The 97,500-nt window shown below is 46.5% G+C and carries 88 protein-coding genes, 14 tRNA genes and 1 rRNA gene (1 of these 103 cut by a window edge); 33 read left to right on the forward strand and 70 right to left on the reverse strand.

Going from position 1 to position 97,500, the window contains the following annotated elements:
• From P397_RS0113125 to P397_RS0113140, 4 genes are all read right to left on the reverse strand, one after another.
• A protein-coding gene (locus P397_RS0113125) for an alpha-amylase family glycosyl hydrolase (RefSeq protein ID WP_028106836.1) crosses the window boundary here: on the reverse strand, positions 1-1,077 show its 5' portion. 453 nt of this gene lie to the left of the window's left edge; 1,077 of the gene's 1,530 nt are visible here — the first part of the coding sequence; the start codon lies at positions 1,075-1,077; the stop codon falls past the left edge of the window.
• 23 nt (positions 1,078-1,100) lie between these two features.
• Entirely contained in the window at positions 1,101-1,934 is an 834-nt protein-coding gene (locus P397_RS0113130) for a sugar ABC transporter permease (protein ID WP_012369657.1), read from the reverse strand.
• A complete protein-coding gene (locus P397_RS0113135; protein ID WP_026833698.1) occupies positions 1,934-3,286 on the reverse strand; it encodes a carbohydrate ABC transporter permease in 1,353 nt (450 codons plus the stop codon). The genes P397_RS0113130 and P397_RS0113135 overlap by 1 nt, the downstream gene beginning before the upstream one ends.
• Positions 3,287-3,401: 115 nt before the next feature.
• On the reverse strand, positions 3,402-4,661 hold the full coding sequence (locus P397_RS0113140) for an extracellular solute-binding protein (protein ID WP_028106837.1): 1,260 nt from the start codon (positions 4,659-4,661) through the stop codon (positions 3,402-3,404).
• Positions 4,662-5,118: 457 nt separating this feature from the next.
• On the opposite strand from P397_RS0113140, the gene P397_RS0113145 reads away from it, so the two are divergent.
• On the forward strand, positions 5,119-6,906 hold the full coding sequence (locus P397_RS0113145) for a glycoside hydrolase family 13 protein (RefSeq protein WP_028106838.1): 1,788 nt from the start codon (positions 5,119-5,121) through the stop codon (positions 6,904-6,906).
• 117 nt (positions 6,907-7,023) lie between these two features.
• Positions 7,024-8,175 (forward strand): cation:proton antiporter, encoded by a 1,152-nt coding sequence (locus tag P397_RS0113150; RefSeq protein ID WP_026833701.1) that lies wholly within the window; start codon positions 7,024-7,026, stop codon positions 8,173-8,175.
• Between the two features lie 70 nt (positions 8,176-8,245).
• Here P397_RS0113150 and P397_RS0113155 read toward each other — a convergent pair whose 3' ends face one another.
• The gene (locus P397_RS0113155; protein WP_028106839.1) at positions 8,246-9,019 is read right to left on the reverse strand and encodes an enoyl-CoA hydratase/isomerase family protein; all 774 of its coding nucleotides are present in this window, start codon (positions 9,017-9,019) and stop codon (positions 8,246-8,248) included.
• 197 nt (positions 9,020-9,216) lie between these two features.
• Between P397_RS0113155 and P397_RS0113160 the strand changes: the two genes are divergently transcribed.
• The 7 genes from P397_RS0113160 (at position 9,217) to P397_RS0113190 (ending at position 15,943) form a co-directional block, all read left to right on the forward strand.
• Positions 9,217-10,599, forward strand: a complete 1,383-nt coding sequence (locus tag P397_RS0113160) for an MATE family efflux transporter (protein ID WP_026833703.1) — start codon at positions 9,217-9,219, stop codon at positions 10,597-10,599.
• On the forward strand, positions 10,559-11,026 hold the full coding sequence (gene ybaK / locus P397_RS0113165; protein WP_026833704.1) for a Cys-tRNA(Pro) deacylase: 468 nt from the start codon (positions 10,559-10,561) through the stop codon (positions 11,024-11,026). Before P397_RS0113160 ends, ybaK begins: the two co-directional genes overlap by 41 nt.
• Before the next feature lie 21 nt (positions 11,027-11,047).
• On the forward strand, positions 11,048-11,794 hold the full coding sequence (gene pssA, locus P397_RS0113170) for a CDP-diacylglycerol--serine O-phosphatidyltransferase (RefSeq protein WP_174544503.1): 747 nt from the start codon (positions 11,048-11,050) through the stop codon (positions 11,792-11,794).
• A 162-nt stretch (positions 11,795-11,956) separates the two neighbouring features.
• The gene (locus P397_RS0113175; protein WP_026833706.1) at positions 11,957-12,715 is read left to right on the forward strand and encodes a carotenoid biosynthesis protein; all 759 of its coding nucleotides are present in this window, start codon (positions 11,957-11,959) and stop codon (positions 12,713-12,715) included.
• Complete coding sequence (locus P397_RS0113180; protein ID WP_026833707.1) at positions 12,684-13,382, forward strand: lysophospholipid acyltransferase family protein; 699 nt, start codon at positions 12,684-12,686, stop codon at positions 13,380-13,382. Before P397_RS0113175 ends, P397_RS0113180 begins: the two co-directional genes overlap by 32 nt.
• Entirely contained in the window at positions 13,379-14,455 is a 1,077-nt protein-coding gene (locus P397_RS0113185) for a glycosyltransferase (protein WP_028106840.1), read from the forward strand. Before P397_RS0113180 ends, P397_RS0113185 begins: the two co-directional genes overlap by 4 nt.
• Before the next feature lie 15 nt (positions 14,456-14,470).
• Positions 14,471-15,943 carry a phytoene desaturase family protein gene (locus tag P397_RS0113190; protein WP_026833709.1) on the forward strand — a complete coding sequence of 491 codons (1,473 nt, stop codon included), beginning with the start codon at positions 14,471-14,473 and terminating at the stop codon, positions 15,941-15,943.
• 463 nt (positions 15,944-16,406) lie between these two features.
• Here P397_RS0113190 and P397_RS0113195 read toward each other — a convergent pair whose 3' ends face one another.
• The 9 genes from P397_RS0113195 to addB all read right to left on the reverse strand — a co-directional run bounded on the left by P397_RS0113195 (position 16,407) and on the right by addB (position 31,908).
• On the reverse strand, positions 16,407-17,234 hold the full coding sequence (locus P397_RS0113195) for a phytoene/squalene synthase family protein (protein ID WP_028106841.1): 828 nt from the start codon (positions 17,232-17,234) through the stop codon (positions 16,407-16,409).
• Positions 17,200-18,672, reverse strand: a complete 1,473-nt coding sequence (locus tag P397_RS0113200; protein ID WP_026833711.1) for a phytoene desaturase family protein — start codon at positions 18,670-18,672, stop codon at positions 17,200-17,202. Before P397_RS0113200 ends, P397_RS0113195 begins: the two co-directional genes overlap by 35 nt.
• Positions 18,669-20,159: a phytoene desaturase family protein gene (locus P397_RS0113205; RefSeq protein ID WP_028106842.1), complete on the reverse strand. Its 1,491-nt coding sequence runs from the start codon at positions 20,157-20,159 to the stop codon at positions 18,669-18,671. Before P397_RS0113205 ends, P397_RS0113200 begins: the two co-directional genes overlap by 4 nt.
• A 106-nt stretch (positions 20,160-20,265) precedes the next feature.
• Positions 20,266-21,264 carry a class I SAM-dependent methyltransferase gene (locus P397_RS0113215; RefSeq protein ID WP_026833713.1) on the reverse strand — a complete coding sequence of 333 codons (999 nt, stop codon included), beginning with the start codon at positions 21,262-21,264 and terminating at the stop codon, positions 20,266-20,268.
• Positions 21,265-21,399: 135 nt separating this feature from the next.
• Positions 21,400-21,780 carry a DUF1516 family protein gene (locus P397_RS0113220; RefSeq protein ID WP_028106843.1) on the reverse strand — a complete coding sequence of 127 codons (381 nt, stop codon included), beginning with the start codon at positions 21,778-21,780 and terminating at the stop codon, positions 21,400-21,402.
• Between the two features lie 63 nt (positions 21,781-21,843).
• Positions 21,844-24,411, reverse strand: a complete 2,568-nt coding sequence (locus P397_RS0113225; RefSeq protein ID WP_028106844.1) for an ATP-binding protein — start codon at positions 24,409-24,411, stop codon at positions 21,844-21,846.
• Positions 24,392-24,769: a response regulator gene (locus P397_RS0113230; protein WP_026833716.1), complete on the reverse strand. Its 378-nt coding sequence runs from the start codon at positions 24,767-24,769 to the stop codon at positions 24,392-24,394. Before P397_RS0113230 ends, P397_RS0113225 begins: the two co-directional genes overlap by 20 nt.
• A gap of 159 nt (positions 24,770-24,928) precedes the next feature.
• The gene (gene addA, locus P397_RS0113235) at positions 24,929-28,480 is read right to left on the reverse strand and encodes a helicase-exonuclease AddAB subunit AddA (RefSeq protein WP_028106845.1); all 3,552 of its coding nucleotides are present in this window, start codon (positions 28,478-28,480) and stop codon (positions 24,929-24,931) included.
• Entirely contained in the window at positions 28,477-31,908 is a 3,432-nt protein-coding gene (gene addB / locus P397_RS0113240; protein WP_028106846.1) for a helicase-exonuclease AddAB subunit AddB, read from the reverse strand. The genes addA and addB overlap by 4 nt, the downstream gene beginning before the upstream one ends.
• A gap of 205 nt (positions 31,909-32,113) precedes the next feature.
• Here addB and P397_RS0113245 point away from each other — a divergent pair, with 205 nt between their 5' ends.
• Both P397_RS0113245 and P397_RS0113250 read left to right on the forward strand, forming a co-directional pair.
• Positions 32,114-32,494: a truncated hemoglobin gene (locus P397_RS0113245; RefSeq protein ID WP_026833719.1), complete on the forward strand. Its 381-nt coding sequence runs from the start codon at positions 32,114-32,116 to the stop codon at positions 32,492-32,494.
• 59 nt (positions 32,495-32,553) lie between these two features.
• A complete protein-coding gene (locus P397_RS0113250; protein WP_026833720.1) occupies positions 32,554-32,895 on the forward strand; it encodes a hypothetical protein in 342 nt (113 codons plus the stop codon).
• An 88-nt stretch (positions 32,896-32,983) separates the two neighbouring features.
• On the opposite strand, the gene P397_RS0113255 is transcribed toward P397_RS0113250, so the two are convergent.
• From P397_RS0113255 to P397_RS0113320, 14 genes are all read right to left on the reverse strand, one after another.
• Positions 32,984-33,406: a hypothetical protein gene (locus tag P397_RS0113255; protein ID WP_026833721.1), complete on the reverse strand. Its 423-nt coding sequence runs from the start codon at positions 33,404-33,406 to the stop codon at positions 32,984-32,986.
• Between the two features lie 106 nt (positions 33,407-33,512).
• Positions 33,513-33,998: a competence protein ComK gene (locus P397_RS0113260; protein WP_026833722.1), complete on the reverse strand. Its 486-nt coding sequence runs from the start codon at positions 33,996-33,998 to the stop codon at positions 33,513-33,515.
• 118 nt (positions 33,999-34,116) lie between these two features.
• Positions 34,117-35,490: a sensor histidine kinase gene (locus P397_RS0113265; protein ID WP_028106847.1), complete on the reverse strand. Its 1,374-nt coding sequence runs from the start codon at positions 35,488-35,490 to the stop codon at positions 34,117-34,119.
• Positions 35,487-36,152, reverse strand: a complete 666-nt coding sequence (locus P397_RS0113270) for a response regulator transcription factor (RefSeq protein WP_026833724.1) — start codon at positions 36,150-36,152, stop codon at positions 35,487-35,489. Before P397_RS0113270 ends, P397_RS0113265 begins: the two co-directional genes overlap by 4 nt.
• 128 nt (positions 36,153-36,280) lie before the next feature.
• Positions 36,281-36,436: a hypothetical protein gene (locus P397_RS18015; RefSeq protein ID WP_167331063.1), complete on the reverse strand. Its 156-nt coding sequence runs from the start codon at positions 36,434-36,436 to the stop codon at positions 36,281-36,283.
• 97 nt (positions 36,437-36,533) lie between these two features.
• A complete protein-coding gene (locus P397_RS0113280) occupies positions 36,534-36,968 on the reverse strand; it encodes a methylglyoxal synthase (protein ID WP_026833725.1) in 435 nt (144 codons plus the stop codon).
• Between the two features lie 76 nt (positions 36,969-37,044).
• The gene (locus P397_RS0113285) at positions 37,045-38,589 is read right to left on the reverse strand and encodes a fatty acid--CoA ligase family protein (protein WP_028106848.1); all 1,545 of its coding nucleotides are present in this window, start codon (positions 38,587-38,589) and stop codon (positions 37,045-37,047) included.
• A 124-nt stretch (positions 38,590-38,713) separates the two neighbouring features.
• The gene (locus tag P397_RS0113290; protein WP_026833727.1) at positions 38,714-39,601 is read right to left on the reverse strand and encodes an SDR family oxidoreductase; all 888 of its coding nucleotides are present in this window, start codon (positions 39,599-39,601) and stop codon (positions 38,714-38,716) included.
• Positions 39,602-39,652: 51 nt separating this feature from the next.
• Positions 39,653-40,642 carry a lipoate--protein ligase gene (locus tag P397_RS0113295; protein WP_028106849.1) on the reverse strand — a complete coding sequence of 330 codons (990 nt, stop codon included), beginning with the start codon at positions 40,640-40,642 and terminating at the stop codon, positions 39,653-39,655.
• Positions 40,643-40,672: 30 nt separating this feature from the next.
• Positions 40,673-41,356 (reverse strand): DsbA family oxidoreductase, encoded by a 684-nt coding sequence (locus P397_RS0113300; protein WP_026833729.1) that lies wholly within the window; start codon positions 41,354-41,356, stop codon positions 40,673-40,675.
• A gap of 139 nt (positions 41,357-41,495) precedes the next feature.
• Positions 41,496-43,151, reverse strand: coding sequence for a glycerol-3-phosphate dehydrogenase/oxidase (locus P397_RS0113305; protein ID WP_028106850.1), 1,656 nt, complete (start codon positions 43,149-43,151; stop codon positions 41,496-41,498).
• Positions 43,152-43,284: 133 nt separating this feature from the next.
• Complete coding sequence (glpK, locus tag P397_RS0113310; protein WP_026833731.1) at positions 43,285-44,775, reverse strand: glycerol kinase GlpK; 1,491 nt, start codon at positions 44,773-44,775, stop codon at positions 43,285-43,287.
• A 34-nt stretch (positions 44,776-44,809) separates the two neighbouring features.
• Positions 44,810-45,634, reverse strand: a complete 825-nt coding sequence (locus P397_RS0113315) for an MIP/aquaporin family protein (protein WP_026833732.1) — start codon at positions 45,632-45,634, stop codon at positions 44,810-44,812.
• Positions 45,635-45,824: 190 nt separating this feature from the next.
• A complete protein-coding gene (locus P397_RS0113320) occupies positions 45,825-46,388 on the reverse strand; it encodes a glycerol-3-phosphate responsive antiterminator (RefSeq protein ID WP_026833733.1) in 564 nt (187 codons plus the stop codon).
• A gap of 169 nt (positions 46,389-46,557) precedes the next feature.
• On the opposite strand from P397_RS0113320, the gene P397_RS0113325 reads away from it, so the two are divergent.
• Positions 46,558-47,184, forward strand: coding sequence for a YczE/YyaS/YitT family protein (locus tag P397_RS0113325; RefSeq protein ID WP_028106851.1), 627 nt, complete (start codon positions 46,558-46,560; stop codon positions 47,182-47,184).
• A 51-nt stretch (positions 47,185-47,235) separates the two neighbouring features.
• Here P397_RS0113325 and P397_RS0113330 read toward each other — a convergent pair whose 3' ends face one another.
• Both P397_RS0113330 and P397_RS0113335 read right to left on the reverse strand, forming a co-directional pair.
• Positions 47,236-47,979, reverse strand: a complete 744-nt coding sequence (locus tag P397_RS0113330; protein WP_028106852.1) for an ABC transporter permease — start codon at positions 47,977-47,979, stop codon at positions 47,236-47,238.
• Positions 47,957-48,874, reverse strand: a complete 918-nt coding sequence (locus P397_RS0113335) for an ABC transporter ATP-binding protein (protein WP_026833736.1) — start codon at positions 48,872-48,874, stop codon at positions 47,957-47,959. Before P397_RS0113335 ends, P397_RS0113330 begins: the two co-directional genes overlap by 23 nt.
• 270 nt (positions 48,875-49,144) lie before the next feature.
• On the opposite strand from P397_RS0113335, the gene P397_RS17415 reads away from it, so the two are divergent.
• Complete coding sequence (locus P397_RS17415) at positions 49,145-50,791, forward strand: sensor domain-containing diguanylate cyclase (protein WP_051524033.1); 1,647 nt, start codon at positions 49,145-49,147, stop codon at positions 50,789-50,791.
• 40 nt (positions 50,792-50,831) lie between these two features.
• Positions 50,832-52,292 carry a glycoside hydrolase family 32 protein gene (locus P397_RS0113345; protein ID WP_028106853.1) on the forward strand — a complete coding sequence of 487 codons (1,461 nt, stop codon included), beginning with the start codon at positions 50,832-50,834 and terminating at the stop codon, positions 52,290-52,292.
• An 84-nt stretch (positions 52,293-52,376) separates the two neighbouring features.
• On the opposite strand, the gene P397_RS0113350 is transcribed toward P397_RS0113345, so the two are convergent.
• Positions 52,377-52,871 (reverse strand): GNAT family N-acetyltransferase, encoded by a 495-nt coding sequence (locus P397_RS0113350; RefSeq protein WP_026833737.1) that lies wholly within the window; start codon positions 52,869-52,871, stop codon positions 52,377-52,379.
• 225 nt (positions 52,872-53,096) lie between these two features.
• Between P397_RS0113350 and P397_RS0113355 the strand changes: the two genes are divergently transcribed.
• Positions 53,097-55,271 carry an ATP-dependent helicase gene (locus tag P397_RS0113355; protein ID WP_028106854.1) on the forward strand — a complete coding sequence of 725 codons (2,175 nt, stop codon included), beginning with the start codon at positions 53,097-53,099 and terminating at the stop codon, positions 55,269-55,271.
• A gap of 74 nt (positions 55,272-55,345) precedes the next feature.
• Here the strand turns inward: P397_RS0113355 and mscL are convergent, their stop codons facing one another.
• From mscL to P397_RS0113390, 7 genes are all read right to left on the reverse strand, one after another.
• Positions 55,346-55,735 (reverse strand): large-conductance mechanosensitive channel protein MscL, encoded by a 390-nt coding sequence (gene mscL / locus P397_RS0113360; RefSeq protein WP_028106855.1) that lies wholly within the window; start codon positions 55,733-55,735, stop codon positions 55,346-55,348.
• 20 nt (positions 55,736-55,755) lie between these two features.
• Complete coding sequence (locus tag P397_RS0113365) at positions 55,756-56,649, reverse strand: Cof-type HAD-IIB family hydrolase (protein ID WP_233550605.1); 894 nt, start codon at positions 56,647-56,649, stop codon at positions 55,756-55,758.
• A gap of 91 nt (positions 56,650-56,740) precedes the next feature.
• Entirely contained in the window at positions 56,741-58,201 is a 1,461-nt protein-coding gene (cls, locus tag P397_RS0113370) for a cardiolipin synthase (RefSeq protein WP_028106857.1), read from the reverse strand.
• A gap of 139 nt (positions 58,202-58,340) precedes the next feature.
• Positions 58,341-59,759: a protoporphyrinogen oxidase gene (gene hemG, locus P397_RS0113375; RefSeq protein WP_028106858.1), complete on the reverse strand. Its 1,419-nt coding sequence runs from the start codon at positions 59,757-59,759 to the stop codon at positions 58,341-58,343.
• On the reverse strand, positions 59,749-60,681 hold the full coding sequence (gene hemH / locus P397_RS0113380; RefSeq protein WP_026833743.1) for a ferrochelatase: 933 nt from the start codon (positions 60,679-60,681) through the stop codon (positions 59,749-59,751). Before hemH ends, hemG begins: the two co-directional genes overlap by 11 nt.
• Positions 60,678-61,724 (reverse strand): uroporphyrinogen decarboxylase, encoded by a 1,047-nt coding sequence (gene hemE, locus P397_RS0113385; RefSeq protein ID WP_026833744.1) that lies wholly within the window; start codon positions 61,722-61,724, stop codon positions 60,678-60,680. The genes hemH and hemE overlap by 4 nt, the downstream gene beginning before the upstream one ends.
• A 143-nt stretch (positions 61,725-61,867) precedes the next feature.
• The gene (locus tag P397_RS0113390; RefSeq protein WP_012369603.1) at positions 61,868-62,170 is read right to left on the reverse strand and encodes a MerR family transcriptional regulator; all 303 of its coding nucleotides are present in this window, start codon (positions 62,168-62,170) and stop codon (positions 61,868-61,870) included.
• Between the two features lie 117 nt (positions 62,171-62,287).
• Here P397_RS0113390 and P397_RS0113395 point away from each other — a divergent pair, with 117 nt between their 5' ends.
• Positions 62,288-63,586, forward strand: coding sequence for an ammonium transporter (locus P397_RS0113395; RefSeq protein WP_028106859.1), 1,299 nt, complete (start codon positions 62,288-62,290; stop codon positions 63,584-63,586).
• Between the two features lie 67 nt (positions 63,587-63,653).
• Here the strand turns inward: P397_RS0113395 and P397_RS0113400 are convergent, their stop codons facing one another.
• The gene (locus P397_RS0113400) at positions 63,654-64,793 is read right to left on the reverse strand and encodes an ABC transporter permease (protein WP_028106860.1); all 1,140 of its coding nucleotides are present in this window, start codon (positions 64,791-64,793) and stop codon (positions 63,654-63,656) included.
• Positions 64,790-65,530: an ABC transporter ATP-binding protein gene (locus P397_RS0113405; protein ID WP_081776994.1), complete on the reverse strand. Its 741-nt coding sequence runs from the start codon at positions 65,528-65,530 to the stop codon at positions 64,790-64,792. Before P397_RS0113405 ends, P397_RS0113400 begins: the two co-directional genes overlap by 4 nt.
• A gap of 330 nt (positions 65,531-65,860) precedes the next feature.
• Between P397_RS0113405 and P397_RS0113410 the strand changes: the two genes are divergently transcribed.
• From P397_RS0113410 to P397_RS0113420, 3 genes are read left to right on the forward strand one after another with little or no spacing between them, the layout of a single operon-like run.
• Entirely contained in the window at positions 65,861-66,112 is a 252-nt protein-coding gene (locus P397_RS0113410) for a GlsB/YeaQ/YmgE family stress response membrane protein (RefSeq protein ID WP_026833749.1), read from the forward strand.
• A 52-nt stretch (positions 66,113-66,164) separates the two neighbouring features.
• Positions 66,165-66,416, forward strand: coding sequence for a GlsB/YeaQ/YmgE family stress response membrane protein (locus tag P397_RS0113415; protein WP_026833749.1), 252 nt, complete (start codon positions 66,165-66,167; stop codon positions 66,414-66,416).
• 31 nt (positions 66,417-66,447) lie between these two features.
• Positions 66,448-66,699, forward strand: coding sequence for a GlsB/YeaQ/YmgE family stress response membrane protein (locus P397_RS0113420; RefSeq protein ID WP_026833750.1), 252 nt, complete (start codon positions 66,448-66,450; stop codon positions 66,697-66,699).
• A gap of 75 nt (positions 66,700-66,774) precedes the next feature.
• Here the strand turns inward: P397_RS0113420 and P397_RS0113425 are convergent, their stop codons facing one another.
• Positions 66,775-67,842, reverse strand: a complete 1,068-nt coding sequence (locus P397_RS0113425; RefSeq protein ID WP_028106862.1) for a TcaA second domain-containing protein — start codon at positions 67,840-67,842, stop codon at positions 66,775-66,777.
• Between the two features lie 131 nt (positions 67,843-67,973).
• Between P397_RS0113425 and P397_RS0113430 the strand changes: the two genes are divergently transcribed.
• From P397_RS0113430 to P397_RS0113445, 4 genes are all read left to right on the forward strand, one after another.
• Positions 67,974-68,399, forward strand: a complete 426-nt coding sequence (locus P397_RS0113430; RefSeq protein ID WP_035414225.1) for an HIT family protein — start codon at positions 67,974-67,976, stop codon at positions 68,397-68,399.
• A 122-nt stretch (positions 68,400-68,521) separates the two neighbouring features.
• Positions 68,522-68,863: a hypothetical protein gene (locus tag P397_RS0113435; RefSeq protein WP_026833753.1), complete on the forward strand. Its 342-nt coding sequence runs from the start codon at positions 68,522-68,524 to the stop codon at positions 68,861-68,863.
• 84 nt (positions 68,864-68,947) lie between these two features.
• Positions 68,948-69,517, forward strand: coding sequence for an HTH-type transcriptional regulator Hpr (locus P397_RS0113440; RefSeq protein ID WP_012369593.1), 570 nt, complete (start codon positions 68,948-68,950; stop codon positions 69,515-69,517).
• A gap of 271 nt (positions 69,518-69,788) precedes the next feature.
• Entirely contained in the window at positions 69,789-70,706 is a 918-nt protein-coding gene (locus P397_RS0113445) for a peptidylprolyl isomerase (protein ID WP_028106864.1), read from the forward strand.
• Positions 70,707-70,764: 58 nt separating this feature from the next.
• Here the strand turns inward: P397_RS0113445 and namA are convergent, their stop codons facing one another.
• Both namA and P397_RS0113455 read right to left on the reverse strand, forming a co-directional pair.
• Positions 70,765-71,787, reverse strand: coding sequence for an NADPH dehydrogenase NamA (gene namA / locus P397_RS0113450; protein ID WP_028106865.1), 1,023 nt, complete (start codon positions 71,785-71,787; stop codon positions 70,765-70,767).
• Positions 71,788-71,865: 78 nt separating this feature from the next.
• Complete coding sequence (locus P397_RS0113455) at positions 71,866-72,786, reverse strand: HD domain-containing protein (RefSeq protein WP_026833756.1); 921 nt, start codon at positions 72,784-72,786, stop codon at positions 71,866-71,868.
• Positions 72,787-72,891: 105 nt separating this feature from the next.
• Between P397_RS0113455 and P397_RS0113460 the strand changes: the two genes are divergently transcribed.
• From P397_RS0113460 to P397_RS0113470, 3 genes are all read left to right on the forward strand, one after another.
• Positions 72,892-73,803, forward strand: a complete 912-nt coding sequence (locus tag P397_RS0113460) for a magnesium transporter CorA family protein (RefSeq protein WP_026833757.1) — start codon at positions 72,892-72,894, stop codon at positions 73,801-73,803.
• Between the two features lie 69 nt (positions 73,804-73,872).
• The gene (gene dinB, locus P397_RS0113465; RefSeq protein ID WP_035387665.1) at positions 73,873-74,952 is read left to right on the forward strand and encodes a DNA polymerase IV; all 1,080 of its coding nucleotides are present in this window, start codon (positions 73,873-73,875) and stop codon (positions 74,950-74,952) included.
• Positions 74,953-75,009: 57 nt separating this feature from the next.
• Positions 75,010-75,228, forward strand: a complete 219-nt coding sequence (locus P397_RS0113470; RefSeq protein WP_028106866.1) for a YhzD family protein — start codon at positions 75,010-75,012, stop codon at positions 75,226-75,228.
• 45 nt (positions 75,229-75,273) lie between these two features.
• Here the strand turns inward: P397_RS0113470 and P397_RS0113475 are convergent, their stop codons facing one another.
• Together P397_RS0113475 and P397_RS0113480 are read right to left on the reverse strand one after the other, a co-directional pair.
• On the reverse strand, positions 75,274-75,651 hold the full coding sequence (locus tag P397_RS0113475) for a YlbF family regulator (RefSeq protein ID WP_012369586.1): 378 nt from the start codon (positions 75,649-75,651) through the stop codon (positions 75,274-75,276).
• A gap of 20 nt (positions 75,652-75,671) precedes the next feature.
• Complete coding sequence (locus P397_RS0113480; protein WP_028106867.1) at positions 75,672-76,808, reverse strand: DUF445 domain-containing protein; 1,137 nt, start codon at positions 76,806-76,808, stop codon at positions 75,672-75,674.
• Positions 76,809-76,879: 71 nt separating this feature from the next.
• On the opposite strand from P397_RS0113480, the gene P397_RS0113485 reads away from it, so the two are divergent.
• The 5 genes from P397_RS0113485 (at position 76,880) to P397_RS0113505 (ending at position 80,841) form a co-directional block, all read left to right on the forward strand.
• Positions 76,880-77,713 carry a PucR family transcriptional regulator gene (locus P397_RS0113485; RefSeq protein WP_028106868.1) on the forward strand — a complete coding sequence of 278 codons (834 nt, stop codon included), beginning with the start codon at positions 76,880-76,882 and terminating at the stop codon, positions 77,711-77,713.
• A 122-nt stretch (positions 77,714-77,835) separates the two neighbouring features.
• Positions 77,836-78,942, forward strand: a complete 1,107-nt coding sequence (locus P397_RS0113490) for an ABC transporter ATP-binding protein (protein WP_012369583.1) — start codon at positions 77,836-77,838, stop codon at positions 78,940-78,942.
• A gap of 160 nt (positions 78,943-79,102) precedes the next feature.
• Positions 79,103-79,864 carry a transporter substrate-binding domain-containing protein gene (locus tag P397_RS0113495; protein WP_028106869.1) on the forward strand — a complete coding sequence of 254 codons (762 nt, stop codon included), beginning with the start codon at positions 79,103-79,105 and terminating at the stop codon, positions 79,862-79,864.
• Complete coding sequence (locus tag P397_RS0113500; RefSeq protein WP_014969670.1) at positions 79,861-80,511, forward strand: amino acid ABC transporter permease; 651 nt, start codon at positions 79,861-79,863, stop codon at positions 80,509-80,511. The genes P397_RS0113495 and P397_RS0113500 overlap by 4 nt, the downstream gene beginning before the upstream one ends.
• A 141-nt stretch (positions 80,512-80,652) precedes the next feature.
• Positions 80,653-80,841, forward strand: a complete 189-nt coding sequence (locus P397_RS0113505) for a hypothetical protein (protein ID WP_014969669.1) — start codon at positions 80,653-80,655, stop codon at positions 80,839-80,841.
• 79 nt (positions 80,842-80,920) lie between these two features.
• On the opposite strand, the gene P397_RS0113510 is transcribed toward P397_RS0113505, so the two are convergent.
• Positions 80,921-81,817, reverse strand: coding sequence for an aldo/keto reductase (locus P397_RS0113510; RefSeq protein WP_028106870.1), 897 nt, complete (start codon positions 81,815-81,817; stop codon positions 80,921-80,923).
• Positions 81,818-81,973: 156 nt separating this feature from the next.
• Positions 81,974-83,710 (reverse strand): phospho-sugar mutase, encoded by a 1,737-nt coding sequence (locus P397_RS0113515; RefSeq protein ID WP_028106871.1) that lies wholly within the window; start codon positions 83,708-83,710, stop codon positions 81,974-81,976.
• A gap of 104 nt (positions 83,711-83,814) precedes the next feature.
• Between P397_RS0113515 and P397_RS0113520 the strand changes: the two genes are divergently transcribed.
• On the forward strand, positions 83,815-84,630 hold the full coding sequence (locus P397_RS0113520) for a sulfurtransferase (RefSeq protein ID WP_026833765.1): 816 nt from the start codon (positions 83,815-83,817) through the stop codon (positions 84,628-84,630).
• Between the two features lie 34 nt (positions 84,631-84,664).
• Here P397_RS0113520 and P397_RS0113525 read toward each other — a convergent pair whose 3' ends face one another.
• From P397_RS0113525 to P397_RS0113540, 4 genes are read right to left on the reverse strand one after another with little or no spacing between them, the layout of a single operon-like run.
• Positions 84,665-87,091, reverse strand: a complete 2,427-nt coding sequence (locus P397_RS0113525) for a glycogen/starch/alpha-glucan phosphorylase (protein WP_026833766.1) — start codon at positions 87,089-87,091, stop codon at positions 84,665-84,667.
• A 28-nt stretch (positions 87,092-87,119) separates the two neighbouring features.
• A complete protein-coding gene (glgA, locus tag P397_RS0113530; protein WP_028106872.1) occupies positions 87,120-88,571 on the reverse strand; it encodes a glycogen synthase GlgA in 1,452 nt (483 codons plus the stop codon).
• A gap of 13 nt (positions 88,572-88,584) precedes the next feature.
• Positions 88,585-89,685, reverse strand: coding sequence for a glucose-1-phosphate adenylyltransferase subunit GlgD (glgD, locus tag P397_RS0113535; RefSeq protein WP_026833768.1), 1,101 nt, complete (start codon positions 89,683-89,685; stop codon positions 88,585-88,587).
• Between the two features lie 13 nt (positions 89,686-89,698).
• Positions 89,699-90,859 (reverse strand): glucose-1-phosphate adenylyltransferase, encoded by a 1,161-nt coding sequence (locus tag P397_RS0113540; RefSeq protein ID WP_028106873.1) that lies wholly within the window; start codon positions 90,857-90,859, stop codon positions 89,699-89,701.
• 216 nt (positions 90,860-91,075) lie between these two features.
• Here P397_RS0113540 and P397_RS17420 point away from each other — a divergent pair, with 216 nt between their 5' ends.
• Positions 91,076-92,851, forward strand: a complete 1,776-nt coding sequence (locus P397_RS17420) for a transglycosylase domain-containing protein (protein ID WP_035414228.1) — start codon at positions 91,076-91,078, stop codon at positions 92,849-92,851.
• A 1-nt stretch (position 92,852) separates the two neighbouring features.
• Here the strand turns inward: P397_RS17420 and P397_RS0113550 are convergent, their stop codons facing one another.
• The 19 genes from P397_RS0113550 to rrf all read right to left on the reverse strand — a co-directional run bounded on the left by P397_RS0113550 (position 92,853) and on the right by rrf (position 97,224).
• Positions 92,853-93,419, reverse strand: coding sequence for a DUF5366 family protein (locus P397_RS0113550; protein WP_028106874.1), 567 nt, complete (start codon positions 93,417-93,419; stop codon positions 92,853-92,855).
• A gap of 245 nt (positions 93,420-93,664) precedes the next feature.
• A complete protein-coding gene (gene trmL / locus P397_RS0113560; protein ID WP_026833771.1) occupies positions 93,665-94,138 on the reverse strand; it encodes a tRNA (uridine(34)/cytosine(34)/5-carboxymethylaminomethyluridine(34)-2'-O)-methyltransferase TrmL in 474 nt (157 codons plus the stop codon).
• A complete protein-coding gene (locus P397_RS0113565) occupies positions 94,138-94,623 on the reverse strand; it encodes a methylated-DNA--[protein]-cysteine S-methyltransferase (protein WP_028106875.1) in 486 nt (161 codons plus the stop codon). Before P397_RS0113565 ends, trmL begins: the two co-directional genes overlap by 1 nt.
• Positions 94,613-95,758: a tRNA epoxyqueuosine(34) reductase QueG gene (gene queG / locus P397_RS0113570; protein ID WP_028106876.1), complete on the reverse strand. Its 1,146-nt coding sequence runs from the start codon at positions 95,756-95,758 to the stop codon at positions 94,613-94,615. The genes P397_RS0113565 and queG overlap by 11 nt, the downstream gene beginning before the upstream one ends.
• A 95-nt stretch (positions 95,759-95,853) precedes the next feature.
• Positions 95,854-95,924: transfer RNA gene (locus P397_RS0113575), tRNA-Gly, on the reverse strand.
• Between the two features lie 4 nt (positions 95,925-95,928).
• A tRNA-Leu gene (locus tag P397_RS0113580) sits at positions 95,929-96,009 on the reverse strand.
• Positions 96,010-96,044: 35 nt separating this feature from the next.
• Positions 96,045-96,118, reverse strand: a tRNA-Cys gene (locus P397_RS0113585).
• A gap of 6 nt (positions 96,119-96,124) precedes the next feature.
• Positions 96,125-96,199: transfer RNA gene (locus P397_RS0113590), tRNA-Gly, on the reverse strand.
• A gap of 7 nt (positions 96,200-96,206) precedes the next feature.
• Positions 96,207-96,278 (reverse strand) — tRNA-Gln (locus P397_RS0113595).
• Between the two features lie 10 nt (positions 96,279-96,288).
• Positions 96,289-96,361 (reverse strand) — tRNA-His (locus P397_RS0113600).
• A gap of 13 nt (positions 96,362-96,374) precedes the next feature.
• Positions 96,375-96,445 (reverse strand) — tRNA-Trp (locus P397_RS0113605).
• 4 nt (positions 96,446-96,449) lie between these two features.
• Positions 96,450-96,533, reverse strand: a tRNA-Tyr gene (locus P397_RS0113610).
• Between the two features lie 29 nt (positions 96,534-96,562).
• Positions 96,563-96,638: transfer RNA gene (locus P397_RS0113615), tRNA-Phe, on the reverse strand.
• Positions 96,639-96,645: 7 nt separating this feature from the next.
• A tRNA-Asp gene (locus tag P397_RS0113620) sits at positions 96,646-96,721 on the reverse strand.
• A gap of 8 nt (positions 96,722-96,729) precedes the next feature.
• Positions 96,730-96,803, reverse strand: a tRNA-Met gene (locus tag P397_RS0113625).
• A gap of 10 nt (positions 96,804-96,813) precedes the next feature.
• A tRNA-Glu gene (locus tag P397_RS0113630) sits at positions 96,814-96,888 on the reverse strand.
• A 21-nt stretch (positions 96,889-96,909) separates the two neighbouring features.
• Positions 96,910-97,000 (reverse strand) — tRNA-Ser (locus tag P397_RS0113635).
• A 27-nt stretch (positions 97,001-97,027) separates the two neighbouring features.
• Positions 97,028-97,102 (reverse strand) — tRNA-Asn (locus P397_RS0113640).
• 6 nt (positions 97,103-97,108) lie between these two features.
• Positions 97,109-97,224: ribosomal RNA gene (gene rrf, locus P397_RS0113645) — 5S ribosomal RNA — on the reverse strand.
• Positions 97,225-97,500 lie beyond the last annotated feature (276 nt).

The raw sequence follows: 97,500 nt of genomic DNA on the forward strand, positions 1-97,500 counted from the left end.
GTTTCCGGGATCATCGCCGCCCGGCATCGCCACTTCCGTCCCCTGATAGACGATCGGCATGCCTGGTGCTGCATAGAGAGCAAACAAGGCTAAGCGCAATTGACGTTCTTCATCCTCGGTTCCGCCGATTTTGGCTTCCGTGATAAAACGTTTTAAATCATGATTGTCGACGAAGTTTGCTAAAGTCATCGCTTTCGGGTTAAACGTAGTATCTCGATTATAAACTGAATCCAGTTCTTCCGCTGAACCATTTTTTCGGGTGAACTGATCTTTTATCCCGTAATAAAATGGAAAGTTCGTGACCGAATCAAATCCTAGTTTGGAATACGTCGCAATTTTCCGCGGATCTCCGTCAAAAACCTCTCCGAGTAAAAACAGATCCGGATGGTCTTGTTTGACGGCTGGAATGAATTTTTCCCAAAAAGCGGGTGGGACATGACGAACGGTATCGAGACGGTAACCGTCGATTCCCGTTTCATCGACCCAATATTTCGCGACATCAATTAAGTATTTGACGACTTCTTCGTTTTCCGTGTTGAAGTCCGGTAAATCAAACAGCCAGTTGTTCTCTACTTCCGCTTGGTTGTTCCAGTTCATGATGGTTTGTTCTTTATGGAACCAGTCCGGTTTTTCCTCTACGAGCGGATGATTTGGACCGAGGTGATTGACGACCAGATCCAATACCACTTTGAGGTCGCGCTCATGCGCTTCCTTGACCAGCGTCTTGAATTCTTCTTTCGTGCCGAAATGTGGATCAATCTTGTAATAATCCTCTGTCCAGTACCCATGGTAGCCGTTCGGTCGATTCTTAAAGACCGGTGTCAGCCAAATCGATGTGAATCCTTGATCTTTGATGTAGTCAAGCCGTTTGGTGACGCCCGCCAAATCCCCGCCCTGAAAGGCTTTTGGATCCTCTGGATTGGCTTCTAAATCGTTACTCGGGTCACCGTTTTCAAACCGGTCGACCATGATGAAGTACATCCGTTCTTTTTCCCACTCTGCTGCTTCACTCGTCTGCGGAAAAGTCCCGATAGACAAGAGAAGCGGCAAGAGGAGAAGCATCACGCCTCGTCTCATGCCGCTGATTCCCCCTTGATTGATTAACCTTTCGTTCCGCCTGCCGTCAATCCAGACACGAAGAAGCGCTGGAAAGCGAAGAACAGAAGAACGATTGGTACTGCTGATAATACGGCACCTGCCGCAAACAATGTGAAGTTGTTATCGAATTGCTCTGACACCATGTTGTAGAGTCCAACAGCTAACGTTTGTTTCTCCGGTGAACGGAGAACAAGTGAGGCCAAGATGAAATCGTTGAATGGTGCCATGAAGTTAAACAAGGCGATAACCGCGACCATTGGTTTAGCGAGTGGAAGAATGATCTGCCAGAAGATCCGAAGATGTCCTGCCCCATCCATCCGTGCCGCTTCATCTAGTTCCTTTGGTATTGTATCAAAATATCCTTTTGCAAGATACGTATTCATCGGAATCGCTCCACCTGCGTACAGGAGAATCAATGCCAAATGCGTATCAAACAATTGCAACATGTTCAACAAGACGTAGATTGCGATGATGGCAACGAATTGTGGCACCATTTGCAATACGAGGAACAAGATCAGTGAATTTTTCCGGCCGACGAACCGGTACCGTGAAAAAATGTAACCCGTCAATGTAATCAATGCCACTGAGACAACCATCGTGATCACAGCGATTTTGATGGTGTTCAAGTACCACATGCCGTAATCCGTTTGTGTCGCATCAAATAAGTCAAAGTAATGGATCAATGTCGGATTGCTTGGGAAGATATCAGAAGTGATGCTTTTCCCCGGGTTTAGTGATGTTCCGACAACCCATAGCAGCGGATACACGATAATTATTGAGGCGATCGTCAAAATGAGGTATGACAACGCCATATTGATTCGGTTTTGTTTTCTCATTAGATCATATCCTCATCTTTGAATGATTTTGAACGTTTAAACTGAATGACGGCAATCGTCATGATAAAGAACGACAACACGAGCGTAATCGCGGCGGCAAATCCATATTGTGGATTCGAACCGAGCGACAGTTTGTAAATCCAGGAGATCAGGATATCCGTTCCGCCAGCCGATTGACCCGGAACAGCCGGTCCCCCGTTGTTAAAGAGATAGATGATGTTGAAGTTATTGAAGTTAAACGTATATTGCGTGATTAAGATCGGTGCTGTCGCAAACAAGATCATCGGTAATGTGATCAAGCGGAACTTCTCGCCCGACGTCGCACCGTCAATCGTTGCTGCTTCATATAGATCTTCCGGAATCGACTGCAAGATCCCTGTCGTCAATGTCATGATGTACGGGAATCCGAGCCACCACTGGATGCCGATCAAGGCAAGCTTCGTATATGTCGGATCCGTCATCCATTCGGCACCGCCGTCAATTCCAATTGCCGGTAGCAAGGTCGTATTGAAGACACCAAATGTTTCATTAAACATCGAACGGAAAATCAAGATCGTGATGAATGCCGGTACTGCCCACGATAGGATCAAAATCGAACGGAAGAAACGTTTTCCTTTTAATCCTTTTTGGTTCAACAGGACAGCAAGTCCAATTCCAATCGCGATAACACCTGTTGTCGAAGCGACCGTCCAGACAAGTGTCCAACCTAAAACACTGACGAACGTGTCGCGGAAGATGTCGACGGTAAAGATGTTCAAGAAGTTTTGAATTCCAATCCAGTCGACGAGTTTCGCCGGTGGTGAGTTATTGAACTTGTAGTTCGTAAACGCAATCAAAAATGTGAAAATCAACGGTAAAACAACTGTGAAGACAAGCAATACCAACGATGGAATCAACATCGCGTACGGGAATCCGTTGTCACGGAAGTTACGCAACTGCATTTTCAAAGATGGTACTTCTAATGCCATATCCCGCAGTTTACCGATTCGATACGCATCGATAAAGTTCCAGACGTAAATGGCGATACCAAACACAAGCAGAATCAACGCAATGATTCCCTCGACCATCAAGAAGATCGAGTGATCCCCCCTTACGCCTGCTACCTCACCGAGTGTAATCAATCCCCAGATCGCCCCGCGATCTCCCGGACCATTCCCAGCGCCTTTAAAAAACAGTTCAAAGTTGACTAAAAAATATGACAGGACGACGATGAAAAATGTCGCACCTTTTAAAAATTGTTTGTTGTACAGTTGCCCCAATCCAGGAACGATCGACATCACCGCCGCAATCGTTCGGTGATTCGTTGTAGGCTCTGGTGATTTTGTCGGTTTAGGTGTAGCAATGGCAGCCATCGTCTGTTCTCCTTTCCAAAGGTCATGTCTGACCTCAGGCTTCTCTTCCAACCATAAAGATAAGGGGGAATCCAAGATCCCCCTTTCTTTAATTCTGTGTCATGCATTCAGTTGCTTACTGATTGTTTGCTTCGATTTGTTGCTTGATTTGTTTGACTGCATCGTCAGCTGATTTTTGTGCATCTTGTTTGTCTGTTGCAACGAGCTGAAGTGCTGCTGCCATTGGCTCCCAAACTTGACCCATCTCAGCGATGTTCGGCATTGGAACACCATCTTTAGACTGTGCGAAGACAGCTGCTGCGACTTCGTTGTCTTTGATTGTTGCATCTTCTTGAAGTGCTGTTACTGGTGGAATCTCGTTGTATTTTTCAAACATTGCTTTCGCATTCTCTTCGCCAGTCAGTGACGCGAGGAACTTCTCTGCCCACTCTGCGTTTTCCGAGTATGCTGAAACGGCATATGTCTTAACACCTACGAATGTTTTGATTGCTTCGCCGTTAGGAAGCTTTGGAAGAGCTGCTGCTCCTAAGTTGATGCCTTTTTCTTTGTAGCTTGCGACTGCCCATGGTCCGTTCATGACTGCGACTGCTTTCTTGTCGCCGAACAATTGGTCCATTGCTTGACCACCGCCACCGCCGATCAAACCTTTAGGGAAGAGACCCTCTTTGTACCATTTACCGATGTAATCCATTCCTTCGACAGCACCCTCGTTGTTGAGACCGATGTCTGCAGGATCAAGTTTTCCACCATTATCTTTAAAGACATATCCGCCGTATCCACCGATTGGACCGTGTGCAAAGTAGAAGTTATCCCAAAGTGCGAGGAAACCGTACTTACCGTCTTTTTTCTGTTCTGTTGATACTTTATACAAATCATCCATTGAAGCTGGTGCTTCTTTTAACTCATCTTTGTTGAAAAGAAGAATTGGTGTTTCAACAGCTTTCGGATATCCGTAAACTTTTCCATCAAATGTAACTGCTGATTTTGCTGTATCGATGAAAGGCCCAAGTGCTTTTTCGCCGTCTTTGAGTTCAGCAATCAACCCTTGGTCAACAACTGTTCCAATTTGGTCATGCGGAAGAAGGATGATATCCGGACCTTTACCAGCCGGGCCATCAAGAGCGACTTTCTTTTGTTGATCTGTCATTTTAACTTCTTTGACTTCAACTTTGACGCCTTCTTTTTCTTCGAACGCTTTAGCAGCGGCTTTTGTCGTCTCTGCTTTTTCTGTATCTTCCCAAATTACGATTTTATCCGGTTTGTTTCCGCCCTCTGAACTTGTGTCTGAAGAACCTGAATCCGTGCCGCCACCACATGCTGCAAGCGCACCGACTGCCATGACAGATACTGAAAGACCTGCTACTAATTTTTTGATTTCCATGATTGAAAATTCCTCCCCAAGTTAACTTACGAATGATAAGTTCTGATGCACAACGTTTGCATAAAGGCACAACCATTTTCCCGTGATAACAACCGAGCGGTTGTAAGCGTTTTATGAAAACGTTTGCATCACCTTTACATTTTTATTATACAATCTAAAATCCTTTTGACAAGTCCTTTTCTTCAAATATTTTCTTACATTTCAAAAAGATTTTAAAAAACTATTTTTAAAAATGGATTCGACCTCTTAATAAAATCATTTTAAAAAGAAAACGTTTACATTTAACTCTTTTGCACAAATAGGTGCAATCGATTGCACTAAAATAGATGCTAATGTTTGATTGTCTGGATTTTATCGAATTCTCAATTGACTTTAAGAAAGCGCTTCACTATTCTTAGGTCGAGGACTATTACATTAGGATGCAAGCGATTGCACTAAGGGAGTGACCAAAATGCTGAAAGAAGCTGTTTTCCACCGCGCCATGTCTCCATTCGTCTACAAATACGACGAGAAAACCATCCATATCCGTCTACAAACGAAAAAAAATGATGTTGATCACGTTGAACTCATCTGGGGAGACCCATATGACTGGCACACTGAAAATCCAGACGATGCTGACTGGAACTTTGATCCGTCCAAGGCCAACTACTGGAATACGTTTGAAACACCGATGAAACGAAGTGGTTCGGATGAACTGTATGACTATTGGTTCATCGATGTTGTCCCTCCTTTCCGTCGACTGCGCTACGGATTCCGTCTTCATGACGGTAGTTCGAGTCTCGTCTTTACCGAGCGTGGCTGGTTTGATGAAAAACCCTTGGATGATACAGGTTATTATTTCTGTGTACCTTACTTAAATAAAATTGATGTGTTCCATGCACCGGACTGGGTCAAAGATACAGTCTGGTATCAAATTTTCCCGGATCGTTTTGCCAACGGGGATTCTTCTAACGATCCTGCCGGAACACTACCTTGGAATAGTGCTGCACCTACGACAACCAATCTTTTCGGCGGTGATTTCCAAGGGGTGATCGATCAGATTGATTACCTGGTGGATCTAGGCATCACCGGCATCTACTTCTGTCCGATCTTTGAAGCCAAATCAAATCATAAATACGACACGATTGATTATCTTGAAATCGATCCCCAATTCGGGACCAAAGAAAAGTTCAAGGAAATGGTGGATCTGCTTCATGAAAAAGGTATCCGGATTATGCTCGATGCGGTCTTCAACCATGCCGGTTTCCACCACAAGGCGTTTGCTGATATTCGGGAACACGGAAGCAATTCTTCCTATAAAGATTGGTTCCACTTGCGTAACTTCCCGCTCGTGACGGAACCGATGCCAAACTACGACACGTTCGCCTTTGTGCCGGAGATGCCGAAGTTCAACACGGAAAATCCGGAAGTAAAAGCCTACTTGTTGCATGTCGCCCGTTACTGGGTTGAGGAATTCGGCATTGACGGTTGGCGTCTCGACGTTGCGAACGAAGTGGATCATGCTTTTTGGCGTGATTTCCGAAACGTCGTCAAAGAAGTTAACCCGGATACGTACATTCTCGGGGAGATTTGGCACGATTCACAAGAATGGTTGCTTGGCGATCAGTTCGATGCGGTCATGAACTATCCGTTCACGAATGCAGCCTTGAACTTCTTTGCACTCGACAAAACATCAGCCTCTGCTTACGCAAACGAGATGTCACACGTCTTGTTCTCCAACACGATGAATGTCAACGAAGTGACGTTTAATCTGATTGGTTCACACGATACGCCACGGGCATTGACACGGGCGGGTCATGATAAAAATAAGATGCGGTTGCTATTGTTATCGATGTTGACGTTCTCGGGCAGTCCCGTCATTTACTACGGTGACGAGATCGGACTCGACGGCGATCAAGATCCAGGCTGCCGTAAATGTATGCCGTGGGATCCTGCCGAGCAGGACTTGAATCTGTTGATGTATACCAAACATTTACTTCATTTGCGTAGCCGTCATAAAACGCTTGCCAATCAAGGACATATCTCATTTGTACATGCTGACGATGCAACCAACACCATTGTCATGCGACGCATCAGTCAAGATGGAACTTACTACGTCTACTTCAACAATTCGAATCGCCAAGTGACGATTGCCGCCCCAGAAGCCGGTCAAGGAATGGATCTGTTCTCAAACACCCCTCTCCTTTCGTTGGATGTGACACTTGCACCATTTACAGGGACCATCGTTCAAGTCATTTGATTACAAACGGTATCTTTCGCCAGTCTGCGAAAGATACCGTTTTTATTATTTTGATGACATTCCCCTAATTTACTGATTTTTAGGGTAAAGAGGATAGAAAGGAGGGACAACTCTCTCATGGAACTATTTTTTTATGCTGGACTCGTTCTAATTGGTCTATTCGCTGTCAGTTACCTCAGCGAACGATTCCACCTTCCGAGTATTTTGGCGTTCATCTTGATCGGGATCGGACTCGGTTTTTCCTACGATCTTCCCGAAGAACTCAAACTTGGTGGAGAAGCAGGCATCATTGTCCTGTTTTTCTTACTGGGCTTGAAGTTTTCTGTTGCCGATTTGATGATTCAGTTCCGCAACGTGTGGAAAGCCGGTTTGATTGATCTAGTTTTATCGTTTGGCGGCACCTTCCTGTTGACGTTGGCATTCGGTTTTTCCGTCCCGGAAGCTTTTTTAATCGGTTGTGTCCTGTACGCCACAAGTTCTTCCATCTCGGCGCGCCTGCTCGATCGCGAACCGGATAAACATAAGGATGTAAATAAGTTCGTCTTGTCCTTGCTGATTTTTGAGGATTTGGCAGCCCCGCTCTTGTTGACGACTGCTCCATTCGTTCTCGGCACACAAGAGTTCACCTTGATGAAAGTTGGGACAATTTTCATCGGATTTTTGTTCTTGTTTAGTGCATTGATTTTTCTGACGGTATTCATTCGTAAACAAAACAAGATTGTCGATTCCCTGTATCGGCATCCCGACGCCGGAATCGGGATCATCGGGTTGATCTTGACGTTTTCCGGGATTGGGATCATGTTTGGTTTATCGGAAGTACTGGGTGCTTTCATTGTCGGAATTTTGTTGACCGAAATAAAAGAGACCAGATACTTGAAACGTTTGGTAACACCGTTTCAAGATTTACTTTTGCCTTTATTCTTTATTTCGTTCGGGATGTCATTTGAACTGACGGAAGGATTACCACTCGATTGGTTTTTCTTTGCCCTTGTCGTCTGGGGATTACTTTCTAAATTTTTGGTTGGCTTTTTCGGTGGACGATCGTTTGGTCTTTCCAACTATCATGCGATTGAGTCAGGATTCTGTTTAGGACCCCGCGGAGAATTTTCAATTTTATTCATTACATTAGCGAGTGGCGCGTTCGCCACTTTAACAGGGTTGTATATCTTCGTATCAGCCTTCCTCGGAATCCTGTTGTTCCGGATTTCCACTACACTAACCGACCGGACGCACGCAACCGCTCAAAAAATCAAACAAAAAATGCATTAACTTGCAACAGAAGAGACCTTTCGAATCGAAAGGTCCCTTCTGTTTATACATATGCCTTTAAGACGTTACATTATCTCCCGACGAAAACGGGGGCTTTTTTCTCGATAAAGGCTTGAACGGCTTGCTGATGATCCTCGGTTTTCCCGGCACGTGATTGATAGATGATTTCCTGTGCCAGCATATCGTCCAACGTCGACTCGGAACTCGCAGCCTGTAATTGTTTAATGTATCCGATGACTTTGGTCGGACGTTGTGACAGGAGTTCCGCAAATGCAGACACTTCCTGCTCAAACGATTCAGCTTCAACGACTTTTGTCACTAAATGATAGTCAAGCGCTTGCTCTGCCGTAATTGTATCCCCTAATAACGCCAGTTCCAGTGCTTTGGCAGAACCAATCAATCTCGGCAGGAAATATGGTGCCCCTGCATCGGGTACTAAACCGATGTTGATGAATCCCAACGATAGTTTGGCATCTGCCCGGACAATCCGAAAATCACACGCCAACGTCAAAGATAACCCCGCCCCCGCGGCGACACCGTTGATTGCGGCAACAGTCGGTTTGTTCGTTGTCGCAATTGCTCGGATAACCGGATGATAGTATTGCTTTAAATACTCCCCATGATCCATACCGGGTTGAACGGTTTTCAAATCTTGACCCGCACAAAAACCCCGTCCTTCTCCGGTCAACACAATGACCCGAACCGCCTCATCTTGATTTGCTTCTTCCACTGCTTCCACTAATTCGGTTAACAGTGTGGATGTGAGTGCATTTAATCGTTCTGGGCGTGACAAGGTAATCGTTGCAACCTGCTCTTTTACCTGATAATCGACTTCGCGTTTCATCCTATTCCCCTCCCTTTCAAAAATGAACATTCATTCATTATGATGTATTCGTGATGTTTTATGAAAATCCTTTTAAATGACCTTTTTTTTCATGAAAGCGTACCTTTTGCTCTTTCATTATGAAAATTGAAGGCGTATAGTTTCCAAAAGATACAGAAAGACAAAACGTTTTAAGGACTTAAAGGGGAATTTAATTTATGAAAACTGTTAAACAACAATCATTATTCCAAATTACTTGGCCACTATTTATTGAAATTGCACTCCATATGAGTCTAGGGATTATCGCTACGTTGATCCTCAGTTACTACTCGGACAGCGCAGCCGCTGCCGTTGGTGTGTCGAATCAGGTACTCAACATTTTCATTATTCTATTTAACATTACTTCTGTTGGTGCAACGATTATCATTGGTCAGTACCTCGGAGCAAAACGCGTTCAGGATGCACGACAAACCGCACGCTCTGCTTTTTCAATTAACTTATACATCGGGTTAATCATTTCTGTTCTTGTCGCTTTGTTCGGCACACAATTACTTGGCTTTTTCTCATTAGAAGGAAAAACACTCATGTATGGCGAAACCTTCTTAAAGATTGTTGGTCTCTTTTTATTTTTAGAAGCGATCTCGCTTACGCTTGGAGCTATCTTAAGAAGCCATGGTTTTACGAAAAATGCTATGTACGTCACACTTTTAATGAACTTCGTCAGCGCATTTGGTAATGTGATCGCCGTTCTCGGATTATTTGGAATCCCGGTCCTCGGTGTCGCTGGTGTCGCCTGGTCCATCGTCGTCGCCCGGACCGTCGCCGTTGTTCTCCTGTTTTTCGTTGTCTACCGGAAACTGTCTTTACGGTTTAAACTAAAAGATTTGATTCAGATTAATCGTCGTGATATCAAAAGTATCATGAACATCGGTATCCCATCCGCTGGTGAAGGGGTATCGTATCAATTTTCCCAACTGATCATCACGGGATTCATTGCGACTATCGGAGAAGCTGCTTTATCGGCACGTGTCTATGTCTCGAACATCACGATGCTTTGTTTCTTATTTACTTTGGCCATTGCCCAAGGAACTCAATTGCTTGTCGCCCGTCAAGTAGGGGCACAACAATTCGAAGCTGCTCACAAACGTGCGTTAAAAACATTAAAAATCGCTGTTTTTGCAAGTTTTGTCTCGGCCGTCGCTCTCGCTTCATTCGGAACGTCGATCATGTCACTCTTCACATCAAGCCCTGAGATCATCGCTATCGGTGTTCCATTGCTTTGGGCAAGCGTCATTCTTGAACCGGGTCGTGCGATGAATATCGTGCTCATGGGTACGTTAAAATCAGCTGGTGACGTCCGCTTCCCAGTAGCGATCGGCATTCTCTCCATGTGGGGAATTGCAGTTGTCCTCAGTTATACACTCGGACTTCAGTTCGGACTGGGCTTACTCGGAATCTGGATCGCCTTCTCTGCTGACGAATGGTTCCGTGGACTCTTTGCCTTAAAACGCTGGAACAGCCGCAAATGGGCACAATACGCTGTCGTTAAAGGAGAACAACATGAGCCAAACGAACGTCGCAAGACTTCTGAAGCAGTCTGATATTGCATTCGATCTGCTTTCGTATCCTGTGGATGAACAGGATTTATCCGCTCAAAATGTGGCTAGAAAGATTAATTACCCCCTTTCCAGCATTTTTAAAACCCTTGTTTTAGAAACCGATCAAAAACAGCACGTGTTTGCTGTCATATCCGGAGAAGAAGAATTAAATTTGAAGGCGGCCGCACTGGCGCTTTCCACTAAGAAAGTCCAGCTGGTGCCAATGAACGATTTAAAAAAGCTGACGGGGTACATCCGAGGAGGTGTCGCCCCGATTGGTGCGAAAAAAAAATTTCCTGTTCTCCTATCGGATCAAGTGACCGGTCAACCATTCATGATCATTTCTGCAGGTAAACGCGGCTTTCAAATCAAACTGGCTCCTGATGATTTTTTAACATTCACGAACGGGATTCTCTTTACGAACCGCTGATACGTACTGGAAATTTATGATATGATGGTTAGTATCGAAGATGTGGCAGGAGGAATCATTTTGTGGAAAGAACGTGTACGTAACTCGATTCCGAACCTCTTTACGTTCGGAAATTTATACTGTGGTTTTCTTGCCATTGTCATGGCTGCTCGAGGCGATTTTCAAAATGCGACATTATTGATTGTCATCGCGATGATGCTCGATAGTCTGGACGGTCGTATCGCCCGTATGCTCGGCGTCGCAGGTGATTTTGGAAAAGAACTGGACTCGCTTGCCGATGTCGTGACGTTTGGTGTCGCCCCCGCTATGATGGCTTATTACACTTATTTTTATGATTTTGGAGAGATTGGTTTATTGATTGCCGCGTTATTTCCTTTGTTTGGAGCATTTCGCTTAGCACGCTTTAACCTCTCAGCAACGAATGTGGCCTCTGCTTATTTTTCCGGTGTCCCGATCACGGCAGCGGGAGGCATTTTAGCCGTCGTGACGCTGTTCAGTGGACGGATGAATGACTTGATGGTGCCGCTTGTGTTTACCGCCCTCGCATTCCTGATGGTCAGTCGTGTGAAGATTCCCAGTTTCAAAGACATTCCGGTTCCACGACATACGTTTGTCATTACCTTTACGTTGCTGTATGTTACTTATGTCATGATTGCGCGAAGCAATGAGTGGTCGACGTTTTGGTTCGTCGCCGTTCCTCTCTACGTCGCATTCCTGTTGTTTTCTTTCATCAAGAAGAAAAAACAAAAAAATCATCAAACCAGTTAAAAACAGACGATTTCCTGAACTGCCCCATAGAGATTGGACATAAAAATCCAATTTCGATGGGGTATTTTTTTGCTGTCTGTTGGAATCACACCTCATTTCTGGCTCGTTTCCCTTTTGTACAGGTATACTTGTATCAGAATATATGGACATGGAGGTACTCACATGATGAATGTTTTTCAAAAGCGTCTCTGGTTATTTTTTACGATTTGGTTTGTCATCGGTTTGATTCTAGTCGGCTTTTCGATCCTTCCACCTTGGCTCGAGTGGGCCAATGCGGTCTTTTTATTTGCCTCCGGTCTATACGCCGCGCTTTATTTTTGGGATGTCGTTCCAAAAGGCCGTTTCATCATTCCTGTCATCTTTTTTGGCTCCATCGCAATCGAATCGATCGGGGTGCATACCGGTTGGCCATTCGGTACATATGCGTATGAAGCGGACTTCGGTGTTCAATTACTTGGTGTACCCATCACGATCGGTGCCGCCTGGTTATCCGTCATGGGTGCCAGTCTTGCCTTCTCACGCCGGTTTCCGTTTCGCTACAATACGGTGATCTTGGTTCCGCTGTTTGCCGTTTGGTTGGATTTAGCAATCGATCCTGTTGCCGCAAACGTTAAATCGTATTGGATTTGGCAAGATGGCGGATTGTATTATGACATTCCGACCCAAAACTTTTTCGGTTGGTACGGAACGGCACTTTTCTTCTCTCTCTTGATTGCTCGGTTCGAACAGCAGGTCACGATTACAGCACTTGAACGAAACAATCAGTACCTATTTTTGATGCTCCATGCGTTGTTCGGTCTGACGGCAGGTGTCGCAGGACTTTATGGCGTCACGCTGATCAGTCTTCTGGCAGGTGTCACGTATTGGCTCACACAAGGAGGTGTTCCGCTTGCAAAAGGCAAACAAAAACAAATTAGCTGAACAAGCCTTTCACCTTTACGTCAAAGAGCGGTTGATCCGAAAACAATTTCATCGTATTTTGTATCGGGCGGATGATTTACCGACCCCCGGTTTGATGCTCGCAACGCATGGTTCTTGGTGGGACGGCATGATTTTATTCCATCTCGACCAGACGATGCTGCGTCATGATCCTTACGTCATGATTGATCAACAAGGATTGGCCCGTTTCCCGTTTTTCACCCGGCTCGGTGGATTTTCGATCGATCGCAGCTCGTATAAGGAAATCAAGCAGAGTCTACAATATGCGAAGGATCAACTGGCAAACGGCAGCAGCGTCTGGATGTTTCCGCAAGGCGAAGAACGGCATCAAGAAGAACGTCCGCTCCAGTTAAGCAGCGGCGCCACCCATTTAGCAAAAACGGCTCCGTCGATTTCGTTGTTTTCGTTTTATTATTCGTTTGGTCACGAGCAACAACCGGACGTCTACATCCGCACGCGAAAGATTCAATTGCCCGACGACCGGTCCTCAGTGCAGATGCAATACTTAACGGAGGCGATGACTGCACTCTATGACGATGTCCGCTCCGATGCCATTCAGGAACGGACGTCAGCGTATCAACTGTTGACTGAACGAAAGGAACCGTTACCGGTCAAGACCGAACAGTGGTTACAGGCGATCCGAAAATGATTATTGTGATGTTCATCTTTTCTGCTTTCGTCTGTCTTTACACGTTCCTCAATCTGGCTTTTTTACCAAAACTGTCGAAGCCCGTTGCACCGCAGAGTCTTGCGGTGTGCATTCCGCTTCGAAACGAAGAGCGGAACGTCGTCAAATTAATGACGTCCCTTAAACAAGCCCTTCACCCCAACGTCCAGGTTTACTTATATGAAGATCGTTCAACAGATAAGACACGCGATTTACTGATCGAACAGATTGGAAACGATGACCGGTTTACGATGATTGACGGAATCGATCTGCCGACCGGTTGGGCTGGAAAAGTCCACGCCTGCCATCAGCTTGCTTTAGCATCAAAAGAGGAGTACTTGTTATTTTTAGACGCTGACATCACCTTGACAGCAGATACGATTCCCCGTCTGTATGCGACGATGCTACAGGAACGGGCTGTCTTTTTATCCGGCTTCCCGTCGTTTCCCGTCCCGACGTTTTTAGGCAAATGCCTGATTCCGATGCAACATGTGTTAATTGCCCAGCATCTACCGATTGCCTTTCGGAAAGTCAAACATCCTGCGTTTGCCGCGGCGAACGGGATGGTTGTTCTTGTTGAGCGTCAGGCATACGAACAAGTCGGTGGTCACCAGGCGATTCAAATGGCGCTCGTCGATGATTTGGAACTCTGTCGGGCCTTTAAACAACATGGATTCACGACGACCCTCGTCCATGTGGCGCCTTATGTCAGCTGTGACATGTATGCGACCAATCGTGATGTCTGGCAAGGTTTCTTGAAAAATGTCTTTCGTGGCATGAATGACTCCTATTTGATCGGCAGTTACTTTCTTCTCTTTTATTTGGTGCAAGCTTGTGTCCTGCCGCTGATGTTACTTTTCCCATCGGTGTGGACAATCGGGGCATTTGGTCTGCTTATGCTGGCACGGTACAGGATTGATCGGAATGCCCGGATTTCTCATGCTTGGTTTTGGCATCCGGTCGCGACGGTCCTCTATGTCGCACTGCTCGCAACGGCGATGATTCGAAGACTCAAGAAGAGGGAAATCAGTTGGAAAGGTCGGACATATTCTTAAGGAGGCGTTTTTGGTATGAAACATATTGCAGTCATCGGTGCGGGGCTTGGTGGATTAAGTGCTGCCATCTCCCTCGCTTCAAAAGGCTTTAAAGTTACTGTTATTGAACGGAATGAACACATCGGTGGAAAGATGATGCCGATCGTTGCAGACGGACACCGCTTTGATTTTGGTCCAAACACCATCACGATGCCTGAAATCTTTCAGTCCGTCATCTTAGAATCTGGTGCAAATCCAGATGATTACTTTACTTTTGAAAAATTAGCACGTCATACCGTCAACCATTTTCCGGATGGCCGTTCGCTGACATTTGCCAGCGGTCGCGAGGCGATGCGCACGGAAGTCGATCGCTTTACCGGTGGACAACTTTCAAAAAACGATATTACAGGTTATCAAGAAGAAGTCGCTCACTTATTCCAAATTGCTAAACAGCAATTTTTTATCAACATTGACTCCTACTTCAACTTCTCGTTGTTGCGTGACATGGCAAAAGTCCACCCGTTGACATCATTACACGCACTGCACAAAAAATACTTCAAGGATCCGCAATTGATTCAAGCATTGGATCGTTACGCCACGTACATCGGCAGCAGTCCTTTTCAGGCACCTGCCACATTTGGTCTCATCGCCCATCTCGAGTTGAATGACGGTGTCTATTTTACGCGTGGAGGAAATACGGCGATTGCCGAAGGATTTGCCCGTCGTGCTCAAGAACTGGGGGTCGTTTTCCGTTTGGGTGAAGAAGTGACACAAATCGAAGTCACGAATCATCTGGCAACGGAAATCGAATTGAATCATGTCGATTACCTGTCCGTCGATTTCATCGTTCTAAACGGCGATTTATTAACTCAATACCCACGGCTGATCTCTGAGACGATTCGACCTGACTTTAAAAATCCGACACCGTCCCAGATGGAGCCTTCCATTTCCGCTTACGTCCGTTGCATCGGACTTTCCCGTCGGATTGAAGGACTCGCTCATCACAACGTGTTCTTCTCATCCGACTATGAAGCAGAGTTCGAGGCATTGTTTACCCAACACCGTTATGCGGAGGAACCGACCATTTATATTTCCAATTCTTCTGTGACAGCACCGGACATGGGGCTCGCTGGAGATAACTTGTTTGTTTTGGTGAATGCTCCGGCGACTCACGAAGGATCTGTCATTGATTTTGATACGTATGACGAGATCATCAACCGACGTTTGCAAACGTTCGGCATTGATGTGACGGAGGATGTTGTCTTCGAACAACGCATCACACCACAGGATATCGAACAAAAATTTTCGGCGTATCACGGTTCGTTATACGGTCTTTCTTCAAACGGTACACGCGGAGCATTCATGCGTCCTAGTAACCGTTCAAAGAATGTTCACAATTTGTTTTTTGCCGGCGGATCAACGCATCCCGGTGGTGGCAGTCCAATGGTGACGCTTTCAGGAAAACTGGCAAGTGAACGAATCGTATCGGCGGTTGCTTCCACCCTGTGAACGTTATGTGAATTGCATATCAATTACTTGTACGGACAACTTAGATTTGATACGATTACTTCGAGTTCAAGAGGTAGTGATTGACCCCACATCCTCAATCAAGCGCATGGTGACTTCCCCGAGTCAAACGCGTTTAGGAACTTAACCAATCTGTTGTCGTGTGATTGTTCGTGCAAGACCCACTTGTTCGAGGTACTGCCAACGTAACCCTTTCGGCATGAATTACGACGTTCCCCCTTAGATCGTCTCATCCCGACTGGTTTACAGACGGCTCAATTACGAATCGATCCATCCCCGTGGATCAAGACCCGTCTTGTTTGGAATACGGTATCCAATCACATACACAGATCAAGTTTAGACTCCCCGGTCTAAACTCCATAAAAAAAAGACCTTGGTCCCCGCCAAGGTCTTTTTTTTATGGAGTTTCAACATCACGATCCGATGGTTTAAATCAATCAGTCGATCAGATCGTAGCCAGTAACTTCATCTTTTGCCACCGGCTGACGTAAGCACGTTTCGTAAAGACATCATACTGGTTATCACGTGCCGCATCCAGGATACCACGGTACAGTAAGGCCGCTACTTTCAATGCCCGACGACTCTCTTTCGGATATCGATCGAACGAAGGCGTTGCTGCATCGTACAGGTGCTCGGCTCTTAAAGCCAATGCTTCCCACAATCCTTCAAAATCACCCGACGGTGTGCCGGCTAATAACGATTCAGTCGTTACGCCGTACTCATCCATCCAGTTCTTCGGCAAGTAGACGCGCCCTCGTTTTGCATCTTCCCCGACATCACGCAGAATGTTCGTCAGTTGCATTGCAATGCCGAGTTGAATCGCGGATTCACGTAAGTCGGGTTGGTTTGGGGCAAGGATCGGCAGTAACATCAAACCGACCGTACTCGCGACATAATAGCTGTACTTTTCCGTTTCCTCTAGAGACTGGTAACGATTTTTTTCAATGTCCCACCGCATGCCTTCTGCCAACTCTAAAAAAGGTGTCTCATCCATTTCATATCTAGAAAAGACGTCTGAGAGGGCAATCCACAACGGTTTTTCAATTGACTGACCGGATCGGAACAAACGAAACTCTTCTAAAAATTCCGCTAAACTTTCTTTTGGCGTGGCGGATTCATCTACCGTATCGTCGAGGAACCGACAAAATGTGTAAATGGCATACACCGCCATCCGGTCTTGCTTCGGCAATAAGGAAAAGGCCTTATAAAACGTTTTAGATCCGCTTTGAATCGTCTGTTCACATACTACGTACGCGTTCGTCACTGTATCCACTTTTCCACCTCATCTCTTGTTCCATTCGATTGACAAGTAATGTCGCTCCCATCATGACGATCGGAACGCCTCCACATGGATGGACAGATGCGCCGACTGCATATAATCGTTCAATATCAGCGTATGGTTTTGCTTGTGTCTTCAAGGCAGCAGATTGGCGGATCGTTGGTGCGATGCCAAAACTTCCGCCCTCATACAATCCAAATTCTTTTGCATCTTGAGGTGTTCGAACCTGCATTTCCATGACCTGCTGTTCGAACCCGGGCACATGCTGCTCGATTTTGGCTAAAATCCGGTCGATGAATCCATGCGCCTCGTACCGGTCACGGTCAAAACCGCGTGGTGATGGAACCAGGGCGTAAACGACACTGTCATCCGCTTCCGTTAATGTATCATCCACCTTGCTCGGATTAAACAGATACACCGCCGGGTTCACCGGTAACTCATCTTTTTTAAAGATTGATGTCATCAAAGGTTGAAGATCACTTGGCATGAGGAAACGATGCACTGGTAGATCCACTTTTCCCTTTATCTTAAAGTACAATAACAGTGTACCGCCGGATGGGACATATTGTTTAGGTTGCTTGCCTTCCACCAAGTATTCCATCAGCGGGAACTCACCATTCAACACGACGCTGTCATACAGATGTTCCTGTCCGTTGACAAGCACTCCTTTAGCTTGGCCTTCTCTAATCATTACACGTTCGACCGGTTGGTTAAACTCGAACCGCACACCCCGTCGAACCAGTTCCTCGTACATCCGCTCCGCCAAGGAGAAGTAACCGCCTTTGACATACCAGACACCTTCCTCCTGTTCGCGGTAAGGAATCAATCCATAAATCGAAGGCGTCGTATACGGATTTCCGCCGATGTAAAACGTCGGAAAACTGTAAGCCATCCGTAAATACTTACTTTTGAAATAACGCTTCAAATGATCGTGCGCCGTCTCAAGTGCATGCATTTTCACAAGTGGCGCTAACATACTCGGTTGCAACAATTCCGTTTTGCGGAAATAACTCCGCTCTAAAAATTTCGATACGCTGACGTCATAATCCTTTGCTTTTTGATTCATAAATTCTTGAAAACCACGACCTTCACCAAACTGGCGCTCAATCGCTACTGCTTGAGCGACGACATCGGCTTGTTTCGTGACGACTGTCCCGTCGTCGAAATGAAGATCATACAACGGATCAATCCGCTCCAGTTCAACCCCTTCGAGACCCGCTTCTTTTAATTGTTCCTGTAGCTTCCCAGGCATCAATACAATCGTCGGACCTTGATCGATCCGGCCGCCGGACTGAAAATCAACGGATGTCAGTCTGCCGCCAGCTCGTGCTTCCTTCTCAAAAATCGTGATTTCAACTTCCGGATAACGTTTTGTTAATAATAATGCGGCATGTAACGTACCGACACCTGCTCCAACGAATCCAATCTTCATTTCAAAGCACCTACTTCACTTGTCAATAAGTCGGCTGTAATCCGGGCCGACTCAAAAATCGTCGGCAGTCCGCTTCCGGGATGCGTTCCCCCGCCTACTAAATAAACATGATCCAATTCTTCAAAACGGTTATGTGGTCTGAAATACATCATCTGTGTCAATTGATGGCCCAGGTTAAAGGTTGCACCCTGGTGTACGCCCATCGCTTCCCAGTCATCCGGTGTGAACATTTCTTCAACTTCGATTGCGGCTTCGACACCTTTGTACGGGGAACGGTCTTCGAGCGCATCGAGAACACGGCGACGTAACTTGGGTCCTTCGATGGCCCAGTCGAGTTCGGAATAATTATTCGGGACCGGTACCAACACATACAAGGCGGATTTGCCTTCCGGCGCAAGTGTCGTATCGATCACCGATGGATTTTGAACATAAAACGAAAAATCTTCCGATAACTCGAGCGTCTGCGTCATCTCACGCACGTTTTTCTCGTAATCGTCGGCAAAATAAATCGTATGATGCGGTGCATCAAAGGTTTTATTGACGCCTAAGTACAGCATGAACGTTGAACAAGAGAATTTTTTACGGTCAATCTTCGGACGTGACCATTTTTTCAGAACACCTTCCGGAACAAGATGATTCATCGCATGGGCAAAATCGGCACCGACCACAACATCATCATATAGGACGTGTTCTCCGGACTCTAAAATGACTCCGGTCGCTACTTTCCCATCCAAGATCAATTCGCTGATTCCCGTCTCCAGATGAACGGTCCCGCCGAGCTCTTCGATCGCCTGTTTCATCGCTTCTGGAATGCGGTTCATTCCGCCGATCGGGTGATGGACCCCATAAGCATGTTCCATGTAAGACAAAATCGAAAATCCACCCGGGCATTCCCATGCTGACATGCCTAAATATTTCGCCTGAAACGTAAAGGCATATTTGAGTTCTTCGCTTGTGAAATAGTCTGACAAGACATCGTACAACGATCGTCCCAGAGATAGTCGTGGAAGCGCGGTAATGACACGTGGTGACAGATAGTCTGTCAACTTATCATGTTTCGTTTGCAAAATCGGCATCAATTTTCCGAGTTTCAACGCCTGTTCTGCCATGAAACGATCGTACCCTTCACCGTTCCCCGGAAAATGCTGTTCGATCGTCTGTTTCATCCGATCACGATCCGTCGTCATCGTAAAGTGTTCTTTCCCACCGTTGAAATATAACGTATACATCGGATCAAGCGCCTTTAAGTCCAAATAATCACTCATCTTCAATCCGATACTCGTAAATAGATTCTCTAAAATATGCGGCATATTCAAAAAAGTAGGTCCACGGTCAAATTGATACTCGCCTACTTGTACACGAGAGGTTCGCCCACCCACAATCGGTTGTTTTTCGTATACGGTTACGTCTACTCCTCTGCCCGCGAGCAACATCGCACAAGCGAGCCCTCCAGGTCCTGCTCCAATAACGGCTACACGCTGCTTCACACGAATCTCTCCTTTTTATCTCTATTCGTTTTAACTATTATACTAATCACATACTCATCCCCACAAATTTGAACTGCGTTAAAACTGTAAAAACGCCAATCTTCCATTAGGAAGTGGCGTTTGCAGTCACAATATACCAAGCTCCTTCTTTCAAAAACGGTGAAATCGAGACATTTTCGAAACCGGCAGCATGCAGTTGTTCCGTTAATTCCTGCTTACCTGGTAACGGATAGAGATTTTCATGTAAGGTCATGAATGCATTAAAGGCAGCGGAGAACGGTGCACCGTATTCACTGTCACGTAGTGGTGTGACCAAGATGACGGTTCCGGCATCTTTGACGAAACGACGGACCCCTTCCAGAAGACGAAGGCGTTCTTCTTTCGGGAAGTAGTACAGAATGTTATTCATCATGACACCGTCATAGGTTTCCTTGACTTCAAATGTCTTGATGTCTCCGACTACAAAATCGATTTCCCCGGTCGTATCACGTCGTTTTGCTTCTTCAATGACAGACTCCTCGATGTCGATCCCGGCCAGTCGGAGTTCCGGCAAGGCTTCATGGATTTTGCGTAAGTAACCGCCATACGCACAGCCGATATCCAGTAAAGAGGTCACATTTTGATTCCGGATGATATGTCGGACGGCGGGAAAAGCGACGGTTTCCACTAAGGCAGACGTCTCAGCGACGATATCCCCGTGCTCTTCGCCGTCAAATGTTTTTTGTTGACCATCTTCCAAGAACTTTGGATACGAGAAGAGTGCCGGAAGATGCAATTCCATCAGTTCTGATAACATGAAGCCAATACTCCGGTCATCCGATTTCGATAACTCAGGTAAAACATGGCGTGTTGCGGTGTAGCGCAGGTCTTTCTTTTTCAAGTGTCCGACAGCCAGCCCCACTTCAAACCAGCGTGACAAAGCTTCTGCCGTCAGTGGTTGTTTTAAACGGATTTGTGCTTCCGCTTGTGTTGCCCCCGAGCCCAACACGTCAAACAATCCATACTTGTATCCGATGTATCCATGCCATAAAGGTAAGACAGGTTCTGCTCGTTTCATCCATTTTCTTGCCCGGAAAACTTTTGTCCATTCTTTCAACTGTGCCACAAGCGTTCCCCTCTCAACTGCGTAATATATCCCTTTTCCCAAATAACAACAGATTGTAACCACAAAAAAACACGCTTCGCCCTAATTGGACGAAACGTGTGTCGGAGTCAGCTTCACGCTGACGATTCGTTCAGTTTAGAAGAACTGCATTCCGTACGGTAAAGAATACCCGAGGAAAATCGTCACGAGGACCAGTGTAGCAAATCCAAGCAGGAAGCCGGAATAGGATTTCCCTTTTTTCAGACGGACAAGCGTCAACTCACCCAGTACCAGTACTAAAATTCCGGCAGTGATCTTCGCATGATACAAACCATCCGGATTAGCAGAAGCCCCGATGATTTGAATGTAAAGATAAAGACCGGTTGCGAACGTCAACAACAGCAATAAACGGAACGCCATGTGAATTCCTTTTGCAGCGCTTTTTCCGTTCTTGTACATGGAAAAGGCGACAAAAAATGTGACGAGCAGTAAGACCCATAATAAAACGTGTGTGTGCACAAATGCAGTAATCGGCATTGTGGTTCCCCCTTTTTTAATTTCTTACTATATCGTAGCTGATTTTTCACACTAGATATAGCATTATTTTCCTGAGATATCGATCATGTCAGAAACTGTTTCATATGTCGTGACGATGTGCGGCAGTTTGACGGTAAACGTGCTTCCCCGTTTTTCAATCGACGCGACGGAAATGTTCCCGCCGTGTCCTTCCACGATTTCTTTACAGATTGCCAGTCCAAGACCGGTTCCGCCAATTTTTCGGCTGTCTGAGTTATCGACTCGATAAAACTTCTCGAACAGTTTCTCAAGAGCGTTGCTCGGAATCCCGATTCCTTCATCGCGAACATCAATTTGAACATATTGATGATCCACGGTGAGCGCGACTTCAATGTTTCCGCCGAGTGGAGAATATTTCACCGCATTATTCAGCAGATTGTTCATCAATTGTTTCATCTTTTCTTCGTCCGCTTCAATCAGAGGATACGAGGCATCGTCGTGCGCATAAAATGTAATCGTATGTTGCGCTGTCGACGCGGCATAAAATTGCGTCGTCTCTTCCAATAACGGACGTAAATCAATCAATCCCTTTTGATAGGACTGGGTTCCGGATTCCATTCGTTGGACATCCAAGAAGTCATTCACCAAATTCGCCAAGCGCTCGGTTTCAGAATGAATCGTCTTTAAATAACGGTCTTGTCGGGATACATCGATGTCCCGGTTCAACATCAATTCCGTGAATCCGTAAATCGATGATAACGGTGTCCGCAATTCATGCGAAACCGTCGAGACCAACTCCGATTTCAAACGATCCATCTCGGTTTCTTTCGTGACGTCCCGCAAGACAAGCATCGTCCCTTTTCGAACCCCTTCTATTTCAATCGACTCCACATAAAATTGAATGAAAACGACTTGTTCACGAATCGAGAACTGGAGGCTGTCTTTTGGAACTTCGCCCTGCAATACAGCTTCTACATAACGGGAGAAGGCTTCCGGTTCATCAACGACCGCATGGATCGTATCCAGACAGCCTTGAAGCGTCTCTGTTTTCGCCGTACCGAATTGGAGTTCCGGGAACAGATCATACAGCGGACGATTCACGAACACGTCCTCTTTGCCCGGTTCGATGTAGATGACCGCTTCCCGAATCGAATCTAAAATCCGTTCCGTCTTTGTTTTTTCCCGGTTCATCTCGTCAAATAACCGCATGCGGAGAAGCGATAACGACAGTTGCCGTGAGAAGGACATGACATCCCGCATCTGTTCGTTCGTAAACTGATCCCGGTAACGAACCAGATAGATAAACGCGATCACTTCCTCCGACGCCGGATCAAGAATCGGCACTGCCGTCTCGTACATATAGTACGGATACGGCAGCGGATGGTTACTGGCCACTTGTTTCGACGAATGGACAGCTTTCTTCAGCGAGTCAGCTCGTTTCAACAACGAAAAATCACTGCCTAATAGTTGTTCGGACAGTTCTTCCGTCATGCCGTGTGTCACGATCGAATACGCAGATCCCTCATCCACGAACACAAGGGCACCGATTTCTGAATCGGTGATTGTAATCAGCTTCTCAATGATCTCCGGATATGCCGTCAACGCTTCCCTCGCCGCCAGTGTTTCCGTCAAATCATTGCGGTATTGGAGGTGTTGTTCATTTCGCATCGTCAGTTCAAGTGCTTCTTCGAGTTCCTGCTGTTGTGCCTGCAGTTCCTCTTGTTGCGCTTGTAACTCTTCTTGCTGGGCTTGGAGTTCTTCATTTTTCGCCAGCATGTGCTGTTTGTTTTCCGAAATCGAACCCGCCATCTGATTAAAGGATAACGCTAAAATACCGATTTCATCTTTTCGGTCAGGCACTTCGACACGCGAAATGTCTTCCCCTCCCGCCAGGCGTTGGCTGTTTTTGACGAGCGAGAGCAACTCGGCTGTAATTTTCCGAATGAACGGGTATACAAAGAAAATCAATACCCCTACCAACACGATGATATTTGAAAGCCAAATCAGTTGAGTCGTCTGGATTTCTTGTTCAAGCTGCTGACTTGTCTTTCCCGACCACTCTTCAAGGAAGTCCCGGTAGCCGCCAAGCGCCAGCTCACTTTTATTGATTTCAGACAAGACGTCGATGTTCCCGGACGCATCCAGCTTGATTCGTCCGTTCGCGAGCAATTCTTTCCCCAGCGGTAAGGACGTCAATGTCGTTCCTTCTAAAAACGATTCATCGACCTCACCGGATGCTTTGGCTTCGACATAGGATTGAATTAACGGCAAAATCGCTTCAAAATAATAGGCATACAGTTCGCGCGAAGAACGGGCATAATCTTTCCCTTGCTCATAAATCGCATTTTCCTCAAACCAACGTGTCTGCTCGTCAATCGTCGCCTGTTGATCCACCATCTTTTGATAGATCTCCTGATCACCAATCAGCGCATATCCCCGCATGTTAAACTGCAAGTCTTGCCATTGTTCCCAAAGTGCGCCGGCACGGGCACTGCGATCTCTAATGTCTTCGAGCTTGAGTCGTGTCTCCTGTAATTTCGTGTCGGTGTAATTGTAGACAATCAATGAAGAAATCATCAGCGTCGTTAAAACGATATAAAAGGAAGCCATCAGCTGGCGTCCGATTTTTCGATTAATCCACCGGATGATCACTCAATATTCCTCCTACGACATCAATCAATTCGAGTGGACTGAACGGTTTTGAGAAGAAATAGTTGGCGCCGATTTCTTGTGCTCGTTCCCGGTCGGATTGTTGACTTTTGGCTGTTAACATCATGATTTTCAGTTGTTGCTTATCCGGATGTTGCCGTACTTTTTCAATGACTTCGATTCCGGTCATGCCAGGCATCATATAGTCGAGTAACACAAGATCGTAATGCTCGCTCATGATTTTTTGGTAGGCTTCATCTCCGTCTGTTGCTTCATCAATCGTATATCCTTCGTCTTCTAATGTATCGAGCACCAACATTCGTAAGACATCTTCATCTTCTGCTAATAAAATACGTGCCATCTATAAAACCTCCTGTAATGAACCACTAGTTTACGTACATACCTTTTCATTTTACACAGTTCTTTCATATTTAGAAACGAAAATCGTCTAACCAATTTGTTCTGATCACAAGACGTGTGACAAAACAGGTTGGTTAGACGTTTGTTCGACAAAACTTTCTTAATCGATTTCAATCAGTTCGTGAAGTGAAAAAGCATAAATCAGTTTTTTGGATATCGTGATTTTCAAAATCGCTTCCAGCGCTTCTTGATATAAATTCAACTGGGTCGCATAGCGTTCCCGTAACATCTCGTGTGGGTCTTGGCTGTCAGCCGTTTCAAAGACTTGATCGGATTTATAATCTAAAAGAATATACTCCTCTCCGTCACGTATCAGACAATCGACAATCCCCTGCATGACGGCTTGATCACTCGGACCATACCAATCCGGACGGAATCGGACGGAATCGATTTTATAGGTGAACGGCAATTCCCGGTAGACGTCTCCTGTCGCAAGGCGCTGCTCAAAAAGCTGTCCGATTTCGGAATCAAGAAACGCCTTGAGCTCCGGCACTGCTTCGCGCATCGTACCGGCTTCTAAAGCAGAAACCCGTTCCCCTTGCTCCCACCCGGTAATTTGCTCTTCGAGAGGACGATTCGCTTCATACAATTGCATCGCCAAATGAAGAACCGTTCCCCGCTCGGCCCCTGTCAAAGTAGGCCCCAAAAATTGTGGTGTCCGGTAATAGGTCGCTTGCCGGTACGTCGCTTCAAAAGCCGCCCGTTCGAGCTGTTCGGTCCGTTTCAATTCTGTCACGGTTTGTTTGGCTGCCGTGTCGCTTGCGGCTTGATACGGATATTGATACGTCAAGGCTTCTTCAATCCGCTGTTTTAATGCTTCGTTTCCTGCATGATCGATTTTTTCCAACACCCGGACATGTTCCAGTTGATCAATCATTTTCGTCAGTTCTTGATAAGGGGCAATCTCTTCCGGTGCCATGATGCGTAAAGACCACTGCTGTTCGCCTTCACTCAACATGAAATGGCGTAAAACGGCAGGAGCAACCCAATCAGCATACGTTTTTGCATTACGTCGGTTGATTTCCGGTAACAGCAACTCATCAAGCGGCTGATCTTGCCATTTAGCAAGTTGTTCTTCCAATCCTTTGATGGCACCAACCAGGATTAATTTTTCTTTTGCCCGTGTCATCGCGACATACAGCACACGCATCTCTTCCGCTTTCATCTCACGGTCCATCTCCCGGCGGATGACTTCTTTTAAAAGCGTTCCCGAGCGGAGTCGTTTTACCGGATCAATGGCGTCTAATGCGATGCCATATGTTTTATGCAATTGGATGGCTTGGATTTGATCCTGCTTATTAAACTGCTTCCCGAGCTGACTGACAATCGTCACCGGAAATTCCAATCCTTTTGATTGATGAATCGTCATGATCCGAACGACATCCTCATCCTCACCTAAAGAACGGGCTTCTGAAAAGTCTTCGCCGCGCTCTACCAGACGATGAATCAATCGGAGGAATCGATACAGACCCCGGTATCCGGAAGCTTCATATTGTGTGGCTCGTTCATAGAGGGCATTCAGGTTGGCTTGTCGACTCCGACCGCCGTTTAAACACCCGACATATTCGTAATAACCGGTCTGATCGAACAACGAACGGATCAAGGCGGCCAGTGATTTCCCTCTGGCTTCCGTCCGCCATGCTTGAAGTTGTCGAAGCGCCTCATCCACCCGTATTCCGAGCGGTGTCTGCTCTTGTGCGACCGTGACCGCCGCTTCGTAAAAACTCGCCTCTTTTGATTTTGCCCGAATTCTGCCTAAATCCCGGTCCGTCAATCCAAAAATCGGCGACCGTAAGACACTCGCTAACGGAATGTCCTGCAACGGATTATCAATCGTCTTCAGTAATGCCATCATGATTTGAATTTCAGTTGCTTGAAAATAGCCGCCCGTCGTGTCGGCATAGACAGGCAACTCGTATTGTTCGAATACATCCACGAGCGCCTGAACACGTTTACCGCGCGACCGGACCAAAACGACGATATCTCGGTACTCGCACTTTCGGAATCGTTTTTGTTTGGCATCAAACACAAGATACGGATGATCATCGTTTACCATCTCGATGATGCGTGTCGCAATCACTTGTGCTTCGAGTTCTTCCTTATTCGCTTCCACTTGATCAATCAACAACAATTCCGGAGCAACTTGATCGGATTCCATGTACCCGAGATTTCCTAATCTTAAATAAGCGGCCTCATCGTAATCAATTTCTCCGACTGCTTCATCCATCACCTGTCGGAAGATATGATTTGTCCCGTCCAATACTTCCAAACGGCTCCGGAAGTTTTTGGTTAAATCAATTCGTGTCCCGACATCCGTTTGGCGGAACCGTTTAAACTTGTTGAGAAACAAACCCGGTTCCGCATGACGGAATTTGTAGATCGATTGTTTGACGTCACCGACCATAAACAGGTTTCCCGTCTGTTCATCCGGTTGAGAAACGAGTTTTAAGATTCGCTCCTGCACTTCATTCGTGTCTTGGTATTCATCGACCAGCACTTCAACAAAACGTTCCTGCAACAATCGGGCGACATCCGTCGTTTCTCCGTCCTGTTCCAAGATCGCTAACGCAAAATGTTCCAGGTCCGAAAAGTCAACGATTCCCCGTTGTTGTTTTTCTTCTAAATACGCTTCAGAGAAACGACGCACTAATGTCACAATCATCTGTACGTGTCCGAGTTGCGAACGCAAGTCCTCCAAATAATCGACTCCGTCTTTTTGAACAAACAAGTCCCGCATCTTTTTCAGATCGCCGACGAGACGCGTCCGTTCGGCTTGAAACACTTTCATGTCCTCATCCCCGCGGACACTTTTCCAACGTCCGAATTCGACCGCTTGAAAAGCGAGGGCGACGGTCGTCCAACGGTCGCGTCGGGGATCGACTTGCCGAATCGGCGCAACATCTTGAATCAGCAGATCCGCCATTTCGCCGTAACCGGCAGCCCGCAACCGATGAGACAATTCCAGATAGCGGTTGACGACCGGTGCAACCCGCTCCCATTCGAGCTCAAGCAGTCGGGTCAACAAGTGTGATTCATCCGGATCCACCGGTTGATCGTACTGGGCAATCAAATGTTCATAAAAGGCTTCCGGGTCCGGAAGCGAACGGGAAAAACGATACAGATTCGAAATCAGGTTCAGCATTGCCTGATCGTCCCGGTCTGATGTATAGCTGTCAATCAGCTCGTAAAAGGCAGGATCCGCATCCGCATAAAACTGTTCGAATACTTCTTCCAGGACGTCGTCCTGCAACAATAACAATTCTGCTTCTTCCGCAATCCGAAACGCGGGATCAAGACCAATCCGGTAATAGTTTTCCCGCAGAATCGATAAGCAGAACGAGTGAATCGTCGTAATTTGAGCCCGGTTCATCATCTGTCGTTGTTTTTTGAGGTACACATCTTCCGGTGACCGTTCAATCTGTTCTTCAATCGCCTCGATGACACGTGTCTTCATTTCTTTTGCCGCCGCATTCGTAAATGTCGCAACGAGAATCCGGTCGGCTGTCAATGGATCCTCTTGATTGATGAGCCGTTGTGTCAGCCGCTCGACTAAAACGGCCGTTTTTCCCGAACCGGCTGCTGCCGAGACCAGAATATGTCCGCCTCTGGCATCGATGGCCTGTTGTTGTTCGTCTGTCCATTGCACACTCATTCTGTATCCTCCTTCAACCGTTCCAAGACTTCTTTTTCTGACAAGGCGTCGAGTCGCCGGTAATCATTTCCGAGGGATTCATCAAATTGACAGACCGAACGATATTCACAAAACGTACAAGGGGTTCGTTCTTGATAATCAAACGGATCAATCGCAATATCTCCTTCATACATCGACTGACTGCTCGTTTTCAGTTCATCCCACGCATGATCCATCAAGGCGTTTAATTCGTCTTCCTTCACGACCCCTTTGGTATGGGATTTGTGCAGACCCATTTTTGTGAACGTCACCTTGACGAGTGGTGATTTTTTCCGTTCATCGTAAGCAATCTGATCCATCGCCCGAAGCACTTCATCATTTTCGACGATGACGCCCTGCATTTGATACGACTCCAACAACAAGCGGCTGCGTTCGATTTCGTCAGCCGATAAATCGCCGCGTAACATCGGATTCTTGACGTGGAAATACAGTGCTCCTGCCGGCTTTGCTTGCTGGTTGAAGAGTACTTCCGACTGCTCGACGACGGTCTTGAGATACAACAGCATCTGAATCGCTAAACCGTAATAGATTTCAGCAAAGTCCAGTTCTTTGGCACTCGATTTATAGTCGACGATCCGGACATACAATTGGTCACCAATCGTCGCTTGATCGACCCGGTCGATCCGCCCTGTGAATTCGATTTCCGTTCCGTCCGGTAAAGCAAACCGAAGCGGCGGGAACATCGCATTCCCAAAGCTGATTTCGAATAAATCCGGTTCGAAGTCCGATCGTTCTGCTTGTTTGACTAGCATTTTGGCAGTCTGCTCAACGACATCCGTCAGCTTTTTCTTAATGTATCCAAAACGGTTCGAACTCATCAAAATCGCATTTTGAATTTCCGGCGTCACCTTTTCGACGGCTTCCTTTGCCAGGCGGCTGCACGACTGATCATCCAAATCCCGCCAGTGCTGACCGGACGACTTGATGTTGACGGAGAGATCATTGAGCGCACCGTGGAACAGATTGCCGATATCCGGCGCTTCGAATTTATATAATTTCCGTTCTTTCAGCCGTAATCCGTAACGCGCAAAGTGTTTATACGAGCAGGCATTGTACGTTTCAAACCGTGAGACACTCGCTTTGATGTTGTCCCCATACAACGTACGGGCCAAGTCATCCGGTAAGGACTCCGCTTGATTTTGATAAAACAGCGCACTCGAGAACAAAGCCATCCGTTCCCGCCCCTGACCATTTTCGAGCAACGTATTGTAGACATCAAACCATGATTGTTGGATTGGATACCGGCGTTGCAATCGCCGTAATTCGATTGCGGTCGCAGCAGCGGCACGATCCGGACTCGTCACGAATTGAAGTTGATCGTCCGGTGCATGGTCGCCGGCCTCTGCAAAGGACGTTTTGACAGGACGATCCTGCAACAGTTGACGTTTGATTTGTTTGACGATTGAGGCGGGTTGCAAAGCCTTCCCGTCCTCGTCAACGAGCGCGTAGCTGATGTGGAGCGCTTCACTTGGTGCCGTCACTCCTTGATACAGGTAAAACAATTCGTCATCAAATACATCAAGTGATGCTTTGCCGACCGGAACACCATGATCATGTAAAAAGTCATGATCACTCTCTGATAACAGCTTCGACTGATCCTCGACAAACGGAATCAATCCATCGTTCGCTCCAAGCAGAAAGACGACTTTTATTTGCTGCAAGCGTCCCCGGACATAGTCGGTTGCAATCACCTGATCGAGGGACGGCGGAACAAGCGCAAAGCGGAGACTTTCAAGACCCGTTTCGACCATTTGGATAAACAGTTCCGTCGAAAGGGTTGTTTCCGGCGCTGCCGCTTCCAATTGTTCAAAGAGATGGAGTACTGCTTCATACACCTGATCATGTTCACGGGCATGACCCAACTGATTCGCATCGAGCGCTTCTTGTTTCCAAATCATCAACCGGTCCGTCAACTGATGTTCTTCTAAAAAACGGTACAAGGCACGTGTATATTCACTCATCGTCCGCGAGGCCTTAAACCGTTTTTCGAGCGGTTCAATCGCATCGACGAGAAACTGACGCCATTCGTTCAACGCATTCTCTTCTTTTAATTCCTCATCAGTCAGACTGACTTCGTCTGCCAGACGACGTTTCAGTTGCCATGGCTTTTTCCACATGGAACCTTTGATCCCCCGCTCCAAGACAAACGTCTCCAGACGATCAAGCGCCAAGCGCGAATCATCTGCCGGCAATGGAATCAATTCTGTTTTCAGTAATCGGAAAACCGATTCTTCCCGGTAACCCGTCAGAATGATTTCGAGGACGGCATGCAACAACTCCACGATCGGATGATGGACCATCGGTTCCCGTTGATCCAAAAAATAAGGAATATCATACAGCTGGAAAGCACGTTCCAAATGATCGGCATACGGCTCGAGGTGACGGACAAGAAACGCCACTTCATTGAAACGGTATCCTTCGTTGCGGACCAGCTGAATGACTTTTCTGACGGCCGCTTCCGTTTCGACTTGCCGATTGACCGCGGCCGTAACCGTCACCCCATCCACTTCCTGATCGACGGCCGGATAACCCGGTGCCAGCAACGCTTGCTCGAGTATCTGTAATCCACTGCTTTTAAATTTTACGGGTTGCTGGTAATGAATGGATTCATGGTCGATTTGACGTTCTTTCATCTGTTCCAGTAATTGCATGTAACACCGTTGCGATACACCAAATTCCGATTGTTTGGCATGAGGATCCTCCGTGTCTAACGTAAAACTGATATGCATATCTTGCGTCAATTCCATCAAACGAAGCAACACTTGTTGTTCCTGCAAAGAAAATTCATAAAATCCATCAACATAGACACATGCCTGTCCCAGATTGGCTTGCGGCAACAACTCAATAAGGGTTGTAAAGTAATCATCCGCATGCAGGGCTTTGTCTTCAATCCGCTCTGTAAACCGTTCATAAATCAACGCCAAGTCATTCAGCTTCGGTGAACGTTCAGGCGATACTTCACTGATTTGACGTAACATATCCGGATCCACCAACGACCGTTTGAACGAGGCAATCAGTTCATCCAATCCCTTATAAAAACCGGGCATATTTTTCGTTCGTTTAAAGATTTTCAAATCTTCTTCCGTTTCCTCCACTACTTGCCGCAACAACAGTTGCGTACCGGTTTCATCCAAAAAAGGAATCGCTTGATTGCCATGGTCACGGATGATGTGGAACGCAAATCGCCGCAAACTCATGACTTCCATTCGCACAAGACCGGATAAGCGCGGATCAATCGCAATCCGTCGTTCCATTTCAAATGACATTTGATCCGGAACGATAAAAAAGATGGGCGGGCCTAACGGTTGTTCCGTCAATTGATCGACAACACGCTCAATCAGCTTTGTGGTTTTACCTGTACCGGCACGACCTAGATGCATATAATTCATATTCAACCTCCTCTAGTTGTTTTCATATGTACATTATCGCATAAATGCGAACAAACGTCCGGTGATGTCGTAAGTTTTTTCCATTCAATTTTGGGACAAGCTATGAATCAGGTACCGGATCCGTAGTTGCAAAAAAGGGGTAAAGACTGGCATAATGATATGTCGCAAGATGATTCACACCGTATGTACAGAAAGAGGGACATCGATGCTCTACGAAGAACTCGGAAAACGTCAAGCAATTGAACAACTGGTTAAACGATTTTATGAACAGGTTTATGCGGATGAACTTCTTCTCCCTTTATTCCCGACTGACCGTCAGCGGGTTGAACAAGCACAAATCGTTTTTTTAATCCAGCTGACAGGTGGACCCAAACAATATGAGCAGTATGATGAGCGCATGAACCTTGCGATGATCCATCGTCTTTTGCCGATCGAGCAGGCGCATGCTGAACGTTGGATTGAACTGATGACACTCGCGGTTGCTGAGACCATTTCGAATCCGGAGGCTGCCGCCCGTTTAATCGAACGATTACGAATCGGTGCGCTGAATGTTCTCCGGATTTGCGACGCTCACCGAGGCGGCTAAGGGATTTTTCTTTCTCATCCGTACATTTCAATGTAAAATAAAAAGTGGAGGCGATAACTATGACTGAAGAACAAGATCAAAAGAGTGAATTGGTAAAGAATGCACTCGAACAAGCTGAAGCTGCAAAAACGACAGATGAAACCGTCGAAGAAGAAAAGTCGGATGAACAAAAACGACTGGAACACATACGAGCTCTTGTCACACTAGAGCGTGGTTCTGATTATTATCGCGTCGTATTCTACGATGATCATAAGCATTTGATTTTCAAGGAACTGGATTATGACCGCGTAGAATTTGTTGGTCGCTTCTACAATGATAGCTTCGATCCAACGAACCAAAAAGAATTAGAAGAGATTTCTGAAAAAGCACTTTCAACGTCGATTCGTAAACGATTCCTGTAAAAAATCGCGTCTCGAAACGTTTTCTCATTGAAAAAGCCGTTCTCCCACAATCAGTTGATGGGGAGCACGGCTTTTTTTATCGGTTCAATTACGATTGTTGTTCGGGACGTTCAGCTGCATGTCGTTTTTTCCGACGAAGTACATATGCTAATACCCCGCCTGCGACAGCAAGTCCAGTCGCTGCCAAGACCGGCAGGAACACTTTTTTCGAAGTCAATTTTTGTTTGACCTGTTCAAGGCGTGATTCTGTCACTTCTTTTTGCGCAACAGAAGTCCGGCGGTTGATTGTCATATGTTTTGCTGCATCCGTTACGACGATTCGTTTCGTCACCCAACGGCGATTTCCCGCTTCGTCCACAATCAGTTGTCGTGCCCGTTTGACACCTTTGACCCGCTTACCTGGCGTATTTTCCGGACGGACGATACGCGAACTGATAAAACGACGTCCTCCGTTTACACCAAATCCCGGTTGTAGTTTTCTTCGGTTTAACCATTCATATGATTCATTCATTGTGTAGCGATCGTTTGATCGCTTCACCTCCCCTTCGATTCTCTCTCTTATGCACTCATGGATTAATTCGCTTTATTTGCTAAAGATTCCTGTTAAGATGTTCCACTTATCGTGGTTTATTAAACGTCATCGGTCGTTCTTCTTGAAATCTCCGTTGCATTTCATATGCGAGTTCAAGCGTTTTGATCCGTTGCCGTTCAATGCTGTACGCCGAAACCTCCGTGTCAATTCGTTGTCCGGTCTGAAACTCGACTTGAACCGTTTTCCCTTTTTTCTGGACGGCCTTCATCTGCTTAAAATTAATCCAGATACACTCTGCTTTTTCCTTGGCTGTTGTCGGAAAGAAAATCGTCTGTGCCTTCCAGTCAATCAAGACCGGTGTTTTCCGATTTGGTCCCAGTACGTGGCGGGCCGCTTCAATTCGTCCGCGCATCGAGGAACCAAAATACAGACAAGATTCTTCGATGAACTTGATGGGGTGTCCATCTAATACCACTTCAGATTGTTCTTGAATAAGTAAGGTTTGCGGTTCCCCGTACGGACCATATCGGGGAATAAGTGCTAACGTTTTTTCCGTGATTTTATGTGGCATTTTGATTTCTCCCTTCTTGTATTAATTTGGTTATATCAGATTAAGAAGAATCCGGCTGAGCATCGGCATTATTTCCCGAAATAAAAAACGAGATATGACTATCTCGTTTTTTAAGATCTTATTTTTTTAGTGGTGCTTGATCTCGGAAGTGACGTGGAAAATTAAATTTCACACACACTTTATCCTTTTCATTTCCCGCCGTCTGGTTTTCGATCGTCACCGTTCCTTCATGACGTTCTACAATCCGCTTGACGATGTATAATCCAAGACCAAACTTCCCTTCCTTCCCACGCGAAAATTGGTGGAACAGGGGGGATGAAGCATCAAGCGGCGGACCATCGTTCTCAATCTCGATTGTTGCCGTCTCCGCTGTTCCGGATAAACGGATCGCAATCGTCGTTTCGGCGTAACGGATTGCATTGTCCAGCACGTTTTCCAGTGCCACACGCAATTGTTCGCCTTCACCTAACACGATTCCAGCCTCACCGGAGATTTTCCAGGTCAATGCTTTTGTCCCGACAAACCGTTTTTGCAGCAAATGCACCATCCGGTCCAGATCCACATGATCCCATTTCGAACGATCCAGCTCAAAATAGTCCAATTTCGTCACATACAACAACGCGGCCACCTTTTTCTCCAACCGTTCGGCTTCCTCTTCAATGACGGAAACCGATCCCGTCAGGTCACCGTCGGGATAAATACCGTCTGAAATCGACTGGGCATAACTTCGAATGACCATGATCGGTGTTTTTAGATCGTGAGAAATATTTTGCAACAGGGATTTTTGGGCCTTGTCCTGCTTTTCCAAATCCATTCGCATCGCATTGACGGAACGGGCCAAACGGCCGATCTCGTCTCCACGATCAAGAGGAAGCGGTGTATCCCACTGCTGGGCAGCGATTTTTCCGACAGCCCCTTCAATTTCAATCAACGGTTGTGTCAGTCGACGTGCCAACCAAAATGCGATGAACAATGTCAAGATACTGACGATCGCCACGACCCAGCCGATTTTTGAGAATAATTGCGAAATCAATTCTTGACGATAGGCATCCCAGACGTATGAGACACGGTAGTACGTTTCACCTTTAATCTCCATCTTCAAGATGCTGTAGTAAACATCTTCCTTGTCGAGACGTGTCGTATATTTTTCCATCTCATCTTCTTGCGCAATGGCATCCCGATACATTTGATTGACCAACTGTTGGGGCGCACCGCCATAATACAGCTTACCGTTTTTTGATAATAACAAGACGTTAACCGATCGTGACTCTTGTTTTCGTCGATCGAATTCAATCGGATTTTCTTGGAGCATCTCAATGACGGATGCATCTTCCGAGAAAAACACTTCACTGTTTTCGAGTGTCGCATACACCTGTTCATCGATGAAGTTACCGATCGACGAGCGCATGACGACCAAGATCACAATCGAGAGCGTGGCAATGACTAATAAAAACATCGCCCAGATTTGAAAACCTAGACTCCGGTTTTTCATGCAGCCACCAGACGATATCCGATACCATATATCGTCTCGAGTTCAAGTTTTGAGAGCTTTTTTCGGACACGGCGTACAAGATCGTCGACGACGCGATCAGATCCAAAGTAATCGTCTCCCCAGACACTGACCAGGATTTGTTCACGCGACATCGGTGTCCCGATTTGTGTCGCGAATAAAATCAATAAGTCGTATTCTTTTGAGGTCAAATCAATCTCTTGACCATTCTCTTCAATCACACGTTTTTCCGGATAGATCATATAATCCCCATACCGAATGACACCGGTTTTCGGTGCGGCGTAGGCGCGTGCCAAAATCTTCTTCACACGAATGACCAGTTCGCGCGGCAGAAACGGCTTGGCGATGTAATCGTCTGATCCCATCTCCAGCCCAATGATCTTATCGATGTCTTCATCGCGGGCTGAGATGAAAATGACCGGTGTCGTCTCGTCATGCGCTTTAATCCGTTTGATCAATTGAAAACCGTCCAAATCCGGCAACATGATGTCGAGTATCCATAAATCAGGTTTTTCAATGATGGCAGATGCCGCAGCTTCTCCTGATGTAAACGATTTAACTTGCCAACCTTCCTGTTCCAAATACTTGACTAAGACACGGTTCAAGTTCACTTCATCATCGACTAAATAAATCGTATGCATCATCATCACTCCTGCTTAAGTTCTTTTTTTTAGTGTAACAAAGGATTTCCGCAGAATTATGGGAGAATTAAAAAAATGTACAAAAAAAACGCTCTCTTTCATAGAAAAGAGAGGCGCACGGAACAAAACAATTATTTTACAAGGCGCAACGATGGATACGTTGCACGTTCTACATGTGTTTTCACATTCGCCGATACATGACGACGTTCCGTTTTCACTACGTGTGTTAGGAACGTTACACCGCCACCAAGTAAGACTGTTACGCCTGTCATTAAAATAATCTCCATTGTTTTCGCCACCCTTTTCCATCGCAATTGATAATCAGTATCATCCTCAATACGACTATAGCATGGTTGATAGAAAATGAGAAGCGTTCTCAGAGATTTAATCTTTCAAAAATTTCTGCTGTTCCACTTCATGCCGTTTTCGAATGATGTCACGCCATTTGAATTCACCCTGTTCCAATCCGTTGATTAAAATTTCAGCGGTCCCGACATTCGTCGCGAGCGGCAGATCATAGACGTCACACAACCGAATCAAGGCAGACACGTCCGGTTCATGTGGTTGAGCGGTCAACGGATCGCGTAAAAAAATCACGATGTCGATTTCACCCCGAGCAACCATCGCGCCAATTTCTTGATCGCCGCCGAGTGGACCTGATTTACAGCGGTGAACGGTTAACGCCGTCGCCTCCATGATGCGTTGTCCCGTCGTCCCGGTGGCATACAACGTATTTTTCGAAAAATACGTTTCATATGCCCGGGTGAACATCATCATCTCATCTTTTTTTTCGTCATGTGCAATCAAAGCAATATTCATTTGAATCCTCCCCCTCTCTCTTTAATATGCACATAAAAAGAACTTCAGAAACCTGAAGCTCTTTTTGTAATCGACCTCATGAATTCGTCGGTTGCTTTTTCAATACGGTCCGTAAAATCTTCCCCGTCGTATTTCGCGGCAGCTGATCAATGAATTCAATCCGTGTCGGACATTTGTATTTTGCGAGCGATACGGCGCAAAAATCGAGGACTTCTTTGTCAGTCAACGGCTCACGCACGACGACGAACGCTTTGACCGCTTCTCCCATCTCTTCGTCCGGTATGCCGATGACGGCTGCTTCGACGACAGCAGGATGTTGGTACAGCACCTCCTCGACTTCACGCGGGTAGACATTGTATCCGCCGACGATGATCATGTCTTTTTTCCGGTCGACAATGTAGAAATACCCATCTTCATCACGTCGCGCTAAATCCCCTGTATACAACCAACCTTCTTTTAACGTCGCTTGTGTTTCTTCCGGCATCTTATAATACCCTGTCATGACGTTTGGTCCTCGTACGATCAATTCGCCGACCTGACCAACCGGTACGTCCTGACCCAATTCATCGACGACCTTATTTTCGACATCGATGATCGACGGACCAATTGATCCGGGTTTTTGAATTCCGTTCAGTGGATTAAAACATGTCACCGGCGACGCTTCCGATAGTCCATACCCTTCGAGAATATGACAATTAAACGTCTGATCAAACGCTTGCAGTAACGGAACCGGTAAACTTGCGCCACCGGAAACAAACAACCGTGTCGTCGCAAAATGGTCGGCGTATGCCGGATGCGCCTTCACAGTCTGTAACAAGAAGTTATACATCGTCGGTACACCGGCAAAAATCGTGACCCGTTCTTTTTTCGCCAGTTCAAAGGTCTCCTGTGGTGAAAAACGGGAGGCGATGACGATTGTTGCGCCATGTGCAAGCGACGCATTGACGACAACCGTCAAACAAAAGACATGGAACATCGGCAAGACAGCTAATGTCCGGTCCTCTTCCGAGACATTTAAGTATTCCCCGATGGAACGCGCATTTGATGTCAGATTACGATGTGACAACATCGCACCTTTTGGTTTCCCCGTCGTTCCACTCGTGTACAAAATAACTGCGGTTTCATCGAGTTCATAGGTCACGTCTTGAATCGGGTGATCAATCTCAAGCCAGTTTTCAAGTGTCGTGAAGCGAACGTTTCCGAGCTGTTCGTCCGGACCGATTTGACCGTTAAACGGCACAGAGACAACAACAGCAAGGTGCGGTAAATGCACCAAACGCTCTTTGGCCGCCTCGACAAGTGGTGCAATCCCCAAAATCCCTTTGACATCCCCGTTCATCAAGATATAACCGAGTTCATCCGGCGTATAGGTCGGATTGATCGGGATAGCGATTGCCCCTTGCTTCATGACGGCATAGTAACCGACTAAAAAAGCTGGACTGTTCCCGAGAATAAGAGCCACGTGATCCCCTTTACGAATGCCGTGTGCCTCAAGTGCTCCGGCTGCCCGGTGAAACTTTTCAACAAATTCGCGATAACTGACTGCGGTCTCTTCGAATACGTACGCAATGCTATCCGGACGTTGCCGCGCTGTTTCTTCCACCGAATGAATCAATCCCATCATAACTAGTTTCCCCTTTCGAATGAATAACCATTCATTTTTAGCATAAAAAAATCCATACATGACGTGTCCGCCTGTATGGATAGTGTAGCATTTTATGGAAACGTTTTCACGCTCTTTCTTTTTAGCCGTTGACGATGACGCCACCGTTTAGATGAAGAACTTGTCCCGTCATATAGCTGGAATCGTTACACGCCAAGAACACATAAGCAGAAGCCATTTCGGCCGGCTGTCCCGGGCGATCCATTGGCGTATTCTTACCGAACGTCTTCACAGACTCATCAGGGAACGTATCCGTGATCAACGGTGTCCAAATCGGACCCGGTGCAACAGCATTGACACGAATTCCTTGTTTCGCGAGATTCATCGACAGACTGCGTGTGAAGCTGACGATTGCCCCTTTTGTCGACGAATAATCAATCAGCAAGGCGTTTCCTTCGTATGCCGTCGAAGACGTCGTATTGATGATGGCTGATCCGAGTGTCAAATGCGGCAGAGCTGCCCGTGCCAAACGCATCATCCCGAAGATGTTCGTCTTGAACGTTTTTTCCATCGATTCGTCCGTGATGTCGAGCAACGATTCTTCCGGTTTTTGCATGCTCGCATTGTTGACGACGATGTCGAGACGTCCGAACCGGTCAATCGTTTTCTTGACAAGCTCTTCACAGTAAGCACCGTCACCGATATCTCCTTGCGACAGTAATACTTCTCCACCCAACTCTTCAAGACGGGCTTTTGTTTCTTCTGCGCCTTCTTGATCGCCGTAAAACGCGATGACGATTTTAGCACCTTCTAATGTATAAGCAATCGAGATGGCTCGTCCGATTCCTGAATTCCCGCCTGTCACGATCGCGACTTTTCCTTTTAATTTTCCGGCAGCACGATAATCGTCCCGCTCATAATACGGTAACGGCTGTTGGTCTTCCGTTTTCGGTAAGCCTTCGGAAACTTTTTCAAAATTGATGAAGTCGTTTAATGTACCCTCTAAAAAGTTATCTTTATTGTAGCCCATGAAAAAAGCTCCCCCTATGCAAGTTGATAGAAAGAGTTTTCCCAAAAAAGCTTATGCTAAAACGTCGAGTACTTCATCGAGTTCAACGGCACCAAAATATTTCTTTAATTCGTACTGACTCAACACGTCCCGTAAAGAGGTCCGGTCATACCGTTTCCCTTCCAGCGCCCGAGCGATTTCCGATGCATCCTCGACACCAAAGAAATCACCGTAAATCTTCGCTTCTTCAATGATTCCCTTTTTGACGTTCAGACGGAAATCAATCGTTCCGATCGGGAAACGTTTTTTGTGAATGACATCAAACTTCGGTGATTTCCCGAAATTCCAATCCCAGTTCCCGTAACGTTCTGCTGAAATCGCATGCACTTTCGCCCAGTCTTCCTCCGTCAAAACATAACGTTCCATTTCTTTCCCTTCATAAATCGAAGCCAACAGATGTTCAACAAAATCATCCATCGTCAACGGTTCTGTCAAAAATTCCGAGATGTTTGCGACGCGGCTGCGGACGGATTTGATCCCTTTTGAACGCATTTTTTCTTCACTGACGACAAGAGCATTGACGACTTCTTCAATGTTTGAATCGAGCATCAATGTGCCGTGGCTGAACATTCGACCCTTCGTCGTAAACTGGGCGTTCCCGCTGATTTTTCGTGTCCCGACATGAATGTCGTTCCGACCCGATAATTCTGCTTCGACTCCGAGTTTATGCAGTGCTTGAACAACCGGTTCCGTGAATTTTTTATAGTTGTTGAAGGAGTCTCCGTCATCTTTCGTCAAGAAACTGAAGTTCAAGTTCCCCAGATCATGATAGACGGCCCCCCCGCCTGACAGACGGCGGACGACATGAATCCCGTTTTCCTCGACATACTTTAAGTTAACTTCTTCACTCGTGTTTTGATTCTTCCCGACAATGATCGATGGACCATTGATGTAAAACAGGAAATAATCCTCTTCGCTGACATTCAGGTTGTTCAAAATGAAATCCTCTACAGCAAGGTTAATCCGTGCATCGTGAATTTCTGGATGGAAAATGAATTTCATAAGTTTCATGTTCTCCTTTTACAATCGAATTTAGTTGCAGCCGTCTACACCACAGGCATCACCTTCGGCAACGATTTCTACTTTTTGTTCCTGTTGGACTCGTTCCAACACTTGACTGAATGCCTCTACCGGTTGCGCACCGGAAATCGCATACTTCCGGTCGAATACAAAGAACGGTACACCGGTGACACCTAGTTCACGAGCCATGTCTTCTTCTTGGCGAACTTCATCAGAAGACTCATCAGATGCGAGAAATGCCTCGACGGTTGCTGTCTCCAGTCCAGCTTCGGTCGCAATCCGCGTCAAGATCGAATCATCATTTAAATTTTCACCGTTCATGAAATAGGCTTGGAACAATCCTTCTGATACCTCATCCATTTTATCATGTTTTTTAGCGAGTTGAGTCAGGCGGTGAGCTTTAAATGTGTTTGCCGGAATGACACGATCCATTTCGTATGCCAAACCGTCTGTCTTCGCGGAATCGACGACTCCTTGTGACATCGATCGCGCTTGTTCCACGGATGTTCCGTACTTCGCCGCTAAAATTTCATACAGCCCCATCGTCGGTGTTTCAGGTGCTGCCGGATCAAGCTCAAAACTTTTGAATTCTACCTCGACGTTCGTTGCACCATTTGCCTCAATTGCCTTTTCCAAACGTTTTTTACCGATATAACAAAACGGACATGCGTAATCTGACCAAACTTCTACTTTCATCCTGTTCCATCTCCTTTTTAGTGAGTGTCATGTACATTTAGCATAATCGCCCGAGCAGCCGCTTGCAATGAATCTGATTTCCGGAGACACCAAAAACTCCTTCACCCGAAAGCGAAGGAGTTTTTGACTACAGCTGCTTTTATTCTGTGACGAGTGCGTGTGCCGCATCCTCAATTTCAATGTCGAGTTCTTTTGTATATTCTGCCGTTTGAGCTGACGTCCAGTTCAAATGACGTGCCATCTCTTTGATGGCTGCTTCTTTATGCTGACGTGCCCAAGCAATATCAAAGAAGACTGCCCCCGTCCGACGGATAAAGAAGTCGATTGGACGTGCGACCATCTCGTGATCGATTCCGTAATGAAGCTGCGCGTAGACATCACGCGGCAGTTCCGTTTCTGCTGCATCATATTCCGTTGCATAGGCAAGAACATCCGGTAAGTTCGAGCCGTAGCGTTTAGCGAGGAACAAGACTTCCTCCGAAGTTAGACCGTTAGCCGGTGCTTGCGCTTTGAGGAATTTCGCGAATCCGGTCGCTCCTCCGACATGTCCACCTGAAATCGGCATGTTTTTTGTCGAACAACGGGCATACGCCACATTGTCTTCTTGTTTCAAGAGTTTTGCGACGAGATCAACGACGTGCTCGCCCATTTTGCGGTAACCTGTCAGTTTCCCGCCGGCAATCGTAATCAAGCCTGATTCAGACTGCCATACTTCGTCTTTTCGTGAAATTTCTGATGGGTCTTTCCCTTGTTCATAAATCAACGGACGAACACCGGCCCAACTCGATTCAACATCTTCTGCTGTCACTTTGACGTCCGGGAACATGTAGTGAATCGCATCGAGGACGTAGTCTTGATCTTCCACCGTAAATTTCGGATGTGACGTATCTTTGTCGAAGAATGTATCTGTTGTCCCGACATAGGCTTTTCCGTCACGTGGGATCGCAAAGATCATCCGACCGTCCGGTGTATCGAAGTAGACGGCTTGTTTTAACGGGAATTTCGACTGATCGATGACGACGTGAACCCCTTTTGTCAGACGAAGCTGTTTTCCGACTTTCGAACCGTCTTTTTCACGCAACTCATCGACCCATGGACCTGTAGCATTGACGACTTTTTTCGCACGAATTTCGTGGACATCACCCGTCTCAAGATCCGTCACGCGCATCCCGACGACTTTACCCGCTTCATAAAGAATTTCTTCGGCTTTTGTATAGTTAATGACGCGAGCACCGTGTGCGACCGCTTCTTTCATGACTTCAATCGTCAGACGGGCATCATCTGTCCGGTATTCGACGTAGTAACCGCCGCCTTTAAGACCGTCTTGTTTTACGAGTGGTTCTTTTGCAAGCGTCTCTTTTGACGATAACATCGAACGCCACTCGGAACGTTTGACTCCGGCTAAGAAATCGTAGACACGTAAACCGATTGATGTACTGAACGGTCCGAATGTACCGCCTTTGTGCATCGGTAACAACATCCATTCCGGTGTCGTGACGTGGGGTCCGTTTTCATAAACGATGGCACGTTCTTTCCCGACCTCGGCGACCATTTGGATTTCAAATTGTTTCAAGTAACGCAAACCACCATGCACCAATTTCGTTGAACGACTTGACGTTCCGGCTGCGAAGTCCTGCATTTCAACGAGTCCAATTTTCATGCCACGTGACGCGGCATCAAGTGCGATTCCAGCTCCTGTGATCCCTCCACCTACGACAAGTAGATCCAGTTCTTCACGCGTTAATCGATTGTAGACCTCTGCACGGTTTTTGCTTGAAAATGATTGGTTTGCCATGAATAGTTCCTCCTGTTTGGGTTCGAAAAAAAAGAGACCACAACAAACAGGCTGACGGTGTCAACTGTTGCTGTGGTCTCTCCATATTCTCCGACCGGTTTATTAACTTGTCCTTACTATAACATATCTCACATTACTTGAACAACATTGCGGCCTGTACTGCTTTTTTCCATCCGCCGTAGAGTGCTTCACTCTCTTGTTCGGCCATATCCATCTCAAAACGGCGATCCATCTGCCACTGCGCGGCAATCTGTTCTTGGTTTTCGAAGAAGCCGACAGCAAGACCTGCAAGGTAAGCCGCTCCGAGCGCTGTTGTCTCATTGATTTCCGGACGTTCGACCGGCGCTTGAATGATATCACTTTGGAATTGCATGAGGAAATCATTTTTGACCGCACCACCGTCGACACGTAAAGCAGACATCTCGATTCCAGAATCCTGTTCCATCGCCGTCAAGACATCACGTGTCTGATAAGCGAGAGATTCAAGTGTCGCTCGAATGAAGTGCTCTTTTTCGGTTCCGCGCGTCAGACCAAAGACCGCTCCACGCACATCTGAATCCCAGTACGGTGTACCGAGACCAACGAATGCCGGTACGACATACACACCATCCGAAGATGTCACACGCTTCGCGTAGGCTTCTGTTTCTTTTGCATCGTTGATGAGACGAAGACCGTCGCGCAACCATTGAATCGCTGAACCGGCAACGAAGATACTGCCTTCGAGGGCGTATTGGACTTTCCCGTCGATTCCCCAAGCGATGGTCGTCAATAATCCGTGTTCAGACGTCACGGCTTTGTCTCCCGTATTGAGCAACATGAAACAACCTGTTCCATACGTGTTTTTGGCCATACCTTGCTCGAAACACGCTTGTCCGAATAAAGCCGCCTGCTGATCGCCTGCTGCGCCTGCGATCGGCACAGATTCACCGAAGAAATGATACCCGGCTGTGTGTGCATACACTTCAGACGATGGACGGACTTCCGGAAGCATCGCTTTCGGGACGTCGAGGATGTCCAGCAATTCGTCGTCCCATTTGAGTTCATGAATGTTATACATTAACGTCCGGCTGGCATTGGAGTAGTCTGTGACGTGGGCTTTCCCACCTGACAGCTTCCAGATCAACCACGTGTCAATCGTTCCAAAAAGAAGTTCCCCGCGTTCAGCTCGCTCACGTGAACCTTCGACATGATCAAGGATCCATTTAACTTTCGTACCGGAGAAATACGCATCGATCAACAATCCCGTTTTCGAACGGAACAGCTCTGCATGCCCGGCTTGTCGCAACTCTTCACAAATTTCAGCAGTTTGTCTCGATTGCCAGACAACTGCATTATGAATCGGTTTTCCTGTCTCTTTCTCCCAGACGACAGCCGTTTCACGTTGGTTTGTGATTCCGATCCCAGCGATTTGTGTCGCCTTGACGTTTGCTTCCGTTAAACACGTCGCAACTACAGCAAGGACACTGCCCCAAATCTCATTGGCGTTGTGTTCGACCCAACCCGGTTTTGGAAAATACTGCGTAAACTCACGTTGTGCCGAATGAACGATTTCCCCGGAGCGGTTGAATAAAATCGCCCGTGTACTGGTTGTTCCTTGATCTAGTGACAAAATGTAGTTCTCCATCTCTTCCCCATCCTTTGTATCTAGTAAGTTAAGCTTAAGCTGACTTCGACTTCACTGACGTTGATTTGTTCGGACGAACACCGAACTTATAGCATAAACCTAATATGACAATCGTCACAAGTCCGACGACCACAAATGCCGGTGTATCTTTTCCGGAGAAGACCGAACGGTAAAACAATCCGCCAAGACTTCCGCCAAGGACCGGACCAAGAACCGGAATCCAAGCGTAACGCCAATTGGATGATCCTTTTCCGGCAATCGGTAAGAGGAAATGGGCAATCCGTGGACCAAGGTCACGCGCCGGATTCATCGCATATCCTGTCGTACCGCCAAATGACATCCCAAGACTGACAATCAAGAAGCCGACGATCAATGGATTTAAACCGTCCGAAAACGTATTGGCACCAATCGATAAAATCCCGACAACAAGTAAAAATGTCGCAATCAATTCACTCATCACGTTCGAAAACGTATGCGGAATCGCTGGTGAAGTCGCAAAGACGCCCAGTTTCGCCGCTGGATCTTTTGTTTCCGCCCAGTGCGGTAAGTAATGCACAAAGACAATGCTCGCTCCTACAATACCGCCTAACACTTGCGCGATCACATATCCTGGTACATCTCCCCAGGCAAATGATCCGTCAAAGGCAAGTCCAAGTGTAACGGCCGGGTTAAGATGCGCCCCACTGAACTGTCCGACTGCATACACGGATAAAGCGACCGCAAATCCCCAAGCAAAGGTAATGACGATCCATCCTGCATCTTTCGCATAGGATTTAGATAACGTCACACCTGCTCCAACGCCGTTACCGAGTGCAACAAGCAGTGCTGTTCCTAAAAATTCTGCTAGTACTGGTGACATATGTTCTTCCCCCTTTGTATGTGAAAAAAGCAACAAAAAAAGAGATTCGCGCCTCGGCTTTTTGAATGATCTCAAAAAGCATGAAAGCGTGAATCTCCGATTTCTCCGTCACTTCGTATCAACTTGTTTTCACTATAACAATCGATGAAAACGCTGTCAAACGATTTATGTGATTTTTATCATAGCGTTTTCATTTGTTTGGTTCAAAGTATTTCCACAACTCTTTATTGGATGTCGTGATACTTGAGGCCCCTGCTGCGATCGCTTGCTCCACTTCCTCGACCGTATCAATCAAACCACCGGCAAACACCAATTTCCCGGTTTTTCGTTTGACCTCTTCGATATACTTCGGCATCAGTCCGGGTAAGACTTCGATGTAGTCGGGTTGGGTTCGCTCCATCAAATGGTAACTTTTTTCTAACGAACTCGAATCGAGCAAGAACATCCGTTGCATCGTCTTGACTTTTTTTTGGCGCGCCTTCAGGATGACGCTCGCTTTCGTCGAAATGACACCGTACGGCTTCAGTTCTTGACAGACGTATTCCGTCGCGAACTCATCATTTTTTAACCCTTGAACTAAATCCATGTGCAAAAACATTTTTTTATCATAACGGTGAGCCAATTCATACACCGCCTTGAGCCGGGACACATGCATTTCTAGTAATACCCCGTACTCATACGGACTTTTCAGCATTTTCTCAAAGTCTTCTAACTTTCTGACAGACGGCAAAATCTTTTGACCAAAGTACGTCATCTTTTGTCCCCATTTCTTTGATTTGTTCTTAGTATGTCGTTTTTCCACCCGGTTTCGCAATTGTTCTTTTCATGAAAACAAATGAAAGGAACAACTAAAATAGGGTATAGCTTAACGATACAGCTTTGAAATGGAGGTGAGACGCACAGGTCCAGGACCTGTGCCTCGTATGACTCAACAAAAACGCATCATCATTTATTTATTTTCGATTCTGATCAATGCCCTCGGAAACAGCTTTATGGTTACCGCCGCAATCGGCAGTGCGCCATGGACATCCGCCAGTGAGGCGTTGGCCCGCATCTCCCCTCTAACCGTCGGACTCGCCATCGTCGCCTTACATGTCTTGGCACTCGGGAGTGCACTACTCCTTGGCAGTCGGTTTAGCTGGTGGACGATTCTCCTGAGTTTTTCGCTCGTCGTTCTGTTTGGTACGGCGATTGATTTCTTTTTATCGATCCACCAACTGCTCTATATCCCGGAAACACTTTGGACACGGCTTCTCTATATGGCAATCGGCATGCCGTTGATTTCACTGGGTCTGGCGCTCTACTTACAGATCGGGTTCGTTTTGATGCCGCCCGATTACTTGATGAAGTCCCTGATCAGCCGGTTTAAAAGCACATCCATCGGAGCGACCGTCAGCCTGGCGATTCCCTTCCTGATTGCGAGTATTTTGTCGCTCGTTGAACGGGAACTGATCGGAATCGGTGTCGGAACGTTCGTGTTCTTGTTGCTGAACGGTCCGCTGATTGAATTTTTCCAAAAAACATTTCCGATTTCCCGTCGTGTCAGATGACGGAAAAAAATCCTGTCTCCGCCGTGGGTTCACGATGGAGACAGGATTTTTTTAGAGGTACGATTTTTTTTGGAAGATCAGAATTGAGCCGCCGAATAAAACTAAGATGTGCGCCAGGACGAAGATGACGGAAAACGTCAATGTCGTCCCCATTGTTTCTGCCACACCAAATTCTGCAGCATTCTGGAAATACATCGACCAGTCCAAATGCATGAAGACAATCCATTTTGCGATTTCCGGCTTGAATGCCAGCAACAAGCTGCCGACAATCGAAGTAAAGAACTGGGCAAGAACGGTAAACCCGATGATCATTCCGACGGAGCGGAAGACAAGCGAGAAGAACAACGTCATGAAAATTGTAAAGATCGGATTGACGAGTGCCAAGACCGTGTCGCGCAACTGGAGGGATTCACCCGCTTCAGAAAATGCAAACGAGGCGGCATACGTAATCAAGGCAATGAATATGAATTGACCGAGCATGATCAAAATCGAAAACAGTAATTTCGAGAAATAGATCGTCATCCGCGAATACGGACTCATCAACAGATGTTTCATCGTATCATAACGGACCTCATTCCCGACCGTCTCCGCCGTAAAGACAATTGTGATAATACCGAGCAACCCAAACAGGACTGCTGAAACCATTGTGTAATATGAACTTTGAGTAAAATCAAAATCATTTGTTTTCGCGATGATCACGATTCCAATTGCGATGACGGCATATAATGCCAACACGATTTTCGATTTTTTCATCGTCCACCATTTCATCCATTCATTTTGTATGAGCGAAAGCATGTGAATCCCCCTCTTTTTTCGTCACTTGTAAGAATTGTTCTTCGAGTGTCAGACGCTTGACCGTCAGTTCATGCAAATCAGCAATCGGCACGACTAACCGGGCAATCGCCGGTGTGTCACTTTCAGGTGCCGTAATGACGATACTGTCATTCCAGCGTTCTGCCGGGTAATTCGCGACCCGCAACGCCTCGATGACGTCGAGGATATTCGTTTCCGGAACACGGATCAAGATTTTGGCCCCTGTTTCGTTTCGGACGGATTCGACCGATTTGATGACACCCTGATCGATGATGGCATAACGGTCGCTGATCTGTTCCATCTCACCTAACATGTGGCTGGAGATCAAAATGGCGATATCCTGTTCCCGCGCCATTTTCCGGAGATATTCACGCAGTTCCGCGATGCCTGCCGGATCAAGACCATTCGTCGGCTCATCCAGAATCAGAACACGCGGGTTATGTAACAAAGCCCGTGCAATTCCGAGTCGTTGTTTCATCCCCAATGAGTATTCACCGACTTTTTTAGACAGCTTTCCTTCCAGTCCAACGAGTTGCGCCAGTGCCTCGTAATCGACCTGAGCCAAACCCGGAATCAGGTTTTTTGCCTGAACGAGGTTTTGTTTTCCTGTCATGTACGGATAAAATGCTGGATTTTCGACGATTGCCCCAATCTGTGTCAAGGCTTTGGACCGCTCTTGCACGACATCAAACCCGTTAACTGTGACCGTTCCTGCGTCCTGTTCCAGCAGTCCGGTGATGATTCGGATCGTCGTCGTCTTCCCGGCCCCGTTCGGTCCTAGAAATCCAAAAACTTCTCCCGGCGATACTTCGAAACTGACATCCTTTAAGATTTGTTCTTTACCCAGACGTTTTGAGATATTTTCAATTTTCAGCATCCTGTTTCCTCCTCTTGCTGTTCTTCTTGTTCTAGTGTACGTGATTGAAACTAAAAAAGTTCCGATTCTTACAATTATGTAATCCGTTTCCAATTCAAGCTTATATGATTAAAGAAACCATTCAGCACATACATAATCCCGCTTCTCTCTGTCGTCATGTTTACGAATGTCCTGTTGATGTTTTGATCAAACTCAAAACCAACAGCAGGTCATATGATAAAATGGTGAGGAAGACCCTACCTATCTCATTTTTGAATTGGAGTTTACTACATGCAGAAGTTGTCTATTCGTTTTGATGTTTTACTTGCTTTACTGATTGCGGGTCTCTTTTTTATCATGACGCTCTGTTTAACCTTTCTCATCAGCCAGCTGGCGACGGATCGTTTAAAGAAGGAAGTCGGGATGACTTTGTCCGCTACGGCTTATCAATTATCCGATAAACTGGATCATTACATGTGGTCACGGACAGCTGAAGTCAACGTCTTGCGGACGCTGCCGACAATTCAAGAACAGCGTGATCTCAATGCGACACGGGATACCCTCGAGCAATTGCAAAAACAGATTCCCGACTTTTCTTGGATTGGTGTGATCGGTCCCGACGGTCAGGTACTCGCTTCAACCGGGAAAATCTTAGAAGGGCAATCGATCAAAGAACGACCTGTTTTTCAAGAAGCCCAAGACAAACCGTTCATCGGTGACGTCCATGATGCCGTTTTACTCGCAAAACTGCTTCCGAATCCGAGTGGTGAACCGTTGCAATTCGTTGATATCAGTACCCCATTGGGTTCAAACGGCAAGAAAAGTGGTGTCCTTGCGACTCACCTCAGCTTTGAATGGGCCAAGGAAATCGAACAAAGTTTCCAGAGTTCAACAGCTCAAATCAAAGATGTTGAGTTTTTTATCGTCAGTCAACAAAGCCGGACCGTCTTGCTAGGTCCGGAACAGTGGCGCGGTAAAATGTTACCCGCCGACTGGTTATCCGGGAAACAGACGGGATATCGCGTCTCGACATGGGGTGACGGACAAGAATACCTCACCGGTTCGACTCAAAGTAAAGGCTATAAAAATTATGATGGACTCGGCTGGACCATCCTCGTCCGCCAACCGAGTCACGTCGCTTTTTCAGATGCCAGTGCCTTGAGAGACTACATTTTAATTGCGGGTTTGATCGCTTCTCTCGTCACTGCAGTCATCGGTTGGTTCGTCGCAAGGTTATTGACGCGTCCTTTAAAACAAATCACTCAAGCTGCGAAAGAAATGCAACGGGATCCGTCCAAATCGATTCCGTCCCACACAGGCATTCGGGAAATTGAAGTCTTGTCTGTCGCCCTGCGTCAGTTGACGGCAAAACTTACTCATACCGAACAGGAGAAAACGACATACGAGTCACTCGCCTTGCATGACGCGCTGACCGGATTGCCGAATCGAAACGGTCTATCCGACTATCTAGAGGAATTGACCGTTAAAAATCATACCCAAACTTACTTGTATCTGGATCTCGATGGATTTAAAGCCGTCAATGACCAGTACGGTCATGCGATGGGTGATCTTTTACTAATTGAAGTCGCTGATCGTCTTCGAAGTTCCTTACACTACAAAGGCATCACGGCACGGCTCGGAGGAGATGAATTTTTGATCGTCCTTAATGACCCTCTCTCCATCGAAGACATGGAACAGTATGCGACAAGCCTCATTCATTCACTCTCCACGCCTTATCTCTTACATCAACAAGTTCTGTACATCGGGGCAAGTATCGGGATTTCCGTCCGTTCGCCTGAAGAATCGATGGAACAAGCCATGCATCATGCGGATATCGCCTTGTATGACTCAAAAAAACAGGGCAAAGGACGCTTGACCTTTTATCGTTCCGAATTGCCATTGACAAGACAGAACGTTCTCCGTAATGTGAACGAATAGAAGAACAACACCCAACTACTTACAACGAGGAGCTGACAGCATGAATCAGTGGACACGCGAAGCACGTTACCGCCCGCTTTCCGATCTCGCACCGGAAGTGTATCAACTCATGAAGGAAGAAGTCCGGACATCGCCTTGGCGTTTTTCTTTCCATATCCAACCACCAACCGGTTTGTTAAATGATCCAAACGGTTTTGTTTATCATAACGGCACGTATCATCTCTTTTATCAATGGTTCCCTCTTGGACCCGTTCACGGGTTAAAGTATTGGTACCACATGACATCAAAAGATTTAGTGCATTGGTTTGATGAAGGAGCCGCATTGATTCCAAACGATGATCCGGATTCACACGGCGCCTATTCCGGAAGTGGTTTCATCAAAAATGACCAAGTCCATATCATGTACACCGGCAATAAACGGGATGCGGAGTGGAATCGGCATACAAGTCAAATCGTCGGACACCTTCGTTCGGATGGTCGGATTGAAAAACATCTGCCACCGGCGATTCCGACTGTCCCGGATGGCTATACGGAACATTTCCGGGATCCAAAAGTATTTCAACATCAGGATGTGTGGTACTGCATCATCGGTGCTCAGCGTAATGATTTGACAGGTTGTACAGTCGTGTACCGATCGGAAGACGCTGAACACTGGACATGGATCGGCGAGCTGGATACGCGTTATGATCAGTTTGGTTACATGTGGGAGTGTCCCGACTACTTTGAACTGGACGGGAAAGGCATATTGTTGTTCAGTCCGCAAGGGATTGAACCACAGGGAGACCGTTATCAAAATATCTTCCAGTCCGGTTACTTGATTGGTGACCCGCTTAACCTTCCGGACGTCACGTTCCAACACGATGATTTCGTCGAACTGGACTTTGGGTTTGACTTTTATGCGCCGCAGACGACACTTGCCGCAGACGGTCGCCGGATCCTCGTTGGCTGGATGGGGTTACCAGACATTGCTTATCCGAGTGACCGGTTCAACTGGGCACATGGCTTAACCTTGCCGCGCGAACTGACACTTGAAAATCAGCAATTGCGTCAAAAACCGGTGCAGGAATTGACCGCGTTACGAAAAGAAACGCTGTACGCGCAAGAGCTGACACTCGAACACCACATCATGCCGGCACAGGCTGAGACGTTCGAACTGGAACTGTCGCACTTACAGCTGTCATCCGATCAATTGGAATTAAAGGTTCGCGCCAGTGACCAAGAAGAAACGATTCTCCGCTACGAAGCAGAGACGAAACGGTTTACAATTGATCGGTCAAAGTCCGGAGCAGAAGTTCCAGCGGTCGAATTTGGTACGAGCCGTTCCATCACATTGGCTGAACCGTTGCACACGTTACGTCTGTTCGTCGATCGATCCTCCATCGAAGTGTTCCTAAACGACGGGGAAGCGGTTGCCTCATCCCGTATCTTCCCGAAATCGACCAGTCAGGGCATCGTTTTGACAGGTGATGCGACGGCACACCTCGCCATCTATACGCTTTGATCTTTTGATCTAAAGTACGATGCGTGGTCTGCTCACAAAAAAAGCACAATTCCTCGCAAATGCTCAGCTGAGGAATGTGCTTTTTTACTGTGGTGTCGTTTCTTTCTGTAAATCAAATGCTAAAATGTGTTGTTCTCCGATGGGTCCCATGACAGATTGTAACGTATCCACATAACCGGTTTTAAAGTATAAAGATTTCGCCGCGATATTTTTTTTATTGACGGCCAGTGTAATCGCCGTCACTTCCGGAAAGTGTGCCTGCACAAAGGCCGGTAACTGCATCATCGCTTCTTTCGCATATCCTTGTTTTTGGTGCCGGGCGTCAATCGAAAAGGCACGCAACAGCACACTGCGTTCATCTGTCCGGTGTGTCTTCGGAGGATTGAGATGGAGGACAAAAAATCCAACGACCTCCAAACCTTTTTTGATGACGACAGGAAACTTATCCGGATTTTCCAACGCTTCTGACACGACCTCTGTCGGGAATGTCGTGAACTGGATCTGCTCCTCTGGAAGAATAAAAGCATCACACTGTTCATAATGTTCGTTGGTATACATAAATAAATTCACTTGTGACATATCTTTTCCGCCTTCCATTCAGTGAAGAGACCACGCCTCTCTCCTTACATCTATTTCCATTTTACACGTTTACGATGTATTTAGCCAACTCTCGTTGAGTTTCAGTCAATGGTTTTATCTTTACTTATATTCCACTTCTTTTGTAGACTTAATCAATTGTCGGACTGAAAATGCTAAACTAAGAAAAGAAAATTGAGTTTATAGAGGTAAGAGGTGAACGGAACAATGTCCCCAGACTTTTTTGAACGAATGGAAATCGAAACTGGGACCAAATTAAATGCTGTACAACGTCAAGCGATCGAGCATGATCAAGGTCCCCTTTTATTACTTGCTTCCCCCGGTTCCGGGAAAACGACAACATTAAACTTTAAAATTGCCTATTTGATTCTTGAAAAAAAGGTGAATCCGCGGGCAATTCTTGGACTAACGTTCAGTAAAGCCGCTGCGCATGAGATGGCAGAACGTTTTCACGATTGGTTCCATCATCTGATTGGAACAACGGCTTCCTTTTCGACGATTCATAGTTTTGCGTTCCAAGTCGTTCGTGACTATGCGGCAGTGAACCGGCTCCACTATACAATCATCGAAGGAACCATCGAAAAGTCGGCTTCTCACCGTCCTGAACAACCATTGCACAAACGAATGGTGCTGCGCCGGATTTTCCAAGAAATCAATCGAAGTGTCATTACGGAAGACCAGATGGATGAACTGCTTCGGATGATTTCTTTCGTCAAAAACCGGTTGCTGCTGCCAAAGGATATCGAGACCTTAAAAACGACGATCAAACATTTTCCTGAGATTTATTCGGCGTATGAACAATTTAAGTTACGGGATCCCCTCCACCCTTTGATGGACTTTGATGATATGTTGACATACGCCAATACGATCCTTGCAGAAAATCCCGAGTTACTCGCTTCTTATCAACGTCGCTTCGAGTATATTTTGACGGATGAAAGTCAGGATACGTCCCTTGTCCAACATCAACTCGTGGAAAAGCTGGCATTGCCCCACAATAATCTCTGTGTCGTCGCCGATGATGATCAGACGCTCTACAGTTGGCGTGGTGCAGATGTCTCGAAGATCATTCATTTTAAAGACACGTATCCGGATGCGACGGTGTTGTACATGGAACAGAACTACCGGTCTTCCCGAGAAATCGTCGAGACGGCCAACCGGTTCATTCAACGGAACAAAGTCCGTCATCCGAAAAAAATGTTTACGGAAAACCCATCTTCTCGTCCGATCGTCGTCGAGACCTTACCGGCTTACGAGGACCAGACACGGTACGTCATTCGTCAGCTGCGGGACGAGACGAATTTTCAAGAAGTCGCCGTCTTATATCGCAACAACTCGTCTTCCATCAATATCATGAATGCACTCGACTTAGCCGGAATCCCGTTTTACATCAAGGATGTGGACCATAAATTCTTTAGCCATTGGGTCTTAAAGGATGTCTTACACTTCATCGAGCTCGCCAATGATCCTTCGGATGTCGATATTTTGGCACAGATTCATACGAAGTTTGCCGGCTACATCTCGAAAGTCCAGTTACAACGTCTGTATGAATTGCGTAACGGGGACAATGTATTTGATTTATTGATTCAGCATGTCGACATGAAGTTTTATCAAAAAAAGCAGTTAAAAACGATTAAATCGGTTTTTGCTGCCATGCAGACAGCCCGTCCTTCCGCTGCCTTGGCACTGATTCGAAATGAGCTCGGGTATGAAAAAAATCTTAAAAAAATGAGTGACAGCCTTGGGTTTAGTATTGATTTTTTACTGGAGATGCTCAATACGATTGAAAATGTCGCCAGTGACCTTCCGACTTCCCTTGCTTTTAAAGAACGAATTTTGCATCTTGAACAGTTGATGCGTCAAGCGAAGTCCAATAAACATCAAAATGCCGTGACGCTGTCAACCTTTCACAGCGCCAAAGGTCTTGAATTCAACCGTGTCTTCATGATTGATTTAATCAATGGCGTGTTGCCGTCTTCTGATAACATCAAGTCTTATAAGGACGGACAATTGGAAGAGATGGAGGAAGCGGTTCGTCTGTTTTATGTCGGAATGACGCGGGCACGGTATGAACTTCACCTGCTTTCTTACCGATACAAGTCAAAGCCGGTTGAAGAATCTCTTTTCCTCGGAAATATCCGGCATATTCTCAATCCGAGTCAGACGGTCAAAAAGGAAATCCGTTATGCGCAACGTTCAACGGAACAAGCATCCGTCCCACTTCTGCCAGTCGAAAAAAACATGCGGATCCGCCATAAATCCTTTGGCGACGGGACGATTATTCATTTGATGGACGATGTCCTCGAGATTCAGTTTGACAAAGGCATCGACAAACAACTCTCACTGCAAGTCTGTTCTGAAAATCATCTGCTGACCATTCTTTAAAAAAAGGCTCACTCTTTCCCGGTAAATGTACTTCCGGTAAAGGGTGAGCCTTTTGTGTTGTGTCCCGTATCCGATTACTCGACCCGTCCATCGTTTTGACGAACGAGGGCATCACGGATTTCCGTGAGTAATTTTTCTTCCGTTGTCGGAACCACCACTTCCTCCGGTGTTTCCTCTTTTCGTCGAAACGCATTGATGCCTTTGACAAACAGGAACAATGCAAAGGCAATCAAGATGAATTCGATGCTTGCCTGCAAGAACTGACCGTACAGTAAGTTGGCGTTACCGACCGTGACGGATAACTTCTTGACGTTAATCCCGCCGATGATGATGCCGATCAACGGCATGAAGATACTGTCGACCAAGGATTTAATGATCCCGCTGAAGGCTGCCCCTAAGATGACACCGACCGCCAAATCAATTACATTCCCGCGAAACGCAAACTCCTTAAACGCTTTGAACAATGAAACTTACCCCTCTCTTGTTACGTCCATGCCCGATCGGCCAATTGACGAATCGCATATCCGACCCCATGTTCGTCGTTGGTTTTCGTCACTTGATGCGCAATCGCTTTTGCATCTTCATGTCCATTTCCCATCGCTATCGCCATTCCGGCGACTTTGAACATCGGAACATCGTTTAAGTTGTCTCCGATGACAGCGACCTCTTCGATTGACACGCCCAGGTGCTTCGCCAGTGTTTTGACGGCTGTTCCTTTGTCTGCTCCAAGTGCCATGACTTCGATGTTGTCATGACCGGATGATGTCACATAAATCCCGTCCACTTTTTGTTCGATTTCTTCCCAAATCTTCTTCATCAAGTCCTGATCAAACGAGAAGGAGATGAACTTAAAGACTTGTCCGGCTTGGTTACGAATGAATGAGCGGAATCCATCAATCATCTTGACGTCTTCATTGACGTAATAACGATTGTGGAAAAAGTCGAGTACATCCTTCGCCCGGTCGCTTTCCTGACTCATTTCTTTGAGCGAATCATAGGCGGCGTCAATTGTTGATCCTTGTGCCGTGACGAGACCTTGGTCACAAAACATCTCAAAAAATACTTCGTATTGGCTGATGATGCCATAAATCTGCTGGGCTTGCTCCGACGTCAACGTCGTCGCACTTAACTCTTCCCCGTCGACGGTCAAAACGCGTGCACCGTTCGACGCGATGATCGGACACGTGATTCCTGCCTGATCCGTCAATTCTTTTGCATTTAAGTAATTTCGTCCTGTTGCAATCGCAAAATCAATGCCTTGTTCTTTTGCCGCTTCAATTGCCGCAATCGTTTCCGGTTCTATTTTCTGTTTGCTGGATAATACGGTACCATCCATGTCTGAGATCAATAATTTGATTGCTTTTGCCAAAACGTTCACTCTCCTTTGTCTTTTTCAGTTCCACTATACCATTTCTCTTCTCAGTTTCCTGTTCTCATCCTTGTTCCTTTACCAAATCCTCCTTCTTCCTTTACAAAATCGGAGACAGGAGTCTTGAAATGCTCTCTTTGAATTTAATCATCCTGGAGCGCTCTGCATATTTTTCCGCCGTCAACCGCTCACAGACCAGACAATCTTCTTCAAACAGCTGTGCTAATTCAGAGGCGACATGCGGATCGTAAACAACCGAATTCATCTCAAAATTTAATCTGAAACTGCGGGCATCGATGTTAGTCGTTCCGACTGAGGCGATGGCTTGATCGACGACAATCGTTTTTGCGTGTAAAAATCCGGGTTCATACGTGTAGATTTTTGCCCCGTAATCAATCAGTTCTCCAACTGCTGCTGTCGTCGCCCAATAGACAAACGGATGATCCGGTTTATTTGGGATCATGATTCTCAGTTCTACCCCTGATAATAATGCCATCTTGCAGGCATCCATGTAGCTCGCGTCCGGGATAAAATAAGGCGACTGGATATAAACGGATTGTCTGGCTGACGAAATCATCTTGATCAACATATTTTTTAAATGCTCTGTTTTCGAATTCGGTCCGGATGTTACGATTTGCATCGGCAAGGTCTGTTCAACCGAATGCGTGCCGTAATGGAAAAATTCTTTGGCCGTGTAACTGTCGCTCGCCTGATTCCAGTCGAGAATGAAACGATCCAACTGGTCGTGCACGACTTCCCCCTCTAACCGGAAATGCGTATCCCGCCAGTACCCAAACTTATCATCAATCCCAAGATATTCGGTCCCGACATTAAATCCTCCGATGTAGCCGATTCTTCCGTCGATGATACACGACTTCCGGTGATTCCGATTGTTGAGCCGAAAGTTGATCAAACCAATCGTCGGTGGGAAAAAGGCAAACACTTCCCCGTCATGAAGCAACAGCTCTTTGAAATCTTTTCGTCCTAAATCCCGCGAACCGACGGCATCATAAAGTAACCGGACTTTTATCCCTTCTTGCGCCTTTTTTGTCAGTGCTGCGATCAACGCCTGTCCCAACGAATCTTTTTGAATGATGTAGTACTGGATATTGATTTCGTATTTCGCGTTCAAGATATCGGTCAGCATTCGATTAAATTTTTGTTCCCCATCCGATAAAATCACGACCTCATTTTTAAAACTGAGTAACGCATCGTTTGACATCAAATTCATTCGGATCAACTGGTCATACCGTACGACAGCAGGATGACGCATCTGTGTCTGCGGATGATTCAGCTCTTCAAGCTGTAATGCCACACGCCGTGCCTGTTCTTGTTTTTCCTTCTCTTCGACATGATAAAAGTCCGTTTTTTTCAAGAGACGTCCGAAAAATAAGTAGATGAGAAATCCAATGAGCGGCACAAAATACAGAATCAAGACCCAGGCCCACGTTGCACCGATATCGCGCCGTTCTAAAAAGATGACGGTGACGACAGCCAACAGATTCATGATAATCAAGCCATACGCCAAAATGACGAGAAACGTGCTTAAAATCTCAAGCAAAGCAATCCCCTCCTTCGTGTCTGTCAGGACTTTTCCCCAATGTATAAGCTATTCCTTATTTTTGTAGAGATTGAAACAAAAAAGTGTACGAAACATCAGAACAATCCTGATGTTCGTACACTTTATGAAAACATGAAAGTCAGTTGATCGACTCGTCCGCATGGGATTCTTCCAATTCAATCGACTCAATCATCGTTTTTGCACTTGCCACACAGTCCGGCAATCCTACTCCATCGTAGGCGAGACCTGCGAGGTAGATTCCCGGATACTGTGCCAAAACTTCATCCCGGACACGTTGGATGCGCTCGGCATGTCCCACCGTATAAGCAGGAAGACCATCGACCAATCGGCTGATGATGACCTGCTTCGGTTCTAATGTCCGCCCACAGATTTTTTCTAAATCCTGCAACACGGCTTGACGCAATACATCGTCCGACTCATGAACAAGGTGGTCATTGCCCGGTCGACCGACAAACGCACGGAGGACCGTATGATCCGGTGCCGAATGGTTCCACTTTTGGTCAATCGCCGTACAGGCCGTAATGGAGTACGGTGCCCGGCGATTGACGACAAACCCTGTTCCTTCGATGGGAAGTGATTCTTGTTGATCAAAAATCATCGTCACCGTCGCTGTTGAATGCGTCGTCAACTGCTCGAGTTCCGGTAGATGTGCATCCGGCAGTAAGCGAACGACTTGAGGATGCGGAATCGTCAAAAGAACGTAATCGGCATATTCCGGACCATGGTCCGTTTTCAACCGATACCGACCTGCTTCGCGTGAAATTTCGAGCAACGGCGTTTCGAGACGGACTTCCGAGCGTTCCAACATTTCCTCCAACCGTTCAATCAACGATTCAAGTCCGGTCGTTAACGATAGGAATTGTCCCGTTGCCTTGATCGTTGTCTGTGGACCTTGCGGTGATTGATCGAGCGGACGCATCAAGCGCATTCCTTCAAACAGCGAACCCGCTTTCTGTTCGTTGGCAACGAATTGTGGATAGGTTGCAAATGTACTCATTTGATCAATGTTTCCAGCGTAAATCCCTGACAACAATGGTTCGATCAGTTTTTCAACTAACGCATCACCGAGTCTTGGACGTAAATACTCACCGAGTGGAATATCATATTCCGGAATTCTTAACTGATCGGACGGATACAACAATAAGTCCGCGACTTCTTGTTTTTCCTGTTCTGTCAGTAACGTCGTTTCTCGAAAGACATCCAAATCCGTCGGAATCCCCATCACTGCTCCTTTCGGAATCGGATGGAGTCCCCCTTGGTCAAGAATGAAGGCTTGGGACGTATTGTTTCGGACCAGCTGTTCGCCGAGCCCGATTGCTTCAATCAAGTCCGTCAAGATATGCTTTCGCGCGACGTAAGAATCGGGTCCACGTTCAATCGTAAAGCCATCTTCTCGATAGGTGGCGACTTTACCACCAAGACGTTCTCCGGCTTCAAGCACTGTGATGTTTAAATCGGGAAAGGCACGTTCTGCGTAATAGGCAGCGGCAAGACCAGTGATACCACCGCCGACGATGACGAGACGTTTACTTGACATAACTACCGACCTGTTTTGAAACAGCCTCTGTCACAGCTTTCATGAAGGCCGGATCTGCATTCGGCATGATTGGACGCGCGTAATGAATTCCGAGCTCGTCACAGACGACTTTACATTCGTAGTCATTGTCAAACAAAACTTCCAGATGATCGGCGACGAATCCGACCGGGACATAAACAAACGCTTCGTAGCCTTTTTCTTCATAGACATCACGCGTCAAATCCTGAACGTCCGGTCCAAGCCATGGCTCTGGTGTTTGTCCGGCTGATTGCCAACCCGTGATCATGTGTGTGACACCGGCACGCGCTGCGATCAAGTCTGCTGTTTCTTTTAATTGTTCCGGGTACGGATCACCGTTCGCAATGATTTTTTCCGGCAGACTGTGTGCGGAGACGACCAAAACAGCCTTTTCTTCAGGAACCGGCAAGGCATCAAACGTTTTACGGATTTCTGTTCCCCACCAGTCGATGAACGCTTCTTCTTTGTACCATGACTCAACAGAAGCCAGATGAATTCCGTGTTTGTCTGCCACTTCTTTTGCACGTCCGTTGTATGAACGGATACTGAACGTCGAATAGTGCGGTGCCAGTACGACTGTGACAGCTTCCGTAATCCCGTCTTTCGCCATCTGTTCGACAGCATCCTCGACGAATGGTTCGATGTGCTTCAGGCCAAGATAGAGTTTGAATTCGATTTCGCCGGCATATTTTTCTGTCAGTTGACGGTGTAATTCTTCCGCTTGATCAATCGTGACTTGCGCAAGTGGTGAAACTCCGCCGATTGCTTCATACCGTTCTGTCAGTTCAGCCAATGCTTCTGGAGACGGTTTGCGTCCACGGCGAATGTGTGTGTAATACCGTTCAATGTCTTCCGGTTTATACGGCGTACCATACGCCATGACAAGTAATCCTAGTGTTTTCATTTCGCTACCTCCATTTTTTCTTTCGAGTAATCATGGATATATGCAGTGAGACGTTTTAAGACTTCCGGATCCACTTCCGGGAAAATCCCATGTCCTAAGTTAAAGATGAAACCAGGACGTTTCATTCCCATATCAAGAATCTCTTTCGTTTTCGCTTCGAGAATCTCCCATGGTGCGAGCAAGTAAGATGGATCGAGATTGCCTTGTAACGTTTTGGTCAGTCCACGCTTACGGGCTTCGTCAACCGACAGGCGCCAATCGAGTCCGACGACGTCCAGCGGCAGGTCGTGCCACTCTTCTGCCAAATGACTTGCTCCGACACCGAACATGATCATCGGAACACCTGTCTCTTTTAACTCTTTGAAGATTCGTTCCATCGTCGGTTTGATGTACAGGACATAATCGTTCCGGCTTGTTGTTCCGACCCACGAGTCAAAGATTTGGAAGGCTTGAATGCCTGCATCGACTTGTGCCTTGATATAATCGATGACCATATCTCCGAGTTTCTCCATTAAAGCATGCCATACGTCAGGATGACCATACATCAATGCTTTTGTTTTGTGGTACCCTTTTGACGGTCCACCTTCGATCATATAGCTGGCTAGCGTAAACGGTGCACCCGAGAAGCCGATTAATGGCACATCGAGTCGTTCCCGTAACAGTCCGATCGTTTCAAAAATGTACGGGATATCCTCTTTCTTGAACGGTTGAAGGGCTTGTACGTCGTCCATTGTCCGAATCGGATTCGCGATGACGGGACCAATGCCACTTTTGATTTCCACGTCAACTCCCATTGAAGGTAACGGCGTCATGATGTCCTTGTACAGAATTGCTGCATCGACCCCTAGTTGTTTGACCGGTAGTTCCGTGACATAGGCGCATAATTCTGGATCGTGTGTAATCTCGAATAACGTCCGTGTCTTCTTGATTTCACGATACTCCGCTTGATACCGACCTGCTTGTCGCATATACCAGACCGGTACATGGCTTACCTCTTCGCCACGAATGGCGCGCAAAAATGTATCATTAAACTTCTTCATCATAACTACCCCTTTATACTCGTTCTAACGCCCCAAAATAACGCACGATAAGTTTGTGAACACAGAAACATTATATCTGAAATTCAGAACCGTGTGCCAATAAATCGTTTACAAAATTACAGTTCTGTTACCCGTTCATCAAATGTTCACCGTTTCTTATATAGACCAAACGCAGCATTCAGCTGTCCACGAATCAAATCAGAACGTTGTTGTTCGGTTACTTTACGTTCTTTTTCACGGATCTCATGCGTCCGCCAGCCGTCTTCGATCTTTTCCGCGACTTCGACTAACCGTTCGATGTCTGTAAACGAGTATTTTCTGGTCTTCCCGTTCGTCCGTTCCGGAAAAATCAACTTCCGTTCTTCATAGTAACGAATCTGCCGTTCCGATAAACCGGTCAATTCACAGACAATACCAATCGTCATCACCTTTTTCTCCCGGTAATTCATCTTCGTCACTCCTTTCCTTCAAAATACCATGTCAGATTTTCTGACACAAGACGTTTCTTGGAAAGGATTTCCGTCTAAAGTAAACACATACTTTAAATTGATAAAGGAGGAACGATGATGAATTTAGAAGAGATGTTAATTTCGGTCGATACGTTTTATGTCTTATTCGCTACTTTATTGGTCTTTACGATGCAAATCGGGTTCTTATTACTTGAGACAGGGATGTTACGCGCTAAGAACGCAGGCCATGTCGCCGTCAAACAATTGATCAGTTTCTCCGTCGCCGCGCTCGCTTTTTGGGCAATCGGTTTCGGATTGACGTTCGGAGACGGACCCGGCTTGATTGGAACGGAAGGATTTTTCCTCCAAGGTGGTTTCTCGAGCCTCGACTGGTCCAACGTGACAATTGATGTCAAGTTCCTGTTCCAATTGTCCTTCGTTGCCGTATCCCTTGCCATCGCCTGGGGTGGTTTTGCGGAACGTGCCAAACTGTCTGTCTACCTGTTGTTCGGAACATTCTTCGTTGCCATCATCTATCCGATCATTGCCCGTTCTGTTTGGGCAGGTGGTTTCCTCGGTTCGCTCGGTATGCAGGATTTCGCCGGTTCAACCGTCGTCCACTTACAAGGCGGAATCGCCGCTCTCGTCGCTGCTTTAATCTTGAAAAAACGGATCGGAGCAGAAAAAACGCCTTTACTTGGTCATAACGTCATCTACTCTGTTGTCGGCGCCTTCATCCTTTGGTTATGTTGGTTCGGATTCAATGCCGGATCGACGCTGACAATCGCTGACGGATTCTTCAGCTATGTTGCTTTGACGACATTGCTTGCGACGGCTGCCGGAGCACTCGGTGCGCTTGCCATTTCCTTCTGGCATCGCCGGGTCGCGGACATTCCGTCGATCATCAACGGGGTCTTGGCTGCGCTTGTCGCCATCACTGCTGCCTGTGCCTTCGTTGAACCATGGGGAGCCGTCGTGATTGGTTTCCTGGCCGGTATCATCACATACGGCACAAGCATCCTGCTCGCCCGCCGTGTCGACGATCCGTTGTGCGCCTTTTCCGTCCATGGTGTTGCCGGGATTTGGGGAACACTCGCCACTGGATTCTTCGCTTCACCCCGCCTTGTTGAAATCACAGGGATCGGTCAAGCGGGATTATTTTATGGCGGTGGATTCACACAACTTGGTGTTCAAACACTGGGTGTCGTCTTTGCAGTCGTCGTCGTCAGCGTATTGAGTTACGTCTTCCTCAAGTTACTTGATGTGACGATTGGTCTCCGGATCACACGCGAAGATGAGTTGCGTGGACTTGATGTCGCGGAACACGGTCAAGCTTCTTATGATCTCCCAGCCCCTGTCAGCAAAGAGTTGCGGACCTCTTATGAAGACGAAGAAACAACTGAAAAAGTAAATTAATCTTGTCAAATACCCCCCGTTCACCTTTTCGTGAACGGGGGGTATTTTTGTTCAATAAGAACGCATTTTATTTTTTTCGTGCATAGTATTCGCCGATGACAAGTGCTGCGATTGCTCCGACAAACACCGTCGCAAAACCACTGAGGATAAACCCTGCCAGTGATAAGATTACCACTTGGAGGAACGATGCCAACCGGAGGACTTTTCGCTTCGATGCGGTCGCGTCTCCGAACGGCAACAGTCGTGTTAAGAGATGCGAGTCAATCGCCCGCGTGAAAGGAGCGAGTTGAAAACTGGTCAGCCCGCCAAATGCCGGGACGGCCAGCGTGACAAGCCATGCATTGTCCTTACCAAGCCACATGAAGAGGACTCCGATTAACGTCAGACGGACGATCAATCCAATGCCATCCGTGCTTCTGATGAATTGTTTCAGATAGAGGTAATCAAAGGTGCGTTTGTGGTCGAATCCAATTTTTTCAACCAGATGGCTCAACAGACGCCGGCGTTTGTAGGTCGTCGACAGCCGGGGCACATCAACAAACCAATTGGCGATGCGATAAAAACGGTCCCGTGATTCTTGTTCAAGTGAAATCCAGTCCATCAGCGGCAACTGATCCTGTTTTTTTAAGTAGATCGTCAGCAGTAATAAACTCGTCACGACGATGCTGAACAGACCCATTCCAAGCATGACAAGAACACCGGCTCCTGTTGCGTACAGGAGCACAATCCGATGACCGACTCCTTCAAGCTTCGATAAATTTGCTGCCGCTCCAACCATGCTTAATGCAGCAAACAGCACAAACAATTCGACCGGTGTCGTATCTTCCGTTCGCACATATAAAACAGACACTGCCAAAAAAGGAATGATTGCCCGAATCAATCCATAAAAGGCATTGTAGACCCGAACACGTTTCATATAATTCGCAAGATCCGGCAAGACTGGAAGCAAAAATACTTGATCCGCTTCGACTAAAAATGTCCGGGTTGATCGATAAAAAGCCAGCAATATAAACAAACTGCCCATCACAAGATTTCCAGGGAAGTCGGGATTCAGTTGATCCAGAAATCGACCGTACACGACAAGTCCGTATAAAACGACGAAATAAACCGTAAACAATAATCCGCCGTTCGCCATGTAACGGGTATACTTTGTCATTTCTACCATGGCAGTCTGGTAACGGGTTCTCCATAGAACAGAACTCGTCATCTTTCCGCCTCCTCAATCGCCGCTACGTAGATGTCATCGAGTGAACCGTTCGACAATTCGTACCGTTGACGGAGTTCTTGCGTCGTTCCTTCCGCGGCAATCTGCCCCTCATTCAACAAGATGAATCGATTACAATGCCGTTCCGCCGTCTCGAGGATATGCGTCGACATCAAGATTCCTTTTCCGTCCGCTTTCAGTTCACTAAAAATCGTCAACAGCTCACGGATGGCGAGCGGATCGAGTCCGACAAACGGCTCGTCGACGATCAACAGTTCACTGCCTGTAATCAACGCACAGAGAATCATCGCTTTTTGTTTCATCCCTTTTGAGAACACGCTCGGAAACCATTCCAGTTGTTTCGTCATTCGAAGTCGGGCTGCATAGTGCTCGATTCGTTCTTGTGCCTGTTTTTCCTCGACCGCATAGCCTTGCGCCATTAAACGTAAGTGTTCACGCAAGGTCAATTGTTCATATAACATCGGCTGTTCCGGAATGTAGGCTACTTGTTTACGATACATTTGTTCATCCTGCTCTAAACTGACTCCGTTAATCAAAATCTCACCTGATTTGACGGGCAACAGACCCAAGATGTGTTTAATCGTCGTCGACTTTCCGGCACCATTTAAACCGATTAACCCCACCAATTCCCCTTGGTGTACCGATATATTAATATGATGGAGGACTTTTTTGGAACCATACCCGCCTGATAAATCATTTATTTTTAATAACACGCTGATGCACTCCCTTCATTAACTATCCTAGACAATTCATTCTTACTTTTCTAGTTTGAGTCATTTTTTTATTAAGAAAAGGTTTGAATACATCTTTTTACGGTAATTACTCTAAGTGTAATCGTTACATCAATATATGAAAACGGCTTACAGAATTTGAAAGTAGCATTTTAAATACGAGTTTCTTCAGGAGGTAACTGGTATAATCATCTAGCCATTTTACGTTCGATAATTTATCTCGCTGATTGGAACGACTATTTAAGGGCTTTAATCTTTCAATGTGTTTACAACTACCTGAAAACAGGTAAATCTAAAGTAAGAAAAGGAGTGTTCCAAATGGGATTCTTATGGGCTTTAATCGTCGGTGGATTAATCGGTTGGGTAGCTAGCCTCATCATCGGGAAAGACGTACCAGGCGGTATCATCGGTAACATCGTTGCAGGTTTCGTCGGAGCAATGATCGGTCAAGCAATCTTCGGTACAATGGGACCTGTTGTTGGTGGATTTGCAATTATTCCAGCTATCTTAGGTGCAATCATCTTAATCTTCATCGTTTCGTTGATTCTTCGTTCAGTACGTCGTAAATAATTTACTGAAATAGTAATTTGTACGTAAAACTTTAAAAAGGAGTGTTTTTAAAATGGGATTTTTATGGGCTTTAATCGTCGGTGGATTAATTGGATGGGTAGCTAGTCTTATCATCGGGAAAGACGTACCAGGCGGCATCATCGGTAACATCGTTGCAGGTTTCGTCGGAGCAATGATCGGTCAGGCAATCTTCGGTACAATGGGACCTGTTGTTGGTGGATTCGCAATCATTCCAGCGATCTTGGGTGCAATCATCTTAATCTTCATCGTTTCGTTGATTCTTCGTTCAGTACGCCGTAAATAATAGAACTATTAAATTTAAAGGAGTGTTTTAAATGGGATTCTTATGGGCTTTAATCGTTGGTGGTATTATTGGTTGGTTAGCAAGTCTTATTCTCGGTAAAGATGTACCAGGCGGTATCATCGGTAACATCATCGCAGGTTTCGTCGGTTCAATGATCGGTCAAGCATTGTTTGGAAGCTGGGGACCATCAGTAGCCGGTTTCGCAATCGTACCAGCTATCCTTGGTGCAATCATCTTAATCTTAATCGTTTCGTTTATCCTTCGTGCGGTCAACAAACGATAATTCTATCTATTACAAAAACCACTAAAGACATCACGTCTTTAGTGGTTTTTTTGTGTGACATGTAATTCTTCTTCCTCACCGTATTTCAAGCCACATCTTCCCTGATCGTTCGATGACCCGTTTCTCTGACTTAATGTTCAGCCATCCGAGCAACTCGTCAAAAAAGCTTGCCGGGTACTTCCAGACGATGCCGATCGTTTCTGTTGATTTAGATTCCGGTTTTCCGGCTACGGCTTCCAATTCGGATGCTGTTTTGTTCAAATCGATTAAGAGACTTTCGACTTCCTGATTCTCGTATGCCACTTCAAATCCGTCATATACTGCTCTATTGGCGATCCGGTTGGTTGGAGGACCAAATGTTTTTTCGAATTCAGATTGACTTTGACCAATATAATCCGTCATCTGCCCCACACTTTTCCCTGTTCTCGCCTTTACTTCCGCCTCCAGTAATTTTTCGATATCGACACCGTATTGTTCCTTTTGATCCGGTGCCACTTGCTCCGCCAGTTCAAACGTCACTGTGCTCTTTTTTTGATCACCTAGCTGAACGGTTTCACTTGCTCGTCCGGTCTTTCCATTGGCTTCAACACGTGCAGACACGTCATACTCACCCGGAAAACGTTCAACCTTGAATGAAGCGTCCGGATCGGCTTGACCGACCGGCGCATCGTCCACTTGAATCATCGTTGCTTCCGTATCTGTCTTTACTTCTAATGTCTGTTTATTTAAATGAAGGACATAGGTGTCAAACCAGAATCGGCCATCTTGTTTTTTTAGTTCGAATATATCTTGTCGTGCTGCTGCTTCCGTTTTTTTCGGATAATTGCGTTGATCCGACTCGATTTCAGAGATTGTACGTTCAAGTCGCTCCGAATCCGCTTTAAACCAGCTCATCAGACGGTTCGTCTCCGCAAGTTTTAACGGTTGATTGTTCAAATAAACCAATTTTCGGAACGTTTCCCGATCCTGCTCCTGTAACGCTTTGCGGAAAACTTGTCCCGTGTCTTGTCGTTCCGCAGCAGGCTTGATTTGACTCCAGGCAACCCAGCCGATGATTAGAACAAGTCCTAAGATACCGATAATGAGTCCAATTCGCTGATTCCGCATTTTCTTTTTTTCATAGTTCGTGATGCGAGAAGGCATCTTCGTTTCCCCTACTTTCTTTTTTTACAGATTTCTTTTATTTTAGAAACCCTTCATATCCTTGTCAATCGCCCGCAAGACTGATTCAGTCTAGTATACTGAAGGAACATCCAATTAAAGGAGTGATTCGCTTGCAAAAAGAAAACTGTATTTTCTGTAAGATTGCCAAACATGAGGTACCGAGCCATGTAGTATTTGAAAATGAACAGGTCTTGGCTTTTCTCGACTTGTCGCAAGTAACAAAGGGGCATACACTCGTCATCCCGAAACAACACGCAGATAACGTCTACGATTTATCGGTTGAAGATGCTCAAGCTGTGTTTGCGACCATTCCGGAGATCAGCCGTGCCTTACAGCAGGAAACCGGCGCAGCCGGGATGAACATTCTGTCGAATACAGGCAAGGTGGCCGGACAATCCGTCTCCCACTTCCACCTTCATCTCATCCCGCGCCACGACAAACATGACGGGTTTGGCGCGAAATGGGAAGTACACAATGAAGACTACACGGCTGATGAACTGGCCGCTGTCGCTGGAGCCGTCAAAAACCGTCTTTAACGGCTCCTAAATACACGAATTACTGACTCATTTTAGAAATATTGCCGAAATAGGTTTCTAATATCGGATTTTCGGTAAAATAATATGAAACAAATATTTTAATATCAAAAGGGGGTAAAACTATGTCGAAGCGTCCCCAGCGTAACTGGGTCGCTTTTGGTGCTACGCTGTCGCTTGTGACTTTTTACGGTTTGAAGGCGCTTCGCCAAGGTACTAAAAGTGACTCTTCGAATGGTAAACAACGTCGAAATTCTTATTCTACAATCGTAACGAACGTGCAGGATTTAACGCAGGAGGGAAAGAATCTAATAGAGACAGCCAAACTTTCTGGCACGACCTTTAAAGAAGAAGTAACAAAAGATGTCTCTCAGTACCAGTCAGAGGTGCAAGAATCGCTGACACGTCTTCAAAAATTTGCTGATGAGGCAAAACAGGACGTCGATCATCTCACTCCCCAACAGTAACGATCCGCTGCTTCGATTTGTTTTTGTATAGTTTGCATTTTGCGCGTTTGAGCCATTGTCACCTTTCGAAAGGATGAGTCAGATATGGAACACGAAAAATTATATCCTGGACAAGAAGCGCTGTTATACAGTCATAAAATTGTCCAACTAAGCAAAGCACTATGGAAAACGGTAGAAAAAGATTGGCAAAATTGGATTAAGCCGTTTGATTTAAACATCAACGAACACCATATTTTATGGATTTCGCACGCTTTAGGCGGTGCCTCGATTTCCGAAATTGCAAAATATGGTGTCATGCACGTTTCAACAGCCTTTAATTTTTCGAAAAAATTAGAAGACCGCGGTCTTTTGACGTTCTCAAAAAAAGAGACGGATAAGCGGAATACGTATGTCCAGTTGACACCGGAAGGCGAAAGTTTGTTGTTGGAAACGATTCAAGCATTCCGTCCTGAAGAAAACGGTGTTTTCCGTGCTTCGTTACCGCTCCAAGAGCTTTACGGAAAATTCCCGGAGCTGACTGACATATCCGCCATTGTCCGTCGTCTCTACGGCGACAGTTTTATGGACATCTTTGCTGAGACGTCAAAAATGATTACGGAAGAAGCAGATCGTCGTCCACAAGATCCCGTCATCGACTCGATCAAAAAAGCATGACTTTTGCATGACCTTTGATAGTCGGCGTTCTAAGCCTTGAGGCCTAGGACGTTTTTTTGTGATTCTTCAACCGTGACGTTCCGTTTACCGTTCTGTCTCAAAACGTTGCAGGACCTCACAATTTCCCACAAAAATAGTCCTCTCCTCCTGCATCTGATGTGATAGCATGGTGTAAGAGCAACTCACTTTCAATGTTGTGGAAAGCTGTCAAGATAACGAAGATATGATATGATAGAACGGTTGAAATAAATGGTAAATTAGGGGTGTATGTATGAAAAAGAAACTTTTAAGCGTAGCAGCAGTAGCAAGTGTTTTCACATTAGCAGCATGTGGTTCGAATGACGAAGCTGTCATCAACTACAAAGGTGGAGAAGTCAATAAAGCCGACGTTCAAGAAGAAGCGTACCAGAAAGCCGGCGCACAAATTGCTTTCCAACAGACAATGAATGAGTTGCTTGAAAAAGAATACGGCAAAAAAGTAACGGATAAAGAAGTGGATGCAGAAGTCAAGAAAACAAAAGATCAGTTCCCTGATAAGGAACAGTTCAATACGACACTGCAAACTGCTGGAATCAAAAGTGAAAAAGAGTTCGAAAAAGTACTCCGCACACAAATGCTCTTAACAGAAGCAAAATCAGCAAAATCAAAAGTAACGGATAAAGAAATCGAAGATCGTTTCAACCAAGAAAAAGTAGAAGTAAAAGCGAGCCACATTCTTGTTGAAAAAGAAGCAGATGCAAAAGCCATCAAAAAGCAGCTGGATGAAGGCGGCGATTTCGCGAAGATTGCCAAATCAGAATCAACAGATACAGGTAGTGCCACAAAAGGTGGAGATCTCGGATACTTCACAAAAGGTAAAATGGTCGAGGAATTCGAAACTTATGCGTTCAAGGATGGCGTTGAAGGTAAAGTATCAGATCCGATCAAAACACAATTCGGATACCACATCATTAAAGTAACGGATCGTAAAGAGAAAAAAGACTTTACGCTTGAAAAAGAATCGGACCGGATCAAAAAAGCATTGGCTGAAGAAAAAGCCGCTCAAGTGAATCCAAACGATATCTACCGTTCACTGATGAAAAAATACGATGTTGAAATCGAAAACAAAGACTTCAAGGATGCGTTTGACCTTGATAAGCAAGAGCAACAGCAAATGCAACAACAAATGCAGCAGCAACCACAGCAATAAGCAAAAAATCCCTGCCTCCCAAAACGGAAGCAGGGATTTTTTTATCTGCCGACGGCTGTTAACGAACCGGTGCCCGTTCGTATTGTTTCGGTAAGCTGACCTCGTCCTTCAGTTCTGCTGCCGCATGGTAGACCCAGTACGGTTGGCGCAACAGTTCACGGGCAAGCAAGATGACGTCCGCCCGCTCGCTGCGAATGATTTCTTCGGCAAGCGTCGCTGTCGTGATCAGACCGACCGCACCGGTCTTCATACCGGTCGCCTGTTTGATTTCCGCCGCATACGGGACTTGATAACCGGGATAAACGTCCGGTACCGCATTCGCGACGACCGCGCCTGAACTGCAATCGAGCAGATCAATCTGACGTTTCTGTAACTCTTCGGCTAACGGAATGTAATCTGTTGCCGTCATTCCGCCTTTTGCATGATCCGCCGCTGAAATCCGAACCCACAAGGAAAGAGTGGTCCGTTCCTGAATCGCATCAATGATTTCAAGCAAAAAACGCATCCGGTTTTCCATTGATCCGCCGTATTGGTCTTGGCGTTCATTCGATAACGGAGATAAAAACGTATTGATTAAATAACCGTGCGCGCCATGGATTTCAATAAAATCATAACCCGCTTGTTCGACTCGAAGAGCTGCATCGACGAACTGCTGTTTAATGACATTGATTTCTTCCGTCGTCAGTTCGCGTGGAGACGCATAGGAATCATCAAACTCAATCGCTGATGGTGCGACTGGAGGCGTCGCCGTCGTACTCTTTCGACCGGCATGTGCCAATTGAACGCCCGCTTTCGCTCCTGCTGCCTTGACTTGATCGGCAATCCGTTTTAATCCTTCGATGTGTGCATCCGACCAGACGCCGAGATCGCCGTCTGAAATCCGTCCGTCCGGTGTGACGGCCGTTGCCTCCAAGATGACACCGCCTACGCCGCCGACCGCACGTGACGCGTAATGGGTGACGTGCCAATCTGTCACCATTCCATCTTCTTTTGCACTGTACATACACATCGGTGCCATGATGACACGGTTTCGGAACAACAGGTCTCCGATTTGGACTGCTTCAAATAGCTTGGTTTTCATCTTGCACTCTCCTTACATCGATTTTGCATACTGTTCGTTAGTTTTGTTACCTGATCTCTGTTTTCGGTCAGATCTGAATTAAAGTTTCGGGCGATAAAAAGAGCGGTTGTCCAGTGCAAAGGAACGTTCCGAGAATTGCCCTGGTTCCACATATTCCAGCAACCGGTCCATCATCGTCATCCGGGCGTCCAGATTATCGATCAGGAACAGCACTTCCGCCTCCCGCATTTGTGGTGCGACGGCGGATCCCCATTCCGGACGGCCGTGGTGACTTAACACCAGGTGTTGTAAGACCGTCAATACTTCTGCGTCGATGTGCAGCTCTGCTCCGACCTTTTCCAGTTCTGCAACCATTAATGAAATATGTCCCACTAGTTTTCCCGGTAACGTATATTCCGGCGTGACGGGATCCGACAACTCCTTGATTTTAGCGTAGTCATGTAAGACGACACCGGCAATCAACAGATCTCGGTTCAATGTCGGATAAAGACGCGCGATTTGATCCGCAAGCTTCAACATCGACAGGACATGGTACGACAATCCTGAGTAAAACGCATGATGATTTTTGACGGCTGCCGGATGCGTGAAGTAGGCATCAAAATCCTTGATGACAAGATGTTTGACAAGTTTTTTCATATCGGCATGATGAATCGACTCAATGAACCCCAATACTTCTGTTTCAATCTGTTCCCGCGGGAGCGGCGCAGATTGAATGTATTCCTCGACATTCGTATCCTCAAGCACGGTAATCTGTTTTAATTTCAATTGTGTCCGTCCACGATAATCCATCACTTCCCCGGCTGCATGGACAATGAACTTCGGCGCATATTTAGTGAGATCACTCGTATCCCACATTTTTGTCTCAATTTCGCCTGTCTTATCTGCTAAAATCAATGTCAGATACGGTTTTCCGTTGGCGGCGATTCCTTTTAATGCTTGTTTGATCATGACTCGTTGATCGAGCATCTCTCCCACTGCTAATTGACCGATACCTTTCATTTCACAACACGTCCTTTATAAAATTCATTTTTTCACCGGATAGATCCGCGGATAAATCTGACTACAGTACATACTTTATCATTCTACTATATGGGAGCTCAAAACATGGAATTCAACTCACAATTTACCTGGCATCGATATCCGACGATTTCTGCTTATGAACAATACGTCAGTCATCTGGTGGAGATGCCATCCTTTCAACTGGATTGGCTGAACGAACTTCGGACAAAAGATATGAACTTTACGCGAACTGAACTGGATGTCCTGTACGGTTCTATTGTCACCTGGCAAAATCCGGTCGACCGAAGTGACCGCCGATCCATCTGTTATTACGTTTCAGAGAACGAGTTGATTACGATCGGGTTGTCTGAACATATAGTTTCCTTAATCGAACCGTTTAAAACGTCAACCCCGTTCGAAGCCTTTTATGCTATTTTAGCCTTACAGATGAACACCTATTTTACCGGCATTGATAATTTTGAAACCGAACTGTTTTCAAGACAAGACGAACTCCGCGGAAGTATCAATGAAAATTCGCTCGACAGTATTTTCGGTTTAAGGGATACGATTGAAAATTGGTCGGACTTGATCGTTCCGTTTCAGGAACTGATTTTGGCAGGTCCGGAAGCTTTTATCCGGCAAACGGATTATGAAGAGGTTCTGTCCTTTCGTCTGGCTGAAAAACGGGTTGCCCGTCTGTTGATGTTGATTGAGCATTATCAAAAAGATATCGAGGTCCTGCTCGATTTATCGACGACCGTTTCAAACTTCAGAGGAAATGAAATCATGAAGGCGCTAACGATTTTCACAGCTGTCGCTACGCCAATGATGGCCCTTGGCGCCATTTGGGGAATGAACTTCAAGGATATGCCGGAACTGGATTGGAAGTACGGGTACGCCGCCTCGCTTTCTTTAATCTTCCTGACAACAGGCGGTATTTTCTACTGGATGAAACGTCGTGGTTGGTTAGGGGCACTCGTCCGGATGCCGGAAAAAAAACAAAAGCAGAAAAAATAGATATCAGAACATAAGTTCGATATACTTATTTTACTTGAACTGGATTCTAAAATGAAGGAGGAAACCTTGATGGGACGAAAAATCATACATGTGGATATGGACGCCTTCTACGCTTCGGTGGAGCAACGCGACCGTCCACATTTAAAAGGAGTGCCCGTCATCGTCGGGGGACCTCCTCATGCCCGTGGTGTCGTCGCTACGTGTTCCTATGAAGCGCGGAAGTACGGGATTCATAGTGCGATGCCTTCACGTCGTGCGTTTCAGCTGTGTCCACGTGCTGTTTTCCTGCGTCCTCGTTTTGAAGTGTACCGTGCTGTCAGCGCTCAGATCATGGAATTGTTTCTTGAAGTCACCCCGCTCGTTGAACCGCTGTCGTTGGATGAAGCGTATCTCGACGTGACAGAAAATCACTTGAATCTCACCAGTGCAACGCATATTGCGCAATACATCCTGTCTGAAATCAAGCGGCGAACCGGTTTGACCGCTTCCGCCGGTGTCTCGAACTCAAAACTTGTCGCCAAAATTGCATCCGGTCATCAAAAACCAAATGGTTTGACTGTCCTTCCGCCAGACGCTGTTCTGCCGTTTTTATCCGGATTAAAGATCGGTGATTTACACGGAGTTGGCAAAGTGACGGAACAAACACTTCGAAAACACGGATTTGAAACGATCTCGGATATCCAACAAGCACCGCTTACAGAGTTGCGCGGGTTGCTCGGTCGGGATCGGGGAACGGAGTTATATGCGATGGCGCACGGAGAGGACGAGCGTTTGGTTCGCCCACACCGTGAACGAAAATCAATTGGTTCTGAGAGTACCTTCGAAGAAGATACGGAAGACATCGACACCATTTTCGAAACACTGAAACGGGAAGCTCTTTCCGTCGTCAAGACGCTTAATCAAAAGGAATTGGTCTGTCGAACCGTCACACTTAAATGGAAAACAGAAGATTTTCAATCCCGCTCGAAACGTTATACATTTTTGGAAGAAACGGCTGACGAGGAAACGTTGCTCCGGATTACGACCAAGCTGTTTAATGAAATTGAATTTTCAGGTCCGATTCGGTTAATCGGCATGAGCGTCAGCCATCTTGAATCCCCCTCCCCCTCCAAACAATTGACATGGCAGGATATTGATTCTTACTTGTAAAATGAACGACTATTCATTACACTTGTATTAGTGAAATACGACAAGGGGGAACCAGCCATGCTTTATACGATTACCGCATTTTCGGATCGGGGAGAAACCTTATTAGATGGTACGTTTGACGCTCCGTCGGATTCCGAGGCGCGTCAAGAAGGCATCCGTCGCCTGAAAGAAGCAAACTTGGAGCACCGTGGGGCACGGGTGACACGCGCCGGACAGTTGATTCATTTTGAGCGGGCCTATCTCCCCCGTCTTGTTCCGTCAAAAAATACACCATAAGAAAAAGCCTCGGTCAGGTAGACCGAGGCTTTTCAATCGAGTCGTTTATTGAACGTCGTCTTGATTTTGCTCCATCATCGGTGCATAGAGTTCTTCAAGCGGCTTCATGATGATTTGTGTCACTTCCGTCAACATCGTGTGCATCCGTTGTTCTTCCTGCATCAGTTGACCAATCAATGGATTGTTTTGGACTTCTAACATCTTTGCTTGCGCAGATGCCATATCTTCAGGTGTGATTTCTTCACCTTGCATTTGTTTTTGTTGTAACTCCAGTTGAACATTTCGGAATGAAGCAAATAGTTCATTTGACATCGGATCCGCGTTGACTTGAGCATAAAGATCTTTTAGTGTCGTGTACTCCGATGTTTCGCGGAGTGCACGCTCGAGTGTGTACGCGTGGTCGTATAAGTTTGTTTCAGACATGTTTGAACCCTCCAATTTTGTTAAACGATAAGAAGTATCGCTTGTATCATCCCAATTAAACCACCTAACAGCCCTCCAAGCCAAGTGATAGCCCGGAATTCTCTTCTGGAAATCGACAAGACGATTTCTTCAAGATACGCGGTATCCAGCAGTCCGACTTCTTCCCGGACAATCGTCTCGAGATCGAGTGTCGCCATAATCCGTTCCACCTGTTCCACCATTCGATCAACTAATCGTTTGGCAAGCAGCGGGACCATTTCTTGTGTGATGCGCACTTCAAGCGGCTTCAATATTTCGTGTAGTGGCGTATCGAACATGTTCGTCAGCGGAATACGAGCCAAGATTTCTGCCTTCACCCGCGTGACGAGTTGTTGTTCGGTCTCTGTATCGAGAAGTGAGTGGACCGGGCGCGACAGGAGCAGATTGATTTCTTGTTCGACCATATCGCTGATGAATCGGCGTGTGGACTCTCCTTGTAATACCCGTTTGAGTTCGGGTTGAATCATCTCGACGAGATTGATATTGGCGAGCAGCATTCCGAACATTCCGCCGCCTAACTTCCCTTGAATAAAACCGGCGACTGTTTCTTCAAGCTTCATCTTCCCGTCAGGACTCTCAAAATACCGTTCGGTCTGTTGGAGTAACGCATCGACGACTTTAGGGATCGACTCATTGATTTTTGTTGTTCCTGTCTCTCCAATCGCTTCAGACAAGCGCGTTGTTTTGATGTTCGTTACCAGTGCCGACAGTTCTTGATCGATCCGTTCTTCGATCTTTTGATGCAACTGTTCTTCCGGCTGTTTGACGAATCGTTCCGCCACTTCACGAATCGTCCGGGTGGACCGTGTCCATTTTTGCACTTCCTGTTGCAACATCTGAATGATGGCATCGTACACGACAGGTTGCTGGAGACGCTTGCTGATGCCTTCTGGTGTCAGTAAATGTTTGACGACTGTCCGCCCAAGGTTCGCGGCCAACTCGTCCCGGCGCTTTGGAATCAATCCCGGTGTGAACGGAATCCGGTACTTCCCGATGTATTTCGCTTCAAGCGGTCGAAACAGCATCCGAATCGCAAGATGATTGGTAACTGCCCCAATCATTGCTCCAATGATGATCATTCCAATTGCTTTGATGACTAAATCGACTTCGACTGGCATAGATCTCGTTCCTTCCGATTTTAGTATTGTGGTAAAGTCTTAATAGGACTTTTTTTAAGGAGGCGCCTCGTATGTTACAACAATTAACCGGCTTGTTTAAAGACCATCTCTCGACTGACCCTGCTGTTTATTCTACCGATAAGTATACCGTATATCAGTTGACCGATGGACTTCGTTTCGGGATCGAAAATACGATTCTTACTGCCCGTGAAGTGGACTTGCTCGACTTGCTGGCCGAACGGGTCGTCACATCCACTTCCGATGATACTGTTTCATGGCGGCGTCGACTGGAACAGACGCACAGTGAAGAAGCGGAACCGTTTCGAATGGTTCACTTCTTATTTGAACAGCTCGATGCCCGGACCGGAGAAGATTTACAACAGCTGCTCCGTTCCTTTTTCCACACACCGAGTGCCGTCATCCCGCTGACGGCCAATCGCTTCGTCGTCATCGAACGGGAAGAATTCGTCTCGGAGAACGATTTACATGACTTCTTCACCGCTTTGCAGTCTGATTTTTTAACAGATGGAAAAGTCTTGATTGGTCAACAACGGAAATCAGGTGATCTTGCCGTTCAGTTTCGATTGGAACAAGCCGCCTTACGGGAAACCCCTTTGTTGCACATCGAGCGGTTTCTTCCCGCATTAACGCGGTTGACGTTATTATCGACGGACGTACGCCAGGAACTGATTGAACGGTTTATCACTCCTCTTGAATATGAGTCGCGTGAAACGATTGATGCCTTTTGCCGCGCCAATTTAAATGTCTCGTTGACGGCAAAACATCTCTTTTTACATCGAAACAGTCTTCAGTACCGACTGGACCGGCTGACAGAACAAACCGAAATCGATATCCGGTCGTTTGAAGGGGCAAGTTTTTTGTACACCCTTTTACGCGTGGCATAGTGACCAAATGATAACGGTTACATTTAGTCATGTTGTCCATATGTTTTTTGTTTCGTTTCTCCTATACTAATTCTTGTAAGCGTTATTTTAATCGACTACTTAATTTACAGGGGGATGTACACATGGCAGATATTCGTCTTGAGCATATTGATAAAGTTTATTCCGGAACAGCAAAAGCGGTTGATGACTTCAACCTTCATATTAAAGATAAAGAATTCATCGTCTTCGTTGGACCATCAGGTTGCGGTAAATCAACGACGCTTCGAATGATTGCCGGTCTCGAAGAAATCTCAGGCGGAGATTTCGTCATCGACGGCAAACGAATGAATGATGTGGCACCAAAAGACCGTGATATCGCCATGGTTTTCCAAAACTATGCCCTTTATCCACATATGAACGTCTTTGACAACATGGCTTTCGGATTAAAGCTTCGTAAATTCCCGAAAGACGAAATCAAGCAACGTGTAGACAATGCGGCCCGTATTCTTGGTCTTGAAGAATACTTGGAGCGTAAACCAAAAGCCCTCTCTGGTGGACAACGCCAACGTGTTGCCATCGGTCGTGCCATCGTCCGTGATGCAAAAGTCTTCTTGATGGATGAGCCGCTCTCGAACTTGGATGCTAAACTCCGTGTTCAGATGCGTAAGGAAATCATCCAGTTGCACAAACGTCTCGAAACGACGACGATTTACGTAACGCACGATCAGACGGAAGCGATGACCCTCGCGACTCGAATCGTCATCATGAAAGCTGGTCTGATCCAACAAGTCGGAACACCAAAAGAAGTGTACGACCACCCGGACAACATGTTCGTTGCTGGTTTCATCGGTTCTCCATCGATGAACTTCCTGACAGGAAAACTCGCGGAAGACGGTCTCTTCCATGTTACAGGCACAGAAGAGAAATTCGAAGTGCCTGAAGGCAAAATGAAAGTACTCCGCGAACGTGGATACACAAGCAAAGATCTTGTCCTCGGTATTCGTCCGGAAGATATCCACGCCGAGTTGATTTACCAAGACACGAAAACAGCCCACCGTTTCCCGGCGCATATCGAAGTTTCTGAGCTCATGGGAGCCGAGTCTTACCTCTACTCGAAAGTCGGCAACCAAGCCTTCACAGCACGTGTTGATTCGCGTTCACACGTCGAGATGGGTTCAGATTTGGATCTGTTCTTCGATATGACAAAAGCACATTTCTTTGATGCCGCAACAGAAGCAACAATTCGTTAATTTTCAGGATTCAGTGAGCGTCGTCAGGCTGTCCATTCATGGGCAGTCTTTTTTATTGACAGACGTTCCTGTAACTTTGTATGATACTGCTTGTAGTCTTAAATTAATCCTATTCGAAAACTAGGAATTGAAATCATTTATTATTAAAGGAGAGAGCGCTATGAAACACGGACTAAAGCTAGCAGTAGCAGCACTATCAACAGCGGGGGTGTTAGCGGCGTGCGGCGCTTCTAACGAAGAAGCAAGCAAAGATGAAAAAATCGTGACAGTTGGGACGGAAGCAACGTACCCACCATTTACGTATAAAGAAAAAGGAAAGCTCACTGGTTATGACATCGAAGTCATGGACGAAGTTGCAAAACGTGCCGGCTACAAAGTCGAGTACAAAGCGATGGACTTCAAAGGATTGATCCCGGCACTCGATTCAAAACGAATCGATGTCATCGCGAACCAAATGGGCATCACAGATGAGCGGAAAGAAAAATACGCATTCTCTGATGCATACACGGTTTCCGGTTCAACAATCATCGTCAATAACAAAACAGACGATATCAAAACACTTGAGGACTTGAAAGGCAAAACGGTTGGTTCGACACAAGGATCACTTTATGCCAAAACAGCTGAAGAAGCAGGCGCAAAAGTGAAGTACTACAAAGGCGCAAACCAAGTCTTAAAAGATCTTGAAGCAGATCGTGTCGACGCTGCGATGAACGACCGTCTGTTTGTTTTGACAGAACTTAAAAAAGCCGGTTATAAAGTGAAAGCTGTCGGTGAGACGTTTGATAAAAACGAATCAGGTCTGATGATGGCGAAGAACAGCAAATATACTGAAGACTTCAACAAGGCACTCGCAGAGATGCAAGAAGACGGCACGCTCGCAGATCTCGGTAAAAAATACTTTAACGAGGACATCAGTAAATGATGGAATTGTTTACAATCGTCCGTGATAACGCGGACGTTTACGGAAAGGCGATTGGCACTACACTTCTTGCAAGTGGATTTGCCATCGTCTTTGCGCTTTTTCTCGGTTTGATTCTTGCGGTCATGCGGGATAGCCGTTTCGCCGTCTTAAGCGGCTTCGCACGATTGTACGTCTCCTTTTTCCGAGGAACACCATTGTTGCTGCAAATCTTGATTTTGTATAACGGTCTGGTCGTTCTCCAACTGACCGGTTTCCAAGCGTTGGCCTTTGGTCTGTCGCTTCACTTTTCGGCCTATATCTCGGAATCCTTCCGGGCCGCCATCTCCTCTGTCGATCGCGGGCAATGGGAAGCAGCGGATTCACTAGGTATTCCACGCCGGAAGACATTTAAGGATGTCATTCTTCCGCAGGCTTTGTCGCGGGCGATTCCGCCTCTTTCGAACTCGGTCATCGATATCATCAAATCGACGTCCCTCGGAACGATTGTAGCCGTCGAAGAACTGACCTATGTATCCGATCAAATCTCGGCAACGACCTATCTGGTCATGCCGTTGCTGCTGTTCTCAGCTGCGATTTATTGGATCATGTCAACCTTGATCCAGGGGGTTCAGCACCGCCTCGAAGCTCGATTCAGTATTCCAGAATAAAAGTAAGGCACTTGGAAGCGTGACACATTCCAAGTGTTTTTTTTAATCTTTTTAAGGTTTAATACTAGTCATCCCGGGAATAATCAAGTATACTAATAAAAATCAGAATTATCTGATAACTTTAAAAGGAGCGTGGCCGAGATGAAACAAGTAATTGAAGCTTTCCGTAGACAAGATGCAGAGCAGCGGATTCCAGTGCTACGCCTCGAAATCGATTATGAGCTCAGTACGCTCTTCGATGCTATCCAAGTCAGTGATCAAGCAGCTGTTGTCGCCAGTAAAGAACGTTTAGATAAATATCGTCAGGAAATGCTTCGTCTCGAAGCATAACCCTATAGATACTCCCATCTCAACTCCCCCTTGAGATGGGACTTTTTTTTGCACAAAAAAATAGCCCGGAGGCTATTTTTTAATCAACGTCCCGTCCGCGGGAAGCTTTTAAGATTTCAAACCATTGTTCACGCGACAGTTCAAGACGTGTCGCCCGGACAGCAGATTCAATCCGTTCAATTTTTCCTGAACCGACGATTGGCATGATGCGCGCCGGATGTTTGAGCAACCAGGCATAGGCGACTTCGTCAATCTCTTCCGCTCCGATGTCACGGCCGATCTCCTCGAGTTTTTCACGAAGCGGCGCAAATTGTTCTTCTTTGAACAATCGTCCTCCGGCAAGTGGACTCCATGCCATGAGCGGCATTTCATTTTCGTGGCACAAATCAACGGAACCGTCTTCAAAATGCTTCAGTTCCGCGACAGACAGCTCAAGCTGGTTCGTGACGAGCATAAACGGGAGTCGTGATTGAATCAGACTTTGTTGAGCCGGTGTATGGTTCGACAATCCAAACGTCCGTACTTTTCCGGATTCTTTTAATTCGACGAATGCTTCGGCGATTTCGTTTGGATCCATTAATGGATCGGGACGGTGAATCAGTAACGTATCGATGTAATCGACACCGAGTTCTTTTAAGGAACGGGTCGCCTGTTCAATGATATGTTCTTTTGTCGTGTCATAAAATGAAAGTTTTTGATCCGAGAAATGGTTTCCTTTCATTTTGATCCCGGTTTTTGTGACGATTTCCATCCGTTCGCGTAATTCAGGTTTCAGTGCCAACGCTTCACCAAACAGTCCTTCATTCGTATAATCACCATAAATATCGGCATGGTCAAACGTCGTAATTCCTAATGCTAAACATTGTTCAATTAATTCGAGTCGCTCTTGTGCCGTCATGTTCCATTCATTCAGACGCCATAGCCCATGAATGACTCTCGAAAATGAAAGTTCTTCCGTTAAGTGTATCCGTTCCATGTATAGTCATCTCCCTATCTTTCAATCATACTTCACCGTTCACTTTACATGAATTTGATAACGGTTGCACGAGTTACGCCCTTCTCAATCAAATAGACAAAAAAACTGGCAGAGACGGATTGTCTCTTTACCAGTTTCGTCTTGCGGTGTATCTGATTATTGAATTTGCTCGACTTCCTGCATCACTTCATCTTCAATCAACTGACGTTTACGTGTTGTCTCCGCAGCATCCGGTGATGTCACACTGAAATAGAATTTGATTTTCGGTTCTGTTCCAGATGGACGAAGGCAGAACCACGAACCGTCTTCCAACGTAAATTTCAAGACGTTTGATTTCGGCAGATTGATGGGTGATGGTTGATGTTGGATCAAATCGTGCGAGATGCTGGCATCGTAATCTTCAAATAAGACGACTTTTTCACCTGCCACTTGTTTAGGCGGATGCTCCCGGAACGTATCCATGATGCGTCCGATTTGTGCGACACCGTCTTTACCTTTCAGCGTCAACGAACGAAGTGACTCCTCGAAGTAACCGAACTCCTCATAGATGGCTTGTAACGCCTCATACAGCGTCCGTCCTTCCTTCTTGTGATACGCTGTCATCTCAGCAGCCAGCAAGCATGCTTGGACGGCATCCTTATCACGGCAGAAGTCGCCGATCAAATAACCGTAACTTTCTTCATAACCAAACAGATATTCATATTCTCCGGATTCGTTGTATTGTTTGATTTTTTCACCGATGAATTTAAAGCCGGTTAACGTGTTTTCAACGTGTAAGTCGTAATGTCTTGCAATCAATGCTCCCAGTTCCGATGTGACAATCGTTTTTGCTACAAAACCATTTTTCGGCAATGTCCCTTGAGCCGATTTTTGTGACAAGATGTAATCAAGCAGTAAAGCACCTGTCTGGTTTCCTGTGAGGACGACCCACTCTCCGTCCGCATCACGTGTCGCTACACCAACACGGTCGGCATCCGGATCCGTCGCAAGTAACACATCCGCGTCAACGCGGTCTCCGTACTCGATCGCCAACTTAAAGGCCGCATGCTCTTCCGGGTTTGGAGAAGAAACTGTCGGGAATGCACCATCCGGCTTCGCTTGTTCTTCGACGACCGTCACATGCTCAAAACCATAATTCTTTAATCCTACCGTTACTGGTACAAGACCTGTCCCGTGAAGCGGAGTAAAGACGATTTTTAACGGATCCGCCAACTCATCTTGAATCGTCGGTAAAACACGAATCGTTTTGAGTTGTTCTTGGTATGCATCATCGAGTTGTTCTCCGACGCGAACGATCAAGCCGTTAGCCCGCAAGACTTCTTCCGCTTCAAGTTCGATTGAAAGTTCATCTTCAACTTGATCGACGTATGAGACGAGATCATCCGCTTCTTTCGGCGGCAACTGTCCACCATCATTCCCGTAGACTTTATAGCCGTTATATTCCGGTGGATTGTGGCTCGCTGTAATGACGATGCCGCCTGCTGCACGGAGTTCACGCACGGCAAATGACAATTCCGGTGTCGGACGGAGTCCGTCGAACAAGTACGCTTTAATTCCGTTACTTGCAAGTGTCTTGGCTGCTTCCAAGGCAAACTCAGGCGAGTAGTGCCGTGAGTCGTGGGCGATGACGATGCCTTGAGCGACTGCTTCTGCCCCTTCGGCTTTGATGAAATCGGCAAACCCTTGTGAGGCTTTACGAACGGTATAGACGTTCATCCGGTTTGTTCCGACGCCGATTTCTCCCCGCATTCCGCCTGTTCCGAATTCTAATTCTTTGTAGAAGGCTTCTTCCGCTGCTTTTTCATCTTCTGCGAGTGCGACCAATTCTTCTTTGAGTTCTGTTTCCAGACCCGAGAATTGATTCCATTTTTGATACGTTTCTTTCCATGACATATGCTGTCCACTCCTTCAAATTTGTTTAAACGAGATTTTCTTGCGACTTGCGGGAACGTCTCACCTTTCATATGATTACTTTAGAAAGGGTCAAGGTGATGTTTATGTTTCCAACCATTCAAATGACAGACTTACAGCAACTTGTTCATACGGATCAGATCCGCTGGTTTGATTGCCGTTATGATCTGCAAGATCCGGATTACGGTCGTGACGCTTTTAAAACGAGTCATGTGCAACGGGCACAATATTTAGACTTAGCGCGGGATTTATCGGGACCACGGTCTGAAACAGGAGGACGTCATCCGTTGCCGTCTAAAAAGCAATGGATTCAGACACTCGAATCACTTGGCGTCCATCGCGACGATTTCATCGTCTTGTACGATGACGGTTTCCCGTATGCCGCCCGCGCCTGGTGGTTATTCAAGTGGGCTGGTCATGAACGTGTCGTCGTCCTTGAAGGCGGACTATCGTCTTATCTTGCCTTTGATTACCCGATGAGCACGGAGACGACGACGTTTGACCAATCGACATATCAAGCTGATTTTCAGGATGAGATGCTTGTTCAGTTTCAAGAGGTGAAAAACCGCCCGCCGGAAACACGGCTCGTCGACTCACGGTCCCCGGATCGATTCCGTGGTCAGAATGAAACGATCGATGCGATTGCCGGACACATTCCAGGTGCCGTGAACTGCTTCTTTGGAGAAGCGATTTCCCCGGACCGACGATTAAAAGACGCGGAAGACCTCAAAGAGCTGTATGCTGATCTGCTCGATGCCGATTCTCCGATCTTGTATTGCGGTAGCGGCGTCACGGCGTGTGTCAATGTGTTAGCCCTGCATGCCCTCGGAAAAACCGATGTTCGGTTGTACGCCGGGTCATACAGCGACTGGATCAGTCAAACGGATGAAGTGACGCAATAAGCCAGACGAAAGTCCGATCTTGATCGGACTTTTTTTAGATTTGAACCGGTTTGATGTTCCAGATGGCATTGGCATATTCTTTGATTGTCCGGTCACTGGAGAAGACACCGGATTTCCCGATGTTCATGATGACCATCTTGTACCATTTTTCCGGATCTTGATAAGCCCGGCCAATTCGTTCTTGTGCTTGCTGGTAAGACAAAAAGTCTTTGAGGATTAAATATTCATCATTGTATGTCAACAATGAATCATAGATTGCCTGGAATTCACCTGTCGGGAAGATTGATCCGTCTACAAGACCATCAATCACACGACGGAGTTCAGGTTGCGCGCTGTATTGATCGTAAGCACTGTATCCCCCGTACTTCTTATAGTTCATGACTTCTTGCGGAGTCAGCCCGAAGATGAAGATGTTGGCATCTTCAACCTCATCCCGAATCTCGATGTTGGCACCGTCGAGCGTCCCGACGGTCAAGGCACCGTTCATCATGAATTTCATGTTTCCGGTTCCGGAAGCTTCGTAACTTGCCGTTGAAATCTGCTCACTGACATCACTTGCCGGGAAGATTTTTTCAGCGAGTGAGACACGGTAGTTCTCAAGGAACACGACTTTCATGTACGGACTGACCTCCGGATCCGAATTAATCAATTTGGCAAGGGCATTGATATAACGAATGACTTCCTTGGCATAGTGATAACCCGGAGCGGCCTTCGCCCCGAAAATGAACGTCCGTGGCGTCATTTGGAATGATTTGTCCTCTTTCAGACGGTAGTACAGAGAATGAATGTGAAGCGCGTTAAGTAACTGTCGTTTATACGCATGCAGCCGTTTGACTTGGACATCAAAAATCGAATGTGGATCAACGACGATTCCCGTCTCGGTTTTAATCAATTCAGCCAATTCCTTTTTACTCGCTAATTTGATCGACCGGATGTCTTGCTGAAGCGTGACATCATCCGCAAACTTCGTCAGCTTTTGTAAATCGGACGGATGATTGATCCAACTGTCCCCGATGGCTTCTGTCACGCGATCCGCAAGCTGTGGATTCGATAACAGGAACCAACGGCGGTGCGTGATTCCGTTCGTCTTATTATTAAAACGTAACGGGAACATCTCATAAAACAGCCGCATCTCGCGCTGCTTCAGGATTTCCGTATGAATTTGGGCAACTCCGTTCGTCGAATGCGTCCCGACGACCGCCAAGTTTGCCATATTGATCATGCCGTCAGCAATGATTGCGATGTCCCGCATGTTCGGTTCCAGATGCGGATAATTATCGAGCACATCTTTGCAGAACCGGCGATTGATTTCTTCAATAATGAGATAAATCCGTGGCAACAAATCGCGGAACAAATCGACCGGCCAGCGTTCTAACGCTTCCGACAACAACGTGTGGTTCGTAAACGACATGACGCTTTTCGTAATCCGCCACGATTCTTCCCACGAATATTCCTCTTCATCAATCAAAATTCGCATTAATTCAGGAATTGCCACGACAGGATGCGTATCATTGATATGAATCGCAATTTGATTCCCCAAATGTTTTAACGACGTATTACGTTTTTTATGTGATAACAAAATACTCCGTAATCCGGCTGAGACGAAGAAATATTGCTGTTTCAGACGCAAGACCTTACCTTCGTATGTCGTATCGTCCGGATACAAGAATTCAGAAATCGTCTGAATCGCTTGTTTATGGATCAGCAAGTCCTTGTAGTTGCCCCGGTGTTGGTTTAACAATTCATCGTCGTCATACGGCGATTCAGCACTCCAGAGACGCAAGTTATTCACGATCCCGTTCTGATACCCGACGATCGGCATATCATAAGGGACCGCACGAACGATTTCTGCCGGTTCATGATGGACGCGATACTTGCCGCCTTCGACTTCTTCCAACCAGACATGTCCACCGAATGGAATGTCGACCGCTTTGTCGGAACGTCGAATTTCCCACATGTTTCCGTTCTTCAACCAGTTATCCGGCAGCTCGACTTGGTATCCATCGATGATTTTTTGTTTGAATAATCCGTACTGATAACGAATGCCGTTACCATGTCCCGGTAATCCAAGCGCTGCAAGCGAATCAAGGAAACAAGCGGCCAGTCGACCGAGTCCGCCGTTACCAAGACCCGGTTCCGGTTCTTCTTCGGTCAAATCAGCCAAGTCATAGCCAAGCTCCGCAAGTCCACTACGAACATCTTCAAGGACATTCAGGCTCAACAAGTTGTTGTACAGAAAACGCCCGAGTAAAAATTCCAGTGAGAAATAGTAGACTTGCTTACTTTTCTTATGGATGTAGGTTTCCTTTGTCCGCATCCAGTCCGTTGTGACATATTCCCGCACCATGTAAGCGAGTGTCTGATAGACATCATTTTCAGTCGCATCTTCCAATGCCTTACCATGCATCGAAATAAACCGTTCATTAAACCTCTTCTTGAACTTCTCTTTGTCTTTGAACATTCCAAAACCCCATTTCCCGTAATCCCAATCAGTCAGCAGACGGTGCGATTAAACGATAGAGCGCCAAATATTCATCAGCGGATCGAATCCAGCTAAAGTCTTCTTGCATTGCTGTTTCAACCAGATGCTTAAATACCGGTTTATCATGATACGTCTCAATCGTACGTTGGATCGCATCAAGAAACTCTTGCGCATTATAATTCGAGAACGAGAAGCCATTTCCCTCTAATGTGAACTGATTAAATGGTTGGACTGTATCACGCAGGCCACCGGTTTCACGAACCACAGGCAACGAACCGTATTTCATCGAAATCAATTGACTGAGACCACATGGTTCAAAACGGGACGGCATGAGGAACGCGTCACTGCCGGCATAAATCCGTTGTGCCAGACCAACATCAAAACCGATATACGACGCCACCTTATCCGGACGGATCGTCGATGCGTGTTGGAATAATCCTTCATACTCAGCCTCTCCTGAACCAAGAATGATGAACTGTGCATCCAGTTCAAACAGATCCGGCAGGATGTGGGCGAGTAAATCGATTCCCTTTTGATCGACTAGACGTGAAACGAATCCGAATAACGGAACGTCCGGATTAACCGGTAATCCAAGTTCTTTTTGCAACGCTTCTTTATTCGTTGCTTTTCCTGCTTCAACCGTCTTCACATCGTAGTTTTCCACTAAATGTTCATCCGTATCCGGACTAAACTGACGGTAGTCGATTCCGTTCAATATTCCGCGAACGTCGACTGCCCGGTGCTGTAAGACCGGCTCTAATGTTTCACCGTAATACGGATCCATGATTTCATCACGGTATGACGGACTGACCGTCGTGATTTGATTGGCGTGGACGAGACCCGCCTTCATGTAATTGACAAGGCCGTTATGTGCGAGACCTTCTGCCGTAAAGTGTTCGTGGCTGAGACCTAGAAGATCGCCGAGGACCTCTTCCGGGAACACCCCTTGGTACTGCAGGTTATGAATCGTAAAGACCGTCTTGATTTCTTGATAACGGTTGAGATGTTGGTAATGAATCCGTAAGAACGCCGGTAAGACACCTGTCTGCCAATCGTGACAATGAATGACGTCCGGTACTTCTGCCGCATCCACACGTTGAATCATCTCAAGCACTGCCCGTGAGAAGTAGGCAAACCGTTCAGCATCATCGTAATGACCATAAATCACACCATCACGTTTAAAATAATATTCGTTGTCGATAAAATAGAACGTTACGCCGTCCTGCTTTAAACGTAAAACAGCTCCAAACTGTTGCCGCCAACCGACCGGGACGATGAAATCAAATAAAAATTCCATTTCCGACTTATACTGTTCTTTAATTTGACCGTAATTCGGTAAAATGACCGAAACTTCCGCACCCTCTTCAGCAAGCGCTAAAGGGAGCGAGCCGACGACGTCAGCTAGCCCCCCTGTCTTGATGAATGGTGTCGCTTCTGTGGCAGCAAACCATACCTTCATGATGACATCCCCTTTAAACGATTGTTTGTTTTTTGATGACAATCGGCTCTTCGGCTGTTCCACGGATGACTTGTCCGCGTTTAACCGTTACCTCTTTGTCAAGGATCGCGTATTCAACGACAGCGCCTTCTTCGATCACTGATTTTTGCATGATGATCGAGTTTTTGACACGAGCATGTTTTCCGACTTTGACACCACGGAAGAGGATACTGTCCGTCGCTGTTCCCTCTAGTTTACAGCCATTCGCAACAAGTGAGTTCTTGATCGTTGATCCCGGCAAGTAACGTGTCGGCGGTTCGTGCTTGATTTTCGTATAGACGTGTTGGAAATCATTGATTGCGCCCCACTGTTCCAGCAACAGCATGCTTTCGCGGTAATACGAGCGTAAGGAATGAATGACCTGTGACGTCCCCGTATATTCATAACCGTGAACGTGCAGACGGTTCAGCTGCGAGCGGATGATGCTTTGCAGCAAGTCATACTCGCCGCGCCCGATCGCTTCGTCGACGAGACGGACAAACAGGTTTTTCGAAAGGACAACCGTTTCCATGTAGAACGTTTCATCAGACGGTTCATAACCACGTGAACCGATTGCCGTCACACGGTTCTGTTCACTGAAGCGAATCGGACGGCAGTAGTTGCATGGCAGCTCACGTTTCGTATAAACGACTGTGATGTCCGCATTCGATGCCTTATGTTCACGCAATACGTCACGATAGTCCACTGCAGATAAAATGTTTGAGCCCGAAATCACGACATAGTTTTCTTTACTCCGCAAGAAGAAATCACGGTGCAAATGGAAATTCGATAAGTCGCCGCGGAACTCATGTGCATCTTGAGACAACGCCGGGGGGAAGATATAGAGTCCGCCGTTCGAACGGTCTAAATCCCACTCCTTACCAGATCCAAGGTGATCCATCATCGCACGGTATTTTTCGAGCGTAAAGACGCCGATATTCGCAATCTCGTTTTGAACCATGTTCGTCAACGTGAAATCGATTAATCGATATCGTCCTGCAAACGGTACGGCAGCCAAGTTACGGTGTTCTGTCAATTCCTTAAAGAACCCTTCTTCGCCGCTGAGATTGATAACCCCTAGTAAATCTGCTTTCATCGGTACTTCCCCCTTATTGAATCGCTTCTTTGACGACTTCATTTTTCTGGATGATACTGTTTGCCTCAATGACGAACACTTCGCCGTTTGGTGTTCCGATTGTCGCACCATCTTCTACGACAACACCATCCGCGAGAATCGCGCGATGAATCGTGACGTCTTTTCCGATTTTCACGTTCGGGAAAATGACGGAATCTTTTACGAGTGAGCCTTCTGCGACATCAACGCCATAAAATAAGACTGAGTGGTTGATTTCCCCTTCGATGTGGCAGCCTTCATTGATGATCGATGTCTCGATTGCCGCACTGTTGCCGATGTATTGTGGTTGTTGATTTGGGTTCACTGAGTGAACTTTCCATGACGGTTCATACAAGTCAAACTCCGGATCGGCTGCGAGCAAGTCCATGTTTGCTTCCCAAAGTGACTGGATTGTTCCGACATCTTTCCAGTATCCTTTGAATTTGTAGGCGCGAATGTTCAGATTCTCAAACAGCATGTTCGGAATGATGTTTTTACCAAAGTCAAAGCTCGACTCGGCATCGCCTGCATCTTGAATCAAGTGGCGTTTCAAAACATCCCAGTTAAAGACATAGATTCCCATCGAAGCTAAATTTGATTTCGGATTTTCCGGTTTTTCTTCAAACTCGTTGATTCGAAGATCGTCATCTGTATTCAGGATTCCGAAGCGCGGTGCTTCTTCCCAAGGGACTTCACGAACGGAAATCGTCACATCCGCTCCTCCTTGACGATGTTCTTCGATCATTTTTTCGTAGTCCATTTTATAAATGTGATCCCCTGATAACACGAGCACATAGTCTGGATCGTATTGGTTGATGTAACTCATATTGCGGTAAATGGCATTCGCTGTCCCCTCGTACCAGTTCTTGCCGTTTTGTGCTTGGTACGGTGGTAAGATCGTCAATCCACCATTTCGTCGGTCGAGGTCCCATGCACTTCCGATTCCGAGGTAACGGTTAAGCTCCAGTGGTTCGTACTGTGTCAAAACCCCTACTGTATCGATTCCTGAGTTCGTACAGTTTGATAACGGGAAATCGATGATCCGGTATTTCCCTCCAAACGCGACCGCCGGTTTTGCAGTGTGTTTCGTAAGTGCTCCTAGACGTTTTCCTTCTCCGCCAGCAAGCAACATCGCGACGACATTCTTTTTAGCCATTTCGTCCCCTCCAGTTTATGCTCTTTTTTCAATAATCATTTGTTCTACGTTTTATACAGGTATTTATACAGATACTCTTATATACCCACCTTTTCTCTTTTTAATATAACATTCCTGCAAAATAGATTTATTAAAATACAAATTTCTAAAAAATTATACTGTTTTCGTCAAAAAAGACCGATAATAAGGATGAAATGCCCTTTGAAAGGAGTTTACATGAGAATTACGACAGGATATTTTTTATTATTTGCGTTGGCTTTTGGTTTAGTGCTAACACTTTTTTCAGTTCGTGATCAATTGGATGTCGCAAAAGAATTATTTACGTGGGCCGATCAACAGACGACTGAACGTCCGCTTGCCTCTTACCAACCGATTACTGTCGCCTATCAGGATGAACGTGTGGAGTTATACGACGGATTGCGTCGAAATGATTTAACGTCGAACGCGCTTCCGGCTAAGGTCGAAAAGACCTTCGTCGCAATCGAGGACCGCCGGTTTTATCAGCATGACGGCTATGACATCACGGGAATTTTACGTGCCTTCACAGAAAATCAATCTGGAGACAGCAAAGGTCAGGGCGGCAGTACGATCACGCAACAATTAGCCCGGATGACATATCTCTCAACCGAAAAAACCTATACTAGAAAAATAAAAGAGATTTTAATTTCGATTTCTTTGGAACAAAAATACTCAAAAAAAGAACTCTTGACTGCTTATGTCAATCAAGCCTATTTTGCCAACAACATTTATGGCATCGAACTGGCTGCGACGTCTTATCTCGGGAAACCGGCCAAGGATTTGAACTGGGCGGAAGTCAGTTATTTAGCAGCGATTCCAAACAATCCCTCACTCTATGATCCGTTACGTTTTCCGAAAAATACGGCTAAACGACAACAACGGATTTTGAAAGAATTACGAAATATTCGGGAAATTCCGAAAAAAACACCTGTAAAACCGGTGCAAGTTGCTTTTAAAAAGCCGGTCATCCGTTATCCGGATTACATCGACGCAAGTGTCGCTGAAGCCATTCGCCAAACGGCTGCTTTAAAAAACGTGAGCCCGATCGAGGCTAAACAATACTTACACCAACATGGCGCTGTCATTCAGACGTACTTGGATCCCGTTGAACAGGCACGGGCCAAACAGTCGATTCAAAGTTTACCGACACCAATCGAAGGGGCTTACGTCGGAATTGACGGAAAATCACGAGGTGTCACGGCACTCGTCGGCAACAAATCAACGTTACCTGGACAACTCAATCGGGCCGTCCAGTCCTACCGGCAACCCGGTTCGACGCTAAAACCTCTCCTTGTGTACGGACCGTATCTCGAAAAAACAAAAAAGACGTTAACGAGCCGTCTTGACGGAAGTCCGGTTTGTTTCGACGGATATTGTCCACAAAACAGCAGTAACCGGATACTCGGGGATGTCACGATTGCCGATGCCATCGCCTATTCTTACAATACGCCGGCTTTACGTGCTTTTGCCGTTTCCTTCAACGAAGGGCTCAAAGCAATCCGACCGTTTCGCTTCAGTCAGTGGACGGATGAGGACAACTCGTACAACAGCGCACTCGGTGGCTTGAAATATGGCGTCAGCCCTCTCGAATTGACGAATGCCTACACGACGTTCGTCAACGACGGGTTATACAGCCCTTCTTCCATGATTCGCACGATCACGACAGATGAAGGAACACTGTACCGGCATACACTTGAAGCAGACCGCATCTGGTCCAAACGGACAAACCAGTTGCTGCGTAAAGGGCTGACAAACGTCATGACCTATGGAACCGGCCGTCAGGGGTATGATACACGCCCGGCTTATATCGGTGGAAAGACCGGTACGACTAACGACAACAAAGATATGTGGTTCGTCGGTATCAAAGATCAACACGTCGGCGGTATTTGGCTCGGTGCGGACATTCCGCGTGCTTTCCCAACTGAAGCCAACACAACGTTGCAAGTGAAAACATGGGCTGCGATCCTTCCCTGATTCACTTAGGGAACAGAACGGCTTCCCCAAGTGAGTTGAATAAACTTAAACCAACCCAGGAAAGACCGGCTAACAACAAGCCCCAAGCTAAAAAGAGAAACACTATTAAACCGATTGCACCGGCTGAGGTCGTCATCTTACTGATTTGAAAGACGTAAAAGAAAAAATAGATGACAAATGAGCCGGCCAAGATGAGACAAACGAGTGGAAATGACGTCATGAAGGCAAAACTGATACATCCTCCGATCAATAACAAAATGCTGCCGGGGCGTAACATGCTTAACGTCGTCCCTACCTGCTCTTTGATGAAAAAAGCAAAACCAAGCTGATTGATCGTATCAGAAATCAACTTGAGTGAACTGAAAATCATGAAATAAACAATTAAAAAGCCGAGCCAGACAAGCAGTTTCGTATTTCGGGCACTGAGTATCTGTAACAGCTCATCGTACACTCCGACATCATTTAACCACGCCAGGGCAAGCTCTGACGTCGCGATTGCAAGTGAAGTGCTGAATAACAGGATGCTGATGAGCGGGGCATAACTTAATAAGTAAACGTTCGTGCGCATTTCAGGTCTCCATTCATAGAAATTTCATATGTAGCACACAATTACAGTAGCAAGTATACTATAATAGATTATATCGGTTATTGAGACTAAAGGGGGAAGCAAAAATGGCATTTATTTTAATGGTAGGCGTTAGTCTCGCTTTCTTGACAGCGATTTTTACAGCAGGCTACAACAAAAAACCTGAAGGTAACGAATAACAAAAAGCCTTGTCCCTACAACTTCTTGGGACAAGGCTTTTTTATTTATTAAAGCAAGTTGGCGTACCCTTGCTGACGCAACGCTTCATAAACGATGATGGCTGCTGTATTGGACACGTTCAGTGAACGAACAAGGTTCGACTGAGGAAGACGGATACAACGCTCCAGATTCTCATCGATGACGTTTAAAGGTAATCCTTTCGTTTCTCGTCCGAACACAAAAAAGTAATCTTCTTCAACATTCGACAGATCAATTTGACTCGGATACTTTTCGCCGTACTTCGTAATGTAATAAAACGTCCCGTCCGGATGTTTACTCCATAACTCTTCTAACGAATCATGATACCGTACATCGACGAACTCCCAATAGTCCAGTCCCGCCCGTTTTAATTGTTTATCGTCCGTCGAAAATCCCAGTGGGCGAATCAAATGAAGAACGGAGTGTGTCGCTGCACACGTTCTCGAAATATTTCCTGTGTTTTGTGGAATTTCTGGTTGGTACATCACTACATGAATAGCCATTAACTGTTCTCTCCTAACTCATGCGCAAGTAGCGCTTCTTTATGGGCGATCCCGCTAGCAAAACCTGTCATCTTGCCTGTTGCCCCGATGATCCGGTGGCATGGATAAATCAACGCGATCGGATTACGATTTAAGGCTCCGCCGACCGCACGGGCTGCCTTCTCCGAACCGATCATCCGTGCGAGTTGCCCGTAACTTGCCGTCTGTCCAAACGGAATCGTTCGTAAAGCGGTCAGGACACGCCGTTGAAAATCGGTCACCTGTAGGCGGCAAGGAATACCGTCCAATGCTTCGGGGTGCCCTTTTTCATATGATGCCAGTGCAGCGGCAAGGAATTCCGGTAAAGCTGCTTCGAAATAAGCGTCTTGATGCAGATATTGTCTAAGACGTGTCATATCGTGTCCGAAGTCGAGATAAACGACCGTCTCGTCTTCCCAGGCGACAACGAGTTCGCCAAAGGTACAGCTGACTTTTTTATACGGCACGTTCCGCCCTCCATTCACTCAATAGTCGTTCGCCCTCGACCTGGACGTCGGTTGCAGAATCAACGAGCAAACGTGCTTCGACGTAGTCCTTTTCCTCTTGTCCTGCAATCCGTCCGATTGCCCAAATCGCCAGCGCACGCATATCTTCCCGTTGATCTGTTTCCGCCATCACACGTAATGCCTCCAGCGCCGTCCGGTCCTGATAATGAACGAGTGCACAGACCGCGTTACGCTGAATTGGTTTTTTCCCGCGCCATGCTCCGGACAACGAACCGAATCGTGTCTTGAATTCACGGTTACTGAGTGAAAGCAGCGGAATCAACAAGGGTTTGACCTGTTCCGGATCCGGTTGCAGCTCACTGTGTTGTGTGGCATGTTTTTTTCGATTGTACGGACAAACCTGCTGACAGGTGTCACAGCCATATAATCGATTTCCGAGGGCATAGCGGAAGTCTTCCGGAATCAGAGTCTTCGTCTGTGTAATGAACGAGATGCATCGCTTCGCATCGATGACGCCCGGTTCGACAAGAGCATCTGTCGGACAGGCATCGAGACATTTGTTACATGAACCGCACAACTCTTCGACCGGTTCGTCCGGAGGCAGGTATTGATCTGTAATCAATTCTCCTAAATAAAGATAAGAACCATGCTCCTCACTAATGATGGAACAGTTTTTCCCGCTGAATCCGATTCCGGCCCGTTCTGCGACCGCGCGATCGACCAATTCTCCCGTATCGACCATCGAACGTGTTTGGGCACCCGGACACAACACCTGAATTTTTTCCTCCAGTAATGTCAGCCGTTGCTTCAACGCTTGATGATAATCCAGTCCCCAAGAAGAGCGTCCAAAAATCCCGCGGCGTTCCCCTTCTCTGCCACGCGGAGCATCCTTGAGCTTGCTTGGATAAGCGACGGCGATTGCGATGATCGAGACGGCATCATCCAGTAACAGCGTAGGTGTCGTCCGTCGTTCAAGATCAGGCTCTTCGAATCCGGAAGCATATCCTTTTTCTTGTTGCTGAACGAGACGCTGTTTCATCACCAAAAAGGGATCAGCCGTCGTGATGCGGCATTCATCGATTCCAATCTCTTTGGCATACATCTGCAATTCTTTTTTCAACAATTCCCCCTGCATCGTATCTCTCCTTTCGCTAGTTCGCTCGTTTATCTCCATGCTAAACAAAAAGAGCAATGTGTCAATTAAAAACGACACGTTGCTCTTTTCAGGTAAGCGGGTGAAGAGAATCGAACTCTCATCATCAGCTTGGAAGGCTGAGGTTTTACCACTAAACTACACCCGCAACATAACGGTGGTCGGAATCGAAACAACACTCCAAAGGAACACGATTTTGAGTCGTGCGCGTCTACCAGTTCCGCCACACCGGCACAATCTCTTGCAAAACTATTCAATTAAGAATTATTGGAGGCGCCAGTCAGAATCGAACTGACGATAGAGGAGTTGCAGTCCTCTGCCTTACCACTTGGCTATGGCGCCACTCATTGGAGCGGAAGACGGGATTCGAACCCGCGACCCCGACCTTGGCAAGGTCGTATTCTACCACTGAACTACTTCCGCACAAAAGCTGGGCTGGAAGGGATCGAACCTTCGCATGCTGGAATCAAAATCCAGTGCCTTACCACTTGGCCACAGCCCAATAATAAAAGGGCGACTGATGGGAATTGAACCCACGAATGCCGGAATCACAATCCGGTGCGTTAACCACTTCGCCACAATCGCCATAATAATAAAACAGGGGCAGCAGGAATCGAACCCGCGCTGACGGTTTTGGAGACCGTAGTTCTACCGCTAAACTATGCCCCTAAAGTGGTGGGGGGGGGCGGATTCGAACCGCCGAACCCGAGGGAGCGGATTTACAGTCCGCCGCGTTTAGCCACTTCGCTACCCCCCCACAATGGGAAAATCAGTTAAAAAATCATATGGTGGCTTTGGACGGAATCGAACCGCCGACACGAGGATTTTCAGTCCTCTGCTCTACCGACTGAGCTACAAAGCCTTAACAATGGCGGTCCTGACGGGATTCGAACCCGCGATCTCCTGCGTGACAGGCAGGCATGTTAACCGCTACACCACAGGACCGTATGTAATTGCGGGGGCCGGATTTGAACCGACGACCTTTGGGTTATGAGCCCAACGAGCTACCAGACTGCTCCACCCCGCGCTAATAAAAATGGTGACCCGTACGGGAATCGAACCCGTGATACCGCCGTGAAAGGGCGGTGTCTTAACCGCTTGACCAACGGGCCATTATAAAGTGAAAAATGTTATGGCGGAGAGCAAGGGATTCGAACCCTTGAGACGCTTATGACGCCTACACGATTTCCAATCGTGCTCCTTCGGCCACTCGGACAGCTCTCCATTGCATGTGGTGAAGAAGTAATATAATGGCTCCGCAAGTAGGATTTGAACCTACGACCTACCGGTTAACAGCCGGTTGCTCTACCACTGAGCTATTGCGGAACGATCGCCTGGCAGCGTCCTATCCTCACAGGGGGAAGCCCCCAACTACTTTCGGCGTTCAAGTGCTTAACTTCCGTGTTCGACATGGGAACGGGTGTGACCACTTGGCTATCGCCACCAGACATCTATTATCTTAACATTATGTTTCCATAACGTCAAGACTTTTTTTGAAAAGCTCGCGCCCTCAAAACTGAAGTCATCAACAAAATCATCTGCTAGAACAAGGCCTCGACCGATTAGTATCACTCAGCTCCGCATGTCGCCATGCTTCCACCCGTGACCTATCTACCTCATCGTCTCTGAGGGGTCTTTCTTGATTACTCAAAGGGAAATCTCATCTTGGAGGGGGCTTCATGCTTAGATGCTTTCAGCATTTATCCCGTCCGCACGTAGCTACC

It is taken from the genome of Exiguobacterium undae DSM 14481 (genome assembly GCF_000620805.1).
GTDB classification, from domain to species: Bacteria; Bacillota; Bacilli; order Exiguobacteriales; family Exiguobacteriaceae; genus Exiguobacterium_A; species Exiguobacterium_A undae.

Bases quoted from the DNA above. Each gene is read 5' to 3' on its own strand.
- P397_RS0113130 (WP_012369657.1), bottom strand. From the start codon at position 1,934: ATGAGAAAACAAAACCGAATCAATATGGCGTTGTCATACCTCATTTTG.
- P397_RS0113135 (WP_026833698.1), bottom strand. From the start codon at position 3,286: ATGGCTGCCATTGCTACACCTAAACCGACAAAATCACCAGAGCCTACA.
- P397_RS0113145 (WP_028106838.1), top strand. From the start codon at position 5,119: ATGCTGAAAGAAGCTGTTTTCCACCGCGCCATGTCTCCATTCGTCTAC.
- P397_RS0113150 (WP_026833701.1), top strand. From the start codon at position 7,024: ATGGAACTATTTTTTTATGCTGGACTCGTTCTAATTGGTCTATTCGCT.
- P397_RS0113155 (WP_028106839.1), bottom strand. From the start codon at position 9,019: ATGAAACGCGAAGTCGATTATCAGGTAAAAGAGCAGGTTGCAACGATT.
- P397_RS0113160 (WP_026833703.1), top strand. From the start codon at position 9,217: ATGAAAACTGTTAAACAACAATCATTATTCCAAATTACTTGGCCACTA.
- ybaK (WP_026833704.1), top strand. From the start codon at position 10,559: ATGAGCCAAACGAACGTCGCAAGACTTCTGAAGCAGTCTGATATTGCA.
- pssA (WP_174544503.1), top strand. From the start codon at position 11,048: ATGATGGTTAGTATCGAAGATGTGGCAGGAGGAATCATTTTGTGGAAA.
- P397_RS0113175 (WP_026833706.1), top strand. From the start codon at position 11,957: ATGATGAATGTTTTTCAAAAGCGTCTCTGGTTATTTTTTACGATTTGG.
- P397_RS0113185 (WP_028106840.1), top strand. From the start codon at position 13,379: ATGATTATTGTGATGTTCATCTTTTCTGCTTTCGTCTGTCTTTACACG.
- P397_RS0113190 (WP_026833709.1), top strand. From the start codon at position 14,471: ATGAAACATATTGCAGTCATCGGTGCGGGGCTTGGTGGATTAAGTGCT.
- P397_RS0113200 (WP_026833711.1), bottom strand. From the start codon at position 18,672: ATGAAGATTGGATTCGTTGGAGCAGGTGTCGGTACGTTACATGCCGCA.
- P397_RS0113220 (WP_028106843.1), bottom strand. From the start codon at position 21,780: ATGCCGATTACTGCATTTGTGCACACACACGTTTTATTATGGGTCTTA.
- P397_RS0113230 (WP_026833716.1), bottom strand. From the start codon at position 24,769: ATGGCACGTATTTTATTAGCAGAAGATGAAGATGTCTTACGAATGTTG.
- addA (WP_028106845.1), bottom strand. From the start codon at position 28,480: ATGAGTGTGCAATGGACAGACGAACAACAACAGGCCATCGATGCCAGA.
- addB (WP_028106846.1), bottom strand. From the start codon at position 31,908: ATGAATTATATGCATCTAGGTCGTGCCGGTACAGGTAAAACCACAAAG.
- P397_RS0113245 (WP_026833719.1), top strand. From the start codon at position 32,114: ATGCTCTACGAAGAACTCGGAAAACGTCAAGCAATTGAACAACTGGTT.
- P397_RS0113250 (WP_026833720.1), top strand. From the start codon at position 32,554: ATGACTGAAGAACAAGATCAAAAGAGTGAATTGGTAAAGAATGCACTC.
- P397_RS0113255 (WP_026833721.1), bottom strand. From the start codon at position 33,406: ATGAATGAATCATATGAATGGTTAAACCGAAGAAAACTACAACCGGGA.
- P397_RS0113260 (WP_026833722.1), bottom strand. From the start codon at position 33,998: ATGCCACATAAAATCACGGAAAAAACGTTAGCACTTATTCCCCGATAT.
- P397_RS0113265 (WP_028106847.1), bottom strand. From the start codon at position 35,490: ATGAAAAACCGGAGTCTAGGTTTTCAAATCTGGGCGATGTTTTTATTA.
- P397_RS0113270 (WP_026833724.1), bottom strand. From the start codon at position 36,152: ATGATGCATACGATTTATTTAGTCGATGATGAAGTGAACTTGAACCGT.
- P397_RS18015 (WP_167331063.1), bottom strand. From the start codon at position 36,436: ATGGAGATTATTTTAATGACAGGCGTAACAGTCTTACTTGGTGGCGGT.
- P397_RS0113280 (WP_026833725.1), bottom strand. From the start codon at position 36,968: ATGAATATTGCTTTGATTGCACATGACGAAAAAAAAGATGAGATGATG.
- P397_RS0113285 (WP_028106848.1), bottom strand. From the start codon at position 38,589: ATGGGATTGATTCATTCGGTGGAAGAAACAGCGCGGCAACGTCCGGAT.
- P397_RS0113290 (WP_026833727.1), bottom strand. From the start codon at position 39,601: ATGGGCTACAATAAAGATAACTTTTTAGAGGGTACATTAAACGACTTC.
- P397_RS0113295 (WP_028106849.1), bottom strand. From the start codon at position 40,642: ATGAAATTCATTTTCCATCCAGAAATTCACGATGCACGGATTAACCTT.
- P397_RS0113300 (WP_026833729.1), bottom strand. From the start codon at position 41,356: ATGAAAGTAGAAGTTTGGTCAGATTACGCATGTCCGTTTTGTTATATC.
- P397_RS0113305 (WP_028106850.1), bottom strand. From the start codon at position 43,151: ATGGCAAACCAATCATTTTCAAGCAAAAACCGTGCAGAGGTCTACAAT.
- glpK (WP_026833731.1), bottom strand. From the start codon at position 44,775: ATGGAGAACTACATTTTGTCACTAGATCAAGGAACAACCAGTACACGG.
- P397_RS0113315 (WP_026833732.1), bottom strand. From the start codon at position 45,634: ATGTCACCAGTACTAGCAGAATTTTTAGGAACAGCACTGCTTGTTGCA.
- P397_RS0113320 (WP_026833733.1), bottom strand. From the start codon at position 46,388: ATGACGTACTTTGGTCAAAAGATTTTGCCGTCTGTCAGAAAGTTAGAA.
- P397_RS0113325 (WP_028106851.1), top strand. From the start codon at position 46,558: ATGACTCAACAAAAACGCATCATCATTTATTTATTTTCGATTCTGATC.
- P397_RS0113330 (WP_028106852.1), bottom strand. From the start codon at position 47,979: ATGCTTTCGCTCATACAAAATGAATGGATGAAATGGTGGACGATGAAA.
- P397_RS0113335 (WP_026833736.1), bottom strand. From the start codon at position 48,874: ATGCTGAAAATTGAAAATATCTCAAAACGTCTGGGTAAAGAACAAATC.
- P397_RS17415 (WP_051524033.1), top strand. From the start codon at position 49,145: ATGCAGAAGTTGTCTATTCGTTTTGATGTTTTACTTGCTTTACTGATT.
- P397_RS0113345 (WP_028106853.1), top strand. From the start codon at position 50,832: ATGAATCAGTGGACACGCGAAGCACGTTACCGCCCGCTTTCCGATCTC.
- P397_RS0113350 (WP_026833737.1), bottom strand. From the start codon at position 52,871: ATGTCACAAGTGAATTTATTTATGTATACCAACGAACATTATGAACAG.
- P397_RS0113355 (WP_028106854.1), top strand. From the start codon at position 53,097: ATGTCCCCAGACTTTTTTGAACGAATGGAAATCGAAACTGGGACCAAA.
- hemG (WP_028106858.1), bottom strand. From the start codon at position 59,759: ATGTCAAGTAAACGTCTCGTCATCGTCGGCGGTGGTATCACTGGTCTT.
- hemH (WP_026833743.1), bottom strand. From the start codon at position 60,681: ATGAAAACACTAGGATTACTTGTCATGGCGTATGGTACGCCGTATAAA.
- hemE (WP_026833744.1), bottom strand. From the start codon at position 61,724: ATGATGAAGAAGTTTAATGATACATTTTTGCGCGCCATTCGTGGCGAA.
- P397_RS0113390 (WP_012369603.1), bottom strand. From the start codon at position 62,170: ATGAATTACCGGGAGAAAAAGGTGATGACGATTGGTATTGTCTGTGAA.
- P397_RS0113395 (WP_028106859.1), top strand. From the start codon at position 62,288: ATGAATTTAGAAGAGATGTTAATTTCGGTCGATACGTTTTATGTCTTA.
- P397_RS0113400 (WP_028106860.1), bottom strand. From the start codon at position 64,793: ATGACGAGTTCTGTTCTATGGAGAACCCGTTACCAGACTGCCATGGTA.
- P397_RS0113410 (WP_026833749.1), top strand. From the start codon at position 65,861: ATGGGATTCTTATGGGCTTTAATCGTCGGTGGATTAATCGGTTGGGTA.
- P397_RS0113415 (WP_026833749.1), top strand. From the start codon at position 66,165: ATGGGATTTTTATGGGCTTTAATCGTCGGTGGATTAATTGGATGGGTA.
- P397_RS0113420 (WP_026833750.1), top strand. From the start codon at position 66,448: ATGGGATTCTTATGGGCTTTAATCGTTGGTGGTATTATTGGTTGGTTA.
- P397_RS0113425 (WP_028106862.1), bottom strand. From the start codon at position 67,842: ATGCCTTCTCGCATCACGAACTATGAAAAAAAGAAAATGCGGAATCAG.
- P397_RS0113435 (WP_026833753.1), top strand. From the start codon at position 68,522: ATGTCGAAGCGTCCCCAGCGTAACTGGGTCGCTTTTGGTGCTACGCTG.
- P397_RS0113440 (WP_012369593.1), top strand. From the start codon at position 68,948: ATGGAACACGAAAAATTATATCCTGGACAAGAAGCGCTGTTATACAGT.
- P397_RS0113445 (WP_028106864.1), top strand. From the start codon at position 69,789: ATGAAAAAGAAACTTTTAAGCGTAGCAGCAGTAGCAAGTGTTTTCACA.
- namA (WP_028106865.1), bottom strand. From the start codon at position 71,787: ATGAAAACCAAGCTATTTGAAGCAGTCCAAATCGGAGACCTGTTGTTC.
- P397_RS0113455 (WP_026833756.1), bottom strand. From the start codon at position 72,786: ATGAAAGGTATCGGTCAATTAGCAGTGGGAGAGATGCTCGATCAACGA.
- P397_RS0113460 (WP_026833757.1), top strand. From the start codon at position 72,892: ATGGAATTCAACTCACAATTTACCTGGCATCGATATCCGACGATTTCT.
- dinB (WP_035387665.1), top strand. From the start codon at position 73,873: ATGGGACGAAAAATCATACATGTGGATATGGACGCCTTCTACGCTTCG.
- P397_RS0113470 (WP_028106866.1), top strand. From the start codon at position 75,010: ATGCTTTATACGATTACCGCATTTTCGGATCGGGGAGAAACCTTATTA.
- P397_RS0113475 (WP_012369586.1), bottom strand. From the start codon at position 75,651: ATGTCTGAAACAAACTTATACGACCACGCGTACACACTCGAGCGTGCA.
- P397_RS0113480 (WP_028106867.1), bottom strand. From the start codon at position 76,808: ATGCCAGTCGAAGTCGATTTAGTCATCAAAGCAATTGGAATGATCATC.
- P397_RS0113485 (WP_028106868.1), top strand. From the start codon at position 76,880: ATGTTACAACAATTAACCGGCTTGTTTAAAGACCATCTCTCGACTGAC.
- P397_RS0113490 (WP_012369583.1), top strand. From the start codon at position 77,836: ATGGCAGATATTCGTCTTGAGCATATTGATAAAGTTTATTCCGGAACA.
- P397_RS0113495 (WP_028106869.1), top strand. From the start codon at position 79,103: ATGAAACACGGACTAAAGCTAGCAGTAGCAGCACTATCAACAGCGGGG.
- P397_RS0113500 (WP_014969670.1), top strand. From the start codon at position 79,861: ATGATGGAATTGTTTACAATCGTCCGTGATAACGCGGACGTTTACGGA.
- P397_RS0113505 (WP_014969669.1), top strand. From the start codon at position 80,653: ATGAAACAAGTAATTGAAGCTTTCCGTAGACAAGATGCAGAGCAGCGG.
- P397_RS0113510 (WP_028106870.1), bottom strand. From the start codon at position 81,817: ATGGAACGGATACACTTAACGGAAGAACTTTCATTTTCGAGAGTCATT.
- P397_RS0113515 (WP_028106871.1), bottom strand. From the start codon at position 83,710: ATGTCATGGAAAGAAACGTATCAAAAATGGAATCAATTCTCGGGTCTG.
- P397_RS0113520 (WP_026833765.1), top strand. From the start codon at position 83,815: ATGTTTCCAACCATTCAAATGACAGACTTACAGCAACTTGTTCATACG.
- P397_RS0113525 (WP_026833766.1), bottom strand. From the start codon at position 87,091: ATGTTCAAAGACAAAGAGAAGTTCAAGAAGAGGTTTAATGAACGGTTT.
- glgA (WP_028106872.1), bottom strand. From the start codon at position 88,571: ATGAAGGTATGGTTTGCTGCCACAGAAGCGACACCATTCATCAAGACA.
- glgD (WP_026833768.1), bottom strand. From the start codon at position 89,685: ATGAAAGCAGATTTACTAGGGGTTATCAATCTCAGCGGCGAAGAAGGG.
- P397_RS0113540 (WP_028106873.1), bottom strand. From the start codon at position 90,859: ATGGCTAAAAAGAATGTCGTCGCGATGTTGCTTGCTGGCGGAGAAGGA.
- P397_RS17420 (WP_035414228.1), top strand. From the start codon at position 91,076: ATGAGAATTACGACAGGATATTTTTTATTATTTGCGTTGGCTTTTGGT.
- P397_RS0113550 (WP_028106874.1), bottom strand. From the start codon at position 93,419: ATGCGCACGAACGTTTACTTATTAAGTTATGCCCCGCTCATCAGCATC.
- trmL (WP_026833771.1), bottom strand. From the start codon at position 94,138: ATGGCTATTCATGTAGTGATGTACCAACCAGAAATTCCACAAAACACA.
- queG (WP_028106876.1), bottom strand. From the start codon at position 95,758: ATGCAGGGGGAATTGTTGAAAAAAGAATTGCAGATGTATGCCAAAGAG.